The organism is Streptomyces sp. NPDC087300 (assembly GCF_044744425.1).
Lineage (GTDB): Bacteria > Actinomycetota > Actinomycetes > Streptomycetales > Streptomycetaceae > Streptomyces.
Window position 1 is genome coordinate 537,483 of record NZ_JBIUYI010000004.1, and the last position, 111,798, is coordinate 649,280.

The 111,798-nt window shown below is 72.2% G+C and carries 103 protein-coding genes, 1 tRNA gene, 1 other RNA gene, 1 pseudogene and 1 riboswitch (2 of these 107 running past the window's edge); of the genes and pseudogenes, 43 read left to right on the forward strand and 63 right to left on the reverse strand.

Translation table 11 applies throughout. The features are described from left to right. The 4 genes from ACIO9J_RS18195 to ACIO9J_RS18210 form a co-directional block, all read left to right on the forward strand. A protein-coding gene (locus ACIO9J_RS18195; RefSeq protein ID WP_401999882.1) for an HpcH/HpaI aldolase/citrate lyase family protein crosses the window boundary here: on the forward strand, positions 1 to 442 show its final stretch. 728 nt of this gene lie to the left of the window's left edge; 442 of the gene's 1,170 nt are visible here — the last part of the coding sequence; its start codon lies beyond the left edge, outside the window; the stop codon is at positions 440 to 442. A gap of 87 nt (positions 443 to 529) precedes the next feature. Next, positions 530 to 2,989: a phosphoribosyltransferase gene (locus ACIO9J_RS18200; RefSeq protein ID WP_401999884.1), complete on the forward strand. Its 2,460-nt coding sequence runs from the start codon at positions 530 to 532 to the stop codon at positions 2,987 to 2,989. Then, on the forward strand, positions 2,986 to 3,798 hold the full coding sequence (locus ACIO9J_RS18205) for an HAD family hydrolase (RefSeq protein ID WP_401999886.1): 813 nt from the start codon (positions 2,986 to 2,988) through the stop codon (positions 3,796 to 3,798). Before ACIO9J_RS18200 ends, ACIO9J_RS18205 begins: the two co-directional genes overlap by 4 nt. A gap of 9 nt (positions 3,799 to 3,807) precedes the next feature. Next, entirely contained in the window at positions 3,808 to 4,032 is a 225-nt protein-coding gene (locus ACIO9J_RS18210; RefSeq protein WP_401999889.1) for a zinc ribbon domain-containing protein, read from the forward strand. Between the two features lie 61 nt (positions 4,033 to 4,093). On the opposite strand, the gene ACIO9J_RS18215 is transcribed toward ACIO9J_RS18210, so the two are convergent. From ACIO9J_RS18215 to ACIO9J_RS18230, 4 genes are all read right to left on the reverse strand, one after another. Continuing rightward, on the reverse strand, positions 4,094 to 5,059 hold the full coding sequence (locus ACIO9J_RS18215; protein WP_401999892.1) for a sugar kinase: 966 nt from the start codon (positions 5,057 to 5,059) through the stop codon (positions 4,094 to 4,096). Next, positions 5,056 to 5,697, reverse strand: a complete 642-nt coding sequence (locus ACIO9J_RS18220; RefSeq protein ID WP_401999894.1) for a bifunctional 4-hydroxy-2-oxoglutarate aldolase/2-dehydro-3-deoxy-phosphogluconate aldolase — start codon at positions 5,695 to 5,697, stop codon at positions 5,056 to 5,058. The genes ACIO9J_RS18215 and ACIO9J_RS18220 overlap by 4 nt, the downstream gene beginning before the upstream one ends. A gap of 23 nt (positions 5,698 to 5,720) precedes the next feature. Then, positions 5,721 to 6,239, reverse strand: a complete 519-nt coding sequence (locus ACIO9J_RS18225) for a DUF4383 domain-containing protein (RefSeq protein WP_401999897.1) — start codon at positions 6,237 to 6,239, stop codon at positions 5,721 to 5,723. A gap of 118 nt (positions 6,240 to 6,357) precedes the next feature. After that, a complete protein-coding gene (locus ACIO9J_RS18230; protein ID WP_401999900.1) occupies positions 6,358 to 7,773 on the reverse strand; it encodes a hypothetical protein in 1,416 nt (471 codons plus the stop codon). 187 nt (positions 7,774 to 7,960) lie between these two features. Between ACIO9J_RS18230 and ACIO9J_RS18235 the strand changes: the two genes are divergently transcribed. Next, positions 7,961 to 8,032: transfer RNA gene (locus ACIO9J_RS18235), tRNA-Val, on the forward strand. Between the two features lie 78 nt (positions 8,033 to 8,110). Here the strand turns inward: ACIO9J_RS18235 and ACIO9J_RS18240 are convergent. After that, the gene (locus ACIO9J_RS18240) at positions 8,111 to 8,941 is read right to left on the reverse strand and encodes an STAS domain-containing protein (RefSeq protein ID WP_401999903.1); all 831 of its coding nucleotides are present in this window, start codon (positions 8,939 to 8,941) and stop codon (positions 8,111 to 8,113) included. 446 nt (positions 8,942 to 9,387) lie between these two features. Here ACIO9J_RS18240 and ACIO9J_RS18245 point away from each other — a divergent pair, with 446 nt between their 5' ends. Both ACIO9J_RS18245 and ACIO9J_RS18250 read left to right on the forward strand, forming a co-directional pair. Continuing rightward, the gene (locus ACIO9J_RS18245) at positions 9,388 to 9,720 is read left to right on the forward strand and encodes a hypothetical protein (RefSeq protein ID WP_401999906.1); all 333 of its coding nucleotides are present in this window, start codon (positions 9,388 to 9,390) and stop codon (positions 9,718 to 9,720) included. 192 nt (positions 9,721 to 9,912) lie between these two features. Next, on the forward strand, positions 9,913 to 10,605 hold the full coding sequence (locus ACIO9J_RS18250; protein WP_401999909.1) for a YceI family protein: 693 nt from the start codon (positions 9,913 to 9,915) through the stop codon (positions 10,603 to 10,605). Between the two features lie 94 nt (positions 10,606 to 10,699). Here the strand turns inward: ACIO9J_RS18250 and ACIO9J_RS18255 are convergent, their stop codons facing one another. The 5 genes from ACIO9J_RS18255 to ACIO9J_RS18275 all read right to left on the reverse strand — a co-directional run bounded on the left by ACIO9J_RS18255 (position 10,700) and on the right by ACIO9J_RS18275 (position 13,190). Further along, positions 10,700 to 11,074, reverse strand: coding sequence for a peptidase inhibitor family I36 protein (locus tag ACIO9J_RS18255; RefSeq protein ID WP_401999911.1), 375 nt, complete (start codon positions 11,072 to 11,074; stop codon positions 10,700 to 10,702). Between the two features lie 74 nt (positions 11,075 to 11,148). Beyond that, the gene (locus ACIO9J_RS18260; protein ID WP_401999914.1) at positions 11,149 to 11,718 is read right to left on the reverse strand and encodes a hypothetical protein; all 570 of its coding nucleotides are present in this window, start codon (positions 11,716 to 11,718) and stop codon (positions 11,149 to 11,151) included. 8 nt (positions 11,719 to 11,726) lie between these two features. Then, positions 11,727 to 12,107: a hypothetical protein gene (locus tag ACIO9J_RS18265; protein WP_401999917.1), complete on the reverse strand. Its 381-nt coding sequence runs from the start codon at positions 12,105 to 12,107 to the stop codon at positions 11,727 to 11,729. A 242-nt stretch (positions 12,108 to 12,349) separates the two neighbouring features. Continuing rightward, positions 12,350 to 12,688, reverse strand: coding sequence for a hypothetical protein (locus tag ACIO9J_RS18270; protein ID WP_401999920.1), 339 nt, complete (start codon positions 12,686 to 12,688; stop codon positions 12,350 to 12,352). A 142-nt stretch (positions 12,689 to 12,830) separates the two neighbouring features. Continuing rightward, entirely contained in the window at positions 12,831 to 13,190 is a 360-nt protein-coding gene (locus ACIO9J_RS18275; RefSeq protein ID WP_401999923.1) for a hypothetical protein, read from the reverse strand. A 116-nt stretch (positions 13,191 to 13,306) separates the two neighbouring features. Here ACIO9J_RS18275 and ACIO9J_RS18280 point away from each other — a divergent pair, with 116 nt between their 5' ends. Beyond that, complete coding sequence (locus ACIO9J_RS18280; protein WP_401999926.1) at positions 13,307 to 14,173, forward strand: hypothetical protein; 867 nt, start codon at positions 13,307 to 13,309, stop codon at positions 14,171 to 14,173. Positions 14,174 to 14,392: 219 nt separating this feature from the next. Next, entirely contained in the window at positions 14,393 to 14,620 is a 228-nt protein-coding gene (locus ACIO9J_RS18285) for a DUF2277 domain-containing protein (protein ID WP_401999929.1), read from the forward strand. 1 nt (position 14,621) lies between these two features. Here ACIO9J_RS18285 and ACIO9J_RS18290 read toward each other — a convergent pair whose 3' ends face one another. Next, positions 14,622 to 15,239, reverse strand: a complete 618-nt coding sequence (locus ACIO9J_RS18290) for a DedA family protein (RefSeq protein ID WP_401999932.1) — start codon at positions 15,237 to 15,239, stop codon at positions 14,622 to 14,624. Between the two features lie 255 nt (positions 15,240 to 15,494). Between ACIO9J_RS18290 and ACIO9J_RS18295 the strand changes: the two genes are divergently transcribed. Continuing rightward, on the forward strand, positions 15,495 to 16,121 hold the full coding sequence (locus ACIO9J_RS18295) for a superoxide dismutase family protein (RefSeq protein ID WP_401999935.1): 627 nt from the start codon (positions 15,495 to 15,497) through the stop codon (positions 16,119 to 16,121). A gap of 67 nt (positions 16,122 to 16,188) precedes the next feature. Here the strand turns inward: ACIO9J_RS18295 and ACIO9J_RS18300 are convergent, their stop codons facing one another. From ACIO9J_RS18300 to ACIO9J_RS18315, 4 genes are all read right to left on the reverse strand, one after another. After that, the gene (locus ACIO9J_RS18300; RefSeq protein WP_401999938.1) at positions 16,189 to 16,641 is read right to left on the reverse strand and encodes a DoxX family protein; all 453 of its coding nucleotides are present in this window, start codon (positions 16,639 to 16,641) and stop codon (positions 16,189 to 16,191) included. Between the two features lie 49 nt (positions 16,642 to 16,690). Continuing rightward, a complete protein-coding gene (locus ACIO9J_RS18305; RefSeq protein ID WP_401999940.1) occupies positions 16,691 to 18,697 on the reverse strand; it encodes an FAD/NAD(P)-binding protein in 2,007 nt (668 codons plus the stop codon). A gap of 350 nt (positions 18,698 to 19,047) precedes the next feature. Beyond that, positions 19,048 to 20,691: an alkaline phosphatase D family protein gene (locus ACIO9J_RS18310; protein ID WP_401999943.1), complete on the reverse strand. Its 1,644-nt coding sequence runs from the start codon at positions 20,689 to 20,691 to the stop codon at positions 19,048 to 19,050. Positions 20,692 to 20,761: 70 nt separating this feature from the next. Then, entirely contained in the window at positions 20,762 to 21,409 is a 648-nt protein-coding gene (locus ACIO9J_RS18315; protein WP_401999945.1) for an HNH endonuclease family protein, read from the reverse strand. Between the two features lie 485 nt (positions 21,410 to 21,894). Between ACIO9J_RS18315 and ACIO9J_RS18320 the strand changes: the two genes are divergently transcribed. Both ACIO9J_RS18320 and ACIO9J_RS18325 read left to right on the forward strand, forming a co-directional pair. Further along, positions 21,895 to 22,473: a TMEM165/GDT1 family protein gene (locus ACIO9J_RS18320; RefSeq protein ID WP_401999948.1), complete on the forward strand. Its 579-nt coding sequence runs from the start codon at positions 21,895 to 21,897 to the stop codon at positions 22,471 to 22,473. A gap of 402 nt (positions 22,474 to 22,875) precedes the next feature. Next, on the forward strand, positions 22,876 to 23,544 hold the full coding sequence (locus tag ACIO9J_RS18325; RefSeq protein ID WP_401999951.1) for an HAD-IA family hydrolase: 669 nt from the start codon (positions 22,876 to 22,878) through the stop codon (positions 23,542 to 23,544). 26 nt (positions 23,545 to 23,570) lie between these two features. Here ACIO9J_RS18325 and ACIO9J_RS18330 read toward each other — a convergent pair whose 3' ends face one another. Then, entirely contained in the window at positions 23,571 to 24,488 is a 918-nt protein-coding gene (locus ACIO9J_RS18330; RefSeq protein ID WP_401999954.1) for a peptidoglycan-binding protein, read from the reverse strand. 168 nt (positions 24,489 to 24,656) lie between these two features. On the opposite strand from ACIO9J_RS18330, the gene ACIO9J_RS18335 reads away from it, so the two are divergent. Continuing rightward, a complete protein-coding gene (locus ACIO9J_RS18335; RefSeq protein WP_401999957.1) occupies positions 24,657 to 26,714 on the forward strand; it encodes a DHA2 family efflux MFS transporter permease subunit in 2,058 nt (685 codons plus the stop codon). On the opposite strand, the gene ACIO9J_RS18340 is transcribed toward ACIO9J_RS18335, so the two are convergent. The 5 genes from ACIO9J_RS18340 to ACIO9J_RS18360 all read right to left on the reverse strand — a co-directional run bounded on the left by ACIO9J_RS18340 (position 26,697) and on the right by ACIO9J_RS18360 (position 29,453). Then, positions 26,697 to 27,236, reverse strand: a complete 540-nt coding sequence (locus tag ACIO9J_RS18340) for a GNAT family N-acetyltransferase (protein WP_401999960.1) — start codon at positions 27,234 to 27,236, stop codon at positions 26,697 to 26,699. The genes ACIO9J_RS18335 and ACIO9J_RS18340 overlap by 18 nt on opposite strands. Before the next feature lie 93 nt (positions 27,237 to 27,329). Continuing rightward, positions 27,330 to 27,680, reverse strand: coding sequence for an antibiotic biosynthesis monooxygenase family protein (locus ACIO9J_RS18345; RefSeq protein ID WP_401999963.1), 351 nt, complete (start codon positions 27,678 to 27,680; stop codon positions 27,330 to 27,332). A 75-nt stretch (positions 27,681 to 27,755) separates the two neighbouring features. After that, positions 27,756 to 28,241, reverse strand: a complete 486-nt coding sequence (locus ACIO9J_RS18350) for a hypothetical protein (RefSeq protein ID WP_401999966.1) — start codon at positions 28,239 to 28,241, stop codon at positions 27,756 to 27,758. Then, positions 28,234 to 28,881, reverse strand: coding sequence for a hypothetical protein (locus tag ACIO9J_RS18355; RefSeq protein WP_401999969.1), 648 nt, complete (start codon positions 28,879 to 28,881; stop codon positions 28,234 to 28,236). The genes ACIO9J_RS18350 and ACIO9J_RS18355 overlap by 8 nt, the downstream gene beginning before the upstream one ends. Positions 28,882 to 29,003: 122 nt before the next feature. Next, positions 29,004 to 29,453 carry a DUF1992 domain-containing protein gene (locus tag ACIO9J_RS18360; protein ID WP_401999972.1) on the reverse strand — a complete coding sequence of 150 codons (450 nt, stop codon included), beginning with the start codon at positions 29,451 to 29,453 and terminating at the stop codon, positions 29,004 to 29,006. Between the two features lie 155 nt (positions 29,454 to 29,608). Here ACIO9J_RS18360 and ACIO9J_RS18365 point away from each other — a divergent pair, with 155 nt between their 5' ends. Further along, complete coding sequence (locus ACIO9J_RS18365; protein ID WP_401999974.1) at positions 29,609 to 30,001, forward strand: hypothetical protein; 393 nt, start codon at positions 29,609 to 29,611, stop codon at positions 29,999 to 30,001. Positions 30,002 to 30,046: 45 nt separating this feature from the next. On the opposite strand, the gene ACIO9J_RS18370 is transcribed toward ACIO9J_RS18365, so the two are convergent. Continuing rightward, the gene (locus ACIO9J_RS18370; RefSeq protein ID WP_401999977.1) at positions 30,047 to 30,715 is read right to left on the reverse strand and encodes an O-methyltransferase; all 669 of its coding nucleotides are present in this window, start codon (positions 30,713 to 30,715) and stop codon (positions 30,047 to 30,049) included. A 70-nt stretch (positions 30,716 to 30,785) separates the two neighbouring features. Then, complete coding sequence (gene proP / locus ACIO9J_RS18375) at positions 30,786 to 32,303, reverse strand: glycine betaine/L-proline transporter ProP (RefSeq protein WP_401999980.1); 1,518 nt, start codon at positions 32,301 to 32,303, stop codon at positions 30,786 to 30,788. 416 nt (positions 32,304 to 32,719) lie between these two features. On the opposite strand from proP, the gene ACIO9J_RS18380 reads away from it, so the two are divergent. Further along, the gene (locus ACIO9J_RS18380; protein WP_401999983.1) at positions 32,720 to 34,789 is read left to right on the forward strand and encodes a bifunctional glycosyltransferase 87/phosphatase PAP2 family protein; all 2,070 of its coding nucleotides are present in this window, start codon (positions 32,720 to 32,722) and stop codon (positions 34,787 to 34,789) included. Here ACIO9J_RS18380 and ACIO9J_RS18385 read toward each other — a convergent pair. Next, entirely contained in the window at positions 34,740 to 36,365 is a 1,626-nt protein-coding gene (locus ACIO9J_RS18385; RefSeq protein WP_401999985.1) for a hypothetical protein, read from the reverse strand. The two genes, ACIO9J_RS18380 and ACIO9J_RS18385, sit on opposite strands and share 50 nt — an antisense overlap. A gap of 181 nt (positions 36,366 to 36,546) precedes the next feature. After that, entirely contained in the window at positions 36,547 to 37,791 is a 1,245-nt protein-coding gene (locus tag ACIO9J_RS18390; RefSeq protein ID WP_401999988.1) for a cytochrome P450, read from the reverse strand. A 249-nt stretch (positions 37,792 to 38,040) separates the two neighbouring features. Between ACIO9J_RS18390 and ACIO9J_RS18395 the strand changes: the two genes are divergently transcribed. Beyond that, positions 38,041 to 39,210, forward strand: a complete 1,170-nt coding sequence (locus ACIO9J_RS18395; protein ID WP_401999991.1) for a steroid 3-ketoacyl-CoA thiolase — start codon at positions 38,041 to 38,043, stop codon at positions 39,208 to 39,210. 152 nt (positions 39,211 to 39,362) lie between these two features. Continuing rightward, entirely contained in the window at positions 39,363 to 40,619 is a 1,257-nt protein-coding gene (locus ACIO9J_RS18400) for an alpha/beta hydrolase (RefSeq protein ID WP_401999994.1), read from the forward strand. A 94-nt stretch (positions 40,620 to 40,713) separates the two neighbouring features. Here the strand turns inward: ACIO9J_RS18400 and ACIO9J_RS18405 are convergent, their stop codons facing one another. The 7 genes from ACIO9J_RS18405 to ACIO9J_RS18435 all read right to left on the reverse strand — a co-directional run bounded on the left by ACIO9J_RS18405 (position 40,714) and on the right by ACIO9J_RS18435 (position 48,476). Further along, entirely contained in the window at positions 40,714 to 41,169 is a 456-nt protein-coding gene (locus tag ACIO9J_RS18405; RefSeq protein WP_401999997.1) for a transglycosylase SLT domain-containing protein, read from the reverse strand. Positions 41,170 to 41,507: 338 nt separating this feature from the next. Further along, positions 41,508 to 42,344, reverse strand: coding sequence for an ECF transporter S component (locus tag ACIO9J_RS18410; protein WP_402000000.1), 837 nt, complete (start codon positions 42,342 to 42,344; stop codon positions 41,508 to 41,510). Then, positions 42,341 to 44,035 carry an ABC transporter ATP-binding protein gene (locus ACIO9J_RS18415; protein WP_402000003.1) on the reverse strand — a complete coding sequence of 565 codons (1,695 nt, stop codon included), beginning with the start codon at positions 44,033 to 44,035 and terminating at the stop codon, positions 42,341 to 42,343. The genes ACIO9J_RS18410 and ACIO9J_RS18415 overlap by 4 nt, the downstream gene beginning before the upstream one ends. After that, entirely contained in the window at positions 44,032 to 45,186 is a 1,155-nt protein-coding gene (locus ACIO9J_RS18420) for an energy-coupling factor transporter transmembrane component T (RefSeq protein WP_402001086.1), read from the reverse strand. The genes ACIO9J_RS18415 and ACIO9J_RS18420 overlap by 4 nt, the downstream gene beginning before the upstream one ends. 19 nt (positions 45,187 to 45,205) lie before the next feature. After that, a complete protein-coding gene (locus tag ACIO9J_RS18425) occupies positions 45,206 to 45,883 on the reverse strand; it encodes an SCO2322 family protein (RefSeq protein WP_402000006.1) in 678 nt (225 codons plus the stop codon). Continuing rightward, the gene (locus tag ACIO9J_RS18430) at positions 45,880 to 47,115 is read right to left on the reverse strand and encodes a prenyltransferase/squalene oxidase repeat-containing protein (protein WP_402000009.1); all 1,236 of its coding nucleotides are present in this window, start codon (positions 47,113 to 47,115) and stop codon (positions 45,880 to 45,882) included. Before ACIO9J_RS18430 ends, ACIO9J_RS18425 begins: the two co-directional genes overlap by 4 nt. A gap of 123 nt (positions 47,116 to 47,238) precedes the next feature. Continuing rightward, positions 47,239 to 47,363: riboswitch (cobalamin riboswitch) on the reverse strand. A 57-nt stretch (positions 47,364 to 47,420) separates the two neighbouring features. Continuing rightward, positions 47,421 to 48,476, reverse strand: a complete 1,056-nt coding sequence (locus tag ACIO9J_RS18435; RefSeq protein ID WP_402000012.1) for an MBL fold metallo-hydrolase — start codon at positions 48,474 to 48,476, stop codon at positions 47,421 to 47,423. Positions 48,477 to 48,672: 196 nt separating this feature from the next. Here ACIO9J_RS18435 and ACIO9J_RS18440 point away from each other — a divergent pair, with 196 nt between their 5' ends. The 6 genes and pseudogenes from ACIO9J_RS18440 to ACIO9J_RS18465 form a co-directional block, all read left to right on the forward strand. Further along, positions 48,673 to 50,139: an aldehyde dehydrogenase gene (locus ACIO9J_RS18440; protein ID WP_402000015.1), complete on the forward strand. Its 1,467-nt coding sequence runs from the start codon at positions 48,673 to 48,675 to the stop codon at positions 50,137 to 50,139. Further along, complete coding sequence (locus ACIO9J_RS18445) at positions 50,139 to 50,372, forward strand: ferredoxin (protein ID WP_402000018.1); 234 nt, start codon at positions 50,139 to 50,141, stop codon at positions 50,370 to 50,372. Before ACIO9J_RS18440 ends, ACIO9J_RS18445 begins: the two co-directional genes overlap by 1 nt. A gap of 286 nt (positions 50,373 to 50,658) precedes the next feature. After that, entirely contained in the window at positions 50,659 to 53,373 is a 2,715-nt protein-coding gene (gene lanKC, locus ACIO9J_RS18450; protein WP_402000021.1) for a class III lanthionine synthetase LanKC, read from the forward strand. Between the two features lie 47 nt (positions 53,374 to 53,420). Further along, on the forward strand, positions 53,421 to 53,546 hold the full coding sequence (locus tag ACIO9J_RS18455; protein ID WP_402000024.1) for a SapB/AmfS family lanthipeptide: 126 nt from the start codon (positions 53,421 to 53,423) through the stop codon (positions 53,544 to 53,546). A 185-nt stretch (positions 53,547 to 53,731) separates the two neighbouring features. After that, entirely contained in the window at positions 53,732 to 55,459 is a 1,728-nt protein-coding gene (locus tag ACIO9J_RS18460) for an ABC transporter ATP-binding protein (RefSeq protein ID WP_402000027.1), read from the forward strand. Between the two features lie 437 nt (positions 55,460 to 55,896). After that, positions 55,897 to 56,988 (forward strand): annotated as a pseudogene (locus ACIO9J_RS18465) (ATP-binding cassette domain-containing protein); the annotation flags it as partial. A gap of 261 nt (positions 56,989 to 57,249) precedes the next feature. Here ACIO9J_RS18465 and ACIO9J_RS18470 read toward each other — a convergent pair. Further along, a complete protein-coding gene (locus tag ACIO9J_RS18470) occupies positions 57,250 to 57,858 on the reverse strand; it encodes a DNA-binding response regulator (protein WP_402000030.1) in 609 nt (202 codons plus the stop codon). 145 nt (positions 57,859 to 58,003) lie between these two features. Next, positions 58,004 to 58,624, reverse strand: coding sequence for a TetR family transcriptional regulator (locus ACIO9J_RS18475; RefSeq protein ID WP_402000033.1), 621 nt, complete (start codon positions 58,622 to 58,624; stop codon positions 58,004 to 58,006). A gap of 212 nt (positions 58,625 to 58,836) precedes the next feature. Here ACIO9J_RS18475 and ACIO9J_RS18480 point away from each other — a divergent pair, with 212 nt between their 5' ends. From ACIO9J_RS18480 to ACIO9J_RS18490, 3 genes are read left to right on the forward strand one after another with little or no spacing between them, the layout of a single operon-like run. Beyond that, positions 58,837 to 60,201 carry a glycosyltransferase family 4 protein gene (locus ACIO9J_RS18480; RefSeq protein ID WP_402000036.1) on the forward strand — a complete coding sequence of 455 codons (1,365 nt, stop codon included), beginning with the start codon at positions 58,837 to 58,839 and terminating at the stop codon, positions 60,199 to 60,201. After that, on the forward strand, positions 60,201 to 60,953 hold the full coding sequence (locus tag ACIO9J_RS18485) for a class I SAM-dependent methyltransferase (RefSeq protein ID WP_402000039.1): 753 nt from the start codon (positions 60,201 to 60,203) through the stop codon (positions 60,951 to 60,953). Before ACIO9J_RS18480 ends, ACIO9J_RS18485 begins: the two co-directional genes overlap by 1 nt. Beyond that, entirely contained in the window at positions 60,950 to 62,020 is a 1,071-nt protein-coding gene (locus tag ACIO9J_RS18490; protein WP_402000041.1) for a prenyltransferase/squalene oxidase repeat-containing protein, read from the forward strand. The genes ACIO9J_RS18485 and ACIO9J_RS18490 overlap by 4 nt, the downstream gene beginning before the upstream one ends. Before the next feature lie 83 nt (positions 62,021 to 62,103). Here ACIO9J_RS18490 and ACIO9J_RS18495 read toward each other — a convergent pair whose 3' ends face one another. Beyond that, a complete protein-coding gene (locus tag ACIO9J_RS18495; RefSeq protein ID WP_402000044.1) occupies positions 62,104 to 62,403 on the reverse strand; it encodes a hypothetical protein in 300 nt (99 codons plus the stop codon). 123 nt (positions 62,404 to 62,526) lie between these two features. On the opposite strand from ACIO9J_RS18495, the gene ACIO9J_RS18500 reads away from it, so the two are divergent. Beyond that, positions 62,527 to 63,072: a hypothetical protein gene (locus tag ACIO9J_RS18500; protein WP_402001089.1), complete on the forward strand. Its 546-nt coding sequence runs from the start codon at positions 62,527 to 62,529 to the stop codon at positions 63,070 to 63,072. A gap of 178 nt (positions 63,073 to 63,250) precedes the next feature. Here the strand turns inward: ACIO9J_RS18500 and ACIO9J_RS18505 are convergent, their stop codons facing one another. The 5 genes from ACIO9J_RS18505 to ACIO9J_RS18525 form a co-directional block, all read right to left on the reverse strand. Further along, positions 63,251 to 64,261: an LLM class F420-dependent oxidoreductase gene (locus ACIO9J_RS18505; RefSeq protein ID WP_402000047.1), complete on the reverse strand. Its 1,011-nt coding sequence runs from the start codon at positions 64,259 to 64,261 to the stop codon at positions 63,251 to 63,253. Between the two features lie 113 nt (positions 64,262 to 64,374). Continuing rightward, positions 64,375 to 65,247 carry a hypothetical protein gene (locus ACIO9J_RS18510; RefSeq protein WP_402000050.1) on the reverse strand — a complete coding sequence of 291 codons (873 nt, stop codon included), beginning with the start codon at positions 65,245 to 65,247 and terminating at the stop codon, positions 64,375 to 64,377. A 183-nt stretch (positions 65,248 to 65,430) separates the two neighbouring features. Then, on the reverse strand, positions 65,431 to 66,447 hold the full coding sequence (locus ACIO9J_RS18515) for an N-acetylmuramoyl-L-alanine amidase (protein WP_402000053.1): 1,017 nt from the start codon (positions 66,445 to 66,447) through the stop codon (positions 65,431 to 65,433). 67 nt (positions 66,448 to 66,514) lie between these two features. Further along, entirely contained in the window at positions 66,515 to 67,108 is a 594-nt protein-coding gene (locus tag ACIO9J_RS18520; RefSeq protein ID WP_402001092.1) for a class I SAM-dependent methyltransferase, read from the reverse strand. 340 nt (positions 67,109 to 67,448) lie between these two features. Beyond that, on the reverse strand, positions 67,449 to 69,257 hold the full coding sequence (locus tag ACIO9J_RS18525; protein WP_402000056.1) for an MFS transporter: 1,809 nt from the start codon (positions 69,255 to 69,257) through the stop codon (positions 67,449 to 67,451). A 264-nt stretch (positions 69,258 to 69,521) separates the two neighbouring features. Between ACIO9J_RS18525 and ACIO9J_RS18530 the strand changes: the two genes are divergently transcribed. The 3 genes from ACIO9J_RS18530 (at position 69,522) to ACIO9J_RS18540 (ending at position 74,647) form a co-directional block, all read left to right on the forward strand. Next, a complete protein-coding gene (locus tag ACIO9J_RS18530) occupies positions 69,522 to 71,750 on the forward strand; it encodes an acyl-CoA dehydrogenase (protein WP_402000059.1) in 2,229 nt (742 codons plus the stop codon). 39 nt (positions 71,751 to 71,789) lie between these two features. Continuing rightward, on the forward strand, positions 71,790 to 72,977 hold the full coding sequence (locus ACIO9J_RS18535; protein WP_402000062.1) for a lipid-transfer protein: 1,188 nt from the start codon (positions 71,790 to 71,792) through the stop codon (positions 72,975 to 72,977). Positions 72,978 to 73,273: 296 nt separating this feature from the next. Beyond that, a complete protein-coding gene (locus ACIO9J_RS18540) occupies positions 73,274 to 74,647 on the forward strand; it encodes an MFS transporter (RefSeq protein ID WP_402001095.1) in 1,374 nt (457 codons plus the stop codon). 76 nt (positions 74,648 to 74,723) lie between these two features. Here ACIO9J_RS18540 and ACIO9J_RS18545 read toward each other — a convergent pair whose 3' ends face one another. The 5 genes from ACIO9J_RS18545 to ACIO9J_RS18565 form a co-directional block, all read right to left on the reverse strand. Then, positions 74,724 to 75,365 carry a response regulator gene (locus tag ACIO9J_RS18545; RefSeq protein WP_402000065.1) on the reverse strand — a complete coding sequence of 214 codons (642 nt, stop codon included), beginning with the start codon at positions 75,363 to 75,365 and terminating at the stop codon, positions 74,724 to 74,726. Between the two features lie 964 nt (positions 75,366 to 76,329). Next, positions 76,330 to 76,611, reverse strand: coding sequence for a hypothetical protein (locus tag ACIO9J_RS18550; RefSeq protein WP_402000068.1), 282 nt, complete (start codon positions 76,609 to 76,611; stop codon positions 76,330 to 76,332). Between the two features lie 63 nt (positions 76,612 to 76,674). Next, on the reverse strand, positions 76,675 to 77,898 hold the full coding sequence (locus ACIO9J_RS18555; protein ID WP_402000071.1) for a sensor histidine kinase: 1,224 nt from the start codon (positions 77,896 to 77,898) through the stop codon (positions 76,675 to 76,677). A gap of 32 nt (positions 77,899 to 77,930) precedes the next feature. Continuing rightward, positions 77,931 to 78,662, reverse strand: a complete 732-nt coding sequence (locus tag ACIO9J_RS18560) for an ABC transporter permease (RefSeq protein WP_402001098.1) — start codon at positions 78,660 to 78,662, stop codon at positions 77,931 to 77,933. A 2-nt stretch (positions 78,663 to 78,664) separates the two neighbouring features. Continuing rightward, a complete protein-coding gene (locus tag ACIO9J_RS18565; RefSeq protein WP_402000074.1) occupies positions 78,665 to 79,585 on the reverse strand; it encodes an ABC transporter ATP-binding protein in 921 nt (306 codons plus the stop codon). A gap of 249 nt (positions 79,586 to 79,834) precedes the next feature. On the opposite strand from ACIO9J_RS18565, the gene ACIO9J_RS18570 reads away from it, so the two are divergent. The 3 genes from ACIO9J_RS18570 (at position 79,835) to ACIO9J_RS18580 (ending at position 82,820) form a co-directional block, all read left to right on the forward strand. Beyond that, positions 79,835 to 80,689, forward strand: a complete 855-nt coding sequence (locus tag ACIO9J_RS18570) for a MaoC/PaaZ C-terminal domain-containing protein (protein WP_402000077.1) — start codon at positions 79,835 to 79,837, stop codon at positions 80,687 to 80,689. A gap of 70 nt (positions 80,690 to 80,759) precedes the next feature. Next, the gene (locus ACIO9J_RS18575) at positions 80,760 to 81,836 is read left to right on the forward strand and encodes a Zn-dependent alcohol dehydrogenase (RefSeq protein ID WP_402000080.1); all 1,077 of its coding nucleotides are present in this window, start codon (positions 80,760 to 80,762) and stop codon (positions 81,834 to 81,836) included. 42 nt (positions 81,837 to 81,878) lie between these two features. Further along, positions 81,879 to 82,820, forward strand: a complete 942-nt coding sequence (locus ACIO9J_RS18580; protein ID WP_402000083.1) for a 3-oxoacyl-ACP reductase — start codon at positions 81,879 to 81,881, stop codon at positions 82,818 to 82,820. Positions 82,821 to 82,960: 140 nt separating this feature from the next. On the opposite strand, the gene ACIO9J_RS18585 is transcribed toward ACIO9J_RS18580, so the two are convergent. Both ACIO9J_RS18585 and ACIO9J_RS18590 read right to left on the reverse strand, forming a co-directional pair. After that, positions 82,961 to 83,140, reverse strand: a complete 180-nt coding sequence (locus ACIO9J_RS18585; protein WP_402000086.1) for a hypothetical protein — start codon at positions 83,138 to 83,140, stop codon at positions 82,961 to 82,963. Positions 83,141 to 83,186: 46 nt separating this feature from the next. Further along, positions 83,187 to 84,335, reverse strand: a complete 1,149-nt coding sequence (locus ACIO9J_RS18590) for a hypothetical protein (protein WP_402000089.1) — start codon at positions 84,333 to 84,335, stop codon at positions 83,187 to 83,189. A 222-nt stretch (positions 84,336 to 84,557) separates the two neighbouring features. On the opposite strand from ACIO9J_RS18590, the gene ACIO9J_RS18595 reads away from it, so the two are divergent. The 4 genes from ACIO9J_RS18595 to ACIO9J_RS18610 all read left to right on the forward strand — a co-directional run bounded on the left by ACIO9J_RS18595 (position 84,558) and on the right by ACIO9J_RS18610 (position 88,723). Further along, positions 84,558 to 85,631, forward strand: a complete 1,074-nt coding sequence (locus tag ACIO9J_RS18595) for an ABC transporter substrate-binding protein (RefSeq protein ID WP_402000092.1) — start codon at positions 84,558 to 84,560, stop codon at positions 85,629 to 85,631. 207 nt (positions 85,632 to 85,838) lie between these two features. Then, positions 85,839 to 86,693, forward strand: coding sequence for a Nif3-like dinuclear metal center hexameric protein (locus ACIO9J_RS18600; protein ID WP_402000095.1), 855 nt, complete (start codon positions 85,839 to 85,841; stop codon positions 86,691 to 86,693). Next, on the forward strand, positions 86,690 to 87,433 hold the full coding sequence (locus tag ACIO9J_RS18605; RefSeq protein ID WP_402001101.1) for a zinc ribbon domain-containing protein: 744 nt from the start codon (positions 86,690 to 86,692) through the stop codon (positions 87,431 to 87,433). The genes ACIO9J_RS18600 and ACIO9J_RS18605 overlap by 4 nt, the downstream gene beginning before the upstream one ends. Positions 87,434 to 87,445: 12 nt before the next feature. After that, on the forward strand, positions 87,446 to 88,723 hold the full coding sequence (locus ACIO9J_RS18610) for a bifunctional RNase H/acid phosphatase (RefSeq protein ID WP_402000098.1): 1,278 nt from the start codon (positions 87,446 to 87,448) through the stop codon (positions 88,721 to 88,723). Positions 88,724 to 88,745: 22 nt separating this feature from the next. On the opposite strand, the gene eda is transcribed toward ACIO9J_RS18610, so the two are convergent. Beyond that, positions 88,746 to 89,372: a bifunctional 4-hydroxy-2-oxoglutarate aldolase/2-dehydro-3-deoxy-phosphogluconate aldolase gene (gene eda / locus ACIO9J_RS18615; RefSeq protein WP_402000101.1), complete on the reverse strand. Its 627-nt coding sequence runs from the start codon at positions 89,370 to 89,372 to the stop codon at positions 88,746 to 88,748. 75 nt (positions 89,373 to 89,447) lie between these two features. Beyond that, positions 89,448 to 90,254, reverse strand: coding sequence for a peroxide stress protein YaaA (yaaA, locus tag ACIO9J_RS18620; protein WP_402000104.1), 807 nt, complete (start codon positions 90,252 to 90,254; stop codon positions 89,448 to 89,450). Positions 90,255 to 91,036: 782 nt separating this feature from the next. Here yaaA and ACIO9J_RS18625 point away from each other — a divergent pair. Then, entirely contained in the window at positions 91,037 to 92,479 is a 1,443-nt protein-coding gene (locus ACIO9J_RS18625) for an RNB domain-containing ribonuclease (protein WP_402000107.1), read from the forward strand. Here ACIO9J_RS18625 and ACIO9J_RS18630 read toward each other — a convergent pair. Beyond that, complete coding sequence (locus tag ACIO9J_RS18630) at positions 92,461 to 93,120, reverse strand: hypothetical protein (RefSeq protein WP_402000110.1); 660 nt, start codon at positions 93,118 to 93,120, stop codon at positions 92,461 to 92,463. The two genes, ACIO9J_RS18625 and ACIO9J_RS18630, sit on opposite strands and share 19 nt — an antisense overlap. After that, on the reverse strand, positions 93,117 to 93,965 hold the full coding sequence (locus ACIO9J_RS18635) for a MerR family transcriptional regulator (RefSeq protein WP_402000113.1): 849 nt from the start codon (positions 93,963 to 93,965) through the stop codon (positions 93,117 to 93,119). The genes ACIO9J_RS18630 and ACIO9J_RS18635 overlap by 4 nt, the downstream gene beginning before the upstream one ends. 170 nt (positions 93,966 to 94,135) lie before the next feature. Between ACIO9J_RS18635 and ACIO9J_RS18640 the strand changes: the two genes are divergently transcribed. From ACIO9J_RS18640 to rnpB, 4 genes are all read left to right on the forward strand, one after another. Next, the gene (locus ACIO9J_RS18640; protein WP_402000116.1) at positions 94,136 to 94,606 is read left to right on the forward strand and encodes a DUF4260 family protein; all 471 of its coding nucleotides are present in this window, start codon (positions 94,136 to 94,138) and stop codon (positions 94,604 to 94,606) included. After that, positions 94,599 to 95,156 carry a TetR/AcrR family transcriptional regulator gene (locus ACIO9J_RS18645; protein WP_402000119.1) on the forward strand — a complete coding sequence of 186 codons (558 nt, stop codon included), beginning with the start codon at positions 94,599 to 94,601 and terminating at the stop codon, positions 95,154 to 95,156. The genes ACIO9J_RS18640 and ACIO9J_RS18645 overlap by 8 nt, the downstream gene beginning before the upstream one ends. 145 nt (positions 95,157 to 95,301) lie before the next feature. After that, positions 95,302 to 96,183, forward strand: coding sequence for an NmrA family NAD(P)-binding protein (locus ACIO9J_RS18650; RefSeq protein WP_402000122.1), 882 nt, complete (start codon positions 95,302 to 95,304; stop codon positions 96,181 to 96,183). Positions 96,184 to 96,398: 215 nt separating this feature from the next. Further along, an RNA gene (rnpB, locus tag ACIO9J_RS18655) (RNase P RNA component class A) lies at positions 96,399 to 96,815 on the forward strand. Positions 96,816 to 96,885: 70 nt separating this feature from the next. Here the strand turns inward: rnpB and ACIO9J_RS18660 are convergent. The 10 genes from ACIO9J_RS18660 to ACIO9J_RS18705 all read right to left on the reverse strand — a co-directional run bounded on the left by ACIO9J_RS18660 (position 96,886) and on the right by ACIO9J_RS18705 (position 109,937). Beyond that, the gene (locus ACIO9J_RS18660) at positions 96,886 to 98,325 is read right to left on the reverse strand and encodes a DUF6177 family protein (RefSeq protein WP_402000125.1); all 1,440 of its coding nucleotides are present in this window, start codon (positions 98,323 to 98,325) and stop codon (positions 96,886 to 96,888) included. Then, positions 98,322 to 102,323 (reverse strand): type VII secretion protein EccCa, encoded by a 4,002-nt coding sequence (gene eccCa / locus ACIO9J_RS18665; RefSeq protein WP_402000128.1) that lies wholly within the window; start codon positions 102,321 to 102,323, stop codon positions 98,322 to 98,324. Before eccCa ends, ACIO9J_RS18660 begins: the two co-directional genes overlap by 4 nt. Further along, a complete protein-coding gene (locus ACIO9J_RS18670; protein ID WP_402000131.1) occupies positions 102,320 to 103,276 on the reverse strand; it encodes a type VII secretion protein in 957 nt (318 codons plus the stop codon). The genes eccCa and ACIO9J_RS18670 overlap by 4 nt, the downstream gene beginning before the upstream one ends. A 218-nt stretch (positions 103,277 to 103,494) precedes the next feature. After that, positions 103,495 to 104,826 (reverse strand): type VII secretion integral membrane protein EccD, encoded by a 1,332-nt coding sequence (eccD, locus tag ACIO9J_RS18675; RefSeq protein ID WP_402000134.1) that lies wholly within the window; start codon positions 104,824 to 104,826, stop codon positions 103,495 to 103,497. A 64-nt stretch (positions 104,827 to 104,890) separates the two neighbouring features. Beyond that, positions 104,891 to 105,181 carry a hypothetical protein gene (locus tag ACIO9J_RS18680; protein WP_402000137.1) on the reverse strand — a complete coding sequence of 97 codons (291 nt, stop codon included), beginning with the start codon at positions 105,179 to 105,181 and terminating at the stop codon, positions 104,891 to 104,893. A 225-nt stretch (positions 105,182 to 105,406) separates the two neighbouring features. Next, positions 105,407 to 106,285, reverse strand: a complete 879-nt coding sequence (locus ACIO9J_RS18685) for an immunity 49 family protein (protein WP_402000140.1) — start codon at positions 106,283 to 106,285, stop codon at positions 105,407 to 105,409. Between the two features lie 16 nt (positions 106,286 to 106,301). Beyond that, positions 106,302 to 108,806, reverse strand: a complete 2,505-nt coding sequence (locus ACIO9J_RS18690; protein ID WP_402000143.1) for a hypothetical protein — start codon at positions 108,804 to 108,806, stop codon at positions 106,302 to 106,304. Then, on the reverse strand, positions 108,803 to 109,195 hold the full coding sequence (locus ACIO9J_RS18695) for a DUF6507 family protein (RefSeq protein WP_402000146.1): 393 nt from the start codon (positions 109,193 to 109,195) through the stop codon (positions 108,803 to 108,805). The genes ACIO9J_RS18690 and ACIO9J_RS18695 overlap by 4 nt, the downstream gene beginning before the upstream one ends. Positions 109,196 to 109,248: 53 nt before the next feature. Next, positions 109,249 to 109,560, reverse strand: a complete 312-nt coding sequence (locus ACIO9J_RS18700; protein WP_402000149.1) for a pore-forming ESAT-6 family protein — start codon at positions 109,558 to 109,560, stop codon at positions 109,249 to 109,251. 47 nt (positions 109,561 to 109,607) lie between these two features. Then, positions 109,608 to 109,937 (reverse strand): hypothetical protein, encoded by a 330-nt coding sequence (locus ACIO9J_RS18705; RefSeq protein WP_402000152.1) that lies wholly within the window; start codon positions 109,935 to 109,937, stop codon positions 109,608 to 109,610. 315 nt (positions 109,938 to 110,252) lie between these two features. Here ACIO9J_RS18705 and ACIO9J_RS18710 point away from each other — a divergent pair, with 315 nt between their 5' ends. After that, positions 110,253 to 110,501, forward strand: a complete 249-nt coding sequence (locus ACIO9J_RS18710; RefSeq protein ID WP_402001104.1) for a DUF6332 family protein — start codon at positions 110,253 to 110,255, stop codon at positions 110,499 to 110,501. Positions 110,502 to 110,899: 398 nt separating this feature from the next. Here ACIO9J_RS18710 and ACIO9J_RS18715 read toward each other — a convergent pair whose 3' ends face one another. Both ACIO9J_RS18715 and ACIO9J_RS18720 read right to left on the reverse strand, forming a co-directional pair. After that, entirely contained in the window at positions 110,900 to 111,292 is a 393-nt protein-coding gene (locus ACIO9J_RS18715; RefSeq protein WP_402000155.1) for a hypothetical protein, read from the reverse strand. A gap of 50 nt (positions 111,293 to 111,342) precedes the next feature. After that, positions 111,343 to 111,798: the 3' end of an NDP-hexose 2,3-dehydratase family protein gene (locus tag ACIO9J_RS18720; RefSeq protein ID WP_402000158.1), read on the reverse strand. Its footprint extends 984 nt past the window's final position; only the last 456 of its 1,440 coding nucleotides appear in the window; the start codon falls outside the window, past its right edge; the stop codon is at positions 111,343 to 111,345.

A 111,798-nucleotide genomic window follows, 5' to 3' on the forward strand; every position in this document is an offset into this window, starting at 1 on the left:
CGTGACCGGGCCCGTCTGGGAGTACTTCCGGGTCCAGGAGCGGATGTTCAAGCCGCAGCTGCGCCGCAGCCCCTTCCTGGAGGGCCGCGCCGACGAACTGCGCCAGGCCCTCATCGAGCACGACATGGACGGGCTGCTCCGCGAGATCGAGCTGGACCGCGCCAACGGGCTGCTCGGCAAGACCTGCATCCACCCCTCCCACGTCCTGCCCGTGCACGCGCTGTCGGTGGTCAGCCACGAGGAGTTCAGCGACGCCGAGGACATCCTGCGCCCGGAGCGGGGCGGGGGCGGCGTGCTGCGCTCCTCGTACACGAACAAGATGAACGAGGTGAAGCCGCACCGCGCCTGGGCCGAGCGGACCCTGCGGCGCGCCGAGGTCTTCGGCGTCGCCAAGGAGGACGTCGGCTTCGTGGAGCTGCTCGCGGCCGGGATCCCCGGCTGAACCCCCGGGCCCCGAGGCCCGACCGCCGGTCGCACCGGCCGGACCGCCGGACCTTCCGGCTGATCGACTATTTCGAACATGAGGGACATGACGTACGTGACTGAAGACGCGGTGTGGTCGGGAACCTGGGTCGCCGAGCGGCTCGGGGTCGGACTCGACGGTGACGAGGGCCTGCGCGGCATGCTCGGCCTCGCGCTGCGCCGCAACCCCAAGCGGGCGCACCTCCTGGTGTCGAACGTCCTGGGCAAGCACGTGCCGCAGCGCCCCTCGGTCGTGTACGCGGCCGGGCACGGCCTCGGCGTCCGGGTGCGGGAGCTGCTCGGCGACGAGGAGGCCGGACGCGCCGTCGTGCTCGGCTACGCGGAGACGGCCACCGGCCTCGGCCACGCGGTCGCGGACGGCGTCGGCCTCGCGCCGTATCTGCACTCCACCCGGCGCCCCGTCGCCGGGGTCGAACGCGCGGGCGGATTCGAGGAGTCCCACTCGCACGCCACTTCGCATCTGCTGCTGCCCGAGGACCCCGCGATGCTCGCGGGGGACGGGCCGCTGGTCCTGGTCGACGACGAGTTCTCCACCGGCAACACCGTCCTGAACACCATCCGCGCCCTCCACGAGCGCTTCCCGCGCGGGCGCTACGTCATCGTGGCCCTCGTCGACATGCGCTCGCCGGAGGACCGGGGCAGGCTCGCCGCCTTCGCACAGGAGATCGACGCCCGGGTCGACCTGATCGCCGCGGCCTCCGGCACGGTCCGGCTGCCCGCGGGCGTCCTGGAGAAGGGCCAGGCCCTGGTCGCCGAGCACGAGGGCGCCGCCGTGCCGCAGCCGCGCGGGGAGCGCGCCCCGGTGACCCGCGTCACGCTCGACTGGCCCGCCCCGATACCCGACGGCGGGCGGCACGGCTTCACCCCCGCGCACCGCACCGCCCTGGACGCGGCGCTGCCGGGCCTCGCCGACCGGCTCGCGGCGGCGCTGCCGGACGGCGCCCGCCGCGTGCTCGTCCTCGGCTTCGAGGAGCTGATGTACGCGCCGCTCGCGCTTGGCGTGCACCTGGAGCGCCGCACCGGCGCCGAGGTGCGGTTCTCCACCACGACCCGCTCGCCCGTGCTCGCCGTGGACGACCCCGGCTACGCGATCCGCACCCGGCTCACCTTCCCCGCGCACGACGACCCGGCCGACGGGCCCGGCAGCCGCTACGCCTACAACGTCGCGGGCGGCGGCTTCGACGCGGTCGTCGCGGTCGTGGACTCGACCGCCGACACCCCCCAACTGCACGCGCCGGACGGCCTGTTGGCCCAGCTGTCCGCGCACACCGGGCACGTCCTGCTGGCCGTCGTCCCGTCGTACGTCCCCTCGTACGCCACGTCGTACGCCCCCGAAAGGCCCGCCATGCTGCCCGAGCCCCTCCGCGGCCCCGCCTTCTCCTCGTACGCGCCCGAGGACGTCGGCTGGCTGCTCCAGGACCTCTCCGACGTGACGCTCGAAGCGCCCACGGAGGAGCGCGAGGAGGCGATCCAGAGCGGGGGCGCGCACTACGCCGAGTCGCTGCCCGTCGAGTACCAGCCGAGCGCCCAGTACCAGGAGCTGTTCCGCGCCGCGCTCGACACCTCGGCCGCCCGGATCGCGCGGGCTGTGGGCACCGTCACCGAGACCGTGCTCGCCGAGCGGTCACCGCGCCCCGTCCTGGTGTCGCTCGCCCGCGCGGGCACCCCCGTCGGCGTCCTGATGCGCCGCTGGGCCGCGCACCGGCACGGCCTCGACCTGCCGCACTACGCCGTCTCCATCGTGCGCGGCCGCGGCATCGACGCCAACGCGCTGCGCTGGCTCGCCGCCCACCACGACCCGGCCGACGTCGTCTTCGTCGACGGCTGGACGGGCAAGGGCGCCATCACGCGTGAACTGGCCGACGCCGTGCGGGAGTTCGTGGAGAGCGGCGGCCCCGCCGGGTTCAGCCCGGAGATCGCGGTGCTCGCCGACCCCGGTTCGTGCGTCCGCACCTACGGCACCCGCGAGGACTTCCTCATCCCCTCCGCCTGCCTCAACTCCACGGTGTCCGGGCTGATTTCGCGCACCGTGCTCCGTGCCGACCTGGTCGGGCCCGACGACTTCCACGGCGCGAAGTTCTACCGCGAGCTCGCGGACACCGATGTGTCCGTCGACTTCGTCGACACCGTCGCGGCCCGCTTCGACGAGGTCGCCGACACGGTGGACGCGCAGGTCAAGGAGGTGCTCGCGGCCGACAGGGAGCCCACCTGGGAGGGCTGGGCCGCCGTCGAGCGGATCAGCGAGGAACTGGGCATCCACGACGTGAACCTGGTGAAGCCGGGCGTCGGCGAGACGACCCGCGTGCTCCTGCGCCGCGTCCCCTGGAAGATCCTGGCCCGCGCCGGCGCGGGCGCCGACCTCGACCACGTGCGGCTGCTCGCCGAACAGCGCGGCGTGCCCGTCGAGGAGGTGGCCGAACTCCCGTACACCTGCGTGGGGTTGATCCACCCCAAGTACACGCGCGGCGCCACCGGTGCGGACGGCAAGGCGGTGGCCGCCAAGTGAGTGCCGTACTCGTCGCCAGCGACCTCGACCGCACCCTCATCTACTCCGCCGCCGCGCTCGGCCTGACCATGCCCGACGCCGAGGCGCCGCGCCTGCTCTGCGTCGAGGTGTACGACAGCAAGCCCCTGGCGTACGTCACCGAGACCGCCGCCGGACTCCTCGACGAACTGGGGCGCTCGGCCGTCTTCGTGCCGACCACCACCCGCACCCGCGAGCAGTACGGGCGCATCCATCTCCCGGGCCCCGCACCGCGGTTCGCGATCTGCGCCAACGGCGGGCACCTCCTCGTCGACGGCGTCTCCGACCCGGACTGGCAGGCCCGGGTGGTGCGTCGCCTCGCCGACGAGTGCGCCTCGCTCGACGAGGTCCGCGCGCATCTGGTGCGCACCGCCGACCAGGCCTGGCTGCTCAAGGAGCGCGTCGCCGAGGACCTCTTCGCCTACCTCGTCGTCGAGCGTTCGCTGCTGCCCGACGGCTGGGTCAAGGAACTCGCCGCCTGGGCGGACGGGCACGGCTGGACCGTCTCGTTGCAGGGCCGCAAGATCTACGCGGTGCCGAAGCCGCTCACCAAGAGCGCGGCGGTACGGGAGGTCGCCCGGCGCGTCGGCGCCGATGAGGTCCTCGCGGCGGGTGACTCGTTGCTCGACGCGGATCTGCTGCTCGCGGCGGACCGGTCCTGGCGGCCGGGGCACGGGGAGCTGGCGGACACGGGGTTCGCGGCGCCGGGGCTCACGGTGCTTCCTCATCGCGGGGTCGCGGCGGGGGAGGAGATCCTTCGGGCGTTCCTCGGGGCGGGGGTGCGGGGCTAGCCTGTGGGCATGCCTCGATACGAGTACCGGTGCCGGTCCTGCGGCGACACGTTTGAGTTGAGCCGGCCCATGTCCGAGTCCGGTGATCCCGCGGTGTGCCCTGTGGGGCATGAGGACACGGTGAAGTTGTTGTCGGCTGTGGCTGTTGGGGGGTCTGCGGCCTCGTCTGCGGCTGCGCCTTCCGGTGGGGGCGGTGGGGGCGGCGGCTGTTGTGGTGGGGGCTGCTGCGGGTAGTTCTTGGGTGCGGGTGCGTGGGGGCTGGGCGCGCAGTTCCCCGCGCCCCTAAGGGCGGCCCTTAGCGGACCACTGTTCCCGTCGCTGTGGTCAGCAGGGGGAGTTCCGTTCTCGTTGGTGCTCCCTCCCAGTCGCCTTGCGAGGCCACCGCGAACGCGCCCGTTGTGATCGCGCGGTCCAGGCGGGTCGGGACCTCCGCGTCGTCCAGGAGTGCCGAGAGGTAGCCGGCCACGAATGCGTCGCCCGCGCCCACCGCGTCCACCGCCCGCACCTCGCGGGCGGGAGCGTGCAGTTCGGTGTCGGCCGTGTGGGCCGTCGCGCCGTCCGCGCCGAGCTTGACCACGACCTCACGGACGCCGCCGTCGATGAGGAACTTCTCCGGGGCGTCGGCAGGAGTGCTCTCCGGCAGGCACAGCGGCAGCTCGTCGTCGGAGGCGATGAGGACGTCGACGTACGGGATCCACTCGCGCAGTTCGGCCGCCGCGGCCTCCTGACTCCACAGCCGGGAGCGGAAGTTGACGTCGAGACATACCTCGGTGCCGTGCTCGCGGGCGAGGCGCAGCGCCCGGCGGCAGGCGTCGCGGGCCGCGGGGCCGAGCGCCGGGGTGATGCCGGTCAGATGCAGCACGCGCGGCGGCACCGGCGCGGTGAACGCGGCCGCCACTGAGTCCGCGGACAGGCGCGAACCCGCGCTGCCCGCGCGGTAGTAGTGCACCCGGGTCACCTCGGGCAGCCGCGGCTCGAAGAGGATCAGGCCGGTCGGCGCGGCCGGGTCGCGGGTGGCGGCGGTGACGTCGACGCCCTCCGCGCGCAGCGTGCGCAGGACCAGTTCGCCCGCCTCGTCGTCGCCGACCGCGCCCGCCCAGCGGACGGTATGGCCGAGCCTGGCGAGGCCGATGGCGACATTGCTCTCGGCGCCCGCGACGGACACGTTCATGGTGCCGCCCAGCTTGAGCGGGCCGCTGCCGCGCAGCGCGACCATGGTCTCGCCGAAGGTGAGGACCCCGGTGCCCGTGGCCGCGCTCATCGGCGTACCTCCGCGGCCTCCGCCACCTTCACGAACTCCGCGGCGCGGGTGCGCAGCGCGCCGAGGTCGCCGCCGTCGGCCGCGTCGCCGATCAGCGGGGAGCCGACGCCCACGGCGACCGCGCCGAGCGCCAGATACGCCTCGGCGGCAGCCGCGTCCACGCCGCCGACCGGCACGAAGGGCGTGTCGGGGAAGGGGGCGCGCAGGGCCCTGAGGTAGCTCGGGCCGCCCATCGCGGACGCGGGGAAGATCTTCAGCGCCGTCACGCCCGCGGCCTGTGCCGCGATGACGTCGGTGGGCGTCAGGACGCCGCCGAGCACCGGCAGACCGAGGCGCCCGGCCTCGTCGACGCCCGCGCCGATGCCGGGCGTGACGATGAGGTTGGCGCCCGCGTCGGCCGCCCGGCGCGCGTCGTCGGCGGTGAGGACGGTGCCCGCGCCGAGCCAGGCGTCCGTGCCCAGTTCGGCCCGCGCCCTGCGCAGCACGCCGAGCGCGTCGGCGCCGCTGAGGGAGACCTCGACCAGGGGGACACCGGACTCGACGAGCGTCATGACCGTACGGAAGGAGGCGTCCGGGTCGGTGCCGCGCACGATGGCGACGAGGCGCCGGGCCCGGAGAGCCGCGGGGAAGTCGAGCATGTCCCCAGATTCGCACAACCGTCTCAGCGGGGCTGATCCGGGTGCCGGGCCTTCCAGTACGGGTTGTCGTGCGGCAGACCGCCGCTGACCCGGCCGTACATCCCGAAGGTCATCAGGAGCAGGCCCACCACGAAGCTGAACAGGACGTTCTGGATCCGGAACGCCAGGAAGTTGTAGCGGGAGTCGAGCAGGGCGAGATTGACGAAGCCGCTGAGCAGGAACAGGACGCCGAGCACCATGTTGAGCGTCGACGCCGCGTTGCCGCCGATCACCATGCCGGCGAAGAGCAGCAGGCCGACGGCGATGGACAGGACGCTCAGCGCGCCGTTGGTATTGAGCCCCGCCACGGTGTCGCCGCGGGTGTCGAAGAAACCGATCTTGTCGATGAGGCCGAGGACGCCGAAGGCGAGCAGGACGAGCCCCATCAGGCCCGCGCCGACGCGGTAGACCTTGCTCAGCCGGTGGTCGACGGGCAGGTCCTCGTCGAGCACGATGCGGCGCTTGTGGCCCTTGGGCCCGGAGTGGAGCACGTGCGTGGCCATGGCGGCCTCCTTGGTACGCGCGGAGGCCGTACTTCCGTACGTGGCCGTACCGCACGTAACTCCAGGATCAGCCCGTGGGCCGCGGAACGCCAGGCGCGGCGGGCCCCCCGCCGCCCGCTCAGGCCCCTTGGCCCCGCTCCTCGCGGATCTGCGTGACCACGCGCGCCACCGTCGAGCGGACCGCCTCGGTCTCGGTCAGGAAGTGCCAGTAGTCGGGGTGGCGGCCCTCCAGGGAGGCCACCGCGCGGTCCAGGCGCGCCACGGATTCGTCCAGCGGGCGGGCGTGGCGCGGCTCGGGCGTCTGGCGGCCCGCCATCGCCAGGCGCTGGGCGTCCCTGATCGCGAAGCGGGTGCGCTCGATCTCCTGCTGCGGGTCCTTCGACACCGCGTTCAGCCGCTGGAGCCGGTCGCCCGCCGCGGAGACCGCCTCGTCCGTCGTGTTGAGCAGCGCCCGCACCGTCGAGAGCAGCGAGGTGGCGTCCGGCCAGCGCTGCTCCTCGCGGGCCTGCCTGGCCTCCTTGAGCTTGGTCTCGGCCTGCCGCACGTTCTCCGCGGCCTGGTCGGGGACGTGCTGGAGGTCCTGCCAGCAGGCGACGGCGAACCGCCGCCTGAGCTCGCTGAGCACCGGCTCGACCTGGCCGCTGCGGGTGGTCAGGGCCTGCGCGCGCGTCCGCAGCGATACGAGGCGCCGGTCGATCTCGGCGGCGCGCTCGGGCAGCCGCTCCGCCTCGGCCCGCACCGCTTCCGCGTCGCGCAGCACGCGGTCGGCGCGCTGCAAGGTCTCCGGTACGCCGTGCTGGCCCGCGCCCTGGTTGAGCTTGGTCAGCTCGGGGCCGAGCGCGGCGAGCCTGGCCGCGAGGTCGTCGGCCTTCAGGCCCGCGCCGCGGACGGCGTCCAGGGCGTTGCTCGCGGCGAGCAGGGTCTGGCGGGCGCGCTCGATCGCGGGGGCGAGCCGGGCGAGCTGCGTCTCCGCCTTGTCGAGCAGCGGGCCGAGGCCCTGCTGGAAGCGTTCGAGATCCTGCTTGGCCCTGCCCAGCACGTCCTTGGCCTGGGTCAGCTCGGTGCGCGCGCGGGCCGCGACGGCGGTGTCGAGGTCGTCCCTGTCCAGGTCGTGGGCGTCCACGGCGCTGATGTACTGGTGGCTGGCCTCGTCGATGCGCTGCCCGATGGCCTCGAAGTCCGACACGGCGCGCCGGGCCGCGGGCGTGGAGTCCACGGCGACGATGGTCTCGATGGAGATCCGCAGGTCGCGCTGGGCGGTGTCCAGCTCGTAGAACGCGGCGGCCGCGGCGTCCTTCGCGGCCTGCGCCTCGGCGCGCACGCTCTCGCCGCGCCCCCCGAACCAACGGCGCGTGCCGCCGCCCGCGAAGGCGGCGGGGAGGGTGGCGGCGAGGAGGGGCAGGGGCAGCAGGACGAGGGCGAGGACGTCACGCAGGGGCCGGGCGGGCCGCGGGGCCGCCGCCCGTGCCGCTGATCTCCCGCTTCCCGCGCTCTCTCCGTCCGGCGTGCACGGCTGCGAAGGTGTCGCCGTCACTATCCCTCTCCCGTGCTGTCATCCGCCCTGCCCGGTGTCACATTCTCCCACCGGTTAAAGACGAACACACGACCCGGTTAGTTCGCGCCGGGCCGGGGGACTTTACCTTCATCGCTGAGAGCGGACAGCACGCGACAAGCGGTTTGCGGGGCACTCCCGTCGGCAAGGTAGGCTGTCGATTCGTCCCGGGCGCGTAGCTCAGGGGTAGAGCGCCTCCCTTACAAGGAGGATGTCGGCGGTTCGAAACCGTCCGCGCCCACCGGGTAGGAAGTAGCAGGTGGAAGCCTGTTTTTTGACCCCCCAGCCGTGATCGGCTGGGGGGTCTCTTCGTGTGCGGTCAGAGCAGACGAGCCGCCCGCGTCAGAGCCGTCAGCGTGCGGCGTTGTTCCCTGGTCCAGTGGGTGGGGCGGGGGTGGTGGGTGGAGACGACGCCGATCAGGGTGCCGTCGTGGGCCGTGACCGGGACCGAGACCACCGAGCCGATGCCGGAGTCCACCAGGACGTCGAGGGCCGGGGTGCCGAGGAAGAGCGGGGATGTGGTCACCTCGTCGACCAGGACGGGGCGGTGGTCCTGGGCGGCCACCCCGCACGCGGTCTCCCGGTCCGCCACCGTCTCGAAGAAGCTCAGGAACGGGTGGTGGAAGCCCCGTTGCGCCACGATGCGCAGGACGCCCGCCGTCTGGTCGTACTGCTGGGCGTTGCCCATCGGCGCGCCGGTGATCTCGAACGCGACCAGCAGTGCCTGCTCCAGGACCGACAGCCGTTGCCGCTGTTCGTGCGGGGGCGGCGGCATCGTCCTGACCTCCGCGGCGATCAGCCACGCCTCCGGCTCCCGGCACGCTTCCAGCGTGTGCAGCACGGCGCTGTGGGCCCGCTCCACGGTCAGGCCGCCGCCCGCCTCGGTGGCCCGTCCGCGCGCGTCGAGGAGCAGGTCGACGCCCGCCGTGCCGCAGAACGTCACCCGGCTCAGGTCCAGTACGACGCGGCTGGGGCGCTCCACCGCGCGGTACAGGTAACGGGCCAGTACCGGCGCTGAGTTGATGTCCAGCTCGCCGGACACGCAGATCGTGACCGTGCCGCTCGCCCTGGCGACGCCCACCCAGATGTTCCGCGACGACCGGGACCACTCCACGCCGGCCGCGCCGACGGGTCCCCCTTCGGTGCCCATGCCTGAGCAGGGTAGAGCCGCCGCCGCGCGCTGTCGGTGACCTTCACCAATTCGAGGGACAGCAGCAACGATTCGACCGGGAACGGACACCTTTGCCGTACTCGTGCGCCACCCGTGCCAGTCCGGCGCTCTTTGTCCGACCGTGTGGTCTTGCGCCCTGTCCAGGGAGCGCCCGCAGGAGTAGCCTCAGGAGAAGTCCGTGGAAGCAGGTACCGCCGTCGGTGCGGCGACGTGGTTCCAGGCGATCACTCGGGCCCGGGGTGGGCCCTCACGCCAGCGGCATCGTGCGCGGGACTCTGGACCCGCTTCAGCAGCACCGCTGTCATTCCGCGTCGACGGTTCCCGTATTCGGTCTTGTGCCCTGACCTGTCATCGGTCCTGTGCTCCGACCCGTGCCCGGTCCTGCCGTCGGTTCCTTGCTGCGGTGCATTGTCCCCGGAATCGGTATGCGTGACCTCTTCGTTGATGAACTGCTCCTGATCACCCCGCTTCGTGACGCGGTCGGCGTGCGCCTGTACGGCGAGGCCCTCGGTGCCCACAAGGCCCCGCTGGCGGTCGCCGTGACCGAACACAGCTCCCTCGCGGAGGAGGTCACCGTCGACCTCACGCGCGTCACGTACCTCTCCAACAGCGTCCTGGAGACCCTCGTCGCCCTCGCGCGGAGCCTGACCCCGCCCCGTTGCCTGCGCGTGCTCGCGGGCCCCGAACTCGGCCTGCTCGACCGGCTCATGTCCTACGGGTGGGACGAGATCGGCGGCCTGCGGGTGATGTCCGGCTGAAGGGCGGGCGCCCCCGCCCCGATGACTCTGTGTGAGGCCGGACCGTCCGACCGTGCCTCCACATCATGTCGATCCTGTGCATCTTTGCCGTCGGCACCATGGAAGCCGGACGAGGCCGCCCATCTCGCAAGGGGTCGCCTTCGGAGACCGTGATAACACGGAGTAATCAATTCCGAAGGAGGGCACGGTCTCATGGGTATCTTCAGCCGTCGTCAGACCGACACCGTCGAGCCGGCGTCGGGCGGCGGCGCCGGTGGGTCTCTCGCGCGGGCCGGGAGCGGCGGCGTCGCGCTCGATCCGGCGCTCCGCGCGCTCGACGGACAGTGGACCATCGACCGGCCGCACAGCCGCATCGGGTTCTCCGTACGGCACGCGATGGTCACCACGGTGCGGGGTGCCTTCGCCGACTACGACAGCGCGTTGTACTTCGACGGCGCGACGCCCGCCGCGTCCCGGGCCGAACTCGTCATACGGGTCGGCAGCGTCGACACCGGCGTGGAGCAGCGGGACGCGCATCTCGTCGGGACCGACTTCTTCGACGCGCGGCGCTTCCCGGAGATGGTGTTCCGGAGCACCGCCACGCGGCACGAGGGCGGGGAGAGTTTCCGGATGACAGGCGATCTGACCATCCGTGACGTCACCCGGCCCGTCGAGCTCCAACTCGACTATCTGGGCTCGGTGCTCGACCCCTTCGGCTTCGAGCGCGTCGGCTTCGACGGCACCACCACCATCGACCGCACGGACTGGGGCCTCGTCTACAACCAGCGCCTCGCGGCGGGCGGCACCATGGTGAGCGAGAAGGTCCGGCTCCAGTTCGACATCTCGGCGATCAGGGCCACGGCGCAGGCCGGCCCCGAGGCACCGGCGCCGGGCGCGACGGGCTGAGGCCTCCGGTCACAGCGACCGGAGGCCTCGCTCAGTACGTCAGGTACGCCAGGTACGTCATGGAGCAGCAGTCCAGTACGTCATGGAGCCGTCGTCAGCACTCCATCTTCCAGGTGTGCGAGTCACCGCTGTCGTTGCCCCAGCTGTTGGAGTTGATCTCCTGGCCGGGGCCGAGGCAGACCGTGCCGAAGCCGATCAGGCCCGGGTTCTCGTAGACCTGGACGTGGTCCTTGATGCCGGGGCCCGAGATGCCGTGGTTGGCCCAGGAGGAGTCCTGGTCCTGGATCGGGTCCTCCCAGTCGTGGTCGTCGCCCGACCAGTTGGTGCGCTGGCCGCCGAAGTCCGCGTCGGTCCAGGCGCAGAACTGGCCGCTCGGGCAGGAGGCGGCCTGCGCGGTGCCGGAGGTGGTGAGCGCGGTGCCGAGGGCGAGGAGGGTGGCGGCCAGGACGGCCGTGGGCTTGCTGATCATGGGGTTTCTCCTAGCGGTGGTGGGCGGTGGTCAGCCGCGGTGGGGAGTCGGTCGCGGTAGGGAGTCGGCGGTGGTCAGCCGTCGCCGTGCGGGCGCGGCGCGTCGGAGGACGCGCGGAGCAGTGACTTGGAACGGGTCAGGGCGTGGGCGCGGAGCCGCCGCCAGTCGGCGAGTTCGGTGCGGTGCATGGCCCGCACCGAGGACAGGCTGCGGTCGCGGTGGGCCGCCTCCGGCTTGAGGTTGTTGACGACGGTCGAGACGCGGAACCAGCGCCGCTGGTCCCCGTAGAGCGTCTGCTGGGCGGCGGCCAGGCAGCCGTCGGTGTGGGCGCGCACCGCGTAGCCGGTGGGCAGGGTGAGGGAGAGTTCCGTGCGGCCCGCGCCGAAGAGGGCGTCGGCGACGCGCTCGTCCCGCTCGCGCGCCGCCCGGGTGGTCCCCGGCCGCTGCCCCGCACGGGGCGGAGTGAGGCCCTGCCGCGTCAGACACCGGTCGGTGAGCCGCTGTTGGGCGGCCCTGATGATGTCGTCGGGCGCCAGCACGTGCGGGGTGGCACGGGGGACCTGGGCGCAGCCGCCGACCAGCAGCAGGGCGCACAGGGTGAGGGAGAGGGCTGCGGCGCGGGGCCGGGCCGTGGTGGTGTGCACGGTGCGGATCAGCCCGGCTCGCAGCCCATCGTCTCGTGGCTCACGCCGTCCAGTTTGGTGGCCCAGGCCGTCCAGTTCTCGTCGTAGTCGTCCTTGCGGATCTCGCGGTAGACGCAGCTGCTCCCGGCTCCGTAACTGATGGCATAGACGGTGCCGTTGACGCGGGACTCGAAGGAGTAGGCGTTGCGCTGCGTGCCGTTCTCCGCCTCGGCGTAGCCGGGCGGGCCGTAGCACCAGGCCTGGCCCATCATGCCGGGCTTGGTCCAGAAGCAGACCTGGTTCGGGGGTGTGGCGAGACGCGTCGCGGTCGGCTCCGCGGTGGCGGACGGGGCGACGGCGGTCAGCAGGGCGGCGAAGACGGCGGTGGTCGCGGCGGCTCTCAGGCGCATGCGGGTGGCTCCCCAGGTGCGGTCACATCCGGCGCGGTCGTCGCGCCGGGCATGACCTCAATCCCCGCCGTTTTCGCAGGTAAGCCTGGTGTCACCCGGATCAGTGAGTAGTCGTATCGGAGGGCGTGCCCGTGCGCCGGGGGCGCCCGCGCACGGCGGTGCCGCCCGTCACGGGACGGGCGGCACGGGACAGTTGGCCTGCTGGGGCGCGTGCTGGGCCGCCGTCGCGCCCCGGGCCGCTGTCAGCGGCCCGAACCGGGGTGCGTCCTGCGGTACCTGCGGTCCCAGCGCTCCTGGCGTTCCTTGCGGATGCGGAAGTCGCGGTAGGTCTTGGGGTAGCCGCCTCCGCCACCACCACCGCCTCCACCGCCGCCCGAGCCGCCCGCACCGGATCCGCTCGCACCGCTGGATCCGCTCGAACCGCCCGCGCCGGAGCTGCTCCTGCCGCTCCCGCTGCTTCCACCGCCCTCGTAGAAGCGCACCAAATAGAAGACGAGTGCCGCTGCGGCCAGCCACAGCAGCGGTTGCTGGAACCCCAGGCCGATGAGGGCCAGGATCGCGATGACGATCAGTACGTTCATGGCTGCACCTCCGCGGCTCGCAGGGGTGGCCCCCCGGTTGGCGGGGGCTGGATTCGTCGGGCCCGTGGCACGGTGTCCTGACGGTTCAGGACAGTGGGCCCGATCCGTAGGAGAAGGAGTCAACGCCCGCCGCCCGCGGCTGTCAATGGCTTGCGGGCAGCGAGCCTTCCGGCGTCTCGTGGGCGTGCTTGAGGCGGGCCCTCGCCTGTACGGCGTCGGGGCCCGAGATCTGCTCCCAGAAGCGGTGGCAGCTCACGAAGACCGCCAACTCCCGCTCCCGCGCGCGCAGTTTCTCGACCTCGGCCTGTTCGTCCGGGGTCCAGCCGGGGGACGCGGGGCGCTCCACCTTGCGCCAGCCGCCGGTGTCGCTGAAGCCGTCGAGCGGTTCGACGGACCAGGGGAGCCGCTTGAGCAGGGCCAGGAGCTCGGAGCGGAGCTGATGCAGTTCCTCCTGGCCGGCGAGGAGGTCGCTCGGGAAGTCATGGGAAGGGGTTGGAGGCACGCGGTAATGGTACTCCTGTTCGAATTTCGGGTGCGAGTGATGCGAGGGGTGAGTCGTGGCGTGTCCGGAATGCTTCACTGACCGGACGTACGGCGTAACAGGGTGGATCGGGACGTATGCGGAAGGGCGGAGCGGCGGTGGCGGGGTCCGTGCTGTGGATCGGGGGGCCGCCCGGAGCGGGCAAGACGACGATGGCCCGGCTGCTGGCCCGCAGGTACGGGCTGCGCCGGTACCACGCCGACGTCCACACCTGGGAGCACCGTGACCGGGCGCTGGCCGCCGGGCACGCGGCCGCGGCGCGGTGGGAGCGGCTCACGCCCGACGAACGCTGGTCGCGGCCGCCGGACGAGCTGCTCGCGATGTCCCTGCACCACGAGCGCGGCCCGATGGTCGCCGCGGACCTGCGCGCCCTGCCCGGCACGCCGGGGACCGTCGCCGAGGGCACGCCCGTCACGCCCGGGGTCGCGGGGGCGGGTGACCACTCGCTGTGGCTGATGCCGACGCCTGAGGTGCAGCGGGCGCGGCTCGCGGAGCGCGGCATCGCGCCGGGGGTGGCGGCGCTGTACCGGCTGCTGCTCGAAGAGATCGAGGCGGAGGTGGCCGATGCGGGGGCCCGGACGCTCGCGGTCGACGGGACGCGGAGCGTGGCGGACACCTTCGCGGAGGTCGAGAAGCTCTTCGCCGCCGCGCTGGCGACGGGGTCGCCTGCAGCGAGCGGGGCGGAGCGGGCGCGCCTGGAGCGGTACGCCAACCGCGCGGTGGTCCGCCAGCACGCGGCGTACTTCGCCCGCCCCTGGACGGCCGGCGACCTCGCGAGCACGGTCCGGTCCTTCGCCTGCGAGTGCGGTCGCGCGGCGTGTGAGGCGGAGGTTCCGTTGGCCCTCGCCGACTTCCCGGGAGCGCCGGATGGCGCTGCCCCCGACTGCGACGAGCCCGCCTGCCCGCCGGTTCTCGCGGCGGGCCACCCGGCTCCGGAGGAGTAAGGAGGGGGTGGTTTCGTGCGGAGGGCGGTCGTCCGGGTCCTTTGTGTGCGGGTGCGGGTGCGCGGCCTGCGGCGCGAGGGTCCGGCTCGTCCTCGCCGACTTCCCCGGACCGCTGGACGGGGGCGCCCCGACCGCGCCGAGCCCGCCTGCCCGCCGGGGGCCCGGCCCGCGCCCACGGAACGCCCGTCGCCCCGTCCCTCGCGGTGGCAAGCTGGAAGCATGTGCCGAAGCATCAAGACGCTCCGTCCGCCCGCCATCCCCGAGGACGCCACCGAGGAGGAGATCCGGGCCGCCGCGCTTCAGTACGTGCGCAAGGTGTCCGGGTTCCGTGCTCCCGCCGCGCACAATCGCGAGGTCTTCGACCGCGCGGTCGACGCCGTGGCGGAGGCGACCGCCGAGCTGCTCGGCGGGCTCGAAGTGCGTGGGGCGGCCGCCCGCGCCTCGTAGGTCAGCTCGTCGACGGCGCGGGGCGGGGGCGGCGGACCAGGAAGGCCGCGCCCGCGCCCGCCGCGAAGAGCGCGAGCAGGGAGACGCCGGTGGCCAGCCAGGTGGCGCCGAGCCACTGGCCGCCGAAGTAGCCGAGCGCGACGCTGTACCCGGCCCAGGCGATGCCGGCGAGGACCGACCACGGCAGGAACTCGCGCACCTTGCGGTGGGCCGCGCCCGCGCCGAGGGAGACGATCGAGCGGCCCGCGGGCGCGAAGCGCGCGATGACGACGAGGACGCCGCCGCCCCGCGCGAGCGCCGTGCCGAGCCGCTCCTGCGCGCTGGTCAGGCGGCGGGAGCGGGCGATGGCGCGGTCGAGGCGGGCGCCGCCGCGCCAGGCGATGCGGAAGGCCGCGAGGTCGCCGAGGACCGAGGCGGTGGCCGCGCAGAGCGTCAGGAGCAGGATGTCGGGGACGCCGTGCGGGACGCCCGCCGTGCCCGCTGCCGTCGCCGCCGTGGCCGCCATGATCACGAGCATGCCGCTCGGTAGCACCGGTACGAAGACGTCGAAAAGGACAGAAAGCGCCACGACCGCGTAGATCCAAGGGCTGCCGGTCAGCGCCCCCACACTCTCAAGCACCACAACTCCCCGTTACTCCCCGTGCGGCAGCGCGTTGCCGCTGTGTCGCGGGGAGCGGCGTGGGCGGCCTGATGACAGCTGTACAGCGTACGCCGCGCGCCCGGTCGTAGATCCGCGGGGGGCTCAGATGTTCGCCACGTCACGTTCACCCGGCTGCCACCTCCCACGCGGCGCACGGCTCCCATGTCCCGTACGAACGAAGCAGGACCCGAGAGGCACGCGCCCCGCGGGGCACGCGAGGAACAGGAGCGGGCGATGGTGGCAGGGATGGTGGCCGGTGCCGTGGCGGCGGCGGTACTGGCCGCGGGCGGCGGCGCCCCGGACGGCGCACCGGCCGGCGGCGACGAGTCCAGCGTGACGGTGGCCGTGGCGGCGGACCGGTACTGGCTGCGGGCGGAGGCCCGGTTCGCGCCGCCCGCGGCCTTCATCCCCTCGCCCGCGCTGACGTACGACCAGACGCTCGTCCCCGCCGCGTCCCGGATCCGCGTCGACCAGCGCGTCGACGAGAACGGTACGACCGTGAGCCTGCGGGTGCGGGGCCTGACGCCCGGCCACGCGTACGGCGCGCACGTCCACCAGAACGCGTGCGGCGCGGCCCCGGAGGCGGCGGGCGGGCACTACCAGGACAGTCCGGACCCCGTGCAGCCGTCCAAGGACCCGGCCTACGCCAATCCGCGCAACGAGGTGTGGCTGGACTTCACGGCCGGTGCGGACGGTTCGGGGTCGGCGAGCGCGCGCCACCTCTGGGCGCTCAGGCCGGGCGAGGCGGGCTCCGTGGTCCTGCACGAGGAGCCGGGCGGCGCGGGCGACCGGGTGGCCTGCTTCACCGTGCCGTTCGGCTCGATGCCAGGGGCTGCCGCCGTGGAGCAGCCCGCGGCGTGAGGTGACACGGCGGAGCCCCCTTCCTCGTACCGGGTACGAGGAAGGGGGCTCCGTCATGCGCCGTGGATCAGGCCGCGACCGGCGTCCGGTCCGACGACTTGTCCTCGTCGCGCGCACCGCGGGCCGCGAGGAGCCGGTCGATGCCGAACGCGCCGGAACCCATGAAGACGAACAGCAGCATCGCCCAGCAGAAGATCGCCGAGGGCTCGCCGCCGTTCTGCAGGGGCCACAGGGCCTCCGGCTGGTGGACCTTGAAGTAGGCGTAGGCCATCGAGCCGGACGAGATGAACGCCGCGGCGCGGGTGCCGAGGCCGAGGGCGACCAGGATGCCGCCGACGAGCTGGATGACGGCCGCGTACCAGCCGGGCCAGGTGCCCGCGTCGAGGGTGCCGCCGTTGCCGTCCGCGCCGCCGAGGACGCCGAAGAGCGAGGAGGCGCCGTGGCAGGCGAAGAGCAGGCCGATGACTATGCGGAACAGCCCGAGGGCGTAGGGCTGGGCGTTGTCGAGACGTCCAGTCATGGTGGGGGACTCCTTCGGTTTGGGGACGGAACCGAGCGGAGGGCCTAGATTAGGGGAACCTAATTAGTGCTTGCAAGTTCAACATTCGGTCAGTCGGGTCTTCCGCTTGCGTCGCCCCGTGGGCCTCCTCCGGCAGCGCGAGATGCCCCGTCGCGGCGCGCAGCGCGGCCCGCGCCACCGCGTCCGCGTCCGACAGCGTCACCGAGTCGACGCCGGGCCGGGCGCCCGCCGCGGTCACCCAGTGGACGCCTTCCGTGGGCACGCCGAACGCGAACCGGCGTGCGTGCGGGCGCCCTTGACGGTCAATCAGGTGGTACGGGCGCGGTGTCACGTCGAGACCCCCGGTTTCGTGCCCGTCCACCACATGGGGACGGCACTCGCCCTCGTCGAGCAGCCGCCCGAGCAGTTCGTCGGCGGTGCGCCGCAGGTCGGGCTCGGGGAGCCGGGCCTCGATCAGTGTGGTGACGCGCACATCGGAGCCCGGTACGTCGGGGGAGTGCGCGAGGAACGCGCCGCCCGCCGGGCGCACGGCGAGGCGCGGGCCGAGCACGTCGAGGACGCCCGCCTCGATCAGCGCCGCCATCTCCTCGATGCGGCGGCGCGGCGGTCCGATCGACAGGAAGGCGTTCAGCGGCGTGTACCAGCGGTCGAGGTGGTCGCGGCGTGAGGAGCCCGAAAGGCCGCCGTGGTCGACGACGAGCCGGAGTTCGTTGCGCAGATCGCGCAGGACGTCGAGCGCGGCCTTCAGCGGGCCCGCGACATTGCCGAGCGCGGCCTGCGCGGCGTCCTCGCGCAGCAGGGCGAGGAGCCAGGCGCGGTGCGCGTCGGGGGAGGTGAAGCCCTGTTCGGGGTGCGGGCGGGAGAGCCGGTCCCAGGACCAGCGCTCGGTCTCCGCTATCCCGAACTCGGCCAGGACCGCGGCCTCTTGGGGGCTCTGGTGTCCCGTGGCGAGAAACCGCTCACGGAAGTCCTCGACGCCCTCCGCGGCACCGCTCCCCGCGCCCCGTCCCGCGAGCACCGCCGCGTAGTGGACCGTCTCGACCTCCTTGGCGACCAACGGCCATATCTCGTCGAGGAAGTCGGGGGCGTCGCCGCTGTCCGTGCGCTTGCGGAAGCGGGCCGCCGCCTCGGTCGTGAGGAGCGCGGGCCGGTGCCGCCCGTAGGGGCCCTTCGCGTTGTCGCCGCGCGCCTGGTAGGGCACGCCGCGCCGCGAACCCGCGTACAGGCGCGGCTCGTTGCCCGACGCCTCGTAGCGCAGGCCGCCGTCGCCCGCCGCGTCACGGACGTAGCGGCCGCCCCTGCCCTCGGTCAACAGCGCCATGTGGTCGAAGAAGTTGAGGCCGAGGCCGCGCAACAGGACCGGTTCGCCGGGGGCGATCGCGGACAGGTCCAGGTCGGCGGGGTTGGCGGGCGGGAAGTGCCGCAGGCCGTGCCGGGCCGCGTGCTCCGCGAGCTGCTCCTGGGTGCGGTCGGCGCGGGTCGGCAGGTGGCCCTGTGCGAGGACGACCGCGGAGAGCCCGGACAGTTCGGTGCCGTCGTCCAGTACGAGCGTCTGGCGGCCGTCGGCCGTCTCGTCGAGCCGTACGGCGCGGGCCGGGTGGACCCGGACGTGCACGGTGGCCGGTGCCTGGCGCACCGTCCGTGCGAACACCCACTCCAGATACCGGCCGTAGTCGGCGCGGGTCGGGTAGTCGTCGGGGCCGAGCCCGGGTATGCGTCCGTCGGCGGCCCATTCGTACAGGCTCGGGCCCGGGTGGATCGGGCCCGAGCAGTCGACGCTCTCGTCGGTGAAGAGGGTCACCTGCGAGGCGACGGTGTTCATCAGGAGCTCGCCGGGCTGTGCCGTACGCCAGACGCGTCCCGCGCCGGGCGGGGCGGGGTCGACGACGTGGACGGTCAGCCGGGTGCCGGCGGTGAGGAGTTCGGGTGCCGACGCGCAGATCCGTTCCAGCACGCTGGTGCCGCGCGGGCCCGCGCCGACCAGGGCGATGGTGGTCGCTTCCGGTGCGGGGGAGCGGGGTGCGGGTGGGAGCGGTGCGGGTGCAGGTGCGGACAAAAGCGTGACTCCCGGGGCATAGGGAACGCTGGAAGCGGATGGTCCGCATCATCATGCCGTCGGAACCCCGGATGCCGAACCCCTGGCCAAGGATCCACATCTTGGTGTGGGGTCTGTCACGGTTCGGTGGGGCGGGGTGGGGCGGGGTGGTGGGTGCGGTTCGGGTGGCCCCCCGGTCTCGCACGGTTCGCTTGGGGGCGGGGCCGCGGCGGTATGTCCGGCCTCGCTATCCCGGTGAGCCGTCATCGTCATGCACCTCTGCTCGTGGCCACCAGTGCTCCGGGCAGACATACCGCCGCGTCCCCTCCGGTCTCGCTCGCGGCTGCGGGTGGAGTGGGGTTGGGGTGTTTTTACGAGAGTTGCTTGTTCTCCGCCGGTTCCAGGCGGACCTTGCCTCGGGTCATGCGTGCCTGGTCCAGGCGTAGGTGGGAGGTGCGGCCTTGCAGCGTCAGCGTCATGAGTTGGTTGCCGAACCAGGGGCCGCCCGTCCTGCGCCAGTCGATGCCCGCCTGGGTCACTCCGCCGTGTCGTGCGAAGCGGCGGCCCAGGGCGCGGCCCGTGCGGCTCCAGCCGAAGCGGAAGCCGAGCTTTATCGACGCGGGGATGGAGTTGTGGACCGGGGAGCAGGTGAGTTGGAGTACGCGGGCGTCGGGGGCCGCGTCCTTGGGCCAGCTCGGTTCGGCGACGTAGGCGTGGTGGACGTCGCCGGAGAGTACGCACACGGTCGCGGGGGCCGCCGGGCCCGAACCCGCCTCCGCGACCAGGGCGGTGAGCATCTCGAAGGACTGCGGGAAGGCCGCCCAGTGCTCCAGGTCCGAGCGTCTGCGCAGGTCCTCGCCGAACCGGGCCCACCGCGCGCCGCGCTCGCCGCGGCACAGCGCGGCGTTCCAGCCCTCGGCGTCGTGGATGAGGTGCGGGAGCAGCCAGGGCAGTGAGGTGCCGATGAGGAGGTGGTCGCAGTCGCCTTCCAGGGCCTGTTCGCGCAGCCAGCGGGCCTCGTCCGCGTCGAGCATGGCGCGCTCGCCCTCTTGGAGTACGCGGGCGGCGCGGGTGTCGACCATGAGCAGGCGCACCCGGCCGAAGTCCCTGCGGTAGCTCCAGCGGGTCGCGGTGGCGTCCGCGTCGGCCTTGGCGGCGAAGGCGCGGAGGGTGTCCGTGCCGTCGGGCGTCGCGCGCACGGCGGCGTAGAGCTCGTCGCTCTCCAGTTCCTCCGGGCGCAGATTGCCCAGGTGCTGGTGGACCCAGTACGACATGAGGCCGCTCAGGATCCGCTCGCGCCACCAGGGCGTGGCCCGCATCTCGGCGAGCCAGGCCGCACTGGTGTTCCAGTCGTCTATGACGTCGTGGTCGTCGAAGATCATGCAGCTGGGCACGGTGGAGAGCAGCCAGCGGACCTCGGGGTCGAGCCAGGACTCGTAATAGAGGTGGGTGTACTCCTCGTAGTCCGCGACCTGGGGGCCCGGCGGGTCGGCGAGGTTCCTGCGGGCGGCGAGCCAGCGCTGGGTGGCCTTGGAGGTCTGGTCCGCGTACACCTGGTCGCCGAGCAGGAGCAGTACGTCGGGGCGCTCGGTGCCCGGGTCCGCGGCGATGCGGGCGGCCAGGGTGTCCAGGGCGTCGGGGCCCACGGGGTCGCGCTCGTCGGAGGGCGGGGCCGCCCAGCGGCAGGAGCCGAAGGTGACGCGGAGCTCCTCGTCGCCGGTGCCCGAGGGGGTGCGGATGGTGCTCGCGGGGAAGGCGGATTCGGGCGGCGGCCAGACGACCGCCTCCGCCCGCTCGCCCAGGCGCACCTCGTAGGCGGTCTCGGTGCCGGGCGTCAGGCCCGTGACCGGGATCAGCGCGTAGTGGTGGCCCGCGATCTGGAAGGTGCGCGCCGTGCCGCGCGCGCCGTCGGCGCACCGCACCTCGGCGGCGCAGGGCCGGTCGGCCTCGACCCAGACGGTCGCCGTGGAACCGTCCACGTACCTCAGCAGTGGACCAAGGCGCAGCCGTGCCACAGATGATCACCCTCCTCCGTCGCCCCGTACGGTACGGAACGACGGAGGTGGGCGGGGCGGTTCCGGGATTTCAGCAGCCGTTGAGGACCGAGGAGAGCGCGGTCTTCTCCTCGGAGTTCACCGAGAGCTTGTAGTGGTGCTTCACGTCCACCCACATCCGGGCGTAGTAGCAGTGGTACGAGGCGGTGGGCGGCAGCCACTCGGCCGGGTCCTTGTCGCCCTTGGCCTGGTTCACGTTGTCGGTGACCGCGATCAGCTGCGGCCTGGTCAGGTCGTTGGCGAAGCCCTCGCGCTGCGCGGTGGTCCAGGCGTTCGCGCCGGACTTCCAGGCCTCGGAGAGCGGCACGACGTGGTCGATGTCCAGGTCGGAGGCGGCGGTCCAGGTGGCGTCGTCGTAGGCGGACTTCCAGGTGCCCGACGTGGCGGCGCAGCTGGCGTCCTGCTGGACGTTGGTGCCGTCGCGCTTGAGGACGACCTCGCGGGTGTTGCAGGCGCCGGACTGGGTGCTCCAGTGCGGGAACTTGTCGCGGCTGTAGCCGTCGGACGAGCCCTCCGCCTTGACCGTGAGGCCGCCGAGGTAGGTGCGGGCGGTGGCCGCGCTGACCGGGGCCGGGGGAGCGGCCTGGGCGGGCGAGCCGGTGAGGAGGGTGGCCGCCGAGGCGAGGACGACGGCTGCGGAGGCGTAACGGGCATATCGACGCGCGTAGACAGCGGACATGCGAACTCCCTTGGTGTGGGGGGAAGTTGGCCGGTGGGGCGGCCATGGTCGCGTTGCTGGGTTACCTGTGGATGTGCATCCGATGACAGGGTCGCGTCAATCAGGTGCGAACTTCAAGGGTTCTGGCGCCGTGTCATATGTGCTGTGTGCGGCCGCAGTTGCCCGGACGTGACCCAGGTCACTTCGGGGTGGGTCGAAAGGCCCTGGTGAGGGATGGTCCGGGGTCCCGTACTATGGACGGCGCAGAAGGGGAGTAGCTCTTCGCCGGACCGTCGACATACTGCTCAGCTCGTCTGAGCCGGCGCCCGGAGGCAGGCCCCATGGGGCAGGCCAGCGAGACCTTCGGCAAGCAGTGCCCGACGTACGCACCCGTGTACGTCGCGACGCGCACATCCGTGTGCGTCCGTGTGCGCTGCCGTGCCGAGGTGTCGTACGCGAAGCGGTGGAACACTCTCGGTGGGGCGGCCCTACCGATTGAGGAACCCTTGATCAGCATCAGCGTGACGGCGCTCGTCTTCGGCGTCGTCTTCCTTGCCGAGCTGCCGGACAAGACGGCGCTGGCGGGTCTCGTCCTCGGCACGCGCTACCGCGCCTCGTACGTCTTCGCCGGCGTCGCCGCCGCCTTCACCGTCCACGTGGTGCTCGCCGTCGCGGCGGGCAGCGTGCTCACCCTGCTGCCGCAGCAGCTGGTGTCCGCGCTGACGGGTGTCCTCTTCCTCGGTGGCGCCGCGGTGCTGCTCCTGAAGGGCGGCGACGACGAGGAAGAGGTCAAGGAGCCCAAGGACCAGAGCTTCTGGAAGGTCTCCGGGGCGGGCTTCATGCTCATCCTGGTCGCCGAGTTCGGTGACCTGACGCAGATCATGACCGCGAACCTGGCGGCCCGCTACGACGACCCGATCTCCGTCGGCCTCGGTGCGGTGCTTGCGCTGTGGGCGGTCGCGGGGCTGGGCATCGTCGGTGGCAAGGCGCTGATGAAGCGGGTGCCGTTGGCTTTGATCACGAAGATCGCGGCGGTGTTGATGGTGGGGCTGGGTGTGTGGAGCCTGTACGAAGCGATTGCGTAGGTAGGCCGCCTGGCCTTGGGCGGGGAGTGGGTCCCTCTGTGCCGAGGGGCGTGTGTGGGGCGGGGTTTTTTGCGCCGTTCCCCGCGCCCCTCGGGTGGGTGGGCGGTCGTCTTCCTTGCGCGGGCTGGCTGTGGCTGGGCGCGCAGTTCCCCGCGCCCCTTCGAGGTGGTTTCGGTCCGGGCTTCTTGTGCGGGTTGGGTGTGGCTGGGCGCGCCGTTCCCCGCGTCCCTTTCGGGGCGGTGCCCGCCCCCGTGGTCGCTTTGACCTGCGGCGTTGGCTTTTGGGTGGGGGTTTTTGTACCGTGCAGGAACAAAGTGGCTCCGCCCGTGTTCCCTGACCGGCGGGCGGGGCTGCCTTGATTTTTGCCTCTCCGCTCCGCCCTCTGCGCTCTGGAGTACGCCGATGACGGCCACGACCGCCGCCCCCGCCCTCACCGCACGGGCCGTCCTCCTCGACATGGACGGGACCCTCGTCAACTCGGACGCCGTCGTCGAGCGCTGCTGGCGGCGCTGGTCCGAGAAGCACGGGCTCGACTTCGACGAGGTCATCGGCGTCGTCCACGGACGGCAGGGCTACGCCTCCATGGCCGTGCTGCTGCCCGAGCGGCCGATGGCGGAGAACTACGCCGAGAACCGCGAGATGCTCGCCGCGGAGACCTCCGACATGGAGGGCGTCGTGCCGGTCCCCGGCGCGCCCGACTTCATGGCCTCCCTCGTAGGGCTGCCGCACGCGCTCGTGACCTCCGCCGACGTCCCGCTGTCCACCGGACGCATGGCCGCCGCCGGCCTCGCGCTGCCGGACGTACGCGTGACCGCGGAGAGTGTCGCCGCCAGCAAGCCGGACCCCGAGGGGTTCCTCAAGGGCGCGGCCGAGCTCGGCTTCGACCCGGCGGACTGCGTCGTCTTCGAGGACTCCGAGGCGGGCATACTCGCCGGCCGCGCGGCCGGCATGCGGGTCGTGGGCGTGGGCCCGAGGGCCGCACGGTTCGCGCCGACCGTGCACGTGGACGACCTGACGCGGGTCCGGGTCGCCGACGCGGGTGGCGACGGTATCCGGTTGACCTTCGGCTGAGACCGCTGCCCCAGAGGCGTACGCCCCTACGGCTTCTTCGTTTCCGCTTCCAGGCTGCGGCGCGTCTCCTCGCCGTACTCGCCCGTCCTGTCGCCCGTGAGGCCCCGCGCCCACTGGTAGCGCGCCACGGCGTACGTGACCTCGGGGCCGTACGTGCCGTCCGGCTCGCCCAAGTACAGCTGAAGCTGCGCGAGCCTGCCCTGGAGTTCCCGTACGCGCGGGCCCTCGTCGCCCTCGCGCAGCGCGGTGCCCGTGGCCCTGCTGGGTGTCGGGGAGCCGACCGAGCCCGTCGCGCGGGCCGTCGGCGGGCTCGGCGGGGCGGACGTCCGGCGCTCCGAACGGCTCGGCGTCGGTGGCGGCCGTGTCGCGCTGGGGGTCAGGGACGGTGTGTGTGACGGGGGCGCGGGCGAGTCTTCCTGTTTCGCTGACGCGGGGGGCGTCGGGCTCGACGGTGTACGGGGCGCTGCGGCTGTCGGTGCGTCCGGCAGTGCCAGGTCCCTGGTCGGGCGGTCCGCCGCCGAGGAGAAGAGGTCCGTCGTGAAGAGGGCCGCCGCGGTCACGGCGGCCACCGCGACGGCCCCTGCGAGCAGCTTGTAGCGGCGGGCTCGGGCCCTGTTCCGGGGCGTGTCCGCGTCGTCGCCGGCTTCCGGAGGGAGCCCGTCCGCGTTCTCGTACGAAGGTGCCGGGGGCCCTGCCGAGTCGTGGGCCGTCGCGAAGAGGCGCAGGTCGGCGGGGGCCGGTGTGCCCTCGGGCTCCGGCAGTGAGACGTAGGGGCGGATCCGCAGCGGATCGAAGTCCTCCGCTGCCGCCGCCTCCGCGGACCGCGTCCTGCGCGCCTGCTCGGCCGCCCGCCGGGTGCAGCCGCACTCCGGAGTGCTCCCCAGCTCGCGCGTCGCCCCGCACTCGGGACACCGCTGCCCGCTCCGGTCGCCCTGCCCGCTCATGGGCCACCCCTCCCCTCTCGTGCCGCGCCCGCCCCGAGAACACCAGCGATTATGCAGACCCCTGCTTCAACAGGCCATAACCGGTGACTCGGACCAGGATGGAGAGGGAGGCCCTCCAGCAGGTGCCCGCAGCAAGGGGCCCGGGGCGGTGCCCTCAGGAGGTTGTCCATGACGCAGGACGTGAGCGCACGGCCCGCGGGGCCCGAGCCCGTACCCGGACCGCCGGGGGAGCGCGCGCACGGCGGCGTGCTGGTCTCCATCGGCGCGCTGCTCCTCGGCATGCTGCTCGCCGCCCTCGACCAGACCATCGTCTCCACCGCGCTGCCGACGATCGTCAGCGACCTCGGCGGCATGGACCACCTGTCCTGGGTGGTCACCGCGTACATGCTCGCCGCGACGGCCGCGACGCCGCTGTGGGGCAAGCTCGGCGATCAGTACGGCCGCAAGAAGCTGTTCCTGACCGCGATCGTGATCTTCCTGGTCGGCTCCGCGCTGTGCGGCATGGCGCAGAACATGCCGCAGCTCATCGGGTTCAGGGCGCTCCAGGGCCTCGGCGGCGGCGGGCTCATGGTGCTGTCGATGGCGATCGTCGGCGACCTCGTACCGCCGCGCGAACGCGGCAAGTACCAGGGCCTGTTCGGCGCGGTCTTCGGCGCGACCAGCGTCCTCGGGCCGCTGCTCGGCGGGCTCTTCACCGAACACCTCAGCTGGCGCTGGGTGTTCTACGTCAACCTGCCCATCGGCGTGATCGCCCTCGTCGTCATCGCGACCGCCCTGCACATCCCGGTGCGCGACACCAAGCACACCATCGACTACCTCGGCACCTTCCTCATCGCGTCCGTCGCGACCTGCCTGGTGCTCGTCGCCTCGCTCGGGGGCACCACCTGGGCCTGGGGATCGCCGCAGATCATCGGGCTCGCGGTGCTCGGCGTACTGCTCGCCATCGCCTTCGTCTCCGTGGAGAAGAAGGCCGTGGAGCCGGTGCTTCCGCTGAAGCTGTTCCGGATCCGCACCTTCACCCTGTCCGCCGTCATCAGCTTCATCGTGGGCTTCGCGATGTTCGGGGCGATGACCTACCTGCCGACGTTCCTCCAGGTCGTGCAGGGCGTCACGCCGACCATGTCCGGCGTGCACATGCTGCCCATGGTGGCGGGCATGCTCCTGTCGACCACCGCGTCCGGGCAGATCGTCAGCCGCACGGGCCGCTGGAAGGTGTTCCCCGTCGCGGGCACGGCCGTGACGACGCTGGGCCTGCTGCTGCTCCACCAGCTGAACGAGAACAGCCCGACCCTGGAGATGAGCGCCTACTTCTTCGTCTTCGGCCTGGGCCTCGGCCTGGTCATGCAGGTGCTCGTCCTCATCGTGCAGAACGCCGTCAGCTACGAGGACCTGGGCGTCGCCACCTCCGGCGCGACCTTCTTCCGCTCCATCGGCGCCTCCTTCGGCGTCGCGATCTTCGGCACGGTCTTCACCAACCGGCTCGGCGACAAGCTCACCGACGCCCTCGCCGGGCGGCAGCTGCCGCCGGGACTGACCGTGGGCGCCCTGGAGGCGGACCCGCGCGGCATCCAGCGGCTCCCCGCCGACCTGCGGCCCAGCGCCCTGCACGCGTACGCCTCGTCGATCACGGACGTCTTCCTCTACGCGGCGCCGGTCGCCCTGGTCGCCTTCGTCCTCGCCTGGTTCCTGAAGGAGGACAAGCTGCGCGGCTCGGTGACGGCGCCCGACCCCACGCAGACCCTCGCCAGCAACCCGGTGGAACGCTCGTCGTACGACGAGTGCGCGCGGGCCCTGTCCGTGCTCGGGACCCGCGAGGGGCGCCGCGAGATCTACGAGAAGATCACCGCCCGCGCGGGCTACGACCTGCTGCCCGCGGCCAGCTGGCTGCTGCTGCGCATGGCCAGGCACGGCTCCGTGGAACCCGCCGTGCTCGCCGAGCGCACCACGGTGCCGCTCACCGTCGTCACGGCGGCCGCCCGCCAGGTCGAGGAGCGCCACCTCGCCGAGCGCCAGGGCCTGGACATGTTCCTGACCGAACAGGGCCGGGAGGTCGCGGGCCGGCTCGCCAAGGCCCGCGAGGAGTCCCTGTCCGAGCTGCTCGGCGACTGGTGGGGACCCGAACGGCCCACCGACCTGGTCCGGCTCGTCGAGGAACTCAGCGCCGAACTGTGCGGGTCGGAGTCGGAGCGGCCGCAGGACGGGGCGGCGTCAGCGCGCGTCGGCTGAGCCGGGGGCCAGCTTCTTGCCGTACCAGTGGTCGGCGTACTGACGCTCCATGAGCGGCTCGATCTCCTCGTACCCGTGCCGCGCGTACAGGGAGCGGGCCTCCACCAGGTCGGTGCGGGTGTCGAGGATGACGCGCCCGGCGCCGAGCGCGCGGGCCGCGTCCTCGGCCGCGGCGAGCAGGACGGGGGCGCCGCCCTTGCCGCGCAGGTCCTCCCGTACGAAGACGCGCTTGAGCTCCGCCGTCCCCGCGTCGAGCAGCCGCACGCCCGCGGTGCCCGCGGGCTCCTCGCCGTACCACGCGACCAGCAGCACGCCGTCCGGCGGCGCGAGATCGGCCCCCGTCTCCGCGGCGACCTCGCGCTCCAGCTCCTCGGGGTCCGTGGCACGGCCCTCGTGGAGCAGATACCAGCGGTCGCTGACCTCCGTGTAGTACGTGCGCCAGAGCGCGGCGGCCACGGGGGAGTCGTACGGCTCGGGGGAGACGGTCCAGGAGGCGGTGTGGGCCGGTGAGTTGGTGGTCATGGTGCCATTCTCGGCTGCGACGGGCGGCGCCCCGCAAGCGAATTGGCTCGCGGGGCGGGAGTGAGGGGTCCGGAGTACGGGGTGTTCCCCGGGTCAGCTCTTGGGGGCGGCCTGCTGGACGACCTCGAACGACCAGAGGGTGGAACCGGACGCGGCGGGCTTGGGCCGCTCACCGCCCTCGGCCGCGCCTTCACCGCCGCCCTGCGGACGGCCCTGCTGGTGGGCGGCCTTCATGGGGCCCTCCATCCACGCCTGGAAGGCGGCCTCGTCGCGCCAGCGGGTGTAGACGAGGTACTGGTCCGTGCCCTCGATCGGGCGCAGCAGTTCGAACCACTCGAAGCCGTCGGAGTTCTCCACCGAGCCCGCGCGGGAGGAGAAGCGCTTCTCCAGGACCTCGCGCTGTTCCTCGGGGACGGTGAGGGCGTTGATCTTCACGATGCTCATGCCGCCATCCTGCCGCACGGGCCCGTCGGGGCGGTGTGAGGTGCTGTCACCGCCCCGGCGGGCCCGGGAGGGGGCTCAGATCTTCAGCAGGTGTTCGGTCGCCTCGCGATAGTCGCGGAGGGCCAGGCGGAGCTGTTCCGTGTCGCCGGCCGGGGTTCCGGGTGCGCCGGGTGCGCCGGGTGCGCCGGGCTTCTCCGGTGTCCCGGTGGGGCCCGTGGGGTCCTTCGGGGTGAGGGACGGGTCCGGGGTGAGGGTCGCTTCGGGGGCGGTCTCCGTGGGGGGTACGGAGGTGGGGGGTACGGAGGCGTGCGGGGCGGAGGTGGGTGGCACGGACGTCGTGGGGGTGGTCTCGGCCCTGGGGGGCGTGGGCTGCCAGGACGTGCGGATGGTGCGGCGGCGCTCCGCGAGCGCGGCCGTCAGGTGCTGGATCGTGTCCTCCAGGACGCGGTCGGCGTCCTCCACCGCGTCACGGGGGCCGTCCACGAAGCCGCCCACGGCGTTCTGGAGGCGCAGGGCCAGCCTGTCGCGTTCGCCGGGCGGGAAGAGCGCCGTTTCAGCCATGCTGGACTCCCCTTCGGGTGATGCCGGTCGACTGCTTGTCGGGCGTGTGCTTGCCGGGGCCGGGGTGCTTGGCGGAGTGGTCGCCGCGGTCGGCGAGCAGGTCGTCGAAGAGGGCGCGGGCCTCGACCATCGCCGTGCGCAGTTCCTCCGTGCCCGCCCCGGTCTCCTCGGCGCCCGTCGTCTCCAGGGCCGCGCGGTGCACGCTGCGGTAGCCGTGGACGTGGTGGGCGTGGTGCACGGAGAGGGCGTCGAGCTGGTCCTCGTAGTGGCCGCTGTCGGGGAAGCCGCGGGCGCCCGCCAGTTCGGCGACGAGCCGGTCCGCCTCCGCCACCGCCTCGCGCGGGGATTCGACGAAGCGCTCCTGGGCGACGGCCCAGCGGGCCGCGTACCGTTCGCGTGCCGCCGGGTCGAGCGGCAGGGTCCGCAGCGAGCCGTGCCGCTTCACGCGTTCGCCGAGGTCGCGCTCGGCCGCCTTGGTGTCGCCGTCGTGCCGGGCGACCGCGCGGTCGTACTCGGGGCCGAAGCGCCGCTTCAGGCTGTGCCCGCCGCCCGCGTGCCGGCCGCGGCTCACGGCGATGCCCGCGGCGGCGGCGAGGACCACGACGACCGCGATCAGCACGATGATCATGACTGTGGACATGGGTGGGTGCCTTCCCGGGGGAGTGGGCCTGGTCGCCGGGGCCCGCGTGCGGCCCCGGCGCGTGTCCCCGGGACGAGTTGCCAGGAAGCGGCGCGTCAAACGGCCGGAAAAGGCGGCTCGCGTCAGTCCGCGGGGCGTTCCTGGTGGCGTTCGTCGGGACGGGCGCGGCGTTCCTCGTGGCGGGCGCGCCAGGTGCGGGCCACTTCGTCGAGGTCGAAGGGGGTCAGACCGAGCGGCGGGCCCGGCGGCGGCACCCGAAGCGCCTCGCGGATCTTGTCGTTGAGGTCCTGCACCAGCTTCCGCGCCGCGCGCTCGGACGGGGCGTCGGCGGCCGCGGCGATGACGTCCTCGGCCTCCTTGCGCAGGGTCAGGGTCGGGGACAGGTAGGAGACGCCCTCGCGGGCCATCTTCTGCTTGATCCACCACAGTTCGTCGTACGGCGTGCTCTGGTTGCCCGGCAGCGGCTTGCCCCTGCCCGGCAGCTCGGCGAAGTCGCCGCGTTCCTCGGCCTCCCTGATCTGCTTGTCGATCCAGGACTCGAAGTTCACTCCAGGTGGCTTGCGTTCAGTCATGGGGCCATTGTCCCAGGGAGGGTGTGCGGGCGCGGGTGGCCGACCTAAGATGCGGCGGCGCGCTTCGACTTCCGGGGTGTGTGGTGTGCCGTGACGCGTGGTTCGGGATGCGTGAATCGCGCTGTGTGCGGCGTGAGTCGAAGGAGCGTACGTACGTGCTGGAGCTGACCATGGCCTCGGTGTCCGGGGCCGATTCCGGCGCGACCGCGGGCATGCACATGGCCGACGCGTCGAGCGAGCCGGGCGCCGTGCTGCGGGTGGGGCGGGACCGGGGCGTGTGCGGGCTCGTGACGCCCGACGACTGGCTGTTCGTGTCCCGCGCCCACCTGGAGTTCCGCTGCGGGCCCGACGGGGCCTGGGCGGTGACCTGGCTGCGCGGCTCGAACCCCGACCCCGCCTCCGAGGTACGGGTGGTGTCGCAGGGCGTGGCGCGGCCCCTCGCGTACGGGGCGACGGAGCCGCTGGACCGGGGCGGCTCCGGCGAGGTCGTCATCCAGGACAAGTCGGGGCCGCGCAGCGTGAACGTGGGCTATTTCCACGAGGGTTGAGCCGGCTCTTCCGCGCGGGTCGAGCCGGCGTCCCGTGGCGGCGGGTCAGTCGAGCACGCGGGCCAGGGCGAAGCCGTCGTATCCCTTGGTGCCGACGGTCTGTAGCGCGGTGGCGCTCAACTTCGGGTGGTTCGCCATGATTTCGAGCGCGGCGCGGGTGCCGCGCACGCTCGCGTCGGTGCTGGTGCCGTCCGTGACGGCGCCGCCGCGCACGACGTTGTCGAGGACGATCAGGCTGCCCGGCCGGGTGAGCTTGATCGCCCACTCCAGGTAGTGCGGGTTGTTGGCCTTGTCCGCGTCGATGAAGACGAGGTCGAAGGGGTCGGGGTGCTCGGCGGCGAGCGCGGTGAGCGAGTCGAGGGCGGGTCCGACACGGACCTCGGCGATCTTGTCGAGCCCGGCGCGGGCGAGGTTGCCGCGGGCCACGGAGGCGTGCTCCGGGCTGTATTCGAGGGTGACGAGGTGGCCGTCGGCGGGCAGCGCGCGGCCCAGCCAGATGGTGCTGTAGCCGCCGAGCGTGCCGATCTCCAGGATGCGGCTTGCGCCCTGGATCTGGGCGAGCAGCTGGAGCAGCTTGCCCTGGTTCGGGGCGACGTTGATCTGCGGGAGCCCTGCCGCGTCGCTGTCGCGCAGGGTGGCGGTCAGGGTGTCGTCGGACGGGGCGAGGAGGGTGGTGAAGTAGTCGTCGACGGAGTTCCACTGCTGCTGAGTCATGGGGTTCGTACGTTCCCTTCGACTGCCTAGTTAGTTTCGCTAAGGAGTCTATGGGAGGAACGGGCGATTGTCAGTGGTGGCTCGGTTCGGTGGGCGTCACACCCACGGGGCTCCGCCCCGGACCCCGCTCCTCAAGCGCCGGAGGGGCTGACCTGAGCGCTCGTGCCTCCGCCTCCGTCTCTACCGACGGGGGCGAACCCGGCAGGGGCCTGCGGGCCGATTCCGTCAGGAACCAGACGGCCGTTCCGCCGATCACCGCCGCCGCCATCATGTAGTACGCGGGCATCATCTTGTCGCCCGTCGCGCCGATCAGGGCCGTGACCACCAGCGGGGTCGTGCCGCCGAAGATCGAGACGGAGATGTTGAAGCCGATCGAGAGGGAGCCGTAGCGGACCTTCGTCGGGAACAGGGCGGGCAGCGTCGACGGCATCGAGGCGGTGAAGCAGACCAGGAGCAGGCCGAGCGCGCCGAGGCCCAGGGCGATCGCCCAGAGGGAGCCCTCGCGGATCAGGAGCAGGGCGGGGACGGAGAGCAGGAAGAAGCCCGCGCAGCCCGCGGCGATCACCGGGCGGCGGCCGACGCGGTCGGTGAGGGCGCCCATGAACGGCTGGGCGCACATCATCAGCGCCATCACGGCCAGGATGACCAGGAGCCCGTGCGTCTCGTCGTACTTCAGCTCGCCGGTGAGGTAGCTGGGCATGTACGACAGCAGCATGTAGTCCGTGACGTTGAAGACGAGGACCAGGCCCATGCAGAGGAGGAGCGCCTTCCACTGGCCGGCGACCATGTCGCGCAGCCGTACCTTCGGGCGGGCCTGCTCGTCCTTGTGGGCCTTCTCCAGCTCGGCGGCGAACGCCGGGGTCTCCTCCAGCTTCATCCGCAGATAGAGGCCGATCAGACCCATCGGGCCCGCGATGAGGAACGGGATGCGCCAGCCCCAGGAGACCAGGTCGTCCGAGGAGAGCAGTGCCGTCATCAGGGTGACCAGGCCCGCGCCGCCGATGTAGCCCGCGAGGGTGCCGAACTCCAGCCAGCTGCCGAGGAATCCGCGCTTCTTGTCGGGTGCGTACTCCGCGATGAAAGTGGAGGCGCCCGCGTACTCGCCGCCGGTGGAGAAGCCCTGCACCAGGCGGGCGAGCAGGAGCAGGACCGGCGCCCAGACGCCGATCGTGGCGTACGACGGGATCAGGCCGATGGCGAAGGTGCCCGCCGCCATCATGATCATGGTCAGCGCGAGCACCTTCTGGCGGCCCACGCGGTCGCCGAGCGGGCCGAAGACCATGCCGCCCAGCGGGCGGATCAGGAAGGCCGCGGCGAAGGCGCCGAAGGTGGAGAGCAGCTGTGCGGTGGGGTTGCCCGAGGGGAAGAAGACCTTGCCGAGGGTCACGGCGATGTAGCTGTAGACGCCGAAGTCGAACCATTCCATCGCGTTGCCGAGGGCGGCCGCCTTCACCGCGCGCTTGACCAGCACGGGGTCGGTGACGGTGACGTCCCGGGGGGCTCCGGCGCGGAGTCCCGGACGGTCTCCGGGCTGCTGACCCCGCGGGGCCCCGGGCTTGGGTGGTGCGACGGATGTGGCGCTCGGCAACGGTTCGCCCGCCTGCTTTCGGTCGACGACAAGGACGGGGCCGCCCACGCGGACGGGGGCGGCCCGAAAGCGACCATAGGTGCATCGGCCATCATTACGGTCGGTGGCTGGTCGACCGCGTAAGGCCCGAAAACCGCTGCTATCCAGGTCAAACGGCGTTTCCATCGGCAGTGCGGACAACTCGCCCTTGTGATCTATGTCGCCGACCGTGGCGGGAACCGTACGTCGGGTCCCGGTCAGTGGGGTACCCGGCGCGGTGCGGTGGTGGAGAAAAGCGGATAGAAACCGGTATGGCCGTCAGGTGAACCGGTGGCGGCCCGCGTCTCACCACAGGGGCACCAATTCCGGGCCCGCTCTCGGCGCCCGGGACAGCAGGACCGCAGACATGACTCATGGGGCGGGAGGGCCGACGGCGCGTGGCGAACATGGAGCACAGAGGACCGGGCAGTGCCATGGGGGCCGGGCGGCCAGGCGGTCCACAGGCCAGGATCGGCGCGATCCGCGTCGGCCTGTGGCTGGTCGCGGCGCTCCTCGCGGCCCGGCAGGCGGCCGTCGTGCTGCGCACCCCGCGCACCGAGCGCTTCACCGATCTGGAGACCTGGATCGGCCCCGAGGGCGTCCTGCACGTGAAGGGCTCGCTCTACGACGCGGACAAGTTCACCGGCACTCCGTTCTTCGGCCTCGTCCTCAAGCCACTGGCCCGTTCGGCCGAACAGGCGCTCGGCTGGGGCTGGACGTTCGGCACGCTCGGCCTCGTCGTCGTGATCGGCTTGCTCGCGGCCCGCGCCCTGCCGCAGCCGGTGTCCCGCCGCACCTCACTGCTCGCCGCGCCGGTCGCGATCAGCCTGCTGATCCTGTCGCTGCCGGTCCGCAACGCGCTCTACCTCGGCCAGACCAGCATCATCCCGGTGCTGCTCGTCCTGCTCGGGCTCTTCGCGGTCCGCGGCGAACGGGCCAGTGGCCTCCTGATCGGCGTGGGCGCGGCCCTTCAGCCGACGATGCTGCTCTTCGCCGGGCTGCTCTGGTTCACCGGGCGCAAGCGCGCCGCCGCCTCCACCGGGCTGACCTTCGCCGCCTGCACCGCGCTGGCCTGGGCCGCGCTGCCGCACGACTCATGGACGTACTGGGTCCATCACCTCGCGGGCGCCGGGCTCGGCGCGAGCCCGGACGCCAACGCCAACCAGTCGCTGCACGGCATGCTCCTCAGGTTCGGCATCCGCGGCCCCCTGGAGACGGGGCTCTTCCTGGGGCTCGGCGCCGCCGTCGTCTTCTTCGGCGTGCGCCGCGCGGTGCGCTACGCCAAGGACGGGCAACTGCTGCTCGCCACCGCGGTCACCGGGTGCGTGGCCGTCGCGGTGTCGCCGACGACCTGGCAGCACCAGCTCCTGTGGGTGCTGTTCGCGGTGGTCGGCCGGGCGGGCAAGAAGCAGTCCGACCGGTACATGTGGCCCGTGGCCGTCGTCCTGGTGTCGACGCTGCCCGCCAAGATGATGCTGCCGAACATGCCGGTCACCGAGCCGGTCAGGGACAACGTCGTCCTGGTCGCGGCGCTGGCGGCCGCCCTCGTGGTGCCGTTCCTGTCCCGTACGCATCCGCGGTACCGGAGCCCGGTCCCGACGGAGTACGCCGCGCCCGTCCCGGCCCGCTGGCGGCGGATTCCGCTCGTGCCGTTCTGGCGGCGCGTCCTGAGCCGTCCGAACCTGCTCCTCGAACTGCTCCTGATCCGCGTCGGCTACTCCGCGTACCAGCAGGTCAGGCTGGCCGCGACGGGCGGCACCATTTCCGGGGGCCGCACCACCGCCGAACACCACGGCGAGCAGGTGCACGCGATCGAGCGGTTCCTGCACATCGACGTCGAGCACTGGTTCAACCACCTCACGGCGCGCACCGGCTGGCTCGAAAGCTTCTTCAACTTCTACTACACGTCGTTCCACTTCGTGGTGCCGCTGACCGTCCTCGCCGTCCTGTACGTGCGCAGGCCGGCCGAGTACCGCTGGGCGCGCTCGGCGCTCGGCTTCGCCACGGTCCTGGCCCTCGTCGGCTTCTGGGCCTACCCGCTCGCCCCGCCGCGGCTGATGCCCGACCTCGGCTTCATCGACACCGTGCACGGCGTCCAGGACTTCACGAAGCCGAACTACGGCACGCTGACCGACCTCACCAACCAGTACGCGGCGATGCCCTCGCTGCACTTCGGCTGGTCCCTGTGGTGCGGTCTGGTCATCGCGATCGTCGCGCCGAAGTGGTGGATGAAGGCGCTCGGCCTGCTGCACCCGTTCTTCACGGTCTGCGCGATCGTGGGGACCGGCAACCACTGGGTGCTCGACGCGGTGGGCGGCGCGGCCGTGGTGGGCATCGGCTTCGGGCTCACCTATCTGCTCTCGGGACCCCGGGTGCGGCAGCCCCTGAGGGTCGCCACGGGTGCGCAGGCACCGCCCGTCATCGACATGTCGAAGGACGGTCCCGCGAAAGACCGTACCCGGAGCTGATCTTGTAGGTGCCGGGTCCTGGCACCGAGAGCCGGGTGAACTCGCCGTACTGCTTCAGGCACGCGCCCTCGGCCCGCAGCCACGGCGAGTACACCAGGCGTACGGTCACCGAGCCCCGCTTCGGCACCCTGACCACCACGTCGGAGCCGGTCGAGCGGACCACGGACGCGGGCTCGGAGACCAGCGGCACCGAGTTCCGCACCCGGTAGATCCGCCAGTTGGCGTCCTTCCACACCGGCTGGAGCCAGGTGGGCTCGCCCGACACGAGGGCCGCCTCGGCCTCGGCGGGGCCGTCCGGCCTGCCGAGCGGCAGGACCACGTAGCCGACGGCCCAGCGGTCCAGCCAGGCGCGGTAGGTGGTGGCCGAGAACGTGCCGTCGTAGAAGAGGCGGCCGCGCTCGATGTCGAGCTGGCGGTTCCAGCCGCGCGCCATGTTCACGTACGGGGAGAGCGCGGTGGCCTCGCGGTGGTTGCGGGCGGGGACGACCTCGACGCGGCCCCGGTCGGCGCCTAGGCGCTCCAGCTCCCGCACCACGCCATGGGTGTCGGCCGCCCACTTCGGCACCTTCGTCGACACCATCAGGTCGTCGACGGTCTTCTGCACCACCCAGGCCGACGACAGGACGAGCGCCACCGCGAGCAGGACGCGCCGCAGCCGGTCGAGGCCGGGGGCGAGCAGCGCCGCGAGCAGCGCGGCGGGCCCGAACAGCTCGGCGAGCCGCTCCACGTTCGTGCCGATCGGGGACGGGATGAGGAACGTCAGGACGGTGCCGAGCGCGTACATGCCCGCGCCCCAGCGCAGCACCCGCCAGCGCGCGGGCGCCGCGAGGACGAGGGCGAGGCCGAACAGCGCGGGCGGGAAGATCCGGTCGAAGGCCATCGGCTGTTCGCCGTCGAAGGGGAAGAGCACCGTCGTCGTCGCCACCACCGCGAACGGCGGCACGATCAGGGCCGCGGCGCGCGCCCAGTCGCGTACGAAGAAGTAGCCCGCGCCCGCGACCACCAGGAAGAGCCCGGCGACCGGGGAGGCCATGGTGGCCAGCGTCGCGCAGAGCACGGCGACGGCCACCCGCCGCTCCCGCACCAGGACCAGACAGGCCCCGAGGCCGAAGGCGAGTCCGAGGGCGAACGTGGTGCGCCCGGAGGCGACGTTGCACCAGACCCCGAGCGAGGCGAGCACCGCGGGCGCCAGCGGCCTGCGGATCCCGGAGCGCTGGACCAGCGCGGCGGCAAGCCAGGCGCCCGCGACGCCGGAGAGCACGGTCACGGTCTTCACGCCGAGCAGTGCCATCAGGTACGGGGAGATCAGGCTGTAGTTGGCGGTGTGCATCCCGCCGTACCAGAAGAGGTTGTACGCGGCGGCGCCGTGCTCGGAGGCGAACCTCGCCCAGGCCTCCTGCGCGGCGAGATCGCCGCCGCCGGTCGCGAGGAACGCCGCCCACACGGCGTACAGGGGAAGGGTGGGGACGGTGGCGAGCAGCGGAACGCGGTGGCGGCGGCAGAAGGCGCGGAAGGTGGAGTTCCGCTCGGTGGGTGAACTGCCGGACGGCGCGAGCGAGAGATCGGCAGAAGCCACGGCCACCGTTTCCGTTCGAAGTCTTGGAAGGGCAAGGTTCACCTCTCAAGACGCCCTGTGCAACGGAAACGTTGGTTTCGTGTCGGGAGTCGACCGGATACGTCCGATTGCGCCGGCGGGCCCTCCGGGGGAGGCGGGGGCGGGGCGTGAGGGGATCGCCCCCGCCTCCCTTGGAGGCGCGTCAGCGGGCGCTGACCCGAAGTTCCTTGACGCCGTTGAGCCAGGCCGAGCGGAGCCTGCGCGGGTCGGCGACCAGCCGGAGGCCGGGCAGCACGTCCGCGATGGCGTTGAAGATGAGGTTGATCTCCAGGACCGCGAGGGACTTGCCGAGGCAGAAGTGCGGGCCTCCGCCGCCGAAGCCGAGGTGCGGGTTGGGGTCCCGGGTGATGTCGAACGCGCCGGGGTTCTCGAAGACCTCGGGGTCGTGATTGGCCGAGGAGTAGAAGACGCCGACGCGGTCGCCCTTCTTGACCGTCACGCCGCCGAGCTCGGTGTCCTGGGTGGCCGTGCGCTGGAAGGAGACCACCGGGGTGGCCCAGCGCACGATCTCCTCCGCCGCCGTCGCGGGGCGCTCGCGCTTGTAGAGCTCCCACTGCTCGGGGTGGGTCAGGAAGGCGTGCATGCCGTGGGTGATGGCGTTGCGGGTGGTCTCGTTGCCGGCCACCGCGAGCAGGATCACGAAGAAGCCGAACTCGTCCGACGACAGGTTCCCCTCGTCCTCGGCGGCGACCAGTTGGCTGACGATGTCCTTGGCGGGGCACTCCTTGCGGGCCGCGGCGAGGTTCATCGAGTACGAGACGATCTCCATGGCCGCCTCGGCGCCGATCTCCTCCGTGATGGCGTACTCCGGGTCGTCGTACGCCACCATCTTGTTCGACCAGTCGAAGATCTTGGAGCGGTCCTCCTGGGGGACGCCGATCAGCTCGGCGATGGCCTGGAGCGGGAGTTCGACGGCGACGTTGTTGACGAAGTCGAAGGAGCCGTCGGGGCCCGCCTGTTCGAGCGCCGTCTCGACGATGGAGCGGGCGCGGTCGCGCAGGGTCTCCTCGAGCGAGCGGATGGACCGGGGCGTGAAGCCGCGCTGCACGATCTGGCGGACCCGGGTGTGCTCGGGCGGGTCCATGTTGAGCATGATCATCTTCTGGACCTCGATCTGGTCCCTGCTGATCGACTCGTTGAAGCGGATGACCGCGGTGTTGAGGTTGGAGGAGAACAGCTCCGGGTGCGTGGAGACGTACTTGACGTCCTCGTGCCGCGTGACGGCCCAGTAGCCCGTGTCGTCGAAGCCGGATATCCGGCGCGGCTGGGTGATCCAGTGCACCGGCTCGGTCTGCCGCAACTGTGCGAACTCCGGCAGGGGTACGCGGTCTTGGAGCAGGTCGGGGTCGGTGAAGTCGAACCCGTCGGGCAGCGCTGGACAGGTCATCGGCAACTCCAGGCGTGTGCTGAGTTCTGACGGTCCATCAGGAGATGGCTCGAAAGGTAGTAACGGGTTCTACAAGAGGCAAGGCCCACGACGGGCTCTATTACGTGAGGGTCTCGCGCAAGGTGCATGCAAGACCCTTGCGGCGCCGGGGTCCGCTCAGCAGACTGCACAACAGAACTAGAACGCGTACTAGTTCCTCTCGCGAGGCGCCGGGACGGCTCGCGGGACGTGGAGGGAGAGGACGAGCCCATGGCCGCGGAACCCGTCATCGTCGAAGCAGTACGCACGCCCATCGGCAAGCGCGGTGGTGCGCTCGCCAATCTCCACCCCGCCTATCTGCTCGGTGAGACCTACCGCGAACTCCTCGGCCGTACCGGCATCCACGCCGACTGCGTCGAGCAGATCGTCGGCGGCACGGTGACGCACGCCGGGGAGCAGTCCATGAATCCGGCGCGCACGGCCTGGCTCACCATGGGACTTCCGTACGAGACCGCGGCGACCACCGTCGACTGCCAGTGCGGCTCCTCGCAGCAGGCGAGCCACATGGTCGCCAACATGATCGCGGCCGGTGTCATCGACGTCGGGATCAGCTGCGGCGTCGAGGCGATGTCGCGGGTGCCGCTCGGGTCGGGCTCCAAGCACGGACCCGGCAAGCCCTTCCCCGACGAGTGGAACGTCGACCTGCCCAACCAGTTCGAGGCCGCCGAGCGCATCGCCCGCAAGCGGGGGCTCACCCGCGAGAACGTGGACTCGCTCGGCCTCATCTCGCAGGAGCGGGCCGCCACCGCCTGGTCCGAGGAGCGCTTCAAACGCGAGACGTTCGCCGTCCAGGTGCCCACCACGGAGGAGGAGCAGGCCGGCGGGCAGGGCATGTGGCGGCTCGTCGACCGGGACGAGGGGCTGCGCGACACGACCATGGAAGGCCTCGCCGGACTCAAGCCGGTCATGCCGACCGCCGTGCATACGGCGGGCAACTCCTCGCAGATCTCCGACGGTTCGGCCGCGATCATGTGGGCGTCCAAGCGGATGGCGCGGGCGCTGAAGCTGAAGCCGCGGGCCCGCATCGTCGCCCAGGCACTGGTCGGCGCCGACCCGCACTTCCACCTGGACGGTCCGATCGACGCGACGCGCGCGGTGCTCGGCAAGGCGGGGATGTCCCTGAAGGACATCGACATCGTGGAGATCAACGAGGCGTTCGCCTCCGTGGTGCTGAGCTGGTCGCAGGTCTTCGGCCAGGACCTGGAGAAGGTCAACGTCAACGGTGGCGCGATCGCACTCGGGCATCCCGTGGGGGCGACGGGGGCGCGGCTCATCGCCTCGGCGCTGCATGAACTGGAGCGCAGGGACAAGGAGTTCGCGTTGGTCACGATGTGTGCGGGGGGTGCGGTGGCTACGGGGACGATCATTCAGCGCGTGTAGTCCGGGGTTGGTGTCCGTCGCCGGCTCCGCCGTGTTCGTCCTCAAACGCCGGACGGGCTGAATTTCCCCCGGGCCGGGTGGTGGTACGTACACCCCCTGGCCGGGGGTGTCTCGGATGTCGGCGGCGTGGTGGGGCTCGTAGCGTCTGGGGCATGGACAACTTTCGTTCTGGACATGGTCGGTTCCTGCGGCGCGGGGGCGCTGCCCTTGCCGCGTTGTTGCTCGCGGGGCTCGGTGCCGCGCCCGCCGTGCAGGCCGTCGGGGGCTCCGAGGCGGCGCGCGGGGAGGTTGTGCACCGGGTCGACCGGGGGGCGCTCCTGAAGGTCACCCGGGTCGCCGATCTCAGCCGGGGCGAGGTCGCCGCGTTCCTGGCCGCGGGGAAGATCGACACGGGGACCGTGCGGTACGGGGTGACGGCGTACCGGCTCACCTATCGCACGGTGGGCACGGACGGCCGGTCCACCACCGCCACCGGCCTGTTCGTGCTGCCCAAGACCTCGCGGGGGCGCGCGCTCGGGCTCGTCTCCGACACCCACGGGACCATGGTCCACCGCGACTACGCGCCCTCGGTCGGCGAGGACTTCGGGCGGCTCAGCCCCTATCTGCACGCCGCCGCGGGCAAGGCCGTCGCCGCGCCCGACTACCTCGGGCTCGGCAAGGGGTCCGGCCTCCACCCGTACATGGACACGCGCTCGGCGGTCACCGCGTCCCAGGACATGCTCCGCGCCTCGCGGACCGCGGCGGGGCGCGAGGGCAGGAAGCTCACCGGTGACCTCTATCTGACCGGGTTCTCGCAGGGCGGCCAGGTCGCGATGGCGCTCGCCAAGGAGCTGCGCAAGGGGAGCGGGGGCGTGCCATTCAGGGTGCGTGCCGTCGCGCCCGTCAGCGGGCCCTACGACCTGTCCGGCGAGGAGATCCCCGCGCTCTTCGACGGCCGGGTCAACGACACCAGCGGCATCTTCTACACGGCGTACTTCCTGGTGGCCCAGAACCGGCTGCACCCGCTCTACAAGGACCCCGCCGAAGCGTTCCGCGCCCCCTACGCGGACCGGGTCGAGGCGCTCTTCGACGGCCGCCACGGGGAGGAGGACGTCGTCGCCGCGCTCCCCGAGTCGGTGAAGCAGCTCCTCACACCGGAGTTCTCCGAGCGGATGAAGCACCCCACGGGAGGCCTCAAGGAGGCGCTGGAGGCGAACGACGGCGCCTGTGCGTGGAAGCCGCGGGTGCCGGTGCGGCTCTACGCGGCGCGCGGCGACACCGACGTACCCATCGGCAACGCCCGCAGCTGCGCGGCCGGCCTCGCGGCGCACGGGGCGCGGGTGCCGGTCCTCGATCAGGGCGCGGTGCCGCACACGGAGTCGGTGACCAGGGCGACGCCGAAGATCGCGCGGTGGTTCGCCACGCGCTGAGGGGACCGGGACGGCTGAGGGGGCCGGGACGTACGAAAGAGGCGGCAACCCCGCACGGGGGTTGCCGCCTCTCTCAGTGGCGGTTCGCGGCGGCTCAGTACCAGCCGTTGGCCTGCCAGAAGTTCCAGGCGCCGACGGGGCTGCCGTAGCGGGAGTTCATGTAGTCAAGGCCCCACTTGATCTGGGTGGCCGGGTTGGTCTTCCAGTCCGAGCCCGCGGAGGCCATCTTCGAGCCGGGCAGCGCCTGGACCAGGCCGTACGCGCCGGAGGAGGAGTTCGTCGCGGTGTGGTTCCAGCCGCTCTCGTGGGCCACGATGTTGCTGAACGCCTGGTACTGCGCGGCGTCCGGGATCAGCTGCTTGGCGACCGCCTGGGCGGAGGCGGGAGCGGCGGCGGGGGCGGCGGCCGGGACAGCGGCCTTCGCGGTGGTCGGGGTGGCTGCCTGGGCCGGGGCCGCGGCGAAGACCATGCCGGTGGCGGCTGCGGCGACGAGGCCGCCGGTGATGGCCTTCTTCGGGGAAGCGATGCGGCGGATGAGCGAGGCGGGCACGGAGGACCTTCCGGTGGGGGACGGGGCTGTCGCCGTGCACGCCGGTGGAACGTGGGGGACGTGCGTCGGCGCCGAGCCCGGGTGAGGGCGTCGGCGCCGTGCGACTCCTCCAGAGAAGCAGGGCTGTTACCTCGCCGCAATGACCCCATTTACTAGTGGAAGTCGCACCCGCGCCGAATGTCCGTAGTGTGATGTGGCTCTCAATGCCCAGGTCAGCGCGGTGATTGACGCATGTACGTCAAAGGGTGCGTGCTACGAGCCCCCTTCGTAGAGGACCTAAGTCCTGTGGGCCGCCTCACGGCTCAGGGACCCCGAAGTAACGGAACGCGCAGGCGCACCTACGGCTTGGGAGCCTCGAATGTGACCGGCGCCTCGAACGCGGCGCGGCGCGTGGCCCGGCGCAGCGCCTTCAGGACGGCGGGCCCCAGCGCGAGGCTCAGCAGCACCGTGACGACGGCGCGCGGCAGGTCCCAGCCGAGCGAGGTCGCCAGGCAGTACGCGATGAAACGGCCCAGGTTGTCGGCGAGCGGGTCGCCCGGCACGAAGGAGACGCCGGTGGCGAGCCCGCCGAGGTAGGGCCAGCCCTGGAGGTTCATGACCGTGCCGTACAGGACGGAGGAGACCGCCCCGTACGCCGCGAGCAGCCACAGTTCGCTCCGGCCGCGGAGGGTGTCGGGGCCCGGCAGCAGCCCCGCGCCCATGCAGACCCAGCCCATCGACAGCATCTGGAAGGGCATCCACGGGCCGACGCCGCCGGTCAGCAGCGCCGAGGCGAACATCGACACCGCGCCGAGGACGAAGCCGAAGCCGGGGCCGAGCACCCGGCCGCTCAGCACCATCAGGAAGAACATCGGCTCGATGCCCGCCGTGCCCGCGCCGAGCGGCCGCAGCGCGGCGCCCGCCGCGGCGAGGACCCCGAGCATCGCGATGGCCTTGGCGTCGAGGCCGACGTCCGCGATGGTCGCCACCACCACGGCGAGCAGCAGCGGCAGCAGCGCGGCGAACAGCCACGGCGCGTCCTGCGCGTGCTCGCTGAGGCCGGAATCCGTACCGGCGAGCAGCGGCCAGCCGAAGGCGACCACGCCCACGGCGCTGACCAGGGCGAGCGCGGCGACCGAGCGGCGGCCCAGGCGGATGGGGCGGGCCTGCGCCTGGGCCGTGGGCGCGGCCGTCACGACGGGTCCTGTCCGGGCGAGGGCGCGTCCAGTGCCCGGCGCACCTGCGTCACGGTCAGCCACTCCTGCGGCGCGAGGATCTTGGTGACCTGGGGCGCGAAGGACGGCGAGGAGACCACGATCTCCGGGGTCGGCCCGTCCGCGACGACCTCGCCGTCCGCGAGGATCACCACGCGGTGGGCGATCTCGGCGGCCAGCTCCACGTCGTGCGTGGCGAGCACGATCGCGTGGCCCTCGGCGGCCAGGCCGCCCAGGATGTGGGCGAGCCGGGCCTTGGCCGCGTAGTCGAGGCCGCGGGTCGGCTCGTCGAGCAGGAGCAGGGGCGGGCGCGCGGTCAGGACGATCGCCAGGGCGAGCGCCAGGCGCTGGCCCTCGGAGAGGTCCCGGGGGTGCGTGTCGTCCGCGATGCCCGGCAGCAGCTCGCTGACCAGGGCGCGGCAGGCCCCGGGCGGCGCGTCGGCGTCACCGTCGGCCGCCGCGCACTCGGCGCCGACGGTGTCCGCGTACAGGAGGTCGCGCGGCTCCTGCGGGACCAGGCCGACGTGCCGGATCAGTCGGCGCGGCGCCGTACGGTGCGGGACCGCGCCACCGACGCGGACGGTGCCCGAGGTGGGTTCGAGGAGGCCGACGAGGGTGGCGAGGAGCGTGGACTTGCCCGCGCCGTTGCGCCCCATCAGGGCGACGGTCTCGCCGGCGGTGACGGCGAGGTCCACCCGCCGCAACGCCTCGACCCGCCCGCGCCGGACGGCGAGCCGCTCGACGTCGGCGGCCGCTTCGTACGTCGGCGCGGGCGCCCGGCCCCTGCGCAGGCGTGGCCAGCGGCCCGGGGTGCGTTCCGGGGCCGGTACGAGGGCGGGTTCGGTGTGCGGCTTCGCCTGGGCGAGGCGGGTGCGGAGGGCGCCTGCCCTGCGGCGGGCGTCGCGCACGGTGAGCGGGAGCGGGGACCAGTCCGCGAGCCTGCCGAGGGCGACCACCGGCGGGTAGACGGGGGAGCGGGCCATCAGCGCGGCGGGGTCGCCGAGCACCGGCGGTTCGCCGGGGGCCGCGAGCAGCAGCACCTGGTCCGCGTACTGCACGACGCGCTCCAGGCGGTGCTCGGCCATCAGGACCGTGGTGCCGAGGTCGTGGACGAGGCGCTGGAGCACCGCGAGCACCTCTTCGGCGGCGGCCGGGTCGAGCGCGGACGTCGGCTCGTCGAGGACGAGGACCCGGGGGTGCGGGGTGAGCACCGAGCCGATCGCGACGCGCTGCTGCTGGCCGCCGGAGAGCGTCGCGATGGGCCGGTCGCGCAGATCGGCGAGGCCGAGCAGGTCCAGCGTCTCCTCGACCCTGCGGCGCATCACGTCGGGGGCGAGCCCGAGCGACTCCATGCCGTACGCGAGTTCGTCCTCGACGGTGTCCGTCACGAAGTGCGAGAGAGGGTCCTGGCCCACCGTGCCGACGACGTCGGCGAGTTCGCGCGGCTTGTGCGTGCGGGTGTCGCGGCCCGCCACCGTCACCCGGCCGCGCAGGGTGCCGCCCGTGAAGTGCGGCACGAGCCCGCTGACCGTGCCGAGCAGCGTCGACTTGCCGACCCCCGAGGGGCCCACGAGCAGCACCAACTCGCCCTCGGGGACGGTGAGATCGACCCCACGGACGGTGGGCCCCGCGGTTCCCTCGTACGTCACCGAGACGTCCTCGAAGCGGATCATGACGTCTCCTTGGAGGCCGGGGAAGCGGAATCGGCGGGCACCGGCGCGACGAACGCGGGCAGCAGCCCGATCAGCACCGCCGCCGCGGGCCACAGCGGCAGCGCGGGCGCGACGAGCGGCACGACACCGGGCTGGAGGGCGGCCACGCCGTACGAGGATGCGGTGATCATCAGCCCCGCGACGGCGATCCCGGAACCGGCGACGGCCCAGGCCCGTGGGCCCCACCGGTCGGGCCGGTAGCGGGTGCGCACGGCCCTGCGGCCGCCGAGCCTGAGCCCGCCGAGCGCGGCGAGCAGCCCGGCGGCCAGGACGGGCAGGCCGTACGCGGCGCCCTGCGCGGTCAGCAGTCCGTACGTCCCGACGCACACGCCCATGAGTCCGCCGAGCGTCAGGACGGCGGTGGCCCTGCGCACCCCGGCGGGCACGGCGGCGCTGCGGCCGAAGCCGCGCGCGTCCATCGCGGCGGCCAGTGCCACCGAGCGTTCGAGGGCGCCTTCGAGGACGGGCAGGCCCACCTGGAGGAGCCCCCTGATTCCTCTGTCGGGGCGCCCGCGCAGTCGGCGCGCGGCCCGCAGCCGCTGTACGTCGGTGATCAGGTTGGGCGCGAACGTCATCGCCACCACGACGGCGACCCCGGCCTCGTAGAGCGCGCCCGGCAGCGACTTGAGCAGCCGCGCCGGGCTGGCCAGCGCGTTCGCGGCGCCGACGCAGATCAGCAGGCCCGCGAGCCTGATGCCGTCGTACAGCGCGAAGAGCAGCCCCTCGGCCGTGACCCGGCCGCCGATCCGGACGCCCTTGGCCCAGTCGGGCAGCGGCACCTCGGGCAGCGTGAAGAGGGTGTGTGTGCCGGGGATCGGCGAGCCGAGCACGATCGCGAAGACGAGCCTGATCCCGATCACGACCAGGCCGAGCTTCACGAAGGCGCCGTACGACTTCGCCCACGGAGCGGACGTACGCCGCGCCGCCACCACATAGCCCGCGACGCCGATCAGCAGGCCGATCAGGAGCGGATTGGTGGTGCGCGAGGCGGCCGTGCCGAGGCCGAGCGCCCAGATCCACCAGGCGCCCGGGTGCAGGGCGTTGCTCCGGTGCGCCTCGGGGGCGAGGCGCCACCCGAGGGCGGTGGGCGTGCGGCTGCCGTGGTCCGTCATCGTGCTGTCCGGGCCCGCGTCAGCCGCGACGGCGGCGGGCCTGCCACAGCGCGGCACCGCCCAGCACCACGACGGCGGCGATCCCGGCGATCAGACCGACCGAGGGGCCGCCGTCGCCCCCCTTGTCACCGTCGGCCTGACCTGCCTGGTCCTTCTTCGACGTGCCGTCGCCGGAGACCTGGTCGCCGCAGCCCGACTTCGGGTAGCCGGAGATGGCGCAGAGCAGGGCGTTGCTGTCGTAGCGCAGCGGCTTGGCGACCGCGGCGAGGGCCTCGGCGCTGGTGGCGTCCTCGGCGACCTGCGCGCAGGCCGTGCGCGCGGCGGGCGGCCGCTCGCCCTTGGGCGCGTCCTCGGCCAGGCCGAAGTCGATGACCAGGGCGACCCGCTTGCGGCCGTCCTTGGCGGGCCTGTCGGCGCAGATGTCCTCGAAGCCGGCCGCGCCGCGCGGCTTCGCCGAGTCCTTGGTGTCCTCGGAGACCGAGAAGCGGAAGCCTTGTACGTCGCCGTCGTCGGGCTTCGCGGTACCCGGGCCCTGGGTGGCGTAGGTCCAGCTGTCGCCGGAACGCTCCCAGAACGACCAGTAGCGGTAGCCGGCGGCCTGGGCGGGCGCGGCGGCGAGGACGCCGAGGGTGCAGAGCAGCGTGGCGAGGAACGCCACGACCGCCCGGTGCCCGCGCCGCGCACGGCCCGCGGTCACGGCTGCTTCTTCTTGCGGTTGCCGCTGTAGAGGAAGCCGATGCCGATGCCGGCGACCATGCCGACGCCGATGATCCACCAGACGCTGACGCCGCCGCCGTCGTCCTTCTTCTCCTCGTCCGAGTCGGCGGACGGGGACTTCGACGCGGTCTCCGGCGCCGGGCCCGTGGCGTTCAGCTGCTTGACGAGGTCGGCGCCGCCGAAGTCACGGGCGTCCATCCCGGCCGCGTTGGCGGCGAAGACCAGCTGCGAGTAGGCGGCGGGACCGGACTGCTTGGCCCAGTCCGCGGAGTTCTTCGAGAGCCACTCGGCGGACTTCTTCGCCTGGTCCTTCTCACCTGCGGCGGCGAGCGCGAGCACCGCGTCGGCGGTGTTGCCGAAGTCGGGCTGGTCGTCGGCGCCCGGCATCGAGGACATCAGGTGGTCGTCGGTCTTGCCGAGGGTGTCGAGGAGATAGCCGACGCCGTTGCTCGCGGCCTGCGTCACGTTCTCGGGCTTCGCGCACTTGGGGTTCGTGGGCTGGCCCTTCTTGGGCTGCGACACCACGAGACCCTTGCCGAGGCCGCCCAGCACACCGGCGGCGGTGGCGTCGGCGTTCGGCGAGAGCTTGCCGGACTTGGGGTCGGCGAGACCGAAGGCGCCGCCGTCCTTGCCGCAGTCCATGGCGAGCTCGGGCAGCGCGTCGTAGGCGGACTTGCCGTCCTTGGACTTCACGTCCGCGGGGTTCTCACCCGCCGAGACGAGGGCGCCGATCACGATGCCGGTGGAGTTGGCGTCGGTGGGCAGGCCCGGGTTGTAGCCCCAGCCCCCGTCCGTGTTCTGTACGGACTTCAGCCACTCGACGCTCTTGCCGACCGTCTTCTTCTCGCCGCCGAGCGCGGCGAGCGCCTGCACGGCGGCCGCGGTGGAGTTGCTGTCGACCATGGTCTTGGAGTCGCACGGCGCGCTCGCGTCCGCGCGGTAGGCCGCGTAACCGCCGCTCGCGCACTGCTGCCCGGTCAGCCAGTCGACGGCCTTCGCGGCGGGCTTGACGCCCTCCGTGTGCTGGGCGAGCAGGGCGTACGACTGCCGGAAGACGCCGTCGAACTTGGGGTCGCTCTTGCCGTAGAGGCCCGAGGGGAGCGCGGTGGAGGGCGACGGCTTCGCGTCGTCCGCGAAAGCGGCCGGTGCGGCGGCGGAGCCGAACACGGCTACGGCGGCGGCCAGGACCGCTGCGCTGTGGCGAACGTTCATGATGCGGCGGGTTGCCTCTCCCTGCGGGGAGCGGGGCGGCACGGACCGTTGCGAGCACGGCTTCCGGGCGGCTCCGGCTCCGTATACCTCGACGGTGCCGCTCATCGGGGGGTCCGATGAAGCGAGCCGGTCACGTTCCGCACCGGGCATTCCGGCTCTCCGCCAAGGCGGTCATACGGCTGCGGGTCAGCGCCGGATTCGCACCGGCTTCCCCCTGTACGGGCGTGAGGACGACTCGCCCACTCTACCGGCCCGTACGGGGCGGGGCCGGGCGGCGGGGGCGGCGCACCGGCCGCCCCGGGGTGTCACACCGCCACGTAGGTGACCGGGTCGCCGCCGGGCACGACCTCGGCGCGGCCCAGCTTCACCAGGCGCCGCACATGGGCCTCCGCTTCCGACACCGCGATGTTGCGCGAGCCGTAGGGGATGTCGGCCCAGGGCCGGTTCCACTCCATCCGCTCGGCGAGCTGCCAGGCGGTGCGGGGTTCGGCGAGCAGGGCGTGCAGTCCGGTCAGGCGCTCCTCGTGGTGGGCGATGAGCGCGCCGACGCGGGCGGGGGCGTCGGTGAAGGCGTGCTGGTGGGCGGGGAGGATCTCGGCCGGGTCGAGGCGGGCGACCCGCTCCAGGGAGTCGAGGTAGTCGCCGAGGGGATCGGTGACCGTGGCGTCGTCGGGGTCCTCGTACAGGCCGATGTGCGGGCTGATGCCGGGCAGCAGGTGGTCGCCGGAGAAGAGGCGGCCGTTGCCCCGCAGCCGGGCGGGGTGGTCCTCCTCCAGGTGCAGGCAGACGTGGCCGGGGGTGTGGCCAGGGGTCCAGATCGCGCGCAGCCTGCGGCCCGCGAGGTCGAGGAGCTCGCCGGGGGCGATGTCGCGGTCGGGCAGCGCGGGGTCGAGTCCCGGCAGTTTCCTGGGGCGGCCCTCCTCGGCGGCGCGGACCAGCGGGGCGACGTGCTCGGCGGGCGCGCCGGCCGCCGTCAGCTTGGCGGCCATGTAGGCGTACCAGCGGCCGGGCGGGTTGGCGCGGGTGCGGCGCACCACGGAGGCGTCGGCCGCGTGCATCGCGATCCACGCGCCCGATGCGTCGCGGACCTTCGCGGACAGACCGTGGTGGTCGGGGTGGTGGTGGGTGATGACCACGCCGTGCACGTCCCCGACGGCGACGCCGCACCGGGCGAGTCCCGCGGTCAGGGTGTCCCAGGACGTGGGGTCGTCCCAGCCGGTGTCGACGAGGACCGGGCCGCGGTCGGTCGCCAGGAGGTGGACGAGGGTGAAGCCGAGGGGGTTGTCGGGGATCGGGACCTTGATGCTCCAGACGCCGCCGCCGTGCTCGATCACCGGCGGGTCGGTCACCTGCGGGGTCATGGGGCCTCGTCTCTGTCGCCGGGTGCCGCGTCTCTCGTCGCCGGGTGCCGCCACTATAACTAGAACTAGTTTCAATGGTCGCCCAAGTCGACCGAATCGGCGGCCGGTTGCGCGTCCGGTCCGTGGACTCCTCCAACTAGAACTGGTATCAGTTCTGAAACGGTGTCAGAAAGCGCTCCGCAGGAGGCAGTCAGCCATGACCGAGCTCGTGGAACACGGACAGCTGTTCATCGGCGGGGAGTTGGTGGACCCGCTCGGCAAGGGCGTCATCGACGTCGTCTCCCCGCACACCGGAAAGGTCTTCGCCCGCGTGCCGCACGCGGCCCCCGCCGACGTGGACCGCGCCGTCGCCACCGCCCGCCGGGCGTTCGACGACGGGCCCTGGCCGCGCATGACCCTGGACGAACGGATCGCGGTCGTCACCCGGATCAAGGACGGGATCGCCGTACGCCACGAGGAGATCGCCCGGGTCATCAGCACGGAGAACGGCACCCCGTACACCTCCAGCGTGATGGTGCAGGCGCTCGCCGCGATGATGGCGTGGGACGCGGCCCTCACCGTCGCCCGCGACTTCACCTACGAGGAGGCGCGCGACGGAGTCCTCGGCAAACTGCTCGTGCGGCGCCAGCCGGTGGGCGTGGTCGCCGCCGTCGTGCCCTGGAACGTCCCGCAGTTCACCGCCGCCGCCAAGCTCGCCCCCGCGCTGCTCGCGGGCTGCCCGGTGATCCTCAAGACCTCGCCGGAGGCGCCCCTCGACGCCTACATCCTCGCCGAGATAGCCGCCGACGCCGGGCTGCCGCCTGGCGTGCTCTCCGTCATCTCCGCGGACCGCGAGGTCAGCGAGTACCTCGTCGCGCACCCCGGCGTCGACAAGATCTCCTTCACCGGATCCGTCGGCGCGGGCAAGCGCGTCATGGAGGTCGCGGCCCGCAACCTCACCCGCGTCACCCTCGAACTCGGCGGCAAGTCCGCCGCGATCGTGCTGCCCGACGCCGACGCGGCGACCGCCGTCGCGGGCATCGCGCCCTTCGCCTGGATGATCAACGGCCAGGCGTGCGTGGCCCAGACCCGTATCCTCGTGCCGCGCACCCGCTACGACGAGTTCGCCGAGGCGTTCGCCGCCGCAGCGTCAGGCCTCAAGGTCGGCGATCCGCTCGACCCCGCCACCGAACTCGGCCCGCTCGTCGCCGAACGGCAGCAGCGGCGCTCCCTCGACTACATCCGCATCGGCCAGGAGGAGGGCGCCAAGATCCTCGCGGGCGGCGGCCGCCCCGCCGGGCTCGACCAGGGCTGGTACGTCGAGCCGACGCTCTTCGGCGGCGTCGACAACTCCATGCGCATCGCCCGCGAGGAGATCTTCGGCCCGGTCATCTGCCTGCTGCCGTACGGCGAACAGGACGAGGCCGTGCGGATCGCCAACGACTCCGACTACGGGCTCAGCGGCAGCGTCTGGACGGCCGACGTCGAACGCGGCATCGACGTCGCACGGCAGGTGCGCACCGGGACGTACTCCGTGAACACCTTCAGCCTCGACATGCTCGGCCCCTTCGGCGGCTTCAAGAACTCCGGCATCGGGCGGGAGTTCGGGCCCGAGGGGTACGCCGAGTACTTCGAGCACCAGATGATCCATCTCCCCGCGGGCTACGAGGGGAGCGGTGCCTGATGGGTGACCGCTGGCACGTCGAGGTCGACCGGTCGGTCTGCATCGGATCGGGGATGTGCGTGGGCACCGCGCCCGGCGGCTTCACCCTCGACAGCGCCCGCCAGTCCCACCCCGCCCACCCCGAGACCGACGCCAACGAACAGGTCCTGGAGGCCGCGGAGGGCTGCCCCGTCGAGGCGATCACGATCACCCTCGCCGACAGCGGAGAGGTGGTCTTCCCGCCCGAGGACTAGGGCCTTTCGTTTGGATCAGGCCGGGCTCGCGGGGTCTGGCCTGATCCAAACGAAAGACCTAGGTCAGGCGCCGTCACACCTCAACCACCGGCTGCCCGTGCCGCGTCCTCACCGATGCGCCGCGGGCATCGCCATGTGGCGGAGGCCTGGATATCCTGTGCACTCGAACAAGGGCGAACGGGACTTTACGCGTGCGTTCCGCACGGTGATCTGATGACAGCCGTTACTGTTCCGCCCCTTTGCGTCCTGGAAATCTCTCTGCCACGCCGAGCAGAGAGGGGACACCATGGACAAGCGGTACGAGGTCTACTGTCTTGCCGACAGATTCTTCTACGAGACCCCGGACCGGCTGCCGTCCACGGGCACCCGAAGCGCTGCCCGCGAGTTCCCCACCTCCCGCCGCCCGGTCCCGGAGGGCTGGCGCTCCGGACGCTCCGGCGACTGGCTCTCCTTCGTCCCGCTGGACGACGCGGGGAAACCGCTCCCCACGCCCCAGCAGGGCTGGAAGATCCACGTCTCCGCCACCCTGGAGAACGCCGACAAGATCGCGGCCCTCGTGTGGGACCACTGCGTGCCGCGCTCGGTCCCCTTCAAGTTCGTGCCGGCCACTCACTTGCTGCACCTGCGCAACAGCAAGTACGCGGGCCGCGACATGAGCGGCAAGTTCGCCACCGTCTACCCGGCCGACGACGCCCAGCTCCACGAGCTGCTCACCGCGTTGGGAAAGCTTCTCGAAGGGTTCGAAGGGCCGTACATCCTCACCGACCTGCGCTGGGAGCAGGGCCCGCTGTACGTCAGGTACGGCGCCTTCACCCGCCGCATGTGCGACGACGGCAAGGGCACCCTCGTGCCCGCCGTGGAGAACGCCGAAGGCCAGCTGGTGCCGGACGACCGCGGCCCCGCCTTCAAGGTCCCCGAGTGGGTCAAGCTGCCCGACTTCCTCGAACCGGCGCTCGCCGCGCGCAACACGACGACCGTCGGCGACCTGCCGTACCGCATCGAGAAGGCGCTGCACTTCTCCAACGGCGGCGGGGTCTACGCGGGCACCGACACCCGCGACGGCCGCAAGGTCGTCCTCAAGGAGGGCCGCCCGCACGCGGGCCTCGCCTCCGACGGCGCCGACGCCGTGGCCCGCCTCGAACGCGAGAAGGACGCCCTGGAGAAGCTCTCCGGACTCGGCGTCGCACCCGAGGTGCGCGACTGGTTCCTCCTCGGCGAACACCGCTTCCTCGTCATGGACTTCCTGGAGGGCTCGACCCTCAACTCGTTCTTCGCGCACCGGCACCCGCTGTGCACCAGCGAGCCCGACGCCGCCGACATATCGGAGTACACGGCCTGGGCGCTGCGCATGCACCGGGCCGTCGAGGAAGCCGTGGCCGCCGTGCACGAACGGGGCGTCGTCTTCAACGACCTGCACCTGTTCAACATCATGGTCGCGCCCGACGAAAGCACCGTCTCCCTCCTCGACTTCGAGGCCGCGGCGGCGATCGGCGACCAGGGCCGCCAGATCGTCGCGCACCCCGGCTTCCTCGCCCCGCCGGACCGCACCGGCGCCGACGTCGACCGCTACGCGCTCGCCTGTCTGCGGCTCGCCCTCTTCCTGCCGATCACCACACTGCTCTCCATCGACCGGGACAAGGCCGCGCACTTCGCGCAGGTGATCGCCGCCGAATTCCCGGACGTGCCACAGGAGTTCCTGGCCGAGGCCGTGGCCGAGATCCAGCACGGCCCGGCGGGCCGGGACGGCGGGGACGAGCGGGCGCCGGTCCGCGGAGCGGGAGACACGGAGGCCCCCGAGCAGGGCCTTGTGGAGGGGGGCGGGACCGGCGCCGCCAGGACCGCGGCGCGCACGGCCGCACCCCTGGTCGACCCGGCCGACTGGCCCCGCAGCCGCGACTCGATGGTCGAGGCCATCCTCGCCTCCGCCACCCCGGAGCGCGACGACCGGCTCTTCCCCGGCGACATCTCGCAGTTCGCCGAGGGCGGCGGGCTCGGCCTCGCACACGGCGCGGCCGGAGTGCTGCTCGCCCTCGCCGAGAGCGGCGCGCCCCGGTACGAGGAGGGCGAACGCTGGCTCCTCAAGCACACCGAACCCGCCCCGGCCGGGACCCCGTTGGGACTCCACGACGGTCTCGCGGGCATCGCCCACGTACTCGACAGGCTCGGGCACCGCGACCGCGCGCTCGACCTGGCGGAGCTCATCCTCCAGGAACGCTGGCAGCGGCTCCCCTCCGACCTGTACGGCGGCCTCGCCGGCCTCGGCCTGGCCCTCGACTCCCTCGCGGAGAGCACCGGCGAGCGCACCCTCGGCCAGTACGCGCTGCGCGCCGCCGAACTGCTCGGCGAACGCCTCACCGCCGAGGAACCGGCGGGCGGCGCCCGGCGCAGGGCAGGACTGCTGCGCGGCGCCACCGGGCCCGCCCTGCTCTTCATCCGGCTGTACGAGCGCAATGGTGACCCGGCGCTCCTCGACCTCGCGGCCCGCGCCCTGCGCGCCGACCTCGACCAGTGCGTGGCCCAGAAGCGCGACGGCAGCCTCGCCGTCAACGAGGGATGGCGCACCATGCCCTACCTCGGCGACGGCAGCGTCGGCATCGGCATGGTCATCGACGACTACCTCGCGCACCGCGACGACGAGCGGTTCGAGGCGGCCAGGCCCGGCATCCTGGCCGCGGCGAGCTCACGCTTCTGCGTGCAGCCCGGACTGTTCCAGGGCCGCGCGGGACTGCTCCTGCACGTCAACCGCAGCACCGCGCCGGGCATCACGCCCGAGGACGTGGCCGCGCAGATCGAGGAGCTCGGCTGGTTCTCGATGTCGTACGAAGGCCAACTCGCCTTCCCCGGCAACCAGATGCTGCGCCTTTCGATGGACCTCAACACCGGGACGGCGGGCTGCCTCCTGGCGCTCGCCACCGCGCTCGGCGACACCGGAGCGCACGTCCCCTTCCTGCCGCCGATCCGGCGGCCCCAGAGCCGGTCCCGCGACACCGCGGGGTCGTGACACCGCCCATAGGGAACTCACAAATCCCCCGAGAGAGAGGGAAGTTCATGGCACTTCTCGACCTGCAGAGCATGGAGTCCGACGAGATGCACGGTGGCGGCGGCGGTGGCGGCGGCAGCGTGGCCAGCCTCCTGCTGTGCTGGAGCGACGCGAGCATCGTCCTGTGTCTCTGATCTGACGGTTGACCGCGCCTGACCGGCACGGTACCGAAGGCCCGGACGGAACCCTGCGAGGGGCCCGTCCGGGCCGACCGTTTTCGCGCCCGCCGCGCCACCGGCACGGCGGCCGCGGGCACGGCGCGAGCTCCACGGACGACGAACGAGACCGGCGCGACGAAGGCGACGAGGACCCGGACCGCATGGCGACGACCACCCCCCGTCCGCACCAACCCACCCACGAAGCCCGCCTGTTGGGCGCGGCGACCCGGTACAGCGCGGCCCGCTGCGCGGTCCTCGCGCTGTGCGCCCTGGCGAGCGCGGGCGCCGGACTGCTGCTGCCGCTCGCGATCGGCCGCGCCCTGGACGCCGTGCTGACCGGCCATCTCACCGGCGCCGGTGACGCCGACGCCACCCGCTGGGTCACCGCCTGCGCCGCCCTGATCGCCGCGAGCGCCCTCCTCGACGCCCTCGACGGCGTCCTCACCGGCACCACCAACGCCCGCACCACGGCCTGGCTGCGCGGCAGCGTCGTACGCCACGTGCTCTCCGTCGGACCGCGCACCACCGCGCGCTTCGCCCACGGCGACCTGGTGGCGCGCCTCATCGACAACGCGGCGCACGCGGGCATCGCGCCCGCCACCTTCGCCGCGCTCCTCGCCGCCCTGGTCACACCCGTCGGCGCCGTGGTGGCCCTCGCACTCATCGACGGCTGGCTCGCCGCGGTGTTCCTCGTCGGCGGGCCCGTGCTCTTCCTGCTCCTTCGGACCTTCGTGCGGGTCTCCTCCGACTGCGTGGCGCGCTACCAGCGCGTCCAGGGGAACATCGCCGGCCGGCTGAGCGAGGCGATCGGCGGCTCGCGCACCGTCGCGGCCGCGCACACCCAGGACAAGGAGGCGGCCCGCGTCCTGGCCGAGCTGCCCGAACTCGCACGCCAGGGACGGCGGATGTGGCGGGTGCAGGGCCGCTCCCAGGCGCAGGCCGTCGCGGTCGCGCCGCTCCTGCAGATCGCGGTCGCCGCCGTCGCGGGCCTGCTGCTGCTCCGGCACCGCATCTCGGTCGGCGACCTGCTCGCCGCCTCCCGGTACGCGGTCCTCGCCACCGGGATCGGCATGCTCGTCGGCCAGTTGAGCGGCCTGGTCAGGGCCAGGGCGGCCGCCCGGCGCCTCGAAGAAGTCCTCACCGAACCACCGACCGCGTACGGCGATGCGCAACTCCCGCCCGAGGGCGGCCAGTTGGAGCTGCGCGGCGTCACGGCGAGTCGCGGCGGCCGCACCGTCCTTGACGGCGTCGACCTGACGGTGCCCGCGGGCTCCACGCTCGCCGTCGTCGGCCGCTCGGGCGCGGGCAAATCGCTGCTCGCCGCGCTCGCCGGGCGGCTCACCGACCCCGACGGGGGAGAGGTGCGCCTCGACGGCGTCCCGCTGCACACGCTCACCCGCGAGGACCTGCGGCGCGAGGTGGGCTACGCCTTCGAGCGGCCCGCGCTGCTCGGCGCGACCCTGGAGGACACGATCGGCCTCGGCGCCCCGCGCCCCGGGCCCGACCGGATCCGCTCGGCGGCCCGTGCCGCGCGCGCCGACACCTTCATCACCCGCCTCCCGGACGGCTACGCCACGCCCTGCGGGCAGGCGCCGCTCTCCGGCGGTGAGTCCCAACGCCTGGGCCTGGCAAGGGCGTTCGCGCGCGGCGGGCGCCTGCTGATCCTGGACGACGCGATGTCGAGCCTGGACACGGTGACCGAACACCACATCGCCGAGGCCCTGCTCCACCACACCCCGCACCGCAGCCGCCTGATCATCGCCCACCGCGCCGCGACGGCGGCCCGCGCGGACGCGGTGGCCTGGCTGCACGAAGGCCGGATCCGGGCGGTGGGCCGCCACGAGGAACTCTGGGCACGGCCCGAGTACCGGGAGGTGTTCGGCGCGTGAGCCCCACGACTCCTGCCCCTGACTCCGCCCCGACCCCGGCCCCGACTCCTGCCCCGCTCCCCGGTCCCTACCGCCGTGGCGTGCGCTTCCTGTGGCGCAAGTGGCCCGTGGTGCTGCGGCTCGCGCTCTGGTCGGTCCTGGAGACCGGGCAGACGTTCCTCACCGGGTACGCCCTCGCGCGCGCCCTGGACGACGGGTTCCTCGCCGGACACCAGGCGGTCGGCCTCCGGTGGCTCGGCGGCGCCGGACTCGGGGTGGTGGTCGCCGCGTACGGCACGGGCCGGGTGTACCGCGCCGTCGCCGACCTGGTGGAACCGCTGCGGGACTCCCTGGTGCGACAGGTCGTCGGCCGGGGCCTGCACGACGCGGACGGCGCCGCCGTGTCCCGGCTCACCCAGCAGGTGGAGATCGCCAGGGACACCTTCGCGGGCCTCGTCATGGTCTCCCGCTCCTTCGTGTTCACGGCGGCGGGCGCCCTCGTCGGCCTCTTCTCGCTCGCCCCGCTGCTGCTCCTGGTGGTCGCGCCGCCGCTGCTCGCGGGCATCGCGCTGTTCGTCGCGACGCTGCGGCCGCTGGCCAGGCGCCAGGAGGAGTTCCTCGTCGCCGACGAGGAACTGGCCGCCCGGCTCGGCGTGGTCTGCCCCGGGCTGCGGGACGTCGCGGCGGCGGGCGCGGAGGGCGACGTGGCCCGTGACCTGGGCCGGGGCGTCGCCACGGAGTACACGGCGGCCCGCGCGCTGGCCCGCTGGGGCGTGCTGCGCACCGCGGCCCTGGCGATCGGCGGCCAGCTCCCGCTGGTCCTGCTCCTGGCCACGGCCCCCTGGCTCCTGGACAACGGAGTGACCCCCGGCGCGCTGGTGGGCGCCCTCGCCTACGTCACCCAGGCGCTGCTGCCCGCCCTGCACAACCTGGTCCACGGCCTCGGCACCAGCGGCTCCCGCCTGGCGATCGTGCTGCGGCGGCTGATCTGGGCGGGGGCGGGCGACGGCATCGGCGATGTGGCCGACGTGACCGGCGTGACCGGCGTCGTACCAGCTCAGGAGCCCGCCCCCGCCGCCCTGCGGCTCTCCTCCGTGACCTTCGCCTACGGCCCGCACGCCGAGCCCGTGCTGCGGAACCTCGGGCTCAGTGTGGCGCGTGGGGAACACCTGGCCGTGGTGGGGCCCAGCGGCATCGGGAAGTCCACGTTGGCCGGAATTGTTGCCGGGTTGCTCGTGCCGGACGTGGGGGACGTGCGGGTGGAGGGTGCCGGGGTGCGTGGGGAGGGCGCCGTGGGCCGCCGGGTGCTCATCCCGCAGGAGGCCTACGTCTTCACCGGGACGCTCCGGGAGAACCTGGCGTACCTGCGGCCGGGCCCCGTGCCGGACGCCGAACTGGCCGACGCGGCCGAGGCCGTGGGGCTCGCGCCGCTCGTGACGCGGCTCGGCGGCTTCGACGCCGGGGTCGTACCGGGTGAACTGTCCGCGGGTGAGCGCCAGTTGATCGCGCTGACCCGCGCCTATGTCGCGTACGCACCGCTCGCGATCCTCGACGAGGCGACCTGTCACCTCGACCCGGTCGCGGAGGCCCGCGCGGAGCGGGCCTTCGCGGCACGCCCCGGCGGCACCCTCGTGGTGATCGCGCACCGCATCAGCTCGGCCCGCCGTGCCGACCGGGTCCTGGTGATGGACGGGGCGGACGCCCTGTGCGGCCGGCACGACGAGCTGATGGAGCGTTCGCCCCTGTACCGGGACCTCAACGGGGCCGGTGACTGGGGCGAGGGCGGGCGCGGGGACCGGGGCGCTGCCGCCTCAGACCCAGCCCTCGCCCTGCGAGATCCTTATGGCGTCGATCCTGTTCCGCGCACCGGTCTTCCTGGTGATCGCGGCCATGTAGTTGCGCACCGTTCCGTTGGACAGATGGAGACTGTGGGCGATCTCGGCGACCGAGGCGCCCCGGGCGGCGAGTGACAGGACGCTCAACTCCCGCTGGGTGAGCGGCATTTGTGCGGCCTTGAGGAAGCCGAACCCCAGTGACTCGTCGACGAACCGCTGGCCCGCCGCCACCTGTCTGATGCCGGTGATCAGGCGCTCCGGCTGGCTCGCCTTGTTCACGTAGCCGAGCGCGTCCGCCTCCGCGGCGCGGCGCAGCTGGCCGGGCCGGTTGGCGGTGGCGAGCACCAGGACCCGGCAGCCGCGGCCGTGCGCGGACGGCCCCGTCAGCTCGGTGAGCGGGGTGAGGGCGTACGTCGACTCGTCGTCGAGATCCACCACGCAGAGATCGGGTCGTACCGTGCGCTGCCGGCCGTGCGCGTGTGACCACGGCGCATGGAACACCTCCAAGTCAGGCTCCCGGGCGAGACGTTCCGCCAGGGCTAATCGCAGTAGACAGGCGTCGTGCACGAGAAGTACCCGGATCACGCTCTGCCCCTCCAGCTCCCACTCCGGTTGCCCCCTTCAAGGACGCAGACCATTCATAGCGGTGAGTACCCCCCCTCGTGACACTGAGAACTGGCCAAGGGGGTGTTTGGGGGCGCACTTGCCGGGCGACTGTGCGCCCCCCATGTCACGCTCGGGGGGTCGCCGTGAGGTCGATGAGGCGGCAGACCGTCTCGATGTCGATCTTCACCTGGGCGATCGAGGCCCGTCCGGAGAGCCAGGTGATCAGTGCGGAGTGCCAGGTGTGCTCGATCACCCGCACCGCCGAGAGCTGCTGCGCGGTCGGCGCGTCCGTCAGGCCCATCGCGTCCAGGATGATCGCCGTCGTCAGCCGTGAGACGGTGTCGACCTCGGGGCTCACCGAGCGGTCCGCGAAGGTCAGGGCCCGCACCATGGCGTCCGCGAGGTGCGGCTCGCGCTGGAGGGCGCGGAAGGCGCGCATCAGGGTCTCCGCGACCCGCTCGGCGGGGGTCTCACCGGCCGGCGGGCGCTTCCTGATCGTGGTGTGCATGTGCTGGAGCTGGTCCTGCATGGTGGCGACGAGCAGATGCACCTTGGAGGGGAAGTAGCGGTAGAGCGTGCCGAGCGCGACGCCCGCGGCCTCCGCGACCTCGCGCATCTGCACCGCGTCGAACCCGCCCCTGCTGGCCAGTTGGGCGCTCGCGTGCAGGATGCGGCGGCGGCGCGCCTCCTGGCGTTCGGTGAGCGGCGGCGTCGCAGGGCTCCCTGTCTTGGCTTCCGCTGTCATGTGCCGCCCCTCCGAAAACGCCTCCCGAGATCGCACAGCATGGCAGGGAGCCCGTCGTGGCGCGAATCACCTGATCCGGGCCTTACACCTCGCCTACCTGCCGGTAGATTCAGAGCTCGTTCAGCGATCACTCAACGATCAAGTCTGAAACTTGTTCTAGATTACCGTCCCGGCGTAACCTCGCGGACAACTGCAGGAGAAGGGGGCCGAGAGTGACCGCTGAGGCCATGGAGGCGGGCCCCCGGAAGGGCTCCGACACCGAAGGCGGGCGTCCGTTGCGGATCGCTCTCCTGACGTACAAAGGGAACCCGTTCTGCGGGGGGCAGGGCGTCTACGTACGCCACCTCTCGCGCGAGCTCGTCCGGCTCGGGCACAGCGTCGAGGTGATCGGCGCGCAGCCCTATCCGGTGCTCGACGAGGGCGAGGGACTCGAAGGCCTCAAGCTCACCGAGCTGCCGAGCCTGGACCTCTACCGCTCGCCCGACCCCTTCCGCACGCCGGGGCGCGGCGAGTACCGCGACTGGGTGGACGCCCTCGAAGTGGCGACGATGTGGACCGGCGGCTTCCCCGAGCCCGCCACGTTCAGCCTGCGCGCCCGGCGCCATCTGCGCGCCCGACGCGGCGAGTTCGACGTCGTGCACGACAACCAGACCCTGGGATACGGCCTGTTGGGCGACCTCGGCGCCCCCCTGGTCACCACGATCCACCACCCCATCACCGTCGACCGGCAGCTCGAACTGGACGCCGCGCCCGACCTCAAGCGCCGCATGTCGGTGCGCCGCTGGTACGCGTTCACGCGCATGCAGAAGCGCGTCGCGCGCCGGCTGCCCTCGGTACTCACCGTCTCCGGCACCTCGCGCCAGGAGATCATCGACCACCTCGGCGTACGCGAGAGCCGCATCGACGTCGTCCACATCGGCGCCGACACCGACCTCTTCTCGCCCGACCCCTCGGTCGCCGAGGTGCCCGGCCGGATCGTGACGACCTCCAGCGCCGACGTCCCCCTCAAGGGCCTCATCTACCTCGTCGAGGCGCTCGCCAAGATCCGCACCGAGAACCCCGCCGCCCACCTCGTCGTCGTCGGCAAGCGCGCCGAGGACGGCCCGGTCGCCCAGGCCATCGAGAAGCACGGCCTCGCGGGCTCGATCGAGTTCGTCAAGGGCATCACCGACGCCGAACTCGTCGACCTGGTCCGCTCGGCGCAGATCGCCTGCGTGCCCTCCCTGTACGAGGGGTTCTCGCTGCCCGCGGCCGAGGCGATGGCCACCGGCACCCCGCTCCTCGCCACCACCGGCGGCGCGATCCCGGAGGTCGCGGGCCCCGACGGCGAGACCTGCGTCGCGGTGCCGCCCGGCGACCCCGGCGCCCTCGCGGACGGCCTGGCCCGGCTGCTCGGCGACCGGGAGCTGCGCGCCAGGCTCGGCGCGGCGGGGCGTGCGCGGGTGCTCGCCAAGTTCACCTGGGCGCAGGCCGCCAAGGGCACCGCCGACCGCTACCGCGAGGCCATGAGCCGTTCCGCGGCCCAGAATCCCGGCCGCCCCGCGGCCACCCCGACGTACTCCGGGAGCCATCGCTGATGCTGACCGTCGACTTCACCCGCTTCCCGCTCGCCGCCGGCGACCGCGTGCTCGACCTGGGCTGCGGCGCGGGCCGGCACGCCTTCGAGTGCTACCGGCGGGGCGCCCAGGTGGTGGCCCTCGACCAGAACGCCGAGGAGATCCGCGAGGTCGCCAAGTGGTTCGCCGCGATGAAGGAGGCGGGCGAGGCCCCCGCGGGCGCGACGGCCACCGCGATGGAGGGCGACGCGCTCAACCTGCCCTTCCCCGACGCCTCCTTCGACGTCGTGATCATCTCCGAGGTCATGGAGCACATCCCGGACGACAAGGGCGTCCTCGCCGAGATGGTCCGGGTCCTCAAGCCCGGCGGCCGCATCGCCGTCACCGTGCCGCGCTACGGCCCCGAGAAGGTCTGCTGGACGCTCAGCGACGCCTACCACGAGGTCGAGGGCGGCCACATCCGCATCTACAAGGCCGACGAACTCCTCGGCAAGATGCGGGAGTCGGGCCTCAAGCCGTACGGCACCCACCACGCGCACGCGCTGCACTCGCCCTACTGGTGGCTCAAGTGTGCCTTCGGCGTCGACAACGACAAGGCGCTGCCGGTGCGCGCCTACCACAAGCTCCTGGTCTGGGACATCATGAAGAAGCCCCTCGCCACCCGGGTCGCCGAGCAGTTGCTCAACCCCGTGGTCGGCAAGAGCTTCGTGGCGTACGCGACCAAGCCGCACCTGCCCGTCGCCGCCGCGGAGCCCGTGGCGGCCGCCAAGTGACGAGCCCGGAGCGGACCGAACACCTCGTCCTGCCCGGCGTCCTGACGGCCCCTCAGGCCGCGGCGACGGTGCGCGGCATCCTCGCCGTGCAGCGCGAGGACGGCGCCATCCCGTGGTTCCGCGGCCACCATCTCGACCCCTGGGACCACACCGAGGCCGCCATGGCCCTGGACGCCGCGGGGGAGCACGCGGCCGCCGAGCGGGCCTACGACTGGCTCGTACGGCACCAGAACCCGGACGGCTCCTGGTACGCCGCCTACCGCGACGGCGACCCGCACGACGTCACCGACCGGGGCCGCGAGACCAACTTCTGCGCGTACCTCGCCGTCGGCGTCTGGCACCACTACCTCGCCACCGGCGACGAGGCGTTCCTCGACCGCATGTGGCCCGCCGTGGTCGGCGCCGTCGAGTTCGTCCTCGCGCTCCAGCAGCCCGGCGGCCAGATCGGCTGGAAGCGGGAGGCCGACGGCACACCGGTGACCGACGCGCTGCTCACCGGCTCCTCCTCGATCCACCAGGCGCTGCGCTGCGCGCTCGCCCTCGCCGAGCAGCGCGACGAGCCGCAGCCCGACTGGGAGCTGGCGACCGGCGCCCTCGCGCACGCCATCCGCCACCACCCCGAGCGGTTCCTCGACAAGGACCGCTACTCGATGGACTGGTACTACCCGGTCCTGGGCGGCGCGCTGACCGGCGTCGCGGCCAAGGAGCGGATGGCCCAGGGCTGGGACCGCTTCGTGGTGCCGGGCCTCGGGGTGCGGTGTGTCGTCCCGAACCCCTGGGTCACGGGCGGCGAGAGCGCCGAACTCGCCCTGGCGCTCTGGGCGTTGGGCGAGTCCGACCGGGCCCTGGAGATCCTCCAGTCCATCCAGCACCTGCGCGACCCCGCGACGGGCCTCTATTGGACGGGCTACGTCTTCGACGACAAGGCGGTGTGGCCCGAGGAGCTCACCACCTGGACCGCGGGGTCGCTGCTGCTCGCCGTGGCGGCGCTGGGCGGGGACGAGGCGACGTGTGCGGTGTTCTCCGGTGAGCGGCTGCCGGTGGGGCTCGACCCGTCCTGTTGCTGAGGCTTCCCTGCGGGGCAGCTGCGGGTTTGCGGGGGCTGGTCGCGCAGTTCCCCGCGCCCCTGGAGAACTCGCCCCTTCGGGGCTCAGTAGCGGCGCAGGCGGCCCGCTATCGCATGGCCGATGAGCAGGTAGACGATCGCCGCCAGGCCGTAGCCCGCCACGACCCTCGCCCATGCGGCGTCGAACGTGAACAGGTCGTGCGACCAGCCCGCCAGCCAGCGGGCCGTGTCGTGCACGAACTGGACGAGGTCGTTGGCGCGGTTCGCGTCGAGGAGGTACATCAGGATCCACAGGCCGAGGATGAAGGCCAGGACGTCCGCGACGATTGCGACGACCCTCGCTGCCTCGTTGGTGCCACGGGTGTTCCGGGTTCGGGGAGACATGAGGGACGGGTACCGGGCTCCGCCCCGTTGAAACCCGTACGGGCCCGTCCCGGTGGCGGTGCCCGGCGGCCGGGGTGAGGCTGCCGGGAGGACCGCTCATCTCAGGAGGCCGCTGCCGTGCCCGTGCTCAGCCCCGTTTCCGTCCGCCGTGCCGGAGTCTCCCTCACCCTGTGCTGCACGCTCCTCGTGGGCGCGACCGCCTGCAACGACGACGACAAGGACAGCGCGGCGACGCCGACCGGGTCCAGCTCGGCCGAGCAGCAGAAGTTCGCCAAGACCCGCTTCGTGGCCAACGCGGGGCTCGCCGCCGGCGCCGGCTACCAGTGGATCGTGAAGCCGTTCCGTGCGGGGAAGTTCAAGAACGGCGCGGACGGCCGCAAGTTCGCCCTGATCAAGGCCGGTCTCGCGGGCGCCTTCACCTACAACAGGCTGAAGGCCGCGACGAAGAACGCCCAGGGCGACCCGACCCTCGCCAAGGCCGTGGCCCCGCTGACGGCGGGCATCGACGCGCTCAAGGACCTGCCGTCCAAGCTCCGCAAGGGCGACTCGACGGACTCGATCGTGAACTCCTTCGACGGCATCATCAACTCCGTGAAGGACGCGGGCAAGAGCGCGGGCGCGGAGGTCAAGGACAAGGTGCCTTCGGCGGGGGAGCTGGCCAAGGGTTAGGGTCTTTCGTTTGGATCAGGCTGGATCAGGGAGCGGGGTCTGGTGCGTGCGATCGCAAGGCGGAGGAGGGCGGCAACGCGGAGCGTTGGCAACCGACGACAACGCTGCGAGCGTGCGTGCCAGGCCCCGCGAGCCCGGCCTGATCCAAACGAAAGGCCCTAGGGCCTTTCTGGCGGGGCTACGAGTTGAGCTCCGCCATGGTCCGCAGCGTCAGCGGGTCGGGGGAGAGCACCAGGAGGTCGGTGACCGGCCCCTTGCGCCACAGGTCGAGCCGCTCGGCGATGCGCCCGCGCGGCCCGACCAGCGAGATCTCGTCGGCGAAGGCGTCGGGCACCGCGAGCACCGCCTCCTCCTTGCGCCCGGCGAGGAACAGCTCCTGGATGCGCCCCGCCTCCTCCGCGTACCCCATGCGCCCCATCAGATCGGCGTGGAAGTTGCGGGCGGCGTGCCCCATGCCGCCGATGTAGAAGCCGAGCATGGCCTTGACCGGGAGCAGCCCTTCGCGCACGTCGTCGCAGACCTTGGCGCGGACCATCGGGGCGACCAGGAAGTCCTCCCGCAGACCGGTCAGCGACGCTTCGTAGACGTCCGTCCTGGCCGGCGACCAGTACAGCGGCAGCCAGCCGTCCGCGATGCGGGTCGTCTGCGCGATGTTCTTGGGCCCCTCGGCACCGAGCAGGATCGGCAGACCGGCGCGGAGCGGATGCGTGATCGGCTTGAGGGGCTTGCCGAGGCCCGTGCCGTCCTCGCCCCGGTAGGGATGGGCGTGGAAGCGCCCGTCCAGCTCCACGGGGCCCTCGCGGCGCAGGACCTGGCGGATCACCTCGACGTACTCGCGGGTCGCGGTCAGCGGCGACCTGGGGAACGGCCGCCCGTACCAGCCCTCCACCACCTGCGGCCCGGAGAGCCCGAGCCCCAGCATCATCCGGCCGCCGGAGAGGTGGTCGAGGGTGAGGGCGTGCATGGCGGTGGTGACGGGGGAGCGCGCGGCCATCTGTACGACGGCGGTACCGAGCCTGATCCGTGAGGTGTTCGCGGCGATCCAGGTCAGCGGCGTGAAGGCGTCGGACCCCCAGGCCTCCGCCGTCCACACGGAGTCGTATCCGAGCCGCTCGGCCTCCTGGGCGAGCGCGACATGGCCGGGGTCGGGGCCGCGCCCCCAGTACCCGAGTGCGAGCCCGAGCCGCATACACCCTCCCAGTCCCATGTCTGACGTACCGTCAGTTGGCTTCAGGGGGGCGACTGTACGACAACGGCCCCCCGCCCGGAAGGGCGAGGGGCCGTGCTGTCCATCGGGGCGGATCAGCCGCGCTGGATCCCCGTGGTGTCCTGAAGGACGCCGCGACGGCCGTCCTGCGTCTGGGCCACCAGGCCGGGGCCGCGCTGCTCGACGGCCAAGTACCAGGTGCCGGGCGCCAGTTCGGCGATCGGCGTGGGCGAGCCGTCCTCCGCGTACAGCGGACGCGGCACCGGCACGGCGAACCAGAACGGCGAGAAGTCACCGGCGGGCGCCGCCTGCTGCGCGGGCGGCGGGGTCTGCCCGGCCTGCGGCTGCGGCTGGCCGGGCTGGCCGCCGAAGGGCTGACCACCCTGCGGCTGACCGGGCTGGCCGCCGTACGGAGCGCCCTGCTGCGGGGCGCCCGCACCCGGGTAGCCGTAGCCGCCCTGGGGCTGGCCGCCGTAGGGCTGCGGGGTCATCGGGCGCGGGGCGCCCATGAGGGGGGCCTTGAGGGCCGGGACGAGCAGCGTGGCGACCGCACCGGCGGCGAGCACCAGGGCGCCGATCAGGCCGAGGATGAGTCCGACACCGGCGTCCGGGGACTCCCCGCGGGCGCCGAGGGCGTTGAAGTAGAAGCCGTAGGACTGGTCGGTGTCGAAGATCGCACCGAGGGAGCTCCAGGCGGCGGCGATGGTGAAGGCCACACCGATCTGCCCGAGGTCCAGGCCCGCGACCTTGCGCTGCTGCGGCAGCGCGCGGCCGACGACGATGAGTGCCGCACCGATGATGCCGAGCAGGTAGACGCTCATCAGCAGGTTGCCGTTTTCCCAGGCGTTCGGCAGCTTGGAGCTGTCGCCGCCATCGGCGTCAAGGGTGTCGAGGAACGAGGCGATGAAGAGCAACACCGCTGCTCCGATCACCACGCCGTCGCCTCGAGTGAGGGAGCGGAAATTCACTTCAGGTCCTTCGTCAGTCGTCTCGTCAGTGGAGGCGTCGCTGTCGCCGTAGTCGCGGTCGTGTCGCGGTGCGCGAAGCGCGGGGGTGGCCCCTCATCGTATGGAGGACAATATCGTTCGGACGGCCGGGGTGTCTGCTCGGGATAAAGACGTCCACGCTTCGATTACGAGGCCCGCGAAGGCCTACCCGCGGAGGAATCCCACGATTCCGTCAGAGATCCCCTGCGCCGCCTTCTGCCGCCACGCGCCGCTCGTCAGCAGCGCCGCGTCCTTCGCGTCGCGCATGTTGCCGCACTCGATGAACACCTTGGGGACGGTGGAGAGGTTCAGGCCGCCCAGGTCCTTGCGGGTGTCGAGTCCGGTGCCGCCGCCGATGTAGTTGGAGGGCGCGCTGCCGGTGGCGCGCAGGAAGGTGCCCGCGATGCGCTCGCCCAACTCCTTGGAGGGCGCCACGATCGGCGTGGTGTCGGCCGATCCGGCCTTCACCTTCCCCGGCATGATCACGTGGAAGCCGCGGTTCCCTGCGCCCGAGCCGTCGGCGTGGACGGAGACCACCGCGTCGGCGTGGGCCTTGTTGCCGATCTGGGCGCGCTCGTCGACGCACGGGCCCCAGGGGCGGTCGCCGTCCTGGGTGAACTCGACCGTGGCGCCCTGCTTTTCGAGCAGCGTGCGCAGCCGCCGGGAGACGTCCAGGGTGAACTTCGCCTCGGTGTAACCGGCGTTGGTGGAGGTGCCGGTGGTGTCGCACTCCTTGCGGTTCGTCCCGATGTCGACCTGGCGGTTGATCTCGGAGGCGTGCCGGAAGTTGCCGGGGTTGTGGCCGGGGTCGACGACGACGAGCTTGCCCTTCAGGGGCCCGCTCGCGGCGGGCTGCCGGGCGGGCGGCTTCGTAGTCGAATCGTTGTCGTCGGCGCCCTTGCCCTTGCCGTCCTTGTCCTTTTCATCCCCTTCACCGGATGTGCTGCTCCCGGCGGGGGACGGCGAGCCGGGCCCGGACGGCGCGTCCTGCCCGCCGGACGCGCTCGCCGACGCGGGCAGCGATCTCGCGGGCTCGTTCCCGCCGGGTCCGCTGGTCGCCTGGTAGACGAGCCAGCCCGCGAGGCAGGCGGGCACCAGCGCGGCGGCGGTCACCGTCAGCGGACGGCCGAAGCGGCGCTTCGGCGGACGGGCGGGATCGAATTCCGGACCTACGTACGACACGGAAGGGAGCCTATCCGCGGGGCCGGATCCCCGCTTGTGATGGAGCCGGACGAAAACGCGGACGAGGTCAGGTCCCGGCGCCCGTGCGGCGCAGCACGCGCAGCGAGTCCACCGCTGTGACCTCGGTGAACGCGCCGGACTCCAGGGCCCGGAGGTAGACGCGGTACGGAGCCTGTCCGGTCATGATGTCGACCGGGTCGGGGAAGACGTCATGGATGACGAGGAGACCGCCCTCGGCGATGTGCGGAGCCCACCCCTCGTAGTCGCCCGTGGCGTGCTCGTCGGTGTGGCCGCCGTCGATGAACACGAACCCCAGCGGCCCGCCCCATGCCTTCGCCACCTGCGGCGAGCGGCCGACGATCGCGATCACGTGGTCTTCGAGGCCCGCCGCGTGCAGGGTGCGGCGGAAGGTGGGCAGGGTGTCCATCCGGCCGACCTCCGGGTCGACCGTCTCCGGGTCGTGGTACTCCCAGCCGGGCTGCTGCTCCTCGCTGCCGCGGTGGTGGTCCACGGTGATCGCGCTCACCCCCGCGCGGCGGGCCGCGTCGGCGAGCAGGATCGTGGAGCGCCCGCAGTACGTGCCGACTTCGAGCAGCGGCAGCCCGAGGCTCCCCGCCTCCACCGCGGCCGCGTACAGCGCGAGCCCCTCGCCCCGGGGCATGAACCCCTTGGCCCCCTCGAAGGCGGCAAGAATCTCCGACTCGGGCTCGACGGCCACGGTTCCCTCCAGGTCGCAGGCGCGTATGACCGCCCCATGATGCACGGCGCCCCCGTCGGGGTGGTGACGGGGGCGCTGGTAGGGGGCAGGTGCACGACTCCGCGGCGGGCGCGACGAGGGAGGCACGGTGCGGGCGCTTCTAGAGCGCGGGGCTCCGACACGACGGCGTCGCCATGCGGGCGCGACCAGGCACGCCCGGTGCGGACGCTTTCAGGGGCGCGGGGAACTGCGCGACCAGCCACAACGGACCCGCAGCTACAGCAGACGCCCCCACCCCACCCCGTCAGGCAGACACGTCACTGTCATCGGAAGAGGCGACACGGGCACCCGCACCGGCCCCCGCCCCCGCCCCCGCAAGCGCCTCGGTCAGAGAAAGATCCACCCGCACCGCAAGCCCCTCCCCGCGATACGCCGCCGCCGAGGCCCGCGGCGCATACCCCGCGGCGGTAGCCGCGAGAACGTAAGAGCCATCGCCCGGCGCAGCCAGGACGTACCGACCGTCCTCGTCCGTGAGCGCCGCCCCCGCCTGCTTCCCCCGCCGGTCGATCAACGTCACCTTGGCCCGCGCGAGCGGCCCGCCGTCCGCGCCGAGCACCTGCCCGTGGAAGCCCGTGAGCACCTCCACGGCCTGCGCGGCCCGCGTGGCCCGCTCCAGGTTCGCGTCCTCCTCGCTGCTCGCCCGCAGCTGCGGCTTGATGGACCGGCGCGGGGAGGGGAGGAAGAGGGCGAAGAGCAGCCCGATCGCGACCGCACCCGTGGCGATCAGGAACGAGACGCGGAAGCCGTGCAGGGTGGGTACGTCGACGCCGCCGACGTGGTTCGCCGTGTTGGCGAGCACCATGCCGATGACGGCGCTGGACACCGACGTGCCGATGGAGCGCATCAGCGTGTTGAGGCCGTTGGCCGCGCCGGTCTCGGACGCGTCGACGGCGCCGATGATCAGCGCGGGCAGCGAGGAGTAGGCGAGTCCGATGCCCGCGCCGACGACCACCGAGATGACGATGGTCTGCCAGGCGGCGCTCATCAGGCCGAGGCCCGCGCCGTAGCCGATCGCGATGATCAGCATGCCGAGGATGAGCGTGACCTTGGGGCCGTACTTCGCCGAGAGGCGGGCGTAGACCGGCGCGGTGAACATCATGGTCAGGCCGAGCGGGGCCACGCACAGACCCGCGACGACCATGGACTGGCCGAGGCCGTAGCCGGTGGCCGAGGGGAGCTGGAGGAGCTGCGGCAGGACCAGCGAGATCGCGTAGAAGGCGACACCGACCATGATCGAGGCGAGGTTGGTGAGCAGCACCTCGCGCCGCGCGGTGGTGCGCAGGTCCACCAGCGGCGCCTTCAGGCGCAGCTCCATCACGCCCCACAGCACGAGCACGACGGCCGCGGCACCGAACAGGCCGAGCGTGGTGCCCGAACTCCAGCCCCAGTCACTTCCCTTGGTGATGGGCAGCAGGAACAGGACGAGCCCGGCGGAGAGGCCGAGCGCGCCGAACACGTCGAAGCTGCCCTGGGCGCGCAGCGGGCTCTCCGGCACGAAGAGCACGGTGAGGATCATGGCAAGGACGCCGAGTCCGGCGGCGCCGAAGAACAGCGCGTGCCAGTCGGCGTGCTGCGCGGTCAGCGCGGCGAGGGGCAGCGCGAGGCCGCCGCCGACGCCGATGGAGGAGCTCATCAGGGCCATCGCCGAGCCGAGCTTCTCGCGCGGCAGCATGTCGCGCATCAGACCGATGCCGAGCGGGATGGCGCCCATCGCGAAGCCCTGGAGCGCGCGGCCGACGATCATCACCAGGAGATCGTCGGTGAATCCGCAGACCAGCGAGCCGACGACCATCACGGCGAGGCTGCTGAGCAGCATCCGGCGCTTGCCGAAGAGGTCGCCGAGGCGCCCCATGATCGGGGTGGAGACGGCGCCGGCGAGCAGGGTCGAGGTCATGACCCAGGTGGCGTTCGAAGGTGCGGTGCTCAGCAGGGTCGGCAGGTCCTTGATGACCGGCACGAGCAGGGTCTGCATCACCGCGACGACGATGCCTGAGAAGGCGAGTACGGGGACGACTCCGCGTATGCCGCGTGGTGGGGTCGCGGTCATCGACATTGCGTGGGGCCTCCGGGCGGAAGGTTGATCGTGGCAGGGGTACGTGTAGGCCGAACCCGTTACCCGGGGCGACTATTCCGACGTTTGGCGTACCCGGTGAACTCTTGACCTTTTGTTAACCGCTTCATCATCCGGCGCCCGGAGCGGCCGAGGGGGGCGACCGCGGGGCGGTCGCGGAAGACGACCCGTATCTGACCTTCCGTCAGATTGAAACGTGTTCTAGTCTGACCGCCGTCCCGGCAGCTGCTACCGGCGAGGATGCGCATGGGGATCGGAATCACGCAGGAGCAAAGGGAGTTGGCCTCGGCCGTGCGCGGCTGGATCGCGCGCGCCGCGCCACCGAGGGAGACGCGCGCACTGCTCGACGCGCCGCCCGGCGGCGGCCGCCCCGTCCACTGGGACGGCCTCGCCGAGCAGGGCCTCCTCGGCGTCCACCTCCCCGAGGAGTGCGGAGGCGGGGGCGGCGGCCTCCTGGACCTGGCCGTCGTCCTGGAGGAAGCGGCGGGGGCCGCGCTCCCGGGACCGTACGCCGCCAGCTCCCTGGCCTCGGCGCTCCTGCACCGCGCGGGCGCCCCGGCGCTCGCCGCCGAGCTCGCCCGGGGCGGCCGGATCGGCGCCGTCGCCCTCGGCCCCGGCACGCTCACCGCCGTCGCGGTCCCGGACGGCTACGTCCTGGACGGCACCGCGCCGCCCGTGCTCTCCGGCGGCGACGCCGACCTGATCGTCCTGGGTGCCGCGTCGGCCGCGGGCCCGCTCTGGCTCGCCGTCGACGCGGACGCGCTGACCGTACGTCCGCACGAAAGCGCCGATCCGACCAGGCCGACCGCCGAGGTGAGCGCGCGGGCCGCGCTCGTGCCGGGGGGCCGGCTGCTCGCCGTGGACGGCGCGGCCGTGCGCGACCTGGCCGCCGTCGTGCTCGCCGCCGACGCCTGCGGCACCGCGGCGTGGGCGCTGCGCACCGCGGCCGAACACGCCAAGGTGCGCGAGCAGTTCGGGCGGCCCATCGGCCAGTTCCAGGGCGTCAAGCACCTCTGCGCCGACATGCTGGTCCGCGTCGAACAGGCCCGCGCGCTGGCCTGGGACGCGGCCCGCGCCGCCGACGAGACGCCCGAGCGGTCCGAGCGGTCCGAGGGGTCCGGGCGGTCCGAGCCGCCCGAGGCGCCCGAGGTGCGCGGCCTGGTCGCCGCGCTCGCCGCCGCCACCGCCCTGGACGCCGCGTACTCCTGCGCCAAGGACTGCGTGCAGATCCTCGGCGGCATCGGCTTCACCTGGGAACACGACGCCCACCTGTATCTGCGCAGGGCGGTCGTGGCGCGCCAGCTGCTCGGCGCGGGGGACGGGCACCGGCAGCGGGCCGTCCGGCTCGCCGAGGGCGGCGCGCGCAGGGAGCTGCGGGTGGCGCTGCCCGCGGCGGCGGAGGAGTACCGGGCGCGGGCCCGCGAGGTGATCGGGAGCGCCCGCGGACTCGACCCGGCCGCCGCGCGCAAGGCGCTCGCCCCCACCGGCTACGCGGCCCCGCACCTGCCCGAGCCCTACGGCATCGGCGCCGGACCCGTCCAACAGCTCGTCATCCAGGAGGAGTTGACGGCGGCCGGCGTCAAGCTCAGCGAACTCGGCATCGCCACCTGGGTGGTGCCCTCCCTCCTCGCGTACGGCACGGAGGAACAGCGGGAACGCTTCCTCGCACCCACCCTGCGCGGCGAGTTGCTCTGGTGCCAGCTCTTCAGCGAGCCGGGCGCGGGATCCGACCTGGCCTCGCTGCGCACGCGGGCCGAGCGTGTGGAGGGCGGCTGGCGGATCAACGGCCAGAAGGTGTGGACGAGCGCCGCCCAGTGGGCCGACTTCGGCATCCTGCTCGCCCGGACCAACCCGGACGCGCCCAAGCACAAGGGCCTCACGTACTTCCTCGTCGACATGAAGGCCGCCGTCTCCGCCACGGGCAACGGGATCGACATCCGCCCGCTCAAGGAGATCACCGGCGACTCCCTCTTCAACGAGGTGTACTTCGACGACGTCCTGCTCCCCGAGGACGCGGTGGTCGGCCGGGTCGACGACGGCTGGCGGGTGGCCCGCGACACCCTCGGCAACGAACGCGTCCACATGGCCGACCAGTTGACCTTCGACACCGGCCTCGAAGCGCTCATCCAGCGTGCCGCGGAACTCGACGGGGCCTGCCGCGCCCGCATCGGCGCGCTCGCCGCGGAGGCGCACGCCCTCGCCTGCATCGGCCTGCGCACCACCACCCAGCAGGTGGCGGGCGCGGAACCGGGCGCCGGCGCCTCCGTACGCAAACTCGTCCAGACCCCGCACCAGCAGAAGGTCGCCGAACTCGCCCTCGAACTGCTCGGCCCCGCGGGCGCGGTGCGCGAGGGCGCGGGGGAGCGGGCGCTGCACGGCTTCCTGATGTCGCGCTGCCTGACCATCGCGGGCGGCACCACCCAGGTCCAGCTCAACGTCGTCGCCGAGCGGATCCTCGGCCTGCCCCGTGACTGAACGCCTGACTGAACGCCTGACCGAAGGAGTACGAGAGCCATGAAGAGCTACATCGTCGGCGTCGGCATGACCAAGTTCGAGAAGCCCGAGACGCGTGACTGGCAGTACTGGGACATGGCGAAGGAGGCGGGCGCCAAGGCCCTCGACGACGCCGGGATCTCCTACGAGGACGTGGAGCAGGTCCCCGTCGGCTACTGCTTCCAGGCCTCGACGGCCGGGCAGCGCGCCGCCTACGAACTGGGTCTGACCGGCGTCCCCGTCTACAACGTCAACAACAACTGCGCGACCGCGTCGACCGCGCTGATGATGGCCCGGCAGTTCGTCGAGGGCGGCATCAACGACTGCGTGCTCGCGCTCGGCTTCGAGAAGATGGCGCGCGGCTCGCTCGGGGGCGGCGGCGAGGGCGACTTCAAGACGTCGCCCGTGGCCCGCCACTACGGGATCATGGCCGCGCGCCACGGCTTCGAGATGACCCCGCCCACCGCGCAGATCTTCGGCAACGCGGCCCGTGAGCACATGGAGAAGTACGGCACGACCGAGGCGCAGCTCGCCGCGGTCGGCGCCAAGAACCACCGGCACTCGGTGAACAACCCCTACGCCCAGTTCCAGGACGCGTACACCGTCGACGAGATCCTCGCCGCCAAGACCATCCACCGCCCGCTCACCAAGCTCCAGTGCTCCCCGACCTCGGACGGCTCGGCGGCCGCGGTCGTCGCCTCCGAACGCTTCGTGGAACGCCACGGCCTCCAGGACCGCGCCGTGGAGATCGCCGCCCAGTCGATGACCACCGACACCGGGGAGTCCTTCGACTCCGGTTCGTGCATCGACGCGGTCGGCCTGCCGATGTCCCGCGAGGCGGCCCGCCAGGTCTACGAGAAGTCCGGCATCGGCATCGAGGACGTCGACGTCGTCGAGCTGCACGACTGCTTCTCCATCAACGAACTCCTGACGTACGAGGCACTCGGCATGTGCGCCCCCGGCGAGTCCGGCAAGCTCGTGGAGAGCGGCGCGACGACGTACGGCGGCCGCTGGGTGGTGAACCCCTCCGGCGGCCTGATCTCCAAGGGCCACCCCCTGGGCGCGACCGGCATAGCCCAGATCACCGAACTGACCTGGCAACTCCGCGGCGAGGCGGGCCCCCGCCAGGTAGAGAACGCGAGGACGGCCCTGGCCCACAACATAGGCCTGGGCGGCGCGGCGGTGGTGACGCTGCTGAGGAGGGCGTAGGGCTGGCGGCGAGCGCTTCCAGGGCTGCGGTGCGGGTTCTTTTTGGGGGCGCGGGGAACGGCGCGACCAGCCACGACGGCCCCGCGGAGACGAACGACACAGGCCCCGGGGCCAGGCACCCGCCCCCCCCCGCAGGGGCCCGCCACGAGTCCTAGGCCTACGGCCCGAGGACTCGTGGAGCGAAATCCCGATGCCCGACACACTCATCCCTTGAGACCATGTCTGTCATGGTTCAGACGTCCCCCGACACTTACATAGCCACCGACCCGCCCGCCAACGGCAAAAAGTCCGCCCCCATGTGGGCCGTACTGCTCGCCGCCTGCGCGGGACAGTTCCTCGTAGTCCTCGACGTCTCCGTGGTGAACACCGCGCTCCCGTCGATGCGGGCCGATCTCGGCATGAGCCCCCTCGGGCTGCAGTGGGTCGTCAACGCCTACTCCATCGCCTTCGCCGGCTTCATGCTGCTCGGCGGCCGCGCGGGCGACCTCTTCGGGCGCAAGCGGATGTTCCTCGTCGGCCTCGCCCTGTTCACCGCCGCCTCGCTCGCGGGCGGCCTCGCGCAGGCGGACTGGCAGCTGCTCGCCGCCCGCGCCGTGCAGGGCCTCGGCGCCGCGGTCCTCGCCCCCTCGACCCTGACGATCCTCACCTCCGCGGTGCCCGAGGGCCCGGCGCGGGTCAGGGCGATCGGCACCTGGTCCGCGGTGGGCGCGGGCGGCGGCGCGGCGGGCGGCCTGGTCGGCGGCGTCCTCACCGACCTGCTGTCCTGGCGCTGGGTCCTCCTGATCAACGTGCCGATCGGCGCCCTCGTGATCCTCGCCGGCGCCGCCTGGCTGAGCGAGAGCCGCGCGGCGGGCACGCGCCGCATCGACCTGCCGGGCGCGATCCTGGTCACGGCGGGCCTCGCGACCCTCGCGTACGGCATCGTGCAGACCGAGCAGAAGGGCTGGACGGCGCCGGAGACCCTGGTGCCGCTGGCCGCCGGCCTCGTACTGCTCGCCGGGTTCCTGCTGGTGGAGGCGCGCACCAAGGAGCCGCTGATGCCGCTGAAGCTGTTCAGGGTGCGCTCGGTGTCGGCCGCGAACGCCGCGATGTTCATGTGCGGCGGCGGCATGTTCGCCATGTGGTACTTCATGACGCTGTACGCGCAGAACGTGCTGGAGTACTCGCCGCTCAAGGCGGGCCTCGCGCTCATCCCGTCCTCGCTGACCATCGTCCTCGGCTCGAAGCTCGCCCCGCGCCTGATGCCGGTGATCGGCGCCAAGAACGTCTCGGTCATCGGCATCGTCATCGCGGCGGCCGGCTTCGGCTGGCAGTCGACCATGACGGCCGACGGGGCGTACGTCACCGCGATCATGCTGCCCGGCATCGTGATGATGCTCGGCGCGGGCCTCGCCTCCACCCCGCTCGCCTCGCTCGCCACGTCGGGCGCGCAGCCGAAGGACGCCGGTCTCGTCTCCGGCCTGATCAACACCTCGCGCACGATGGGCGGTTCGCTGGGCCTCGCGGTGCTCTCCACGGTGGCGGCGACCACGATGGCGGGTTCGACCACGCCGCAGGCACTGACCGACGGCTACGCGGCGGCGTTCCGTACGAGTGGGTTCATCCTGCTCGCCGGTGTCGTGGTGATGCTGCTGTGGATGCCGGGGGAGCGGAAGACGTCCCGGAGCTGAGGCGACGGTCCGTGGACGGCGGAGCCGGTTTCCGCATGGGTCACGGCGCGGGCCCACCGTGCAGCGCACGGCGGTGCTACAGCCACCCCCGCTGCCGGGCCTCCCGCACCGCCTCCATCCGGTTCCGCGTCCCCGTCTTGCCGATCGCCGCCGAGAGGTAGTTCCGCACGGTCGACTCCGACAGGTGCAGCTTGCCCGCGATGTCGGAGACCGTGGCCCCGTCCACCGAGGCCTTCAGGGCATCCGCCTCGCGGGCGGTCAGCGGGCTCGGACCCGCGCTGAGCGCCGCCGCGGCGAGCGCCGGGTCGATCACGGTCTCGCCGCGCAGCGCACGCCGGATCGCCTCGGCGAGATCCTCCACCGGCCCGTCCTTGACCAGGAAGCCGACCGCGCCCGCCTCCATGGCACGGCGCAGATACCCGGGCCTGCCGAACGTGGTGAGGATCAGGACCCGGCAGTCGGGACACTCCTCACGCAGATCGGCCGCCGCGTCAAGACCGCTGCGGCCCGGCAGTTCGATGTCGAGCAGCGCCACGTCGGGACGGCTGTTCAGCGCCGCGGACACGATCTCGTCCCCGGCCCCCACCTGGGCGACGACCTCGATGTCCGCCTCCATCCCGAGCAGCAGCGCGAGCGCGCCCCGCATCATGCCCTGGTCCTCGGCGAGGAGGACTCTCACAGATCTTGCGGGGCGGTGGTCCTGGGGCATCTCGTCCATGGGCTCAGGCTACGGCCGATGCCCGGGCGCAACGCACGTAGTGCCCCGCGCCTGAGCAGCAAAGAACCCGGCCGGCGCTCCGGGGTCTGGGGAGCACCGGCCGGGCCGACGGCGTGTCACGCCGGTGGCGCTCGTGCGTCGGGTGCCGCCTGCCCCCCGTTCGGGGTATCCGGGCAGAGCACGGCGGGCGGGGTTTACGAGGAAGGGGGGGGGATCATCCCCAACAGACGACTTGACAAACGAGATCGAATTTGCGAAGCGCCGATCTCTTGTTACCGTTCCATCAGAGGCGCAGAGAGCCGGACTAAGCGCTCCGAACAGGGAGTTCACTCGTTCTCATGTCTCGGGACCACCACCCCGGGCTGCCCACAGAAATCCAACAGCACGTCCGCGACGTGCTGCCCCAAAGCGGCGAAGCAGAGCCCTTCTTGCCGGTGACCGACACATTCAAGGCTCACGCTGCGACCACCCGAAGCGCCAACTATCCGGTCTGTCAGAGCTGTTGACGAGGGGCAAATTCATGTCCGTGGACCAGCGCAGTCCCGATCTCGATATCCGCATCCGAGGGTTTCGCATCACCGTTCAGCGCGTCCCGGTCCGGCTGTTGACGTTCCTCGCGACGTGCGCCGCGTCTGCGGCCACGGCATGGCTGACGACTCGCTGAGCGGGCTCCATCCGACTGCGCGACGTGCGTCCGGGCAGTGCGGCCCACCATTCGGCGTAAGGCGGGGCGCGAAGCTTTGAGGTTGAGCCATGTGGGGTACACGATGTCTCGCATGACTCGAACGAGCGCCAAACCGGTTACCGCCGCCTTTGAACTCCGTTGCGGTGGACTTCACTTGACCATTCAGCGCGTCCCGGCATGGCTGATCACCCTTTTCGCTACCGCCACGGGTACGGGCGCCGCCTGGTGGGCGGGTCGCTGAGCGGGCAGGGACACGAGGCGTGGAACTCAACGCGCCCATCACCTCGCGCAGTTGGAGAGGGACCTGTAATAGCCCTGGTCGGACATTTTCCGTCGGCCCAAGGACGGGGGTAGTTCCGAAACTCCGCCGGTCCATTTCTCGTGGACGGATGAGAGTCGTCCGTTGTCGCTCCGGCGCCAGCCTTGTCCTTCCACGTCCAGGAAATCGAGTTTCGCGTAGGTCTTCTCGAAGTGTTTGACCCTGGTGGAGAGGAACACCTTCTCGTCGTCGAGGAGGAGGCTCTTTCCGTGCTCGTCTTCAACTGACGGCACGAAGGGCACAAATGGCACAGCGATGAAACCCAGCTCTCGGCGCGCAGCCGAAACGCGAGCGTCGCCGTAGCCTCACGCCGGTATCCGGTCCGTTTCCGTGACCGGGAGTTCGGCCGTGACGCGGAAACCGGCGCGGGGGCCCGGACCCGAGGTCAGGGAGCCGCCCGCCGTGGCGAGGCGTTCGGTCAGGCCCGTGAGGCCGCTGCCCGGTGTGTCCTCGCCGGTGCCGCGGCCGTCGTCGGTGATCGTGAGCCGGGTCCGTTCGGCGGTCCCGGTGACCTCGATCTCGCAGCGGCCCGCGCCGGAGTGCCGTACGACGTTGGTGGCGGACTCGCGGACCACCCAGCCGAGCAGGGCCGCGCTCTGCGGGTCGAGCGGCGGGCCCGACTGGCGTACGACCGCCTCGATGCCCGCCGCGTCGAGCAGATCGCGGGCGCGGTCGAGTTCCGTGGCGAGGCTGCCCTCGCGGTAGCCGGTGACGGCCTCGCGTATCTCGGTCAGCGCCTGGCGTCCGACGGACTCGATGTCGGCGACCTGGCCGAGCGCCGCGTCCAGGTCGCGCGGGGCGAGGCGGCGGGTGGCCTCGGCCTTCACCACGATCACGGAGAGCGTGTGGCCGAGCAGGTCGTGCAGGTCGCGGGAGAAGCGCAGGCGCTCCTTCTCCACGGCGCTGCGGGCCAGCTCCTCGCGGGCTGCGCGCAGTTCGCGGACCGTCTCGGCCAGCGAGAGGATCGCCGCGGTCACCATCACGGACAGGAACGTGCCGTATGCGATGTTCGCCGCGCCCCAGCCCTCCTTGAGCCCGCCGATGACGCCCGCGAGCGTGCTGAGACCGAGACCGATGGGGCCGAGCACGCGGCCCCGTACGACTGCTCCGGTGGCGAGACCGAGGAGTGGGAAGAACGTCAGCCAGCTGCCGCCGTAGCCCGCGGCGAGGGCGATGGTGAGCGCGGCCAGGGCGCCGAGGGACCAGAGGGTGGCGGGAGCGGTGCGCAGCTTCTTGTCGAAGGCGCGGAACACGACGGCGATGTAGAGGGAGTTGAAGGCGAGCAGGCCCGCGCCCGCGATCCACGGGTTGGAGGTCTTGCCCTGGAGGAGGTGGGAGAAGGCGCCCATCCCCATGAGCAGCCAGGGCAGCAGGGTGAAGCCGTTGGGCGGACCGATCTCCTCCGGGATCTGGCCCGCCTTCTTCCTGATGCGCCGGGGACGCGTGCCTCCCGCGCGGTCCGCCTCCCGTGCCCGACGCTCGTCCCGCCACTCCCGCATCCGGCAGGTGGTCTGGTGCTTCAAGGACACGACGGTCCCCTCTCCCGTGGCGCGGTGGCCGTTCACACGGTCCGCGCGGCCCTGCGGTACGAGACCACAGCGTACGAACCGAACGCCAGGAGCCAGGCGGCGAGCACCACGACCGTGCCGACGCTCGGCGCGTTGCCGTCCGCCGCGGACCAGCCGAGGTCGGCGAAGCGGTGGGCGGGCGTGTAGGCGCCGACGGTGCGCAGCCAGCCGGGGAACTCGCTGACCGGGAACCACAGTCCGCCGATCACCGCGAGCCCGAGGTTGCAGCCCACGTTCACCATGCCGGTGGTCTGGGCCGTGAGGCGGTAGCCGTTGCCGATGCCGAGCAGGGTGAAGGGCAGCGCGCCGAGCCAGAGCAGCAGGACGAGCGCCACCCACTGGCCCAGGCCCATGCGTACGCCGTTGATCAGGGCGCCCGCCGTGAGCACCGCGGCGACCGAGGGAAGTACGGTGACGGAGCCGGACAGGGCCCGGCCGAGCACCACGTCGCGGGGCCGCATCGGGGTGATCCGCAGCTGCCGCAGCCAGCCGATCGACTTGTCCTCGGCGACACCGGTGCCGGTGGCGAGGGCCGAGCCGAGCGCGCCGTACGCCGCCATGCCGACCATCGTGCCGGTCTTCCACGCCTGCGCGTCGGCGCCGGAGGCACCCCCGCCGACGTTGGTGAAGAGGAGGTACATGAGGACCGGCATGCCGACCCCGAATATCACGAAGGTCTTCTCGCGCAGGGTCCTGCGGACTTCGAGCCTGATGTATTCGGTGATCATCACACGGTCTCCAGACGCTCGGCGGGGGCGGACGTGAGCGCGAGGAACGCGTCGTCCAGGGAAGCGGGCGCGACTTCGAGGTCGCGGATCGCGCCGAGCGCGGCGAGCGCCACGACCGTCGCGTCGGAGTCGTCGGTGCGCAGCCTGGCCCGGTCGCCGCGTACGTCGACGGCGAGTACGCCGGGCAGTTCGGTGAGCCCGTCGGCGGCGCGGCCCGCCAGGTCGAAGCAGACCAGGCTGCCGCCCGCCGCGCGCCGCAGCTGCTCGCCGGTGCCGTCGGCGATGATCCGGCCGTGGTCGATGACCAGGATCCGGTCGGCGTGCGCGTCGGCCTCCTCCAGGTAGTGGGTGGAGAAGAGCACGGTGTGGCCGCGCCGCGCGTAGCCGCGCATCGAGGCCCAGAAGGCGTGCCTGGCCTCGACGTCGAGCGCGGCGGTCGGCTCGTCCAGGACGACGAGCGAGGGGGCACCGGCGAGCGCCACGGCGAACCGCACCCGCTGCATCTGGCCGCCGGACAGCTTGTCCACGCGCCGCCCGGCGAGTTCGGCGATGCCCGCGAGGCCGAGGGCCTGGGCGACGGGCATCGGCGCGGGGTACGTACAGGCGACGAAGCCGACCAGTTCGCGGACGGTGACGCGCGGCACCTGGCGGCCTTCCTGGAGCATCGCGCCGACCCGGCCCGCGGCCACGGCCTGTGCGGGGGAGTGCCCGAAGAGCCGTACCGAGCCCGCGTCGGGGTCGTTCAGGCCGAGCAGCAGGGAGAGGGCGGTGGACTTGCCCGCGCCGTTGCGGCCGAGCAGGGCGACGGTCTCGCCGGCGCGTATCTCCAGGTCGAGCCCGTCCACGGCGCGGATGGCGCCGAAGCTCTTCACCGCCCCGGCGAAGGCCACCGCGGGCTCGTCCTTCGATGTCGTCTTCATGGGTAAGACGCTACGAACCAGGGGCGGTGCGGCGGCAGATGCGGGTGTACGGACTCGGCCGGTACAAATGTCACAACGGCCCATCTGACGTTGCGTCAGGAGTCTTCACAACTCCCGGGCCCTCGGCTATACATGGGATCGCCGGACTGGAACGCGTTCTAGAACGGCCCAGTTGCGACCTCGGTGCGGCCGACGGTGCGGACGGCCGCACCGAGGTCTTCTGCTACCGCCCCAAGGAGCTGCCGCCCCATGCCCATTGACGCCGCCAAGGCCGTGGCCGCCGAACCCCGGTCCGCCGAGATCGCCTGGGACCACAAGGACGTCCAGCTCTACCACCTGGGCCTGGGCGCCGGACGGCCCGCCACCGACCCGGACGAGCTGCGCTACACGCTGGAGTCCAAGCTGCACGTCCTGCCCAGCTTCGCCACCGTCGCGGGCGCGGGCATGGGCGTCGTCGGCGGACTCTCCGCCCCCGGCATCGAGGTGAACCTCGCCGCGGTCCTGCACGGCGGCCAGGCCGTCACGCTGCACCGCCCCATCCCGGCCGACGGCAAGGCCACCAGCACCTCCAAGGTCGCCGCCGTGTACGACAAGGGCAAGGCGGCCATCCTCGTGCTGCGCACCGAAGTCGCCGACGCCGAGGGGCCGTTGTGGACCAGTGACGCCGAGATCTTCGTACGCGGCGAAGGCGGCTTCGGCGGCGACCGCGGCCCCTCGGCGCGGATCCCGGCCCCCGAGGGCGACCCCGACGCGGAGGTCGAGCGGCCCGTCCGTGAGGAACAGGCGCTGCTCTACCGCCTCTCCGGGGACTGGAACCCGCTGCACGCCGACCCCGAGTTCGCCAAGCTCGCCGGCTTCGACAAGCCGATCCTGCACGGCCTGTGCACCTACGGGATGACGCTCAAGGCCGTGGTGGACACGCTGCTCGGCGGCGACGTCTCCCGGGTGCGGAGCTACCGCACGCGCTTCACCGGGGTCGTCTTCCCCGGCGAGACCCTGCGGATCCGCATGTGGCGCACCGAGGGCCGCGTCCAGGCCACGGTGACGGCGGTCGAGCGGGACGACGCGCCCGTACTCGCCGACACCGTCGTCGAACACTCTTGACCAGTCGGCGACTGGTCGGTCAGCGATTTCGATCAGTCAGTTTTGATCAGTCAGTGAGGGGAGCCGCACCATGCGCGCAGCCGTACTGCACGAGATAGGCCAGGACAAGCTGGAGGTCCTCGACGACGTCGAGGCGGCGGGCTTCGGTCCGGGCAAGGTGAAGATCAGGGTCCGGGCCACCGGACTCTGCCACTCCGACGTCTCCGCGATGAACGGCGTGCTGCCGCAGCCCGCCCCCTTCGTCCCCGGACACGAGGGCGCCGGCGAGATCATCGACGTGGGCGACGGCGTGACCGGGCTCGCCCAGGGCGACCGGGTGCTGCTGTGCTGGCTGCCCGCCTGCGGCGCCTGTCCCGCCTGCAAGCGCGGCCAGACCCAGCTGTGCCTCGCCGGGTTCATGAACGCGGGCACCCCCAACTTCAAGCGCCCCGGCGGAGACGTCTTCGGCTTCGCGGGCACCGGCACCTTCACCGAGGAGGTCGTCGTCGACGCCGGATGCGCCGTGCCCATCCCCGACGACGTGCCCTTCGACATCGCGGCGCTGATCGGCTGCGGCGTCACCACCGGGCTCGGCGCGGCCATCAACACCGCGGACGTGGCGGCCGGTTCGTCGGTCGCCGTGATCGGCTGCGGCGGCGTCGGCATCTCCGCCATCCAGGGCGCCAGGCTCAAGGGCGCGGCCCAGATCGTCGCCGTCGACCCCGTCGCGTCCCGCCGCGAGGCCGCCCTCAAGTTCGGCGCGACCGAGGCGGTCGCCCCGGACGAACTGGCCGACGCCAAACAGCGGATCACCGCGGGCGAGGGCTTCGACTACGTCTTCGAGGTCGTCGGCAAGTCCGCCACCGCCCGCACGGCGTACGAGACGACCCGACGCGGCGGCACCCTCTGCGTGGTCGGCGCGGGCGCCATGGACGACCACCTCCAGCTCAACATGTTCGAGCTGTTCTTCGACGAGAAGAAGATCCTGCCGTCCATGTACGGCGGCGGCGACGTCCTGACCTCCTACGAGCGGGCCATCGCGCTGTGGCGGGCGGGCCGCATCGACCTGGAGGGCCTGATCACGCACCGCGTGCAGCTCGCCGAGATCAACGAGGCGCTCGACCAGATGCGTACGGGCGCGGCCCTGCGCACCTGCATCGAGATCTGAACCACGCGGCGGCCCCGACCGCCCAGCTCTGAGAGGACTTTGATGTCACTGCCACTTGACGGCCTGTCCGCGATCGTCACCGGGGCGGGCCGTGGCCTCGGCCGCGCCGAGGCGCTGGAACTGGCCCGCCTCGGCGCGAGCGTCGTCGTCAACGACTTCGGGCAGCCGGGCCGCGACGGCTCGGGCGAGGCGTCCGCGACGCCCGCCGAGGAGGTCGCCGCCGAGATCCGGGCGGCGGGCGGCCGGGCGGTCGCCCACACCGGGGACGTCGCGGACCACGAACAGGCCCGCGCACTCGTCCAGTTGGCGATCGAGACGTACGGGAAGCTGGACGTCCTGGTCAACAACGCGGGCATCCTGCGGGACCGGATGATCTTCTCGATGAGCGAGGCCGAGTGGGACTCGGTCATCCACGTCCACCTCAAGGGCCACTTCAACACCACGCACTTCGCGGCCGCGCACTGGCGCGAGCGCTCCAAGGCGGCGGGCGGCCCGGTGTACGGGCGGATCGTCAACACCTCGTCCGAGGCGTACCTGGCAGGTTCGGCGGGCCAGCCCAACTACGCGGCGGCCAAGGGCGGCATCGTCGGACTCACCACGTCGACGGCGCTCGCGCTCGCCAAGTACGGGGTGACCGCCAACGCCATCTGCCCGCGCGCCCGTACCCGGATGACCGAGGACGTCTTCGCGGGCTTCGCGGAGCCGGGCGCCGACCAGCTCGACCCGCTGGCACCCGAGCACGTCTCGCCGCTGGTGGGCTATCTGGCCTCGCCCGCCGCCGCCAAGGTCAACGGGCAGCTCCTCGTGGTGCACGGCGGCATGGTCGCCGTCGTCGAACGGCCCAAGGTGGCGGCCAAGTTCGACTCGGCCAAGGAGACGTTCACGTTCGACGAGCTGGACGAGCTGATCTCCCCGTACTACGCGGACCGGCCGCCCAACGAGACGTTCGCGGCGGCGGAGGTGCTCGGCCTCAAACGGGGCTAGCGCGCGGCAGAAACGGACAGGCCGCGGGCACGGACAAGCGGCGGGCACGGACAAGCTGTCGACGCGGACAAGCTGTCGGCACGGACAAGACGAGGGGCCCGGCACCATCGGTGCCGGGCCCCTCCTCCGAGCGCGTCGGGTCAGGACGTCTCGTCCTGCTTGCGGTGACGCCCCCGCGGCGCCGTGGCCTCGTCGTGCTCGGCCAGCTGGCCCCGGTGCCGGCCGGCACCGGAAAGGCGGGCGGCGAGACCGGAACGCGCGGGCGGCGCTTCCTGCGGCTCGGTGTTCGGCTGGGTCTCCGTACTGGTCTCGGTCGTCATCAAACTACTCACCCCGTAAGAAGATCGTTCGTACAGCCGGGCGAGTCTAACCGCCCGCCGTACGCCCGGTGAGAGGCGCCTGCTGCAACGGCACGGGCCGCGCCATCGCGGGCCTCGGCGGATCCTCCGCGACCGCCGAAGGACCCCGCCGCGAGCCGCCCGGATCCGCGTCGGGCGGGACGGCCGACGGCGCCGCGTCGAGGCGCGCGACCCCGCACGGCGCCGCGTCCGTCGCATACGGCAGACAGAGTTGGCCCTCCCGCGTCCACCACCCCGAACCGGTCAACCAGCCCTCCGGCGGCGCCAGTTGGCGCAGCTTGCGCTCGGCGGGCCGCCAGGTGCCCAGCCAGCTGCCCGCGGGCCCGTCGATCCGCAGCGCCACCGCGCAGGCCTCCGGCGTGAGCACCTGGCCCGGCTGGATCGCGAACGGCGAGAGCGCGGGACCCGACGGGCGCAGGCACTCGGGGAAGCGCACCGGGCGCGTACCGCCGAGGACGCCCCAGCCGATGCGGTCCTCGCCGGGGGCGTCCGAGCGCAGCAGCAGCAGTCCGCTGTCCCGGTCGGCGAGCAGCAGCCGGTCGTCGCTCTCCTCGGAGATCTGGAGCAGCGGGGAGACCTCGCCGCCGCGCTCCAGGTCGACCGCGACCGTCTTGGTGCGCCCGTCCAGCTCACGGTCCAGGGCGAGCAGCCGGTCCGTGCCGTCCAGCCAGACACCGCCCGAGCAGCGCCCGGGGACCTCCGCCAGGTGCTCGGGCCCGAAGGCGCCGCCCGCCACCAGCCAGACCGCCGACGAACGCTCGCCGGGCGCGACGGCGTAGGCGCGGGTGCCGCCGGGCGCGGGCGGCAGCAGGCTCAGCTCGCCGCACTCCACGGCCCCCAGCTGCACCTCGCCGGTGCCGGGGCCCGTCGGATAGAGCAGCGTGAAGGTGTGCCTGCCGTCCACCACGCGGTGGATCAGGACGCGGCCGTCGGTCATCGGCAGCACCTGGGTGCCCGGCTCCTCGGGCTGGTTGCCGGGCAGCGGCACCGCGAAGGGCTCCGCCGAGCCGAGCGTCCAGCGCTCGGGGAACCAGGAGTCCGGCGCGCCCCCGCCGCGGGCCAGGCGTGCCGCGTACGACCCGTCCGCCGCGATCGTGCAGCCCGCCGTGCGGGTGGGGCCCGGGGACGGGGCCGGCGCGGGTGGCGCTGTCGTCATCGTGGGTGACACCTCCGGCCCCGAAGCTAGTTTTCGCACGCGCTGACCTGGCACCTGTGGCTGTTCTCTTCACACAGAAGGGTGGCGATGTGACGATTCGCCTGAGCTCGCGGGCGCGGTTGTGCTGCGCCGGGGGCGGTTGTGCCGTACGGGACGGCTCCGCTTAAAGTTAGGTGAACCTAAGCTCGGTCGGATCCGAGCAGCTCATCCCCTGGAGTCCCGATGTCCGTGTCTGTCCGGCCCCTCCGTTCCGTGCGGCGCCACCGCCGAGGCGTCACCGCCGTAGCCCTCGCCGCGACCGCCGCGCTGACCCTCGCGGCCTGCGGGTCGGGCGACGACGGCTCGGGCAAGTCCGAGAACGGCAGCGGCAGCAAGGCCGTCGCCCAGGGCGGCGACGACTTCGCCAAGGCCGCCGAGCAGACCGCGAAGATGGGCACCACGGCCAAGGCCGGCGAGTTCCCGCGCACGATCACGCACGCCCGCGGCAAGACCGAGCTCAAGCAGCAGCCCAAGCGCGTCGTGGTCCTCGACGTCGGCGAGCTCGACAACGTCGTCTCGCTCGGCGTCAAGCCGGTCGGCTACGCCCCCACCGAGGGCGACGACGGCGTCCCCGGGTACCTGAAGAAGGAGGCCGGCAGCCCCAAGGACGTCGGCACGATCAACTCCCTCAACCTGGAAGCCATCGCGAACCTCAAGCCCGACCTGATCCTCGGCAGCGAGCTGCGCGCCGCCAAGCTCTACCCGCAGCTCGCCAAGATCGCCCCGACGGTCTTCTCGATCCGCCCCGGCTTCACGTGGAAGGAGAACTACCTCCTGAACGCGGCCGCGCTCGACAAGACCGCCAAGGCCAAGGAGGAGCTCGCCGCGTACGAGAAGAAGGCGAAGGCCCTCGGCAAGGAGATCGGCGCCGCCGACGGCGGCAAGAAGCCGACGATCACGATGCTCCGCTACATGCCGGACCGCATCCGCCTCTACGCCAAGGCGTCCTTCATCGGCACGATCCTCGACGACACCGGCCTCCCGCGCCCCAAGAACCAGCAGGTCAACGACCTCGCCACGGAGATCAGTCCGGAGAAGATCGACCAGGCCGACGCGGACTGGATCTTCACCGGCGTCTACGGCGACGCGACCAAGACGGGCCGCTCCGGCGCCGAGAAGAACCCCCTGTGGAAGAAGCTCGACGCGGTGAAGAAGGGCCAGGCGAAGGACGTCCCGGACGAGACGTGGTACCTGGGTCTCGGAGTCACCGCGGCGAACTCGGTCCTGGACGACCTGAAGAAGAACCTCGCCGCGTAGGTCGGGCTCCGTAGGGGCGCGGGGAACTGCGCGCTCAGCCAGCGAAAAGCCGCAGACGCGTCTGCCGAGTCCCGAGCAGACGCGTCTGCGGCTTGTTCGTGGTCGCTCGCGCAGTTCCCCGCGCCCCTGACGGGGCACTCCGTAGCGCCCCGGCTGCGGGCAGTAACACGCGACATGCCGAGCGCAGCGGGAAGGTAGCCTTTCTCCGTGCCCCGTCTGTCAGAAGTAATCGCCGCGCTCGACGCCCTGTGGCCCGCCGAACTGGCCGAGAGCTGGGACGCGGTCGGCACGGTCTGCGGCGACCCCGACACCGAGGTGTCGCGCGTCCTGTTCGCCGTCGACCCCGTCCAGGAGATCGCCGACGAGGCGGTCAGCATCGGCGCCCAGCTCCTGGTCACCCACCACCCGCTCTACCTGCGCGGTACGACCACGGTCGCGGCGTCCACCTTCAAGGGCCGCGTCGTCCACGACCTGATCAAGAACGACATCGCGCTGCACGTCGCGCACACCAACGCCGACCGCGCCGACCCGGGCGTCTCCGACGCGCTCGCGGGCGCTCTCGACCTGCGGGTCGTACGCCCCCTCGTGCCGGACCCCGCCGACCAGCGGGGCCGTCGCGGGCTCGGCAGGATCTGCGAGCTCGAACACCCCCTGACCCTGGGCGAACTCGCCGAGCGCGCCGCGAAGCGGCTGCCCGCCACCGCGCAGGGCATCAGGGTCGCGGGCGACCCGGAGCAGCTCGTCCGCACCGTCGCGGTCAGCGGCGGCTCCGGCGACAGCCTCTTCGACGACGTGCGGGCCGCGGGCGTCGACGCCTTCCTCACCGCGGACCTGCGCCACCACCCGGCGTCCGAGGCCCGCGAGCGCACGCCCCTCGCGCTGCTCGACGCCGCGCACTGGGCCACCGAGTGGCCCTGGTGCGAGCTGGCCGCAGCCCAGCTCGACGAGATTTCCGACCGTCACGGATGGGGCCTTCGCGTCCACGTCTCCAAGACGGTCACCGACCCCTGGACCGCCCACGCGGCGTCCTCCCCTTCTCAATCCTCTGGAGCCCCCAACTGAACGCCGCGCCCGCCGACCAGATCCGACTGCTCGACGTCCAGGCCCTGGACGTACGCCTGCAGCAGCTCGCGCACAAGAAGAAGTCGCTGCCCGAGCACGCCGAGATCGAGTCGCTGAACAAGGACCTCGCGCAGCTGCGCGACCTGCTCGTCGCCGCGACGACGGAGGAGAGCGACTGCGCCCGCGAGCAGACCAAGGCGGAGCAGGACGTCGACCAGGTCCGCCAGCGCGCCAACCGTGACCAGCAGCGCCTGGACTCGGGTGCGGTCACCTCGCCCAAGGACCTGGAGAACCTCCAGAAGGAGATCGCCTCGCTCGCCAAGCGCCAGGGCGACCTGGAGGACGTCGTCCTGGAGGTCATGGAGCGCCGCGAGTCCGCGCAGGAGCGGGTCGGCGAGCTCACCGAGCGCGTCTCCTCGGTCCAGTCCAAGACCGACGACGCGACCGGCCGCCGTGACGCCGCCTTCGAGGAGATCGACGGCGAGGCCGGCACGGTCGGCAAGGAGCGCGAGGTCGTGGCGGGTTCGGTCCCGGCCGATCTGCTCAAGCTCTACGACAAGCTCCGCGAGAAGGAGGGCGGCATCGGCGCGGCCAAGCTCTACCAGCGCCGCTGCGAGGGCTGCCGCCTGGAACTCAACATCACCGAGGTCAACGAGGTGAAGGCCGCGTCCCCCGACACCGTGGTGCGCTGCGAGAACTGCCGCCGCATCCTGGTCCGTACGTCCGAGTCCGGCCTGTAAGGACCCCTGTCCATGCGCGAGTTCATCGTCGAGGCCGACGGCGGCTCCCGGGGCAACCCGGGGCCCGCGGGCTACGGCTCAGTGGTCATCGACGCCGCCACGGGGGAGACCCTGACGGAGGCCGCCGAGTACATCGGCGTCGCGACGAACAACGTCGCCGAGTACAAGGGCCTGGTGGCCGGCCTCAAGGCGGCCCACCAGCTGGACCCGGCCGCCTCGGTGCACGTGCGCATGGACTCCAAGCTCGTCGTCGAGCAGATGTCGGGGCGCTGGAAGATCAAGCACCCCGACATGAAGCCGCTCGCCGCCGAGGCCGCGCGGATCTACCCGTCGTCGCAGGTGACGTACGAGTGGATCCCGCGCGAGAAGAACAAGCACGCCGACCGGCTCGCCAACGAGGCGATGGACGCGGGCAAGCGGGGCGGGCAGTGGTCGCCGTCGGCGTCGACGGCCGAACTCGACGCGAGGGCCGCGCGCTCGGCGGCCGAGCCCGAGCCGACAGGTCCTCCCGGGGACGCGGCGGCGGGCGCGGCGCGGGCACGGGCGGCTCTGACGACGAGGTCCCGGGGCGACGCCCCCGCCGCTGACACCGCCCCGGCGGTGGCCGACACCCGCGCCGCGCGCAACGTGGCGGCGCCGCCCGTCGGCTGGGCGGCACCCGCCGACCTGGGAGCCCCCGCGACCTTCGTACTGCTGCGGCACGGCGAGACGCCGCTCACGCCCGAGAAGCGGTTCTCCGGCAGCGGCGGTTCCGACCCCTCGCTCTCGGACGTGGGCCGCGAGCAGGCCGAACGGGCCGCGGCCGCGCTCGCCGCGCGCGGCACGATCCAGGCGATCGTCTCCTCGCCGCTCAAGCGCTGCCAGGAGACCGCACACACCGTCGCCGCCCGTCTCGGACTCGACGTGCACCTCGAAGAGGGCCTGCGCGAGACGGACTTCGGGGCGTGGGAGGGGCTGACGTTCGGCGAGGTGCGCGAGCGCCGGCCGGAGGAGCTGAACGCCTGGCTGGCCTCACCGAAGGTGGCGCCGCCGGGCGGCGAGTCGTTCGCCGCGGTCTCGCGCCGGGTGTCGGCCGCACGCGACCGCCTGACCGCGCGTCACGCGGGCCGCACGGTCCTGCTCGTCACGCACGTCACGCCGATCAAGACGCTGGTGCGGCTCGCGCTCGGCGCCCCGCCGGAGTCCCTGTTCCGCATGGAACTCTCGGCGGCGTCGGTCTCGGCGGTGGCGTACTACGCGGACGGCAACGCGTCGGTACGGCTCCTCAACGACACCTCGCACCTGCGCTGAGCCGCGCGACGAACCCGCGGGGCTAGCGCAGCGCCGCCGCCTCGCGGGCCAGGGCCTCGACCCGGTCCCAGTCCTTCGCCGCGACCGCGTCGGCGGGCAGCATCCAACTCCCGCCCACGCAGCCGACGTTCTTGAGCGCCAGGTAGGAGGGCGCGGAGGCCGGGGTGATCCCGCCGGTGGGGCAGAAGCGGGCCTGCGGCAGCGGCGCGCCGAGCGACTTCAGGTAGGCGGTGCCGCCCGCGGCCTCGGCGGGGAAGAACTTCATCTCCCGTACGCCGCGTTCGAGCAGCGCCACGACCTCGGAGGTCGTCGAGACGCCCGGCAGGAACGGCACTCCGGAGCCCTGCATCGCGTCGAGCAGCGAGTCCGTCCAGCCCGGACTGACCAGGAAGCGGGCGCCCGCCTCCACGGAGTCGGAGACGTTCCGCGGCGAGATGACGGTGCCCGCGCCGACCACCGCGTCGGGCACCTCGGCGGCGATGGCCGAGATCGCGTCGAGCGCGACGGGCGTGCGCAGGGTCACCTCGATCGCGGGCAGCCCGCCCGCGACCAGGGCACGCGCCATCGGCACGGCGTCGTCGAGGTCATCGACGACGACCACGGGGACGACGGGGGCGAGATCGAGCACGGAGGGCACTGAGGAGGTCATAAGGGCATCCTGCACCGGTGTGAGCAGCATGCGCAAAGGGCGTTGCGCATGCTGCAACGGCGGCGCTTGGCCCCCTCAGTGAATCTCGCGGACGACCACGTCCAGCGCCCACGGCTTGCCCGGCTTGGCCGGGGCCTCGGCCTCCACGACGTGGCCCAGGTCCCGCAGGGCCTCGACCAGCTCGGCCGGGTCCTTCGGCCGGGCGCCCGTGGTGAGCAGGGAGCGGACGATCCGCCCCTTCGTGGCCTTGTTGAAGTGCGACACGACGGACCGCTTCTCGGCCCCCGTACTCGGGTCGACCTGCGCGTGCAGCACCCGCACCGTCGCCGTCCGCCCCGCGAGCTCGCCCTTGGGCTTCCAGGCCGCCGCGTACGCCGACGAGCGCAGGTCGAGGACGAGCCCGTCGCCCGCGGCCTCGGGCATGACGTCAGCCATCGGCGTACGCCAGTGGGCGCCGAGAGCCCCGAGCCCCGGCAGCTTCACGCCCATCGAGCAGCGGTAGGACGGGATCTTGTCGGCCACGCCGACGGCGCCCCACAGGCCGGAGAAGACCAGCAGCGAACGGGACGCGCGGCGCTTGGCTGTGGCGTCAAGGGTGGCGAGGTCCAGGGCGTCGTACAGGACGCCCGTGTAGATCTCCCCGGCGGGCCGCGCGCCCGCCGTGCGCAGCTCGACGTTCTTCGCGACCTCGCCGCGCAGGCCCTCGCTCAGGCCGAGTACGTCCCGCGCCTTCTCCTCGTCGGCGGCGCACAGCTCGACCAGCTCGTCCAGCACCGCCTGCCGGGCGGCGGCCAGTCCTCGCAGGGACAGCGACTCCGGCTTGAGCGGCGTGCCCCTGCCGGAGGGGGCCTTGCCTTCGGACGGCGGGAGCAGGACGAGCACGGTGGACTCCTTGGGCGGTGCGGGGTGGGGGGTGCGGCCCCTTCCCCGAAGGGTACGGGCTCCTTGCGACGGCCCTGCCCCGCCGCTTCGCGCCGGATTCTTTCCCACCCGCCCACCCGTTTCTCCGCGCCGATGGGTGGCCAGTAGGGGCCGGTGGCTGCTGTCGCGCCTCGGCTGCGTCTCGGGGCGGGGCCGCGGCGGTATGTCCGTCCTCGCTATCCCGGTGAGCCGTCGTGGTCATGCACCTCGGTACGCGGCCACTTGTGCTCCGGGCAGACATACCGCCACGTCCCCTCCGGTCTCGCTCGCGGCTGCGGGACGGTGGGACACCGGGTGGACTAGGGGCATCGGCGCAGTCCGGGGTGTATGGAAGCAATCCGCACCGGGGCGCGGTCGTGGGACCGGGGCATCGGCGCGGTCCGGGTGTATGGAGGTCGGCCCCCGCCGGGCCGCGGTCGCGCAGCCGTCCTGAGGGGACGTGGGGGTATGTGCGAACGGAGCACAAGTGGCCACCGAGGCAAGGAAGCAAGTCCAAGTAGCCCCTGCCCCGGGATAGCGAGTACGCACATACCCCCGCGGCCCCGCCCCAGAGACGAACGAAGCGCACTCGCCCCAGCCCAACCCAGCCGGCACCCCACCAAACAAACCCCAACCGGGCCAGCGACGCGCCCGCACCGGCAGACGCCCCCAGCCACACACCTACGCGACCCCACACCCGCCAAACGAACCCCAGGCGCGACCGCGCACGTGCCGACACCCCCGCCGCGTCCTACGCTCGGTGCATGCCACGGCGTCACCTTCACATGGCCGGTGCGGCGGAGGCCCCCCTGCGGGCCGCGCTGCGTGATCTGCGGGCGGAGCTGGATGTTCCCGAGGGGTTTCCCGGCGACGTGCTCGCGGAGGTGGAGCGTGCCCTCGCGGCGCCCCGGCTGCCCGAGCACGACGCCACGGACATTCCGCTGTTCACCATCGACCCGCCCACCTCCGTCGACCTCGACCAGGCCATGCACCTGTCCCGCCGCGAAGGCGGTGGATTCCGGGTGCGGTACGCGATCGCCGACGTCGCCGCGTACGTCACGCCGGGCACCCCGCTGGACGCCGAGGCGCACCGGCGCGTCACCACCCTCTACTTCCCCGACGAGAAGGTCCCGCTGCACCCCACCGCCCTGAGCGAGGGCGCCGCCAGCCTGTTGCCAGGGCAGACCTGCCCCGCGGTCCTGTGGACGGTCGACCTGGATGCGGACGGGCGCGCCGAACGGACCGATGTGCGTCGGGCTCTCGTACGCAGCCGGGCCAAGCTCGACTACGACGGGGTGCAGCGGGCCATCGACGACGGCACGGCGGAGGAGCCCGTCGCCCTGCTGCGGGACATCGGGGAGCTGCGCGAGGGGCTGGAGGTCGAGCGGGGCGGCATCTCGCTCAACGTGCCCGAGCAGGAGATCGTCGAGCGGGCGGGACGGTACGAACTCGCCTTCCGCGCTCCGCTGCCCGCCGACGGCTGGAACGCCCAGATCTCCCTGCTCACCGGCATGGCCGCCGCCCAGCTCATGATCGACTCGGGGACGGGCATCCTGCGGACCCTGCCGACCGCCCCCGACGGCGCGGTGGGCAGGCTGCGCCGTACCGCGAGGGCGCTGCGCATCGAGTGGCCGCACCACGTGCCGTACGCGGAGCTCGTACGCTCGCTCGACCCGCGCCTGTCCCACCACGCCGCGTTCCTCCAGGAGTGCACGACGCTGCTGCGCGGCGCGGGCTACACGGCGTTCAGCGGCGGCGCGGTCCCCGAACTCACCACGCACGCGGCCGTCGCCGCTCCCTACGCCCACTGCACCGCGCCGCTGCGCCGTCTCGTCGACCGGTACGCGTCCGAGCTCTGCGTCGCGGCCTGCGCGGACGCGGGCGTTCCGCAGTGGGTGCTCGGTGCGCTCGACGCGTTGCCCAAGGAGATGGCGGACGGCACCCGGCGCGGCAACACCGTGGAGCGCGCCTGCGTGGACATCGTCGAGGCCGCGCTGCTCAAGGAGCGGGTCGGCGAGATCTTCGACGCGGTGGTGGTGGACGTGAAGGAGGGTGAACCGGCCGTCGGGACCGTGCAGTTGGCCGATCCGGCGGTGGTGGCCCGGATCGAGGGCGGTGCGGCGAAGCTGCCGCTGGGGGAGCGGCTGAGGGTCAGGCTCACGCAGGCGGACCCCGGTTCGGCGAAGGTTCAGTTCGCGCCCGCGTGAGGGGCGGCCCCGGTTCCCGCGCCCGAGGGGCCGGGCAGGGCCGCGAGCCGTTCCCGCAGCGCCGTGGCGAGCCGGTCGGGCTCGTCGGCGTGCAGGCGTACCGTCGTCACCTCGCGCTGTTTTCCCAGGAGTCCGGTGGTGGTGACCGGCCCGGCGAGCTCCAGGGTGAGGGACGTCGTCGAGGCGACCGGCAGGTCGAGGACGCCGGCGGCGGGTTCGTGCGTGAATCTGCGCTCGGAGCGTACGGCCGTGATCAGTGCGAGCGGTATCCGCAGATCCCGGTGCGCGCCCTGGCGCACCCGCAGCGCGTCCGGCGACAGGACGTGCGGCCGGGTCACCGAAGCGGCGTGGAGGCCGATCATCAGGATCACGCCGTAGACGTCGACGACCAGCATCACGGCGTGGGCCGTCGGCCAGTTGCGCAGCAGTACGGCCATCCCGAACGACTCGACGACACAGACGAACGTCAGGCCGTACATGATCGCCGCCTGGCCGCGGGCGTGCCCGAAGGCCAGGTCGCCCGCGTGCCGGACGCCGTGTCTGCGGCGCGTCACCCACAGCGACAGGCTGACCAGGATGCGCAGTTCGTGCCCGACGAGCCGCCGCACGGGCGTCGGTGTGAGCGTCTTGAGCGTGTTCATCGTGGTCCTCCCTCTTCGGGGCGGTCGGCCGCCCGCTCGGCGAGCAGGGCCATCGCGCGCTGCACGGCCGCGGCCTGCGCGGGCGCGAAGTCGGCGAGGAAGGCTTCGAGGAAGCCCTCGCCGCGGACCGCGCGGCCCTCGGCGAAGGCCTGCGCGCCCGCGCTGCCGAGATCCGTCAGGAGTGTGGCGGGCAGGGCGTCGGCGAGTGTCCGCGCGGCGTCCTCCACGGCGTCCCGGGTGGCCGGGTCCGCGAGGTCGGCGTCGGCGAGCGCGTCGAGCCGCGCGTACACGGCGTGGGCCCGCTCCACCGCCTGCGGCGAGCCGAGCGCGGGGCGGAGCGCGGTGAGGAAGGCCGCGCGGTCCTCGGGGGACGCGGTGGTGTCGAACAGGGCGAGGAACTCCCTGTCCTTCGCGGCCATCGCGGACTCCGGCCCGGTGTGCCCCGCTGTCGCACGGGACAACTCGCCGAAGAAGTCGGCCAGTTCGGCGGAGACGGGTCCCTCGGGCGAGAGCCGTCCGCGCTCCGCGTCGTCGAGCAGGGTGCGCAGCCGTGCCCTGCGCTCGCGGATGGCGGCCTCCTCGCGGGCGAGGTCGGCGTCGAGTTCGGCGAGGACCTCGGCGAGCTCGCGGCCCGCGTCGTCGGCGAGCACGTCCCGTACCTCGGTGAGCCCGAGGCCGAGCCCGGTGAGCCGCCGGACGCGGGCCAGGGCGACGGCGTGCCGCAGCCCGTACTCGCGGTAGCCGTTGGGCCGCCGTTCGGGCTCGGGCAGCAGGCCCAGGTGGTGGTAGTGCCTGATGGCACGGGTGGTGACGCCGACGAGGCCGGCGAGTTCTCCGATCCGCATGACCCCAGTAGAAACGTTGACGCTGCGGCAAGGTCAAGGAGGCCCCGGCGGGCTGGCGGGAGGTTTCTCCGACGGACGGACCCTTGACGGCTAACTGCGTTAGCCCTACTGTTCTAGCTAACGCAGTTAGCCGAACGTTCCGGGCTACGTCGAGCCGCGAGGAGGACCTCATGAACAACACCTTGACCCCGGCCCCGACCACCGCCCCGACCTCGGCCGCCGCCGACCGGGCGCCCGCCCCCGCCCCCACCGCCGTGCGGGCCCTCGCCGTCACCCGCCGCGTCGCCTGGTTCGCCAACGCCCTCTTCTGGTCGGCCTTCGCCGTGCTCGAAGGCGTCAACCACGGCTGGCTCGCCGGACTGCTCGCCGGGCTCTTCTTCATCGCCCCCGACCTGACCTTCCTGGTGGCCGTGCGCGACGCGCCGAAGATGGCCCACGGCCAGCTCCCGCCCCGCGCCGTCCCGTACTACAACGCGGCCCACCGGGCCCTGGTCCCCCTCGCGCTCATGGCCCTCTACACCTTCACGCCCGTCGCCTGGGCCCCCGCGTTCGCCGCCCTGTGCGGCTGGCTCGCCCACATCTCGTACGATCGCGCCTTCGGCTATGGACTCCGTACGAAGGAAGGCTTCCAGCGTGGCTGACCAGCAACGGGCGCACGATCTCCCGACGTGGGGGGAGCACCTCACCCCCCGTGCCCGGGAGATCGTCGCCGCCGCGCGGGAACTCCTCGAGGAGTCCGGCGCGGAGAAGCTCACGATGCGCTCGCTCGCCGACCGGCTCGGCATCAAGGCGCCCTCCCTCTACAAGCACTTCCCCGACAAGTCGGCGGTGGAGGTCGAGCTGATCGCGCAGATGCTCGACGAGTCCGCGCGGGCCTGTGAGGAGGCGGAGGCGGCGACGCCGGGCTCGCTCGAAGCGCTGACCGACGCGTACCGCGCGTACGCCCTGGGCCACCCGCACCTCTACCGCCTCGCCACCGAACGCCCGCTCCCGCGCCACGCCCTGCCCCAGGGCCTGGAGGACCGGGCCGCGGCCCCCCTCATGCGGGCCTGCGCCGGCGACGTCGACCTCGCGCGGGCCGCGTGGGCGTTCGCACACGGCATGGTCATCCTGGAGATCCACGGCCGCTTTCCCGACGGCGTCGACCTCGGCGCGGCATGGCGGACGGGGGCGCGCGCGTTGGACCGGTGAGGGCGGGCGACGGAGCGATCCGCATCTGGCGAGTGATGTGAGTCACGTCGGCTGGACCTCAAGTGAGGTTGAGGACACAGGCTTCTGGTCATCGGGGCGATTACTTCGCGGTCGCCCGGGACCTGCGCTTATTGAGGAGTCTGTGATGACTGACAACCGTGTCGTGGTGGTCACCGGTGCGACCGGCAAGCAGGGCGGCGCCACCGCCCGCGCCCTGCTGTCCCGCGGCTGGGCCGTACATGCGCTGGTGCGTGATCCCGGCAAGGCGGAGGCTCGGGCGCTGAAGGAGGCGGGGGCCGTGCTGGTGCGCGGCGATCTCGACGACGCGGCCTCGCTGGATGCTGCGCTGGCGGGGGCGTACGGCGTCTTCAGCGTGCAGACCTTCGCCGGGCCCGACGGCTTCGCCGGCGAGACGCGGCAGGGCAAGGCGGTCGCGGACGCGGCGGCGCGGGCGGGCGTCGCGCACTTCGTCTACAGCTCCGTGGACGGCGCCGACCGGCCCGGCGAGGTGCGGCACTTCGCGAGCAAGGGCGAGGTCGAGCGGCACATCGAGGCGCTCGGGCTGCCGGCCACGGTGCTGCGACCGTCCTTCTTCATCACCAACTTCGAAGGACTCGGACCGCGGTGGGCCGACGGCGAGCTGGTGCTCACCCTGGCACTGGCGCCGGAGACCCGGTTGCAGATGATCACTCCCGGGGACATCGGGGCCATCGCCGCGGCCGCTTTCGACGCACCCGCCGACTACCTGGGGCGCACCATCGAGATCGCCGGAGACGAGGTGACCGGCCCTCAGATGGCCGAGATCTTCGGCCGCGCCGCGGGCCGTCCGGTGCGCTTCGACGCCCAGCCCGTCGAGCAGGTACGGGCCCACAGCGCGGAGATGGGGGCCATGTTCGACTGGTTCAACACCGTGGGCTTCCGCGCCGACCTGCCCGCGCTGCGCGAGCGCCACCCCGAACTGACCAGCCTGGACGCGTGGGTGAGCGAGCGGTGGACGGTCCCGGCCGAGCCGGTGCCAGCCACGTGACGTCACGCCGCGCTGCTGATGGCTGCGGCCCGAAAGAGCGAACGCCTCGGCGCGCGCCGCCTCACCGGGCCCGGCCTCGGCCTCGCGGGCGTCGCCGTGCTGACCGTGCCGCACCTCACGGCGGCGACGCCTGGTCGCTCGCGGAGGCGCCGGATCCTTCCTGGCCACGGCGCGGGCCCGCGGCGCACGGCGGGTACCATGGTCGGCACGGCAGACGAGCCGGGCGGACGGCCGCGTGAAGACCCCTTCGGGGGCCCTTCCCGAGGAACGTCCGGGCTCCACAGGGCAAGGTGGTGGCTAACAGCCACCCGGGGTGACCCGCGGGACAGTGCCACAGAGAACAGACCGCCGAGGGCTCCGGCCCCCGGTAAGGGTGAAACGGTGGTGTAAGAGACCACCAGCGCCTGAGGTGACTCAGGCGGCTAGGTAAACCCCACCTGGAGCAAGGTCAAGAGGAAGCACCTCCTCTCAGGAGAAGGCGCTTCTGCGCGGACGTTCGAGGGCTGCCCGCCCGAGTCCGCGGGTAGACCGCACGAGGCCGGCAGCAATGCCGGCCCTAGATGGATGGCCGTCTCCCCGGCCGCCGCGAGGCGACCGGGCGACAGAACCCGGCGTACAGCCCGACTCGTCTGCCGCTTCCTCCGCCCCGACCAGGGTTTCCCTGTGGTCGGGGCCGTTCTTCGTTGTGGCGCGGGCGCGGTGTCAGCTCTGCTCGGTCTTGAGGTGCTGGGTGAGCTGGTGGAGCACGGCCCACGAGTCGGGGTCGGTGCCGTCGCTCAGGGGGTAGTGGAGTGCGGGCCGGGACCGGGGGCCGAGCTGGACGGGACGGGGGCCGGCCGGCGGGTGCAGGGCACGAGACAGGCCGGTGCTGTCCGCCGCGTCGGGGCCGAGGGTGAAGGAGACGGGAATCGGCGGGGCCTCGAGCCTGGGTGGGACCGTGAGGTCCCTGCGGGCGGCGCGGAGTGTGGTGAGCATCGAGGTCAGGCCGTGCGCGGTGGAGAGGACCTCGGCCAGCGGGGTGATGGCCGTCAGGGGCAGCTCCTCATCGGCGGCGTAGCCGAGCGTGAGGGTGATGTGTTCTTCGATGCCCGCCGAGGTGTGAACGATGCGGGCGGTGGCGATGCACGGGCGGTCGGGGGTGCCGATGGCGGTCAGCCAGGTGGGGGCCGATCGCCGGGCACGAGCCCGCGCCAGTTCGGTCAGTTGGCGGGTGGACCAGGGCAGGCTGATGGGCTCGGCGGTGGACCAGCCCGCCGGTGGGGCGCCGGTGAGGGCTCTCCATGCCGCTTCCATGGCCGTACCGAGGCAGAGGTGTTCGTCGACGGCGTGCGTGGTCTGCAGGGAGAGGCTCAGCTGGCGCTCGCCGGAGGACGCGGCCGCCTCGGGAGGCGCAGGAGGCGCGAAGGCCTCCGCGACCCGGGGCCGGCCCTTCGCCGTTTCCACCGGCGCGAACTGGCCGTCCTGCCAACGGAGCTGAACGCCGGACAGTCCGTCGTAATAGCCGCATTCGGGGTCCTGGACCACCCAGCGATTGGGGTGGCCGTGCAGAGCAGCACGGGTGGGGAGCGTGAGCCGGGTGTGGGGCGGGGTGACGATCTGCAGGGCCAGATCCTCCTCGGCGGTCACGCGCAACGCGTCGGCGAGCCAACTCGACATGGGGACCACGGGACGATCCTGGATCACCACCGCGGCCTTGTCGGTGAGTACGTCGACCGCGGGGGGCGCGGCCGCCGGGGCGCTGAGCACGCTGACCGGGTCGGCCGCGACGGGGACGACCTCGGTGTGGGCGGCCCGCGGAGGCCAGACGCCGCCACCGAGGATCGCTGCCAGCCGTCCGGCGAAGGAACCGGCGAGTCGCTCGCCCTCCTCGGCCCGGGTGGATGCGCGAGCCTCGGTCCACCAGAATGGGCCGTCGGGTGCGGGGACTTCGGTGCCGAGGAGACGCTGCAACTCACCGGGCAGATGCACCAGCAGCGGAGCCTCCACGGACACCAGGGGGCGGCCGTCGGCCGCGCGGAGCTGGACCACGGCTCCCTGCGCCAGAGTGTCCACGCCCAGGTCAGGACCGCCCGCGAAGAGCCCGGCGAGCACGGTCTTGATGTCGGGCATCCTCGGAGTGAAGGCGATGACGTCCGTGGTCACGAGTGCGGATTCTCCAGGGTGACGGCCTCGGCGGCCAGGGCGGTCTGTACGACTTGGTGGCGGCGCCCCCGCCGCACCAGTGTGCCGCGTCCCGGGGGCTGGGCCGAGGCGTAGAGGCCGGGGAAGAGCTGGCCCTCGGTGCGGTCGCCGGTCATGAGCAGGGCGGTCGTGCCGGTTTCGCGCAGGGTGGTGAGGAAGGGGTCGTACAGGGCGCGGGCAGATCCGGCGACGCGGCGGGTGACGACGAAGTGCAGGCCGATGTCTTGGGCGGAGGAGATGTAGGGCAGGAAGGGGGCCAGGGGCTGCTGGCCCGCGGTGGTCAGGATGTCGTAGTCGTCGACGAGGATGACGATGCGCGGACCGCTGAAGGAGGGTCCGACGTCGGCGGCGTCCGGGTCGGCGGTCTCCGGCAGACGCTTCTCCAGTTCGCCCGAGATACCGGTGGCGAGTGCCGCGGCCAGCTTGGGGTTGTGGGCGTAGCCGCCGCGGTAGGGCTCGGGAATGTGACCGCGCAGGCCGCGGCGCGGGTCGAAGACGCCGAAGACCAGTTCCTTGTCGCCGTAGCGGTCGATGAGCTGCTGGGTGATCAGCTTGAGCAGATTGGTCTTGCCGCATTCGTTGTCGCCGAGGACGAGCAGGTGTTGATCCTCTTCGAAGAGATCGAGCAGGGCCGGTGCGAGGGCGTCCTGGTCGACGCCGACCGGCACGCGGGTCGGCTCGGTCGTCGTCCCGGGCAGGTCGGCGGCGGGCAGAGCGGTGGGCAGTACCCGTACGGGGGCGGCGAGTTCGCCGTGCCAGCCGGCCCGGAGCGTACGCGCGGCACGCTCCAGAGCGGGGCCGAGATCGTCGGTGGCGGGGACGTTGTCGATGCGCGGCAGCGCCACCTGCGCGAAGAGTTTCCCGTCGGTGAGGACGCGGCCCGGGGTGTCGGGGGAGAGCGTCTCGGAGAGCTTGCGGTCGACGGAGGAGTCGGAGGGGTCGTTCAGGCGCAGTTCGACGCGGGTGCCGAACATGGACTGGGTGGCGATGCGCACATCGTTCCAGCGCAGCATGCCCGCCACGATGTGGATCCCGTAGCCGCTGCCCCGCTTGAGGAGGTCGGCGACGGTGTCGTCGAGCTCGGCGAACTCGTCGCGCAGCGCGCCGAATCCGTCGATGAGCAGCACGATGTCGGTGGAGCCGAGCTCCGGCAGTTCGCCCCGGGCCCGCAGGTGACGCAGCTGGTCGACGGAGTCGATGCCGTGGACGCGGAAGAGCTCTTCGCGCAGTGCGAGCTGGGTGCCGACCTCGGCCACCGTCCGGGCGGCGCGTTCGTGGTCGGCGCGGCCCGCGATTCCGCCGACGTGCGGCAGCCCGGCCAGTGCGGCGAGCCCGCCGCCCACCAGGTCAAGGCCGTAGACGGCGACGTCGCTCGGTGTATGGGTCAGGGCCAGCGAGAGGGCGAGGGTACGCAGCAGGGTGGTCTTGCCGGACTGTGGCCCGCCGATGACGGCGGTGTGTCCGCCGGCGACGGTGAGGTCGAGCTCCCAGGGTGCCTGCCACTGCCTGGCCGGGTCGTCCAGCACACCCAGCGGCACCCGCATCGCCCCGCCCCGGTGCGCCAGATGCAGCCCGCGCTCGGATGCCTGGACGGGGCCCGCGGCGGTGGCGAGCGTGACGGCGTCGGGCAGCGGCGGCAGCCAGATCCGACGGACGGGCGGTGCGGCGGCGCAGAGCTGGTCCACCATGGTCGACAGAACGGTCGCCCCGGTTTCCCGCTCGCGCATGGCGGGTTCCTCGGAGGACGCGGCCTTCCCCTTGTCGGGCATTCCGTTGTAGGCGGGGTAGGGCAGGGCGAGTGGCTCCGAGGCCGTCGCGTCGCGGAAGGCCGGACCGCGGTAGGCGCCGGAGACGTACCCCGCCTTGAAGCGCTCGTACGTCGATGTGTCGACCTTGAGGTACCCGAAGCCCGGCAGCGGCGGCAGCTGGAAAGCGTCGACCGTGTCGAGGACCGTACGGGATTCGTCCGCGGAGAAGGTCCGCAGGCCGAGCCGGTAGGACAGATACGTCTCCAGGCCCTTGAGCTTGCCGGACTCGATGCGCTGGCTGGAGAGCAGCAGGTGTACGCCGATGGAGCGGCCGATCCGGCCGATGGAGAGGAACAGGTCGATGAAGTCGGGCTTGGCGGTGAGGAGTTCACCGAACTCGTCGATGATGACGAAGAGGTGGGGCAGGGCCTCCAGGTCGGGCCGGTGCTCTCGCAGGGCGCCGTAGTGTCCGATGTCGGCGACGTTCCCCGCGTCCTTGAGGACCTGCTGGCGGCGCTTCACCTCGCCGGCGAGGCTGGTGTGGACGCGCTCGACGAGCCCGGCCTGGTTCTCCAGATTGGTGATGACACCGGCGACGTGCGGGAGTTCGGTGAACGGCGCGAAGGTGGCGCCACCCTTGTAGTCGACCAGGACCAGCGCCAGGTCCTGTGGCGCGTGCGTGGCGGTGAGGGCGAGGACGAGGGTCCGCAGCAGTTCGCTTTTCCCGGAGCCGGTCGCACCCACGCACAACCCGTGCGGGCCCATGCCGAGTTCGGAGGATTCCTTGAGGTCCAGGAGCACCGGCTCGTGCCGGTCGCTCAGACCGATGGGAACGCGCAGGAAGTCCCGTTCGCCGCGCGGCGCCCACAGCCGTGCCAGATCGAGCACGGCCGGGTCGTCGATGCCGAGCAGCTCGGGGAAGTCCACGGGCCCGGAGATCGGGGTGCCCTCCGCGGCCGATTCGGCCGACAGCCGGAGCGGGGCCAGCATCCGGGCGAGCCCTTCGGCACTCGCGATGCTCATCGCATCGGTGGTGCCGCGACCGGGCGGGTCGTCGGGAGAGCGGAGGTCTTCGACGATCACCTGGTCGCCGTGGACCGTGATGCGGACGCTGACCTGATCGGGCTCATGCACCTGCTGCTCAAGGAGGTGCAGCACGGTCACGCCCATCCCGGCGAGGTCAACTGCCATGTCCGGGCGCGGCAGTTCGACGGCTGCGCTGCCGTGGCAGTCGCTGACGGCGAGCAGTCGCTCGGACATCCGCAGCGCGTGGCGGTCGGAGAGTCCGCGACGTACCTCTGCCGCGTAGGAGGCGCGGCGCCGCAGGTCCGAGGCGCACTGGCGGGCGAGCGCGTCGAGGTCCTGAGCGATGCGTCGGGCGGCGAGCGGCCCGTCCTCCTGCTGTGCGTCGAGCACGTGGGGCAGCCATTTCGCCCACTCCCACTGGGCCAGCCGGTCGCCGGGCACGCTGAGCGCCATGGCGACATCGTCCGGTGCGTGGGTCACCGCGGCCTGGACCAGCAGGGCGCGGGCCACGCGCAGTACGTCATCCCGCTCCCCGATGATGCTGACGTTGCCCGCCCGGTCCAGCGGCGCCAGCAGCGGGAAGTCGGTCGAGGTGGTGAAGCGGTGCTGCAGCGCGCGCGCCTCGTTCAGCATGAAGGGGTCGGGCGGCGTCAGCACGCCGCCGGCGGAGTTCTGGCCGATCGCCAGCTTCTGCACGGGTACGTCACCGGTACCGAGCCGTACGCTCAGGAAGTCGCCGTCAAGACGGCGCCGCTCCCACAGCCGCGCCGGGTCGCGCACCAGGTCGTACAGCGCGGCGGGCGGTGGATTGAGGATCCGCGCCCGATGCCGCAACTCCTTCTCCGCGGAACCGAGTTCCTCGCGCTGCTCCTCGACGTACTCCAGATAGCGCTCGCGCTGAGTACGCCGGGTCCGCTGGGCCTTGCCCCGCTGGGACAGGAACAGCGCCACCGCACCCAACAGCGCGAAGACGAGGACGATGGCGCCGACGGCGGCGAACTGGCTGTTGCGGATGACCGTCATCATGACGACCGAGCCCATGACGCCGGCCATGGGCAGCAGCGCGGTCGCCGCGTTGCCCATCTTGCCCTCGGGCAGGTTCGGCGGCGGTTCGATGACGCGCTCCACGGTGACGGCCGGCGGCCGGTGGCTGCGGGCCGGGCGATGGACGAGGTGCTTGGTCATCGGACCCGCACCGCCCGCTGCATCGCCTCGGCGGCCAGCCGGACGGCCGCCGCGCGGGAACTCTGGCCGAGCATGCCGGTGTGGATGGGGCCTCCTTGGGCCAGATGACGGTCGTAGGGAAGGGGCACCACGTTCACCCCGGTCTCCCGCAGATGCGCGGCCGCGGTCTTCAGATCGAGCGTCGTATCGGGGGAGTTCGCACTCAGCGCGACGACCGTGGTGGCCAGTGCCGAATGCGGAAGCCGGGCCAGCCAGTCCAGGACCACCCGGGTGCCGTTCACGCCCTCGGCCGTCATCGGAGCGACGACGACACGGGCGTGTGCGGTGTCCATCGCGGTGCGCGCCACCTCGCCCGGCAGCGTCTCGCAGTCCACCACGGTCACCGCGAAATAGCGACGGAGCGCCAGTGTGACGGTCCGGTAGGTGGGGACGTCGAGAGGAGCGCCGACCCGCCCTTGGCCCGCGGGCAGCAGCCACCCGCCGTCCGCGACGGGCACCAGATAGCCGGTGACATCGGTGAGCTGCATCGCCGGGCTGAGGAGCTGGGCCAGGTCCGCGCACGCCCAGCGCACCGACTCCGCACCGAGGCGCACCGGCAGCGTGCCGAGGGCGGCGTCCGCCTCCAGGGCGAGTACGGGGTCGTGCCGGTAGTGGTTGAACGTCCGGGCAAGAAGTGCGGAGACCGTGGACTTGCCCACCCCGCCCCGGATCGACGTCACGGCGATGACGCGTCCGGTGGTCACCGGCTGCTGTACCTCACGTGCCAGCCGTGTCTGGTCGGCGACCTCCTGCCCGGCCGACGCGGTCAGTCCGCGCAGGGAACGCCCGGTTCGCCGGACCACCGAATCGCCGTGCTGCGCCCGTCCGAGTGCGTGTGCCAGACGTGGGTCGACGGTCGGTACGGACTCCGGGGCGGGCATGGGGACACGCGGGTCGCGGCTGCCACCCGGCATGGGCTGTGGCGTATGCGGGCGTTGAGTCCGGGGCTCCACGGCCGAGTCCGGCCCCGGCGCCTGGTCGATGGCCGGCTGTCCGGGTGCCGTCTGTTCCGTAGCTGCCTTCCCGGTAGCCGACGGCCCTGCCGCGGAGGGGCCACCGGCTCCCAACTCCCGCAGCACGCCGCGCTGCCAGTCACTTCCCTGACCGCTGCCCTGAGCCATCCCGCACACCCCTAAGCGAAGGTGTCGAGCAGTCGCCCGAACACGCCGAAGGCCCCGATGACCAGCGGCAGCATCGCGATCACACCCATCGATTCCAGTACGTCCCCCGCCCGGCGAAGCCGCACCCGTACATGCTCGGCAGGCTCGACCGCCAGCACCACCAGGGGGATCAGCGCCAGAAGGACGAGCACCGCCAACGGCCCCGCGGCAGCCGACCGCTCGAGCCACACCACCATCAGCGCGACCGTGACGACCGTGGCGGCGACCAACAGGGCCACTACCTCGGCGACCAGGGGGAAGGCGCGTGCGCGCAGCGCGAGCACCATCGCGGTGACCACGGCGAGCAGCACGCTCCACACGGTCGGCTCGCGCAGCACCAGCCCCCCGGCTGCGGCTGCCGAGACGGCCAGCACCACCGTGGCGAGGGCCAGTCCGCGGTGCGTGGCCGTCAGCGCGGCACCCACCTGATACCGGCTCACCGACGCACCGCCCGAGCGTCGGTCGTCAAGGCCCGACAACCCTGATGCCATCAAGGCGAGTCGTGGCAGCACCCCGAGCATCACGACGGACACGACGACGAGTACCGCGCCTGTCCTGGCCTGCCCAGTGGCTGTCCCGGCGCCGTCCTGCAGGGCGATGGCCGCTTCCCAGGCCATGAGGCACCCCACGAGGGCTCCGGCACCGATCAACGCGCCGCGCCCCAGCGGCGAGAACCAGCCCAGGAGCAAGAGCGCCGCCGCGGTGCTCGCAGCCGTGCCTGCCAGCAGCACCGCTCCGGACCAGGAGCGGGCCTCGCCGAGCGTCCACGTGCCCAGCACGCCCAGGGTTCCGGCCGTCACGATGAGGGTGGCGGCCAGGCCGAGCCGCCGGACCCAGCCCAGCAGGACTCCGGCGAGAGCGGCCAGCGCACCGGCGCCGAGCAGCGCACCGCCCACGGCGGTCGGCTCGAACTCGTCGCGGGCCAGCACTCCTGCGACGAGCGCCCACACCACGGTCGCGAGACCTGCCGCCATCCGCCGCGTGGCGGGCCGCCACCGCCAGGCCCGTACGTCCAGGTCGTCGGCGGCCTCATCGGTGACGTCATGCACCACCGGCGCGGAAGGCGCGTCCTCGGCCCGGACCAGCCGCAGTACCGCGCCGTCCGGTACACCGGCCGACTCCAACGTGCTGTCGTGCGCGAGCGCCGAGCCGTCCGTGGTCACCAGATGCCGCAGCATCGGCTTTCCGCCGACCTGATCGCCCAGCAGGCGCAGTACCTCGGGAATCAGCAGGCCGATCGGCTCCTGCGAAGGAAGCACGAGGTCCACTCGGCGCTGCTCACCGACCAGAGTGACCCGGCTCAAGGCCGTACGACTCGTACCGCTCGTGCGGCTCAACGGCCCCGCAGATATCACGCGTTCGAACCTATCATCGAGAAGAAGGGCTTACGGAGGGTGAGGAGGTCGGTGCGGACGGAGAGGAAGAGGGAACGGAGGAGCTGTAAGGGCTCTTCCCGATAAGTCGATGCGAAATGAACGACCACCCCACACACCCGGCACACAACACTGCGGCAATCACGACTCCGGCGAATACTTTTCCCAACCGTTCATCGACCGTTCGCCGCTGCCGCTGAGACCCGAACAACAGGGCATCCCGCAGTCGTCGACGCCGCACCGACACCGACTCCAGCAACTGACTGTCGTAATCCTGGGCTGCCACGCCATCCGCTTCTGTTGAGTCAATTCACAACCGCGTCCGCCGGGCGGAAGCGAGTCAGGCACGCTATTCCTCGGCTCTCCCGCCTAGGAGTGCGCCAAGAGTGCTACGGGTTCAATGGTCGACAAGCCCCCATCGAGGACAGGGAAGAGCGTGGCGTCCTAGTGGACGCGTCCCACGGGGCTCCTTGACGGCTGCTCTGGCATGTGGCGAGGCCCCGCGCGTAGCTCAGGTGTCGATCTCGCCCGCCCAGGCGAAGTCCAGCAAAGCCTTCGGCAGGTACTCCGAGTCCACCTCGATCGGGAAGCCTCGGTCTCGTGCGAGACAGGCGATGGCCAACGGGCCGAGGGCCACGTTGCCTTCGCTGCTGATGGCGCGGTCGTCGTCCCCGCTCCAGTAGGACTTGTGCCACTTGATCGCGTCCACGAGGGCTTCGTTGAACTGGGCGTGGTCCCCACGCAGATAGCGGTAGAACAGGATGATCGGCGGATACAGGACGAACGACATCAGTTCCTGGTCAGCGTGCTGCGCTGAATCCGGGCCTGTGCCGTCCACGGCGGCCACCAAGTGGGTGCTCACGCCCTCCTGACCCAGCCAGAAGCGTTGGAGGGTCTCGACCCATGAGTAGATGTACTCATCGAACGTCGCGCCAGACTCGCGTAGCAGAGCGACGGGCACCTGGGCCAGCTCGCTCAGCCGCTCGTTCTCACGGCAGATCAGTGCAAGGTAGAAGGCCTTGACCCATGAGCTCGCGTTCACGTGAGGCTGAGGTCCGGTCGCGGGAAGGTGCCACTCCTTCTCCTTGATCCTGCACGTCACGGTGCTGCCCTCAGGTGCGGTGGCCATGGCGAACCGGGTGGAGCCCAGTTGCATGGCCGTGACCCACGCTTCCCAGGTCTCGAACTCCTCAGCGTCCGAGTCCAGTTTGCATCGCGTCTCGGCCAAGATCAGCGTCGTATCGAACACTCGCCGTCGGGACATGTCCGACCGCTCGATCCGCTCCAACATCTCGTCAGCACGCTTCGCGAGCCCCTTCAGGCCCGCTGCCGTGTCGATGTCGCCTGCAAGGCTGGGAGGGTACTCATGGCGGGGAATGTGCGTAACCAAGGACCTTCTTCTCCTCTTATCCAATGTCGAAGTGCTCCATCTTCGCACCAGCGTAGGTACCTGGGTTCTCCGTAGCCTTCACCATGACGTACTTCAGTTTCCCAGCTTCCAAGGCATCGGAGATCTCGTTCGCGATGTCGAGGTTCGTCACTGGATTGCCTGCGCTGTCCCGCACCACGTTCCCAGCGCTGTCTCGCGCGATGAGCCCCGAGTTCCTCTCCATCTGGAAAAGGATCGTCTCGATGTACGGTCGCGTGCCCTGCTGAACCATCCAGCCCTCCGCATCGCCGGCTCCCTTACGCCAGATCGGATTGGCCTTCGGCGCCTTGGCCTCGGCGATGACGAGCGTTCCGTCGTCGAGCCTGTACAGCTGATCGAACATGTTCGCGCCGTTGGGTGTCTTCGGCAAATCGATCCACTGGGCGTCCGTGAAAGCCTTAGGGATGACGTGCCGCATGGCCGCCTGCTCGCCGAGTGCCTCGGCTATCGAGCTGTTGTTGGGTCTTCCGGGCATCTGGGCGTCGAATGCGGCTTGCGCCTTGTTGAGCTCCGCCAGGTACTTGGCGGAGGGATCCTCCTTGAACGCCCGCTCGGCATTGGTCAGGGCGTTGGAGACCTTGCGGTTCGATGCCGCTTCGTCGAGGTGGCCCATCTCGCCGTCCGGAACCGAATCGCGCGTGAACGGACTCTTGGGGTCGAGCGTGCTCTTCGCGCCTGGCTTCGGGGGCAGCGAGTCCTTGGCTATCCAGTTGCCATCCGAGTCCTTGGCCAGGATCGGCAGCTCATCCCCGTTCTCGTCGAGCGTCTTGATGCTCTTGCGGTGGCCGTCGGAGCGGTAGTTCTTCTCGAACCAAGTCTGGTCCGGATCGTTCGCCTTCTTGATCTGCTCCGCGATGACCTTCTTCTGCTCTTCGGGAGTTCGTTCCCGAGCAGATGGTTGCCCATCGTCGGCAGCTCCCGCGCCGTTGTCTGCTTGACTGCCCGGCGTGGCTGCGCCATCACCGACGCGGCCGAAATCGTCCGGCAGTCCGTTTCCAGCCCCGGCCCCTCGGCCACTGGGCGGTTGGGATCCGCCGGATGAACCGCGGGTGAGATCGTCACCACTGGTGCTGTGAGGCGAACCCCCGTGGCCCGCTTCCGGCGGAACATTCTTCCCCGCAGCGGCCGCACCCTCGGGCCCACGAGCTCCGGCGCCCATCAAGGCCGGTTCCCGCTGGCCCGGCGATCCCTCGGACGCCCGCTCGGCTGCCGAGAGCTCCTCTGGTGCCGTGTCCTCGATGCGGCGGCCGTCGGCATCGACCCGGATGAACTCGCCGTCCTCGACACGGACTCTGGAGCCGTCGAACTCGAGGTCGCTGTGTACGCGCTGCAGATCGGGTGTGGCATCGGTGCCGGTGCGGACGCGGGCGGTGAGGTCGGCGACGCTGGGCAGTTTACTGATGGCCTTGCCGCCCACCGTGAGCCCGGCGGAGAGCGGGTCGGCGTAGGTGCCGATCTTCGCTCCCACTCCGGCGGCCTTGGCCGCCGCCCCGCCTTTGCCTCCCTTGGCGATAGCCCCCAGCGGTCCGGCGCCCAGTGTGAGGACGTTGAAGGTGGTGGTCCCTGCGGCCTGGACCGGGTTCTCGTCCCATTGGTCCCAGGCCACCAGGGACTTGCCGAACTCGCGGGCGGCGGCCTTCTGCTTGTTGTCCCCGGAGCTGTCGTCCGGGCCGATCGTGTGGTCCAGGGCCCAATCGATGGGGGTCATCGTGTACTGGCCGATGCCACTGACGACATCCCCGAGGTTGCTCCAGGCGTCCTTGGCCGAGCCTCCGATGCCGACCAAGGGCCCCAGCCCCTTCAGGGTGCCTACAGCGCCGTCGACGACGAAGCCGTCCCAGACGTAGTGCTTGATGTGCCGGTGGATCTCCCACGCGTGGATGGACTCGCTGACGTAGCTGCCCCAGGGGAGTTCCTTGGCCTCCTTGAGGTGGTCGGCGTCGAAGCCGTACATCACGGTCTTCTTGTTCGACTTGTGACTGCCGTCGTCCTCGATGAACCTGGGACCGCGCACGATCGCCGAAATCTTGCTCGCGGCCTGGCGCTCGGCGGCGCGGAAGGCACTCTCGGCCTCGGCCACGCCGTCCATGAGCTCGTTGTTCCGGTCGGTCTTGTCTCCGTCGTAGGTCCAGTCGTCGTCCCCCTCGACGCTGTCCACGAACTCTCCGGCCTCGCCCCGCAGCCGCTCCAGCCGCTTGGCGAGCGGGCGGGCTTCGATCGAGAAGGTCTCCAGCGCGTCGGCCACCGTCTCCAGGTCCGCTGCGAACTCGTCCGCCTTGTCCATCACCGGCTGGGTGGTCGCGAACAGGTCGTCGGCTTCCGGCGCGGTGTAGTAGGCCCCCAGCATCTGGAAACGCGAGTGCACATCGGCACCGCCGCCGCGGATGCCGGTGGCGTCACCACGCAGCCCGGAGACGTCCTTGTCGAGCTGCTCGAAGTCGCCGGTGAACCGCGGTATGCCCCCGGGCTCGATCATTTTCACTTGTCGGCGCTCTTCTTGAGGGCAGCCGCCAGGATGGCCTTCATGTCGGGTGCCTTCGCGGCCTGCTCCTGGGCGTTCTCCGCCTGCTCCAAGTCACCGGCCACGTAGAAGTTGGTGGCCTCGATCGCGCCGTTCACCGACTTGGAGGCCCGCGCGCTCAGGAAGAGCACGTCTCCCGCGGTCCTCTCCACGAACAGGGCCAGTGCCGCGCCGACCGGGCCGACGGGCGCGGCGCCGCAGTAGCCGGCACTGATCGTGCCGGCCGAGGAGGCCGCGCTCCGCACGTCCTCGCCGTACGCTTTGACGTCCTTGGCGACGTCGTCCATCGCGAGCCCCACCAGCGATGTCACCGAGTCCACCCCGGACGGCGAGATGTCCCACGCAGGCATGCCAGATCCCCTACCAATCCCCGTTTTCCGCCCCTGCTACCCCGTGGCGTCCGTCAACCGATGTTGTCGACAGCGGCCCGCGCCTTGGTGACCGTCGTCTGTGCGGTGCCGTCGTTCTTCTCCAGTGTGTCGCGTACCAGATGGATGATGTCGCGCACCTCGTTGGCGGCCTTGTTCCAGCGGACTTCCTTGCCGTGGTACTCGTCCGAGACGCCATCGGCCTGGTAGTCGGCCATCGCGGCCTTCACGGCTCGGTCGTGGTCGCCGAGGACCCGCTCCAGATGGCCGATGATGATCTGCAGTCCGCCCTGCACGTCGGACGAGGCGCCGGTGTCGTAGGAGCGGCGGTCCTGGTTTCCTGCCATGGTGGGAAGTCCCCCTGAGAACCCGAGTGGTGTGTGTGAACGGCTGGTCAGCCGGAGAAGCGGGCGGCGTCGAAGTTGGCGGAGCCCATGTTCTGGTGGGCGTTGTCGGCCTGTTCCTGGTCACCGGAGCCGAACGCGGTGTCCATCCCCGCCTGTCCGCCCAGGATCGAGGCCAGCGCGCCGTTCAGATCCTTGGTGACCTCGTCCGCACGCGACTTGAACGAGTCGAAGGTCGCCTTGCCGCTCCCGTTGAACTTGCCTTCCAACGGCTCCGCCGCCTGCACCAGCAGGTGGATCAGCGTGCCGAGATCGTCAGTGGACCCCGCGGTGCTCTTCCCCAGCACCGTGAGAGTCGTCTCTCCCATGTCGAACTTCATGACCCACCCCGTGTTCCCCGAACTGTGTGGTGCGCTGCGGTAGTTCCTCATCACGGAAACCGCACGCGTCACTTACGCCACGTAGCGCATCGAACATACTCTCCCCTGTGGAGTTGCAGGCGCAACACGGTTGGGCGCCGTGTGGCGTGATCCCGCCCACGGGCGTCGGCGCGCGTGCCCGGCAGGACGGCCGGATCCTCGCCCGACCCGACGGTGTGGTTCATGCCGTTGCGTATGTGCACGGAGCGCCGGAGCAGGCGAGTTGGACGAGGCCGGGAAGAGGCAGGGCTTCCGTGCGAGACTCGACTCATGGACATGGGCAGAGAGTCGCGCTGGGAGAAGGACGCGATGACTGTCGAGATCATGTTCGCGCTGCTCAGCGCCGCGTTTCTCGCGCTCGCCGTGTTCGGTGTCGTCCTGTTTCCCACCCTGTTCCTGGACGTGCCGCGCGGCATCCGGAAGGGGCTTCAAGTGGCCGCCGGAGTGCTGGCTCTCGTGGTGGCCGTGGGGCAGGTGGTGCGGGTGCTGTGGCGCCATGACCGACACCGGAGTGACGGGCGCTGATCGCGGTTCCGATGGTGTCAGGGTCAGGCGCCGGTTCCCCCGAGGAAACGGAGCAGCCGGAACCGGCATCCGCGCGCCCCGGTGCGGGTGGCTTTTCCCTACACCCCGGACCGCGCCGATGCCCCAGTTCACCCGGTGTCCCACCGTCCCGCAGCCGCGAGCGAGACCGGAGGGGACGCGGCGGTATGTCTGCCCGGAGCACAAGTGGCCGCGTACCGAGGTGCATGACGACGACGGCTCACCGGGATAGCGAGGACGGACATACCGCCGCGGCCCCGCCCCGAGACGCACCCGAGGCGCGACAGCAGCCACCGGCCCCTACTGGCCACCCATCGGCGCGGAGAAACGGGTGGGCGGGTGGGAAAGATCCCGACGCGAGGCGGAGAGCTGCGAAAGCCTCAGCCCTCCGCACCGCCCAGCGCTTTGAGGACCGCCGGTGCCTCCTCCGCGTGGACGCGGAGTTCCGTGCGGCCCGAAGAGGAGCGGAAGGCCACCGTCGCGCTGTCGGCCGACGTCATCTCCAGGGTGGGGGAGGTGAAGGGGATCGCGGCGCGGTGGCCCTTGCGGGGCTGCCAGAAGACGGTTGCGCCGCCCAGGAGCAGGTGGCCGTTCTCCCAGGTGTTCTCCGTGAGTTCCGCGTCCTTCAGGTCGACCGGGACGCGGACGTCCTTGCCCTGGGCCAGGCGGGCCATGCGGCGTTTTCTGAGGCGGTTCTGGACGGGGCCGACGGGGGCCAGGTAGGCGAGGGCTTCCAGGGTGACGCGGAGGAGACCTGCTAGGAGTTCGCCCATGGGGTTCGCGCCTTTCGCCCGGCTTGGTGTGTCTTGGGTGTTCTGTGATGTTACGTGGGCGAGTGCGGGTCCTCCGTCGTCAGGAGCGGGGCCAGCAGCGAGCGGGCCTGCACGTTGACGTAGTGGCCGTGCTGGGTGAGGGCGTTCAGCTGGCCGGGGGTGAGCCAGACGAAGCCCGGTGGTGGTGTCGTGGGGGCCGTGGACTCGTCCGCCTCGACGATCAGGTAGCGGCTGCGGGCGCGCAGGAACCTGCCGCCCTCCTCGGAGAGGACCGTGCCGAAGAGGACCGCCGACCGGGGGGCCGCCAGGACGGTGGAGAGGAACGGAGGCTGCCGGTCCGTGGGCAGGTGCGCGTGGTTGGCGGGGGTGCACTGGACCGTGGGGCCCAGCTCCACCGTGTCGAGGAAGCCGCCCTCCCTGCGCGCGGCGGCGAGCACGTGGCGTACGCCGCCGAAGCGCCGGGTGACGAAGGCCGTGACGCCCGTGCCGAGCGGGCGGAACAGGGG

Excerpts from the sequence above, each read along its gene's own strand:
- ACIO9J_RS18630 (WP_402000110.1), bottom strand. The coding sequence starts at position 93,120 with ATGAACACGCTCAAGACGCTCACACCGACGCCCGTGCGGCGGCTCGTC.
- ACIO9J_RS18700 (WP_402000149.1), bottom strand. The coding sequence starts at position 109,560 with ATGGCAGGAAACCAGGACCGCCGCTCCTACGACACCGGCGCCTCGTCC.
- ACIO9J_RS18330 (WP_401999954.1), bottom strand. The coding sequence starts at position 24,488 with ATGAGCGGGCAGGGCGACCGGAGCGGGCAGCGGTGTCCCGAGTGCGGG.
- ACIO9J_RS18635 (WP_402000113.1), bottom strand. The coding sequence starts at position 93,965 with ATGCGGATCGGAGAACTCGCCGGCCTCGTCGGCGTCACCACCCGTGCC.
- ACIO9J_RS18695 (WP_402000146.1), bottom strand. The coding sequence starts at position 109,195 with ATGCCTGCGTGGGACATCTCGCCGTCCGGGGTGGACTCGGTGACATCG.
- ACIO9J_RS18280 (WP_401999926.1), top strand. The coding sequence starts at position 13,307 with ATGCGGAAGGGCGGAGCGGCGGTGGCGGGGTCCGTGCTGTGGATCGGG.
- ACIO9J_RS18545 (WP_402000065.1), bottom strand. The coding sequence starts at position 75,365 with ATGGACGAGATGCCCCAGGACCACCGCCCCGCAAGATCTGTGAGAGTC.
- ACIO9J_RS18585 (WP_402000086.1), bottom strand. The coding sequence starts at position 83,140 with ATGACGACCGAGACCAGTACGGAGACCCAGCCGAACACCGAGCCGCAG.
- ACIO9J_RS18215 (WP_401999892.1), bottom strand. The coding sequence starts at position 5,059 with ATGAGCGCGGCCACGGGCACCGGGGTCCTCACCTTCGGCGAGACCATG.
- ACIO9J_RS18295 (WP_401999935.1), top strand. The coding sequence starts at position 15,495 with ATGGTGGCAGGGATGGTGGCCGGTGCCGTGGCGGCGGCGGTACTGGCC.
- ACIO9J_RS18395 (WP_401999991.1), top strand. The coding sequence starts at position 38,041 with ATGGCCGCGGAACCCGTCATCGTCGAAGCAGTACGCACGCCCATCGGC.
- ACIO9J_RS18315 (WP_401999945.1), bottom strand. The coding sequence starts at position 21,409 with ATGTCCGCTGTCTACGCGCGTCGATATGCCCGTTACGCCTCCGCAGCC.
- ACIO9J_RS18485 (WP_402000039.1), top strand. The coding sequence starts at position 60,201 with ATGCTGACCGTCGACTTCACCCGCTTCCCGCTCGCCGCCGGCGACCGC.
- ACIO9J_RS18270 (WP_401999920.1), bottom strand. The coding sequence starts at position 12,688 with ATGAACGTACTGATCGTCATCGCGATCCTGGCCCTCATCGGCCTGGGG.
- ACIO9J_RS18440 (WP_402000015.1), top strand. The coding sequence starts at position 48,673 with ATGACCGAGCTCGTGGAACACGGACAGCTGTTCATCGGCGGGGAGTTG.
- ACIO9J_RS18200 (WP_401999884.1), top strand. The coding sequence starts at position 530 with ATGACGTACGTGACTGAAGACGCGGTGTGGTCGGGAACCTGGGTCGCC.
- ACIO9J_RS18575 (WP_402000080.1), top strand. The coding sequence starts at position 80,760 with ATGCGCGCAGCCGTACTGCACGAGATAGGCCAGGACAAGCTGGAGGTC.
- ACIO9J_RS18225 (WP_401999897.1), bottom strand. The coding sequence starts at position 6,239 with ATGGCCACGCACGTGCTCCACTCCGGGCCCAAGGGCCACAAGCGCCGC.
- ACIO9J_RS18445 (WP_402000018.1), top strand. The coding sequence starts at position 50,139 with ATGGGTGACCGCTGGCACGTCGAGGTCGACCGGTCGGTCTGCATCGGA.
- ACIO9J_RS18530 (WP_402000059.1), top strand. The coding sequence starts at position 69,522 with ATGGGGATCGGAATCACGCAGGAGCAAAGGGAGTTGGCCTCGGCCGTG.
- ACIO9J_RS18710 (WP_402001104.1), top strand. The coding sequence starts at position 110,253 with ATGGGCAGAGAGTCGCGCTGGGAGAAGGACGCGATGACTGTCGAGATC.
- ACIO9J_RS18715 (WP_402000155.1), bottom strand. The coding sequence starts at position 111,292 with ATGGGCGAACTCCTAGCAGGTCTCCTCCGCGTCACCCTGGAAGCCCTC.
- ACIO9J_RS18220 (WP_401999894.1), bottom strand. The coding sequence starts at position 5,697 with ATGCTCGACTTCCCCGCGGCTCTCCGGGCCCGGCGCCTCGTCGCCATC.
- ACIO9J_RS18640 (WP_402000116.1), top strand. The coding sequence starts at position 94,136 with ATGAACAACACCTTGACCCCGGCCCCGACCACCGCCCCGACCTCGGCC.
- ACIO9J_RS18580 (WP_402000083.1), top strand. The coding sequence starts at position 81,879 with ATGTCACTGCCACTTGACGGCCTGTCCGCGATCGTCACCGGGGCGGGC.
- ACIO9J_RS18340 (WP_401999960.1), bottom strand. The coding sequence starts at position 27,236 with ATGACCACCAACTCACCGGCCCACACCGCCTCCTGGACCGTCTCCCCC.
- ACIO9J_RS18475 (WP_402000033.1), bottom strand. The coding sequence starts at position 58,624 with ATGACAGCGGAAGCCAAGACAGGGAGCCCTGCGACGCCGCCGCTCACC.
- ACIO9J_RS18525 (WP_402000056.1), bottom strand. The coding sequence starts at position 69,257 with ATGTCGATGACCGCGACCCCACCACGCGGCATACGCGGAGTCGTCCCC.
- ACIO9J_RS18610 (WP_402000098.1), top strand. The coding sequence starts at position 87,446 with ATGCGCGAGTTCATCGTCGAGGCCGACGGCGGCTCCCGGGGCAACCCG.
- ACIO9J_RS18535 (WP_402000062.1), top strand. The coding sequence starts at position 71,790 with ATGAAGAGCTACATCGTCGGCGTCGGCATGACCAAGTTCGAGAAGCCC.
- ACIO9J_RS18240 (WP_401999903.1), bottom strand. The coding sequence starts at position 8,941 with ATGGGCACCGAAGGGGGACCCGTCGGCGCGGCCGGCGTGGAGTGGTCC.
- eccCa (WP_402000128.1), bottom strand. The coding sequence starts at position 102,323 with ATGACCAAGCACCTCGTCCATCGCCCGGCCCGCAGCCACCGGCCGCCG.
- ACIO9J_RS18415 (WP_402000003.1), bottom strand. The coding sequence starts at position 44,035 with ATGATCCGCTTCGAGGACGTCTCGGTGACGTACGAGGGAACCGCGGGG.
- lanKC (WP_402000021.1), top strand. The coding sequence starts at position 50,659 with ATGGACAAGCGGTACGAGGTCTACTGTCTTGCCGACAGATTCTTCTAC.
- ACIO9J_RS18250 (WP_401999909.1), top strand. The coding sequence starts at position 9,913 with ATGGGTATCTTCAGCCGTCGTCAGACCGACACCGTCGAGCCGGCGTCG.
- ACIO9J_RS18455 (WP_402000024.1), top strand. The coding sequence starts at position 53,421 with ATGGCACTTCTCGACCTGCAGAGCATGGAGTCCGACGAGATGCACGGT.
- ACIO9J_RS18255 (WP_401999911.1), bottom strand. The coding sequence starts at position 11,074 with ATGATCAGCAAGCCCACGGCCGTCCTGGCCGCCACCCTCCTCGCCCTC.
- ACIO9J_RS18390 (WP_401999988.1), bottom strand. The coding sequence starts at position 37,791 with ATGACCTGTCCAGCGCTGCCCGACGGGTTCGACTTCACCGACCCCGAC.
- ACIO9J_RS18325 (WP_401999951.1), top strand. The coding sequence starts at position 22,876 with ATGACGGCCACGACCGCCGCCCCCGCCCTCACCGCACGGGCCGTCCTC.
- ACIO9J_RS18300 (WP_401999938.1), bottom strand. The coding sequence starts at position 16,641 with ATGACTGGACGTCTCGACAACGCCCAGCCCTACGCCCTCGGGCTGTTC.
- ACIO9J_RS18590 (WP_402000089.1), bottom strand. The coding sequence starts at position 84,335 with ATGACGACAGCGCCACCCGCGCCGGCCCCGTCCCCGGGCCCCACCCGC.
- ACIO9J_RS18400 (WP_401999994.1), top strand. The coding sequence starts at position 39,363 with ATGGACAACTTTCGTTCTGGACATGGTCGGTTCCTGCGGCGCGGGGGC.
- ACIO9J_RS18430 (WP_402000009.1), bottom strand. The coding sequence starts at position 47,115 with ATGAACGTTCGCCACAGCGCAGCGGTCCTGGCCGCCGCCGTAGCCGTG.
- ACIO9J_RS18285 (WP_401999929.1), top strand. The coding sequence starts at position 14,393 with ATGTGCCGAAGCATCAAGACGCTCCGTCCGCCCGCCATCCCCGAGGAC.
- ACIO9J_RS18540 (WP_402001095.1), top strand. The coding sequence starts at position 73,274 with ATGTGGGCCGTACTGCTCGCCGCCTGCGCGGGACAGTTCCTCGTAGTC.
- ACIO9J_RS18565 (WP_402000074.1), bottom strand. The coding sequence starts at position 79,585 with ATGAAGACGACATCGAAGGACGAGCCCGCGGTGGCCTTCGCCGGGGCG.
- ACIO9J_RS18670 (WP_402000131.1), bottom strand. The coding sequence starts at position 103,276 with ATGCCGGGTGGCAGCCGCGACCCGCGTGTCCCCATGCCCGCCCCGGAG.
- ACIO9J_RS18335 (WP_401999957.1), top strand. The coding sequence starts at position 24,657 with ATGACGCAGGACGTGAGCGCACGGCCCGCGGGGCCCGAGCCCGTACCC.
- ACIO9J_RS18265 (WP_401999917.1), bottom strand. The coding sequence starts at position 12,107 with ATGCGCCTGAGAGCCGCCGCGACCACCGCCGTCTTCGCCGCCCTGCTG.
- ACIO9J_RS18355 (WP_401999969.1), bottom strand. The coding sequence starts at position 28,881 with ATGTCCACAGTCATGATCATCGTGCTGATCGCGGTCGTCGTGGTCCTC.
- ACIO9J_RS18210 (WP_401999889.1), top strand. The coding sequence starts at position 3,808 with ATGCCTCGATACGAGTACCGGTGCCGGTCCTGCGGCGACACGTTTGAG.
- ACIO9J_RS18520 (WP_402001092.1), bottom strand. The coding sequence starts at position 67,108 with ATGCCCCGGGGCGAGGGGCTCGCGCTGTACGCGGCCGCGGTGGAGGCG.
- ACIO9J_RS18650 (WP_402000122.1), top strand. The coding sequence starts at position 95,302 with ATGACTGACAACCGTGTCGTGGTGGTCACCGGTGCGACCGGCAAGCAG.
- ACIO9J_RS18460 (WP_402000027.1), top strand. The coding sequence starts at position 53,732 with ATGGCGACGACCACCCCCCGTCCGCACCAACCCACCCACGAAGCCCGC.
- ACIO9J_RS18495 (WP_402000044.1), bottom strand. The coding sequence starts at position 62,403 with ATGTCTCCCCGAACCCGGAACACCCGTGGCACCAACGAGGCAGCGAGG.
- ACIO9J_RS18435 (WP_402000012.1), bottom strand. The coding sequence starts at position 48,476 with ATGACCCCGCAGGTGACCGACCCGCCGGTGATCGAGCACGGCGGCGGC.
- ACIO9J_RS18345 (WP_401999963.1), bottom strand. The coding sequence starts at position 27,680 with ATGAGCATCGTGAAGATCAACGCCCTCACCGTCCCCGAGGAACAGCGC.
- ACIO9J_RS18505 (WP_402000047.1), bottom strand. The coding sequence starts at position 64,261 with ATGCGGCTCGGGCTCGCACTCGGGTACTGGGGGCGCGGCCCCGACCCC.
- ACIO9J_RS18570 (WP_402000077.1), top strand. The coding sequence starts at position 79,835 with ATGCCCATTGACGCCGCCAAGGCCGTGGCCGCCGAACCCCGGTCCGCC.
- ACIO9J_RS18360 (WP_401999972.1), bottom strand. The coding sequence starts at position 29,453 with ATGACTGAACGCAAGCCACCTGGAGTGAACTTCGAGTCCTGGATCGAC.
- ACIO9J_RS18245 (WP_401999906.1), top strand. The coding sequence starts at position 9,388 with ATGCGTGACCTCTTCGTTGATGAACTGCTCCTGATCACCCCGCTTCGT.
- ACIO9J_RS18420 (WP_402001086.1), bottom strand. The coding sequence starts at position 45,186 with ATGACGGACCACGGCAGCCGCACGCCCACCGCCCTCGGGTGGCGCCTC.
- eda (WP_402000101.1), bottom strand. The coding sequence starts at position 89,372 with ATGACCTCCTCAGTGCCCTCCGTGCTCGATCTCGCCCCCGTCGTCCCC.
- ACIO9J_RS18705 (WP_402000152.1), bottom strand. The coding sequence starts at position 109,937 with ATGAAGTTCGACATGGGAGAGACGACTCTCACGGTGCTGGGGAAGAGC.
- ACIO9J_RS18595 (WP_402000092.1), top strand. The coding sequence starts at position 84,558 with ATGTCCGTGTCTGTCCGGCCCCTCCGTTCCGTGCGGCGCCACCGCCGA.
- ACIO9J_RS18350 (WP_401999966.1), bottom strand. The coding sequence starts at position 28,241 with ATGGCTGAAACGGCGCTCTTCCCGCCCGGCGAACGCGACAGGCTGGCC.
- ACIO9J_RS18625 (WP_402000107.1), top strand. The coding sequence starts at position 91,037 with ATGCCACGGCGTCACCTTCACATGGCCGGTGCGGCGGAGGCCCCCCTG.
- ACIO9J_RS18370 (WP_401999977.1), bottom strand. The coding sequence starts at position 30,715 with ATGACTCAGCAGCAGTGGAACTCCGTCGACGACTACTTCACCACCCTC.